The organism is Ruegeria sp. YTSA105 (genome assembly GCF_059610225.1).
On the sequence record NZ_JBXWNE010000013.1, the window covers coordinates 1 to 112,471 of the forward strand.

A 112,471-nucleotide genomic window follows, 5' to 3' on the forward strand; every position below is an offset into this window, starting at 1 on the left:
CCAAAGGTATTCCTCTCGGCCATCGCTCTCGCTGCTACAGTCCTATTCTGGCTGTAAATCAATGAGTCTGGAGCCTACGGCTTTTCAAAATCTGACGAATGGGCTGACAGAAGCAACCCACCGAGCTAACTTCATTGCAAAGAGGAGGGGTGAATGGGAAGACGTCTCACGACGGTATTGGCCGCCGACATTGTGGGCTATTCCGCGCTGATGGATCAGGACCGTACTGGCACAGTCGCTGCATTAAAGACCTTCCGCGAGGACACGTTTCTCCCGATCGTGGAAGATACCAATGGTTCACTGATCAAAAGCATGGGCGACGGCTGGATCGTCGAGTTTCAATCACCATCTGAAGCAGCAGCTTGCGCGATCGCAGTTCAGTCCGCCCACAAACCTGACCACATCAAACTGCGCATCGGGGTTCACACAGGGGAAGTGGTATCTGACGGCGATGACATTTTCGGCGACGGCATCAATGTTGCCGCGCGTCTGGAGGCTCTCGCGAAGCCGGGACAAGTGCTCTTTTCAGATACGTCTCATAACAGCCTTGACCGTAGCGATGCGGGATTATTCGACGGCGGAGACCAAACCGAACTGAAAAACATCACGCGCCATGTTGGAATCTGGTGTTGGCCAAAGGGTACGAAAGCCAATCTCGCGATCAAAGCGGATGTGAGGCCGGGAATCGCAGTGCTCCCATTCGACAATATGTCGGGTGATCCGGAGCAGGAGTTCTTTGCCGATGGCATAACGGAAGACATCATAACTGAGCTATCTCGGTTTCGTTGGTTGATGGTCGTCGCACGAAACTCTTCTTTTGCTTATAAGGGGAAAAGCACGGACATCCGCGACACGGGCCGCGACTTAGGGGTTAGGTATGTACTGGAAGGCTCCGTTCGGCGTTCCGGGCAGCGCGTCCGCATCACGGGACAGCTCATAGATACCGAAAATGGGAGCCATTTGTGGGCGGACCGCTTTGACGGTGTGCTCGACGACATCTTTGATCTTCAAGATCAAGTCACCGAAGACGTAGTTACAGCTATTGAACCATCGGTGCGGCACGCTGAAACAAATCGTGCGCGTGCAAAACCCACCAAGGACTTACAGGCATACGAGCTCTACCTCCGAGCATTATCACATTTCCACTTGCTGACTGACCAAGACAACATAGAGGCAATACGACTGACAAAACTGGCTTTGGATCGAGATCCGGAATACGCCTCCGCAGCGGGCTTGCTAGCATGGCTTCATATCCAACGTCTTGTGCAAGGTTTGGAACCTGTAGATCAGGGACCCAAGTCAGCTGTCGCGGCCGCAGAGCAGGTGCTGCGGAGCGATCGCGCGGACGGCATTGCAAAGGCTTATGCCGCACATTCGATCTCTATGCTGGCACAAGACCTGTCCCGTGCGCGGACAGCCTTTAAGGAAGCATTGTCGGAAAATCCCAACGCGGCGACGGTCCACATGCTCGCCGCTGCAAATCTTTATTTGCTGAATCGCCCTGACAAGGCGCTGGAACATGCAGTCCGGTCTGTCGAACTCAGCCCGGGTGATCCATTGCGGCACGCCGCTTTCATGGGACAGGGTGCCGCCTTGTTTCACTTGGGACGTTATGAGGAAGCCGCGCAGGCCTGTCGCGAAGCCTTGTCTGTGCGTGCAACCTTCCTGATGAGCCACCTGATGCTGATTGCCTCGCTTGCTGAGCTCGATGACATAGATGCGGCAAAAACAGCGGCTGTCAAATTGAACGAAATCGCTCCGAATGCGGCTTCGATAACCGAGACAACACGTTTACCATTATTCTCTATTCCAACCTGCGCTGATCGCTGGCGCAGCGGGTGGAAAAAAGCAGGGTTGCAAGTGTGAAGGCAAACGGCACCCCCCCGGTTCCGACAACCATGCATTCGGTAAAGGATGTTTCGCCTTTGTCTTGAAAATCAGTCGCTGACCAAAACTCTGCCTGGCTGGCCCTCCTCATGGACACGGAACACCAAAATGGTTGCCCCTTCGTCCCCTGAGCGAGCGGTGTGCACTTTCTTCAACGGAACGACGCCTACGTCACCTGAAAAAGCTTCTTGTTCGCCTTCGCCGTCTAGGATGAGGGTGACGCTGCCCTGCAGAATGTAGGCAAATTCTTCACCGGGATGCCAATGCATTGGTAAAGTGAGGTTTGGTGGTAGGGCAACATGGCTCACGACAACCTCCAAGCCCTCAGTGCTTTTGAGCGACTCGGTTAGCAAGTCCTGAATAAGCGGTTTTTGCAAAGTCGCTGGATCCCGCACATCGTGCGACATAGCCGCTGCGGCACCAGTCAAGACAATCAAAAAAGCAAATATGATTGGTTTCCACATCTAATCCCCTCCTACTTTTAGAAGATGATGGCATTGGGACCTTTTCGAAATCAATGCTGGTGTGCACGCGGTTAACTGCGGCGTTCCAAATTGTTGTGTCAAAGGCTGTTCCAGGGTCCGCAAAGTTCGCGGAGCGCTTCTTAGTGGACGGTGCGGCGAGTGGCGGCTTAGTCCGCTCACCTACCATTTGCCGCTCGGGTCTGAACGTCCGGAATGTGCGGTTCGCTACGTGCCGCACATGCAAAAGTCCGAAGCTCGGTCGACGGCAGGTAAGGGCTCTTACCACCAATCGATGACCACCGCGGAGAATGGCGGCAGTGAGCCCACAACGGAACTGTCGAATTCTCGTTGCGTACGCTCGCATCATAAGAAATGTCGAAGTAGCACAAACTGGTGCGCTGCGACGCAGCAGGACAACGGGTCATTCATGCGGGCCCCGCCAAATCTGAAACTGCAGACTTACATAGCGGCAAACTATCTGTGAGTTCGTAGCACTTGTGTGAAAGATCTTTGGTTCACTTCGGGTTTAAGCAATACTCAATGCGGACGGGCGATTTGAGAGATACGCTGGAATTTCTTCCTGTATGCCGCCGGCGACAAACCGGTACCGCGTTTGAATACGCGCCGAAAGGATGCCGGATCCTCATATCCAACAGCCGCTCCGACATCGTCATTTGAAAGCTCATCAGTCTCCAGCATTTGTTTGGCTTCTTCGACGCGAAGCGCCTGAACATACTCGATCGGGGCAAAGCCCGTCGCCATGCGAAATCTTCGCGAAAAGGTCCGTGCATTCAACCCCGACCGCTCAACCATCTTCTCAACCGGCTTGGCAGAGGCGTAATGATCCGCGATCCAAACCTGGCAATCAGAGATCGGACCATCGTTTGATTCCATCGGGCGGGTCATCACCGAATAGGGTGACTGACCTTCGGCGTGCCCACTGAACAGGAAGACCTTGGCGGTTTCAATCGCGGTTTGGTAACCACAATATCGTGCAATCAGATAGACCGTGAGGTCATGCCAGGCGGTGACCCCACCTGCGGTTACGATCCGGTCAGCCTCAGCTGCCAGGCAAAGTACTGTTTCATTGCGAAATGTAATCTTGGGAAAATGGCGCTGAAACATATCGCGATAGGCCCAATGTGCAGTCGCCTGATGGCCATTCAGCAACCCGGACTCCGCGAGCAACAAGGAGCCGGAACACACCGATGTCAGTAACGCCCCCTGCTGGTGCATCCGCTTGAGCCAGTCGACTTCGCGTGGATATCGACCTTTGGGCACATCATAAATCGATGTGTACAGGTCGCAGATCACAACAGCGTCGGCATCGTCAATTTCGCCAATGGAGCTTTGTGGCTCCACCGGGATATTGCCGATACAGTGAAAAGGCTTGCCATCTGCGGATACGATGCGGACATCCAGAAGTTCATCACCCGGGGCACCGGTCACCATATCCGGATAAACTGCACCTGCTGACATCAGGACATCGTAGAGCCCATAGAGGACCGATGCGGATGTTTCCGGGGCGGCGAGCAGCACGATGAGCGGTTTTTTGGCGGTGTCCATATAACCCTCCTGTCTGAAATGGCACGGTTTTGGCAAGTTTGCCATATTCGTTTGTCCAGTATGCCGCATCTTTGGCCATCTTGCCACTGATGTGGGTGCCGCCAGTGGCATAGCATCCCAGAAGATCACAAAGGGAATTGCATTATGAACAGTATGGATACAGACCAGAATTTATCACCTGTCGGACTCAAAGCTGAGACATTGATGCCCGGCATGGCAGAGTTTGATGAGACGCGCGCCGTGTGGAACGCGATGATCGACCGGAAGCCTGCAATGATCGTACGCTGCCGGAATGCAGATGACGTTGTCGCCGCTGTTAATCACGCGCGCAACAACGATCTTCCAATCTCTATTCGCGCGGGGGGCCACAATGTTGCGGGCCATGCAGTTTGCGACGAGGGTCTGATGATCGACCTCAGACTGATGCGCAACGTGACTGTGGATGCCGACAATCGCACCGCATCGGTGGAAGGCGGAGCGCTTTGGCGGGACGTGGACGAAGCAAGCCAGGCCCATGGTTTGGCAACACCCGGTGGCCTGATCTCGGATACCGGTGTTGCCGGATTGACCCTGTCAGGTGGGATCGGCTGGCTGAGGGCCAAGCATGGGTTGTCGATTGACAATCTTGTTGCGGCAGATGTGGTGACCGCCGATGGTAAGTTGGTTCACACGAATGCAAAAGAAAACCCTGAACTGCTCTGGGCACTCAAGGGCGGTGGCGGCAACTTTGGAGTGGTTGTCCGGTTTGACTTTGCCCTGCATCCCATCGGCCCCGAAGTCATGTTTGCTGCCCCGATCTATGCTGTTGAGGACGGGCCTGGACCCATCCGGGCATGGCGCGACTTTCTGGCGAAACACGGTGATCTAGTTGGATCACTGTGCGAGTTTTCAACGGCGGGCGGTGAAGACTTCCCAGAGGAAAGCTGGGGAAAACGCGTCTATACTTTGGCTTGTGTCTACAACGGAGATGCCGCCGAGGGAGAGGCGTTGCTGCAACCCCTTAGTGAACTCGGCAATATGGTGACCGACTTCTCGAGCCGAATGAATTATTGTGATGTGCAACAGCTCTTTGACACGCTGATGCCAGCCGGAGAATATCGGTGCTACTGGAAGGCGCGCTACCTGTCGGAATTGTCGGATGAAATGATTGATCTGGCGATGAAGAACGCTTCCGCCGCCCCTTCGGACAACTCGATCTCGTCTTTGTGGAACTTTGGTGGTGCCACGGCAGCAGTCGCGGCAGAGGCAACGGCCTTTGGTGACCGATCCATGGGCTGGATGTATTCCCTGGATGGCGTGTGGTCAGATCCGGGTGACGATGCGGCCAATATTGGCTGGTCACGTCAGGGCTGGGAAAGCGCTGAACCGTACGGTCATCACGGCCGGGCCTATCTGAACTTTCCTGGCCATGGAGAGGACGGGGACGCGTTGACGCGGGCTACGTTTGGCGCGAATTATCAGCGGTTGGTCAAGATCAAGATCAAATATGACCCTGAAAACCGGTTTCGCTTTAACCAGAACATTCAGCCGGAGGTCTAATATGACCGTTCAATCCCCACTTCCACCAATGGGTTCCGGCGAGTTCTTTCTGACCGAAGGCGGTACAGAAACAGAAATCATGTATCGCCATGGGTTTGAATTGCCTGAGTTTTCAATGCTACCGCTTATGGACAATCCTCGGGCTGTTTCCGCAATGCGAGATGTGATTTCTCAGCAGCTTGATGTTGCTGCCGAATTTGGCTTGTCGTTTCTGCTGACCGGCTTTGACTATCGCGCCAGCCCGGACTGGGGTGCAAAACTGGGCTATTCAGCGTCAAGCTTGGCAGATGCAAATATTGCCGCAATTGAGCTTCTCCGCGAAATTTCAAAAGGGTATGAAGGTGATATTCCAAACCTTCTGATTGGCGGAATTCTCGGGCCACGCGGCGATGCCTATAGCCTCAATCAGGAAATCACCGCCGAATCCGCCGAAGAGTATCACGCCGTTCAACTGGAGACATTGAAGCGGGCAGATGTGGATTTCGTCAGCGCACTGACATTCAACAATATCGAGGAATCTGTTGGTGCCCTACGCGCGGCGGAACGGATCGGTCTGCCATTGTCGGTTTCTTTGACGCTCGACAGTACGTGCAGGCTGAAATCAGGCCCCACGCTTGCCGAGGCCATAGTTGAAATCGACATGCAGGCCGGAGAGGCGGCGCCGGAGTACTACATTGTCAATTGTTCCCACCCGCTTGAATACGAACCGGCCCTTGAGAACGGAAACTGGATCAAACGGCTGCGCGGCGTGCGCCCGAATGCGTCGAAGATGGAGAAGCTGGCCCTGTGCAAATTGCACCACATTGAGGATGGCGATCCTGTCGAACTTGGCTCACAACTGTTCAGCCTGACGGAACGCTACCCGCATATGGACATTTTCGGCGGTTGCTGTGGAACAGGGCACAGACACCTGCGAGAGATTGCGAAAGCGCTGGTAAGACATTGACGGTCAAGTTCAGCTGATGCACCGATTTCCTCAGTTCTGTCTGCAGAAATGAGCATTGAGGGCTCAGTCACTCGTGTCAGCCAGCAGCCAAACCATGCGGTCCAGAAACCAGAGCTTTGCACCTATAGCCAGCGTCGAGCCTACGAATACCCAACCCAATTCGAGCCGCCAAAGCCCGACTGCGAGAATGACGACCCCGAGCGCGGCGGCATATGTCAAACGACTTATGACTTGTGCATGATGGATGGGGATCGACGCCGTTTTGCGATTAAGCCAAATACGCTCACCCAGCACACCTTTGGTCATCCAGGCGTCGTGATGCTGCGGCGGGCCAAACAAGCGTGGATTGAGCCAGGTCCAAATGACAACGGCCAGAACGAACCAAAGTGCGCCCCAGCCCAGCCAGACTCGGCTCCAGATAGCCAGGCAAAAGAGCGGAAGGATTGTCATGCGCGACCAACCACTCCACGGGTTCGCATGTCGTTGCCAGGTGGCGTCATCCATACCCATCAGGCGGGCCGATAGTTCCGCGATATCCATGGTTCATTTCTCTTGTGTAGCAAAAACCTTGCGAGAACAGACTCCGCGTCATCTGATATCAGAGGCAAGCGCATCCTGAACGTAGGTTAGCGTTTCGATCCGATTTGCGTGGGCTCGTATGGCAGGCCAATCACGGGTGCAAAGCCCAGAGTCGCATATCCAGCGAGACATAACATACATGTAATAATCTGCACCATTGGGAGTGTCTGCACACAAATATTGCCGCCCCGTCAATTGTGTCTCAATGACGGACAACCGGTTTTTCAGGTGATGTTGACCGGGCACAAGGAACTCTCGCGGGGTGTTCGGGCGAAATAGCGGGCTGAAGCTTTTGTGGATTTCTGTCGCAACAAAAACAAGCCAAGTCATGGCCTCTTGTCGCCAAGTGGTCCCTTGCAGGCCCAGCAGCGCGGCCTTTGGTGCTTTGAAGTCGATCCAGTCCAGAATGGCAATCACCTCTGTCAGGCAACTCCCATCATCCAGCACCAATGCCGGGACATAGGCCTTTGCGTTGATTTTGGAAAAGTCGGAACCATCCCGCAATTGACGAGAAGCGTAGTCAACTTCGATCAAATCAAACGGAATGTTTGCCGCCCGCAGGGCAATATTGACGACAAGCGAACAGGCGTCTGGGTAGTAATACAGCTTCATTGGAAACAATCGACCGCGACGGGTGCTTGTGTGAGTACAACAAGAGCCAGATCATAAGGTCCTTCATTCACCTCAAACATGCGATGACCTTTCCCCTGAAGATCACGCGCCAGAAACTGATCCCCAACCTGCAAAATCCGCGTATCCAGATTGCTGGTTTCTATGCGCACGGTCCCGCGCAGGACCGTCCCAAGAACCACGGCTGGCGCGGTGTGCCATGCATCCACATAACCTGCGGGATGATGCATCATCAGAATTCTCTCGGCGTCCAACGGTGGCGAGATGCGGTATCCCGATGGAGAGGGCGGCGTGAAACTGCCTTCTTCCAGAACCCAGGCATGATCCAAAAATCGTGAGCCTCCGGTTTCATCCTGGTCAATGCAAATGATCTTCATGGCTGGGCTCCTTGTTGGGGCGGTTCTTGCGGGTGAAGTCATGTCTTGGCCTCGTAGCATAGCTTGCCCAGACGGGAGGTGGTTTGCACAACCGGCAACCAGTCCGGCAAGCCTCGGACATCTATCGTTGCGTCTCACATCTGTTGAGCGGGGCAAGACGTGGAAGCGGTGTGTTGTATTACATGACAATTTGCACCTGCTTCCAATGATCGGAGCGGGCACAAAACCCGCTCCAATACGCAGCCTCAGAGACCGGTGCGTTCAGGCAGCGCGACATACATCTGAACATGCGTGACGGTCGAAAATTCGCCCGGCAGCGGACCATAGGTCTTGCCATCGGAGTGCCACGCCAGACCCAGGTCGGCAGCAAGATGTTCGCCGCTGAGCTGAAGACAGGGTGTGATCGTGCGCTCAAAATCAGCGGACCCGTCGGCATTGGCGATAAAAGTATTTTCAGATCCATCGCGGGCGCCAAATGGCAGATCATAGGTGCCGATGAACGGGTCAGTTGGTGGCCAGACCATGAAGTCATGCCATATCGTGTAAACTCCGTTCGGGATCAGGTTTTCAAAGGCCAAATCGACGGTGCCGACACCATTTTCACAGGTGTATGTGCCGCTGCCTTTGGCCGCGAACCATTCGCCAAGGGTTAGTCCCAGCGGACGGCCCTTGGGGTATGGACCTGTATCACTGGTGTCAAGAAAGTTGTGTTTTACTTCGACCCCCGGCGCATAGAGCGGCGCGTCCATATCGCGGGTCGCCGCTGTGGGACGGAACACCTCTCCTGAGCCCGGGACTTCTTCATAGAACACATCCTGTTCGGCCATGCCGTCGTCAATGTGAAAGACAAAGGTCAGCGACATGCTTTCCGGCGGATCATAACTGGTCTTGGTGGCGTCCTCTGCGCCAGATTGGGTCGCAGTGGTAAGGGTAAGCGCGGCAGCGCTGATAAGAAAGATGGGTTTCATTTTAGGGTCCTTTTGGTTGGTGGGAGGCAAATCTGCCTGGTGAACCGGCGGGTACGGGTGCCGGAGCTCTGGTGAAATTGCAGATGGGGCTGGGAGGTCGCGGAGTGGGCCTTTAGCCGTCCGGCAATTTCGGCGTCGGCTGCGGAGTAAGTCCTGAGGGAACGCTTCGCGGAATAAGATCAGAACGATCTTTGGCAGAGGGATCCGTCAATGCTTCGAGGAAGGCCATAATTCTGGCCACTTCGCGATCACTCAGCGTCACAGGTGCCAGGGTATTTGCCTGTGCAATCCTTCCACGCAACGCATCAGATTTCTGCACCCATGTGTCACGCAGATCAAAGGCCGTACGCCGTTTCGGATTCACAGGGCGAAAGATCAAAGACGATCCATTGCCGGTCTGTTCAATGAACTGGTCAATGACCGGTAATTCGGTGGCATCGGCATCATATGCCTCCAGCGAGGCCACGCTGTCGAGATGATGGCGCACCATCATTTCCAGATCAGCAAAAACTCCGTCATGCCCCCATGGTCCCGTGAGCGTGACATTCCGCAGGGACGGCGTGCGGAACGCAAAGAGGTCAGTCGGGTCGAATGATACACGATAACGGCCCTCATCCTCTGTGGCACGGGCAAACCCGGATGCCCGCCAAAGGCTCTTGTCCTCACCGTGGCCTTTGCCCGGCCCGATTTGCGGCACGGCAATGGCGTGAAATTCGTGATCAGTCAGCAATTTGCCCATGTGGCAGGCCGCACATTTTGCCTTGTCATAAAACAAATCAGCCCCGGCGCGAGCGTCCTCGGACAAAGCCGTAAGATCGCCGCGCAAGAAGGCATCAAACGGGCTGTTGTCTGAGCGGAAAGCACGGGACTGAAATGCGGCCAGCGCATTGGCCGCTGCCACCATGGTAATCGCGTCCAGATCGGGAAAGGCGGCGCGGGCCAAATCCTGGTATTTTGGTGTGGCCTGCAGACGTGCTGCCAGCAAATCCCAAGCGTCGGTGACCCTGTCTTCGGCCACTGCGGTTGCCACGGGGTTTTCGCCTTTTTGTCCTGCCATCTCAGACGCGGAAAGTACTGGGAACATGGCCTGCGCCGCCAATAGGTTATCCAACCCTTGTGGCAGATGTTCGCGTGCGGGTGTCCAGAACCCGCTTTGAAAGGTGTGCGCCGGATCAGGCTCCACCCGCCCGTCATGAAACATCGACAGGTACTCCTTAGCGCCGATGTTCCATAACGCCTGTGCATTGCGCGGAATACGTTCGGTGATGCCATCTTTGGTCCGCCGTTCCGGGCCAAACCCGGTCCCTCCTTCGCCTATAGACAAGGCGACGCCATCGCCGCTGCCGCGCGCCGGATCATGGCAGGTCCCGCAGGAAATATTGCGATTGCCCGAAAGGATCGGGTCGAAGAACAGATTGCGCCCGAGCTCAACGAGGGCTTCGTCTGGTGCGTCTTCAAAAAGGAAATCACTGTCCCGAAGGCTATCCGGCCATTGCGCTCGCATCAGGTTTTCCGCCCGAGTAGATCCTGGCGCCAGCAGCAAGACCAGCGCCAGCGAAGTACCCGCTACAGCAATGTATCCCGTCAGCGTCGCTGCGGTAAGCGAACCGATTGATCCAGGGGCGGTGGCCAATTTACAAGTCTTGTAGATAGACATTTGGTTTCCTTTGGGACTTGGGGCGATTGAGACTTGCGTTGCTAAAGTATGCGATGCGGGAATTTTGGATCGGTTTTGAGATCACTGAGATGTTCAAGCCCGACATCCCGAAACAGACCGAGAGGCAGCTCTGCGAATCTGCGGCCCCTATGGGCAAGCCGTCGCCGATCCCTCCACATGCAAAAACGTGCCATAACGTTGTAGAAGATTGTTGGTTTGGAATAGGGCACATGGGTGCTGTTTGTGATGCTCATTGTTCTGCTCCTTTTGCGAAGCGGGGCTGCATCTGGGGACGATGGGCAACCTGCCGCTGGTGCGGCGCATTGGGTGCCCTTTCCGTGCGGGCGGCCACCTGCGAAGCGATGCGAACCGCGCTTACCCCGGCGGCATGGAAAAACCCCTGAAACACGGGAGCATAGCCTGTGAACCACAGGCCGGGATTGTTGACGTCTTCCTGCCCCATCGGCTGCCGCGGATAGCCCTTGGCATCCAGTGCACCAAGTTCACCAAAAAGCCGCTCAAGATCAGGCCTGTAGCCTGTTGCACAGATCACAACGTCTGGGCGAAGTTTACGGCCATTGGCCAGTTCGACGGTGTAGTCGCCAAAACCAACGACCTGAGGCACGGCCTCAAAGCGCCCCGCTTTCAGCGCAGCCACAAACCCGTCATCCAGCGCAAATGTCACGCCATCCTTGAGCATGCGAGAGCCGCCGCCAAGCTTATGGCGCGGCAAGCCATGGCGCCGCAGATTGCCAAAAAACGTCCATTGCATGAAGCCAAATACCGGATCGAGCGACCACTTTGGGAAACGCGCAAACAGGTTCGCCATGCGTTGCAGTGAAAAGCCCAGAATTTTGGACGGCAGGATCGAAGGTCCATGACGAACGGCGACCCAGACCCGGCCGGGGTTGCTGCGCGAGAGGTGGTTCAGCACATCGGAACCAGAGTTTCCGGCCCCGACAACAACGATATTCCTGCCGTCATAGTCCGACGGATCGCCAAATTCTGCAGCATGGATCACCTTGCCGCCAAAGTCCTCCAGTCCCGGCCAAACGGGCATTTCGGGCACTTTTTCGCGACCTGTGGCCACGACAACATCAGTGCACGTATATCTGTCGTTGTTGGTGTTGACTTGCCAATGATCGCCATCACGACGCACGGACAAGACAGACGTATTAAACACAATGTGTTCTTTCAGCCCGTCCGCGTAGTCGCCCAGATAGTCAACCACAGCGTCACGAGGCAAAAACCTGTCCATTGCGCGTGGCTCATGGTGCCCCGGCAGGCGGGTAAAATTGCGATGGATGTTCAGTCGAAGCCTAGGATGACGCGCGCGCCAAGGGTCAGCGACGCGATCGGATGCCTCAAGGATGGTGACAGGGACGCTGCGTTTGAGCAGTTCCGTGGCCGCAGCCATGCCGGACAATCCGGCACCGATAACGATGGCATGTGCGTTAGGGGGAATAGTCATTTTGTGTCTCCGTTGATGCTTTGAGGCTAAGGGCGCGCAAGAAAATAGGCGTTGAGCGGGTCGTGAGGCAGGCGATGGGTTTCAACCCGATCAAACCCCGCGCGGGCGAGGTATTCTTGCGCGGTTTCAACCCCCCACATCGCCCCAAGACCGGGGCCGCCCTGACCAATTGAAACCGGCGTGCAATGCATCAAAGACAGGCTGTACAGCAGCGGTGCAAAAGGGTTCTCGATGTTCTTTTCCAGATCACGTGACCCGCCGATGTCTTGCATCAGGAACAGCCCGTCATCGGCCAGAGAGTTTTTCACAAGATCCAGTAGGCCTTGCGGGTCCTTTTGGTCATGGACCGCGTCAAAAGCAGTGATCAGATCGTAGCTGCCCATTGTTGTGACGCCTGACAGATCCTGTCCACGAAAGGATAGGTTGGAAAGCCCGTTCCGATGTGCCGTGACCTGCGTTACCGCGAAGGCATCGGGGCAAAGATCGACACCGACAAACCGGCTGTTTGGAAAGGCTTTGGCCAATTCCATCATCGCCCGGCCTGCGCCGCACCCGACGTCAAGCACGTCAATGCCGCTTTCCAGCCGTGCAATCAGCCCGGGGTCTAGAGGCAGAATGTGTTCAATCAGCGCGGATACCACAAGCTGCGCACTGTCTTCGGCCATGACTTCGTGAAAGCGACAGTAATCGTGATACTGCGTCCCACCGCCATCGCGGAACCGGGCAACCATCTCTTCTTCGACCGACGCCATCACGCCGATAAACTGGCAGGTGACCGCCATATTGTCGGGCGCCGCCGCAGTGGTGAGAAAGGCTGCGTGTTCAGGGGGCAGAAAATAGGTTCCTGCCTTCGCGTCATATTCCACAACCCCGGATGTCACCATCACGCCCATCCATTCGCGAACGTAGCGCTCTGCCAGGGCCGCGCCGTCAGACAACGCGCGCGAGGTTGAATTGGGCAATGCTGCCAATGCGTCAAACAGGCCGGAGCGATGGCCGATCGAAGACATAAGCGCCAGCGAGGCTGCGTTCAGCGCGCCACCCATGAGTTCGGCAAATCCTTCAGCCTTGGCCGTATCAAATGTGATTGCGGGTTGCTTGTTCATTGGAATTCTCCGGTCTGACAGGGTTTTGGCTTAAATGCTGGAGACTGTTTGGCAGCCGCGGCCGAGTCGCGATATGCTCAGATATGCCTATAACGGTGAATTTCAGACACCCTCACCCTTGTGCTACGGACCAGCGCCCTCCCTTGGAGGCACTCAATCGTGCGCGTTTTGGTCAGGAACGAGGCGTTGCGTAACGAGGTTTTTTGATGTAACGCCCAATAAACTCCAAAATAGGTGAATATCGGACACTCTGATGCTGCAAGAGAAATCCACCTGCCGAACTGCAGTTCTGACCATGCCCTGTGTCGGCACCTCAACCGCTTATTGCATTCTTGACGCGCTGGCGTCCGTCGGACGTGACTGGGAAATGTTGCATGGTACGGCCCCTAAACCGCCTGTTTTTGATGCGGCTCTGATATCGTGTGACGGCGCCGCCTATCAGGACATCAACGGACGGCGCATCACACCGGATGGATCGCTGGACAGTTTTGTAAAGCCCGATCTCGTCATCGTCCCAGACTTTCACTTCGCACCGGGAACTGGTGTCCCGGATGAATTCGCCCCGATGATTACCTGGCTTAAGAAAGCACGCGATGACGGAGCCTTGATCACCTCGGTCTGTTCCGGCGCTTATCTGCTCGCCGAGGCCGGGATGCTGGACGGTCTTGATGCGACAAGCCACTGGAGTTTCTGTGATGTGATTGCGCGGCAGTATCCCGACATAAAAGTGCGTCGCGAACGAATTCTGGTTCCGGCGGGAGAAGGGCACCGGATCGTGACAGCGGGTGGCGCATCATCCTGGGGCGATCTCGTGCTCTATCTGATCGGGCGCATCGCAGGCCCTGACGAGGCCCGTCGCATTGCCAAGATCTATCTGTTGCAGCCCCATACAGAAGGACAGTTGCACTATGCCTCGCTGACGGCTGGCACACAGCACGATGATGCACTAGTTGCAGACGCGCAGGTTTGGGCCGCTGATAACTACGCATTACCGAAGCCGGTCGCCGCCATGGCAGCAAGAAGCGGTTTGACTGAACGTAGCCTTTTACGCCGTTTTCGAAAAGCCACAGGGCAAACCCCGGTTGATTACGTTCAAACACTGCGGATCGAAGAAGCTAAACAGATGCTGGAAACTACGGATCTGCCAATTGACGAAATCGCCGGAGAGGTTGGGTACACAGAAACGTCGAGTTTTCGAAATGCTTTCCGGCGATATGTTGGAATGCCAGCGTCGACATACAGAAAGAAGCGGCTTCTACTCACGCAGGTCGGTTCCGAAGACGGCTGAGCATTAGGCTTTGCTCCCGCATGTTAGAGCTTTATCCAGCCCCGCGCGGTCGGGCTACCTAGTTGGCGTTTCTCGATATGGATTTCCGACAAAGGTGGACGCATGTTGAGCGCCTGATGCGGACCAGAGTCTGGCCACGGTGGCTCGAACCACGGCAGAACGCATTCCTTGGACCCCCCACGCGATCATCGGTCAAACAGTGCTTACGATCGTGCAGACTGCGCACCTGTGACTCGGTGCGACTGGTTATTAACGATCTGGTCAGGGAAGACCGGTCTGGCGACTTCAGCTGCTCTGCAGCGATGAACGTGCCGCACAGGCGAGCGAATGCTGCGTCAGCAAACATTCGGAAGAGCAACGGCGGCAAAGTCCGCTCACCCACCATTCGTGACCTGGCACCGAACGTCCAGAATGTGCGGTTCGCGACGCGCTACACATGCGAAGAATAATAGCCTAGTCGATGGCAGCTCAGGGCTCACTGAAACTTTCGCCGCTCGAAATACGAACGCCCGTTGCAGGAGCATTGCGGCCATTCGTATTACCCTCGGCGAACAGGAAACGAGCGGACATTCCCGACTTTGGATTTTCGAAGAACGCTGGCGCAGCATCTATTCGCAAGCGCAGCATAAGTTTCGAGTCACCGCAGCGGGGTTCCCGTTTCCCGCCATTCAATGGTGCGAGAATCGGCGATTTCCAAAATGTCCCTTCGCCGCAGTTTTGAGAGACAACCATTGAGCGGGACTTTGCTGACCTTGATGATTTTGACTCGAATGAATGCTTTTTCTAACCAAGAGAAAAGATGCGGCCAAAAATTTGGTGTTAGAAGCTAGGTTTGCTGGCTCTCCGTCGCTTGTGGCTGGATGAACAAAGTTCGATTGCTTGCACTCAATTTCATGTGCGGCTCAAAGGAATTTGCCTCAATAACAGCACGCCTTAGTAGATCCGACACCTTTTAGAACCAATATCCATCCAAAGAACATCAAAACGGAATCTTTGCTTCTCCGATTGTCTCGATAAGCGGTGCTAAGTGAGATTCGTAGTTTCGCCATTTCTCCTTTGACGAGCTGTATAATGGCTGGCGCACTTGATGAACACTTGCAGTGCGGACACGTCGTGCCCCTTTGTAAAACTCGAGACAACGATTATCCCACTCGAGGCCACAATATGCTATCAAGCGTCGCGCTTCGAACTCGATATCATCGATAAGGCTCTCATAGTGAATGGTGTGAAAGCTGCCGGCGGGGAGAACTTCCTGCCAATGCTGCATAACGCGCACATAGGCATTAAAGTATCGACCCAATTCGATCTGGTCGTAGCTGTGGAGCTGACTGCGCTGAAACACTCGGGTGAAGCAGGACAGACACGTATCTAGCGGATTGCGCGCGACATGCACGATCCGCGCATTGGGCATGATCGCATGAATTAGGCCAACCATCAGAAAGTTCGCAGGCATCTTATCAACGATATAAGGTTTACCAGGAGCGTGCGCATCGAGCCGCTGGACATATCGTTGGGCGCGTTTTGAAAGCTCCTGATCCGAGAGAGCCGCAATCAGACTTCCAGTTTTCTTGTTTCCACCGCGCAGTTGATCGGTGAAAAGTTTGTGCAAATAGTTAAGCTCTCCGGCTCCGAATACGTCTGGATGGCTGGCGAGGATCGACTCCGTCAACGTCGTTCCAGACCGCGGCATGCCAACAACAAAAATTGGCTGGCTGCTGTCCACAGAGCTCTGGTGAAGTTTTTCGAGCAGTTCCGGTGTAAAGACCGTGATCAGGTCGTCTGCCGTTTCCTCGATTTGGTCGGCATCAAAATCGATAATGCTGCGCTTTATTGCAGCCCCTTTTGCAAAATGCTCAAAAGCGCTGTCGTAGCGCTTGAGGTCCTCATAACATTTTCCCAATGCGTAGTGATACGATACCGATTGTTCAGGAAGCATCTTGTCGGCTTCAGGCAACGCAGCCACAAGACCCTGAAAATCAAGGTTGTCTTCGGTAACTTTATCCAACTTAACCAACGCGATCTGCGCATTCAAACGCGCCTTGTCCCTTTCTGCGGCCTTGTTGAACCAGCTGCGGGCAGCGTCAAAATTGCCCTGCTCCATCTCCAGATGGCCCAATGCGATCATTGTGGCCGAGAATTCCGGTTTTAGCTCAAGGGTCTTCTCGTAGTTGGCAAAACCGGCCTCGAGGTCGCCAAGGTGCGATTTGCAAACGGCTATATAGTGGTATGCAGGCGCGTGGCCGGGGTCTATGTGCTGCGCTTTTTCTGCCTCGACAAGGGCAAGTTCATGCAGGTTTTTCTCGATCAGGACCTGCGCAAGCCCGACATAAGCTTCGGGCTTTTTTTCATCTAGCGAAATCGCATTTCGAAAACAGCGTTCGGCTTCGTCCCATTCGCACTGCAAAACGTGTAACCGTCCCCGATTGCGGTGCAACTCTGCGGAAATATGCCCCTTGCCAAGACAGTCATCTGCAAAATCTCTGGCTTCTTCTAGCTCCTCAGCTTCTATCATTACAGAAATGAGATTGTTGACACTCTCGAGATAGTCCGGGCGCAAATCTAGCACCCTACGATAGAACGAGATTGCCCCTTCCCTGTCCTCGTTGTCGCGCGCGATTGATCCAAGATTATTCAGCGCAGCAATCAGATCTGGATTAAGGGCCAGCGCTCTCTTCTGAGATGCCTCGGCTTCGGATAAATCACCTATATCGTAATAGGCAAGCCCAAGGTTTGAATGCCCATTTGCAACCCCCGGAGCAAGCTGGACTGCACGTTTGCCAACCCTGATCGCTTCTTCAGGTTTTCCGTTCGTGCGTAACACCTCGGTGAAGTTCGACAGGAACCCAGCATTGTCCGGCTGTAATCGGATCGCTTCGCGCATAGCATTTTCAGCTGGCCCGCTTTGACCGGTTTGAAACGCAATTACGCCAAGCAGTTGATGCGCTGGCGCGTATTCGGGCGCAGCCTTGAGCACTTGGTTCAGAACATTGACAGCTTTATTCAAATGCCCTGTATCGTAGGCCTGAACTCCTTGGTTGTAGGCCTCACCGATGGATAATGTCTGGTTTTTAGGCATTCAAGTAGCTCCGGGCTGGCGCATGACGACAGCCTGATCTCAAGCGCCGTCAAGTCGCCACATTGTGTTGCAGTTTTCCTACGAATTTCCAACAGCAATAGGTCATCCTGTGCAATGGAAAATTGGTAGATTGCATACATGTTAACGATTTATTAACGGTTCGTAAGCGGAGCCGATTGCAAAAACGCGACGAGTTTCGAGAAAAAAACAAGATAATCTAACGGGATAGTAAATGTCTAATAATGGGTCGAGGGCGAACGCCCCCAAGCTCCGTGGGGGGCGTATTTTCAAGTGGAAAGGCCAAATTGTCAGCGCGGCTCCAGCTGCGTTGCTGGCGCAAGTATCAATGGTTGCCCTGATGGCCGGGGACGTACATGCGGATACGATCTCGAATGTGGTGAAGACACCTCAGGTTTTCTCGACCGATGCGGATCACAAAGTAACGGCAAGCGGCGCGATCGAGATAACTTCTTCCACCGCTGCAGCTTTGACGATCACGACAGATTATTCGAGCACATTTACGAATAACGGCTCGATTTCGGTCACGGCAACGGATACCGATACTGCGACGGCACTTTTGCTGGACGGAAATTTGCAGCAATCCGGTGCTTTGGTGAACAATGGCACCATTTCTGTAGATGTCACCGGGTCTGATCCTCAGGATATCTATGGCTTGCTGGTGAACGGTGACGCCGACGGGGTAATCCAAAACACCGGAACGATTGATGTCGACGTGTTGTCCACGGATGGCGATATCGAGGCCTGGGGTATCTACGTTGACGGTGACGTTTCTGAAACAGGTAAGATCGTCAACACCGGGACGATCAAGGTTGATGGGCTGATCACCGACGGAAGCACCGCATCAATCTACGGTATTGCGGTCGACCGCGACGTCGCGGGTGTGATCAGAAACAGCGGCACGATTGATGTCCGCGCCAGATCATTCGCCGATGATTATGCCTATGCCTGGGGCATTTACGTGCAAAGTGACCTGGAAGAAACCGGTCAGATCGTGAACTCGGGAACAATCAAATCGGTTGCCATATCGACCAGTGACAGTACCGCGTCTGCCTATGGGATCGAAGTCAATGGCAATGCGCACGGTGTGATCCGCAATACCGGCACATTGGAAGTATTGGCCTCTGCCCCGTCGACCTATGAGGCGATTGCCTATGGAATTTTGGTCGATCGTGACCTGTCCGGTCAGATCGATAACAGCGGTACCATCGAGGTAACCGCAATCGGTGTTGAATCCGACGCTTCTGCTTTCGGCATTTACGTCGATGATGACGTATTGTCCGGCGCGTCCGTACATAACAGCGGTACAATTGAGGCCTTTGCCAGCGCGGATACCGATGACGTAGCATATGCGAGCGGGCTTTACCTTGAGGACCTTGTTGACGGGATCGTGGTAAACTCGGGCACGATTACGGCCACTGCTTTGTCTCTCAACACCGCGGACGAGGCGACCGCGACGGGCATTTATGCCGGGGATGACGTTTCCGGTGCAATTCGTAACTCGGGCACTATGACGCTTTTCGCAGAAGCTGCCGAAGATTCTGCAGAAGCCTCGGGGTTTTATCTTACCGATGACCTAAGCGGCTCTCTGGCAAACTCGGGTGAGATTACAGCGACTGCGATTTCGCATGACACCTCTGCCGAGGCCTATGGGATTTATGTTGATGAAATCGTAACCGGTGACATCAAGAACACCGGAAGCATCACCGTCACCGCCAATGGTGCGCAACAGAATGGTGGGCCACCGCCAAACGCATCCGAGGCATTCGGCGTGTACGCCGGCGACATGCAGGGAACGTTCTCGAACACGGGCCCGATTACCGTGCACGCGACCGGCAGTTCCGGCACCCGTGCAGCCGGTATTCAGTTCGACAATTTCGACGGAACGATTCATGATCTGGGGACCATCAGGGTGTCGGGGAATGATGAGGTCTACGCCGTCTACCTTGGAACCGGCACGGGGACGCTGAATGTCGATACAATGGACGACGTTGAGGGTCTGATCCGCGTTCAGGACCATGACGTGAACCTAGAAGCCAAAGGCGGCAGTGGCGTGTTTGCGTTCGAAGATGCCGCGCCGGGTACGGGTACCTTCAAGACCACCGTGTCTGACGGGCAATCCGCTTGGTTCGTGCAGGACAAGGGCGGCGCGGCCCCGATCTATTCTGTGGTCGACGGCAATGACATTGCACCATCGGGCGATGTCGCGGCCCTCTTCGGCAGCATTGTCGGCGGCAGTGGCAATGCGCTTAGCTATGGTCAGGGACCGCAGGTCGCGCAGGGCGCAACTTTCGCTGGTTTCCGGCCCTTCGCAATGATCGACGCCCAGTATCGAGAGTTCGAGAGCGGCTCGAACGATGACACGGACGTGACGATGTTCAGCGGAAGCGCCGGGTATACGGGGCAGATGGACAACGGAGTGTCTCTGGCTGTTGCCATGGGCGTGTTCACTTCGGATGGTGACAACAGCACCACTGATTTTGACACGAATGGCTTCTATCTTGATGCCGCAGTGGGTCGCCAGTTTGGTGCCTACACGCTGGATGCCGGATTCGGCATTGGTTGGCTCACGACTGATCGTAGCCGGTCGATCTCGGGCAGCTCTGACGCCAAGGCCGACTATAACAGCAGGCTGTTGACCGCGAACATCGGGGTCGAGCGTGCATTCGACGTCAGTGACGATTTCGGTTTGCTTGGTTTTGCCAGCGCCCGTTACACCAACCAAAAGGATGACGGCTATACCGAGACGGGGTCATCTGCGAATGCCACCGTCGGCGATATCACCACCGAAGTTGTCGAGGCCCGTTTGGGGGTTGAGGCATCAAAGGACCTTGAAAACGGCGGTGTTCTCAGCGGTCAGCTTGGCGGCGTGTTGCGGCGCGACCTAGGCAGTTCCGAGGGCGACGTAACCGTCTTCTCTCAGACCGAGTCTCTGGCCTTTGCGTCAACCGACTTTACCGGCGCCAGTGTCGTGGTCGGATACGAGCAAGATCTCATTCAGGACATGCGGCTTGAACTGACGGCGGAACAGGAAATCGGCAGCGACGCTCAGGGGCCATTCCTGCGCGCCGGACTTCGCTGGTCGTTCTAGATCTAAAGAGCACTGCGGCACCGAGAGCGGTGCCGCAGAAATCGGCTCCAAGCTGAACTATGTCGGGCTATTTGGTGTATAGTGTTGACCCTTTCACAAGTCTATTTGAGCTTCTCAAGTAGTCGACAATTATCCGAACATTATTGCGGTTGCCTGAAACCTATTATGCAACTGTTTCTTGAGCTTGTGTAGCCGAGCTTGCGAAGGAACTTGCCAATGGCATTGGGGTGAGCGCGAACGCCCGTTGCGTCGAACAGGGCCGCGCTCAACTCTGGCATCGTTATGTCGCCATCCTGACCGATGATCTCGGCAAACAAGGCTCGGTACGGGTCAAGCTTGCCCCTACCTTTCGGTCGCCCCTGAGGCGCTGCCTCCGCACGACCTTTCTGTCGGATCGCAAATGCCCATCGGGCTCCCGTGGCTGGCGAAAGCTTCAATCGCTAGGCCGCCGCCGGCCCGCCTAACCCTTCCTCAATCAATCTCTGAAACCGCGCCCGAAGGGCTTCCGGCAAAGGTGCTGACATGATCCATCCTCCCAATCAGGGTGAATCACAAAATCAGCTTGTTGGGAATCCCCACGATTCAGGTTTTGGGCGGCGCGCTTTAAGGTCTGTCAATTCAGTGGTCGAAGTGTCTCAAGGCTTTGAGAATACCAAATTCGTATGCCTCTGATGGCACTCGCGCTGATTTTCGGATGGCTACCAATGTAGTCGAGAATGGTATTTTCAAAAGGTGGACTGTGGGGTGGTCTGAAATAATTCTTAGAACGTAAACTATTGATAACCATGTAAATTTTTAAGGTATATGGTGCTGCTGGAGAGAATTGAACTCTCGACCTCTCCCTTACCAAGGGAGTGCTCTACCTCTGAGCTACAGCAGCCTATCCACTTCAGGGCACCGGGAAAAACGCCCTACTAATACCCTACTAATTTTAACCACGCCCCGCTAACTCACTGTTCAAACACACCAATCTGGAATGGACCAACCCATTACCGAGGGAGTGCTCTACCTCTGAGCTACAGCAGCGCTGTGGGCGGGTGATTAGACTCAAACGAAACGCGGCGCAAGGGTGTCTGGACGGTTTTTTTCGCCTCCTGTAGAGAAAGGTTATGGCAGAAAAAAATACACCTAAAAAACACGGCAGATCCGGCGATGTGCGCGAAGAGCGGCTGAAAGCGGCGCTCAAGGCGAATATGGCGCGGCGTAAGGCGCAGGCTAAGGCGCGGGCAACCCAGAACGGCAAAGCCGACAAAGACGAGGGATAAGAGCAGATGGATTCGATTCTGGTGACAGGCAACGGGCCGCTAAAAGGTCAGATACCGATTGCAGGGGCAAAAAACGCGTGTCTGACGCTGATGCCGGCGACCTTGCTCAGCGAAGAACCGCTGACGCTGACCAATGCGCCTCGGCTGAGCGACATCAAGACGATGACGGCTTTGCTGCAGTCCTTGGGGGCCGAGGTGTCGTCATTGCAGGATGGTCAGGTGATCGCAATGTCCAGCCACGACCTGACCAGTCAGACGGCGGACTATGACATCGTGCGAAAGATGCGCGCGTCAAACCTTGTGCTGGGTCCTTTGCTGGCGCGGTTCGGGCAGGCAGTCGTCTCGCTGCCCGGAGGCTGTGCAATCGGCGCGCGTCCGATGGATCTGCACGTCGAAGGGCTCGAGGCGCTGGGCGCTGAGATTGAGCTTAAGGACGGGTATCTGCATGCCAAAGCTGTGGGCGGGTTGAAAGGTGCCGTGCATGAGATGCGATTTGCATCCGTGGGCGCGACCGAGAACATTGTCATGGCGGCCACGCTGGCCAAAGGCACAACGGTTCTGAAGAACGCGGCGCGCGAACCTGAAATCGTCGATTTGGTCGAGTGTCTGAGGAAGATGGGTGCCCAGATTTCCGGTGAAGGCACGCCGACCATCGAAATTCAAGGCGTAGACCGGTTGCATGGCGCCACCCATCAAGTAGTCACTGACCGGATCGAGCTGGGCACCTATATGCTGGCGCCGGCGATTTGTGGTGGAGAAGTCGAACTGTTGGGCGGGCGGATGTCTCTGGTGGAATCATTTGCCGGGAAACTGGATGCGGCGGGCGTGAATGTCTCGGAAACAGCAAACGGTCTTTTGGTCGCCCGCAAGAACGGGCGTGTCAAAGCCGTGGATGTCGTGACCGAGCCGTTCCCGGGTTTTCCGACCGACCTGCAGGCCCAGATGATGGCGCTGATGTGCACGGCCGAAGGTACCTCGGTGCTCGAAGAACGCATTTTCGAGAACCGTTTCATGCACGCCCCCGAATTGGTGCGGATGGGCGCGAATATCGAAGTGCACGGTGGCACGGCAACCGTGACTGGTGTCGAACGTCTGAAGGGCGCACCGGTTATGGCGACAGATCTGCGCGCTTCGGTTTCGCTGATACTGGCGGGGCTGGCTGCTGAAGGTGAAACAACTGTCAGCAGGGTCTATCATCTGGATCGTGGGTATGAGCATGTTGTGCGCAAGCTGGAAGGCGTGGGCGCCAAAATTGAACGGATCAAAGACCAATGACAGACGCAAGTTTCCAAGATGGGCGTGAGGCTCCACTGAATCTGGGTGGAGAGGATGGGGATGACCTTCAGGTGATCTCGACTTTGACACAGGATGCGGTGTTCCCAGTATCCGAAATGACCTGGCACCCGTCGCAGCGCCGCTTTGGCCTGTTGCTGAACCGTTTCCGCTGGGAGGACAAGGATGCGGCCACGCGCCGGGGCCGTCCATTCGAAAGGGTGCAGTCTGTGCTGGTGTTCGCTTCCGTTCTAACCGTGGCCAGCCAGGGTATCGACCGTAGCGAGAAGGATTTGGTGATGTCCTTGCTTTCGGTCGATTTTGAACCCGGCGAAGACGGCGCGGGTCAGATTTTGCTGACATTGGCCGGTGATGGCGCGATCCGCCTGTCGGTCGAGGCAATAGACGTCACGCTCAAAGATGTGACCCGCCCGTATCAGGCGCCGTCGGGGCAAGCACCGCATCATGCAGAATAAGCGCGGTATCGCGCAGGCCTTCTCAGAACCACCCGCTGGTCTGATGTTGCGCCGCGCGACCGTGTTTGATGTCTTTGATTTAAGCCGCGTACTAATCCGTTCGATCACGCAGCTGTGCCGGGTGGATCATGGCGATGATCCACAGGCCGTTGCGGAATGGACCGCCAATAAAGACCCGGAGACCATTCGGGGTTGGATCAAGGCCGGAGCGCAGATTTGGCTGGCCGAGCGCGCAGGTCAGGTTGCGGCTGTCGGCGGATTGCGTGAGGGCGGCGAGATCACGCTGCTCTATATCGACCCGGCTCATACCGGTCTTGGGGTGGGAAGCGCGTTGTTGGCCCGGCTGGAACAGGAACTGGCCGCTGCCGGTTGCACCGAGGCACAGCTTGAGGGGACACGGACGGCCCAGGCGTTTTATATCCGGCATGGCTGGAAACCGACTGGCGGCTGCGCGGCGCGCAAAAGCATATCCTGTTTTGAGATGCGCAAATCGCTGCACCCGGTGGACTGAGGGTTGAGGACAGCCCATCCCGGCGATATGACCCGGTGGAACGCTACGGAGTGCCAGATCATGCCCGTTTTCCTAAACACCAAGACGCCCGAGTTTGAAGCCGCTTTTCAAACCCTGCTGTCGGCCAAGCGCGAAGACAGCCCGGATGTTGATGCCATCGTAGCGCAGATCATTGACGATGTCCGTGCCCGCGGCGATGAGGCGGTAATCGAACTGACGGCCAAATTCGACCGGTTAGAGCTGACACCGGATACGCTGGCTTTTTCGGCAGAGGAAATCGACGCCGCCATTGCGCAGGTCTCGGACGCGGATCGTCAGGCGCTCGAACTGGCAGCCGAACGCATCCGGGCCTATCACGAGAAACAGATGCCCGCCGATCACCAATGGACGGATGAGGCCGGGGCGACCCTTGGCTGGCGCTGGTCCGCAGTGTCTGCGGCGGGGCTGTATGTGCCGGGAGGGCTGGCCTCGTATCCGTCGTCGGTTCTGATGAACGCGATCCCGGCCAATGTCGCAGGGGTCGAGCGTCTGGCCATCGCCGTGCCCACCCCAGACGGTCAGGCGAACCCTCTGGTCCTTTTGGCCGCGCACCTGTCAGGCGTGACTACGGTCTATCGCATCGGCGGGGCGCAGGCGATTGCGGCACTGGCCTATGGAACAGATACCATCGCAGCGGTGGACAAGATCACAGGCCCCGGAAACGCTTTTGTTGCTGCCGCTAAACGCAGAGTCTTTGGTAAGGTCGGTATAGACATGATTGCGGGACCGTCCGAGATTCTGGTTATTGCTGACAAAGACAACGACCCCGACTGGATTGCACTGGATCTACTCAGCCAGGCAGAACATGACGAAAGTGCTCAATCCATTCTGATCACGGATAGCGCCGATTTTGGACGGGCCGTGGCGCAAGCCGTGGAAAAACGTCTTGAAACCCTGCAACGCCGGGCCATAGCCGGGGCCAGTTGGCGCGATTTTGGTGCGGTGATCACTGTGGGCAGTCTGGATGAGGCAGCCTCTCTGTCGAACCGAATTGCCCCGGAACACCTTGAGCTATGCGTCGCAGATCCCGTCGCTCTGAGCGAAAAGACAATTCACGCAGGTGCAATCTTTCTTGGTCAATACACGCCCGAGGCAATCGGGGATTATGTTGGTGGGCCCAATCACGTCCTACCCACCGCCCGGTCGGCGCGTTTTTCTTCCGGTCTGAGTGTGATGGATTTCCTTAAACGCACGACTCTCAGCCAGATGACACCCGAAGCCCTGCGGGCAATCGGGCCAGCGGCAGAGCAACTTGCGCAGTCGGAAAGCCTTGAGGCGCACGGGCTGTCCGTGACCGCACGGTTGAAACGATTGAACGGATGATCACCTATGGTCAGAGGGTCACACCTGCAATTACCTCATCCGATTTTCCCCGATAGGGCTTGAAATCAAGGGGCAAATTGCGGCGCTCTTTATGTGCGACCGGATCTAAAGGAGGTTGATTTGGAACGTGTGGCGACCCTCTGGATCGGTAAGCGCTTTAGCTTTTTGGAACATCTGTGCCTGAAGTCCTTCGCCGATGTCGACCAGAAGCCAATCGTCTATCACTATGGCGATCTTGAAGACATTCCGGATTATATCGAGCCGCGCGATGCCCGCGAAATTTATGATACTCCCGAGATCTACCGCGATCCGATAACCCGATCCGTGGCCGTTCATGCAGATCTTTTCCGTCTGCAGTTGATGCAAAAAACCGACTATATCTGGGCCGATGCGGATGCTTATGCGGTCCGGCCATTTGAGACACAGAACGGGTATCTTTTTCCGAATGCGAACCTCAAGAAACAACGGATCATGAACGGTGTACTTGCGTTGCCCAGCGACAGTCCGGGGCTGCAAGCCATGTGCAAATATGCTTTTGACAGCGATCTGGTGCCGCCATGGTGGACACAAGAGCATAAGGAAACCTACAGCCAAATGTTCAACGGGTCGACCTATTGGAGCCTGCCAATTTTCAGCTTTGGTCCGCCCATGCTGTTTCACTTTCTTTATGGCACACCAGAGCATGAGATGGCTGTGCACAGGTCGGTCCTCTATCCTATCCCATTGCGATATCGCAGCCTTTGGAATGACCCCGACCTTTCCAAACTGGATTTTTTGAAGTGGGACCAACAGATGTCTGTCCATTTTTTTGGATCCTGGTTCCGAAAGATCTTTCTTGGCCGCCAAATCAACTCTGGTTCACTGGTCGATACGCTGTTGCGCAAACACGGAATAGATCCGTCCGAACACCCGCTTTGACGATTTTCGTCGGACGGCCCGTCACTGCGTTGCCCATTTATTTCCATTGGGATAAGTCTGTCCCGACCTGAACGGACCAAACGACCATGACCCGAATTTCGCACATCGAACTGGATGATAGAAACTTGCCCCCGCCGACACCCGAGATCGAGCAGGAGCGCAAAGTGGCAATCTATGATCTGCTTGAGGATAACGCTTTCGCGCTGCCCAAACGCGATGATCGTGTGGTTCCGGAAGGGCCGTATCATGTGCAACTCTCGATCCGTGACAAGCGTTTGGTCTTCGACATTGCCACCGAAGCCGAAGAAAAAGCGGCCGAGTTCCATCTGTCCCTTGGACCATTCAGGCAGGTGGTCAAGGACTACTTCCAGATCTGTGAAAGCTATTTCGACGCCGTAAAGACTTTGCCGCCCAGCCAGATCGAAACCATCGACATGGCCCGGCGCGGTATCCACAACGAAGGCAGTCGGGTGTTGCAGGAACGTCTGGAAGGCAAGGCCGAAGTTGATTCAGACACAGCCCGTCGCCTGTTTACGTTGATCTGCGTATTGCATTTCGGGGGGTGACGGGTGACGTCTCTGCCGCAGTCCATCTTGTTCTGTTGCGACCACAATTCGGTCCGATCTCCGATGGCCGAAGGCATCATGAAGAAGTTTTATGGCACCGGCACCTATGTGCAATCCGCCGGGGTGCACAACGATCTTGAGATCGATGGCTTTTGCATTTCGGTCTGTCATGAAATCGACGTCGAGCTTTCACGTCACCGGTCCCGGTCGTTTGATGAAATGCAGGAATGGGGCGACGACCTCAGCTCGTTCGATCTGATTGTAGCGCTGTCGCCGGCCAGCCAGCGCCGTGCGCTGGATTTGACGCGGGTTTTTCATCTGGATGTCGATTATTGGCCAATAATGGACCCTACCGGGCTGGGCGAAAGCCGCGAGGAAAAGTTACATCACTACCGACAGACCCGCGATCAGATCATTCAGCATCTGAAGGACCGCTGGGGTGAACCAACGGAGTGACCATGAACGAAACCGTCAAAACCTATTTCGAAGCCTTCAACGCCGGGGACGTAACCGGCATGCTGGCCTGTTTGTCCGACGACGTGGCCCATCATGTGAACGAAGGCCAGATACGAGTGGGCAAAGAGAAATTCGCAGCTTTTTGTGACCACATGAACCGCTGCTATCGCGAGAACCTCACCGATATCGTTGTGTTCGCGGCCGATGGCGGTACCCGTGCCGCCGCTGAATTCATCGTGAACGGCACCTATCTTGAGACGGATGAAGGCCTGCCCAAAGCACGCGGGCAGACCTACCGCCTACCAGCCGGGTCGTTCTTTGACCTGAAGGATGGCAAGATCACGCGGGTCACCACCTTTTACAACCTGGCCGACTGGACCAAGCAGGTCTCGAATGGCTGAGGTCACAGGCGTTCGCGCCTTGACCGGGGCGGCGCTTGAGGCGGCTCTGGATGACGTCGCTCGCTTGCGGATCGAGGTGTTTCGGGCATGGCCGTATCTTTATGACGGCGATCTGGAATACGAGCGGAAATATCTGCAATCCTACCGTGACAGCGACAGATCCATCGTTGTTGGTGCCTTTGACGGGGATCGTCTGATCGGCGCATCGACCGGCGCCCCGCTAGTCGACCATGCCGCCGATTTCGCGACGGCCTTCGATGGCTCTGGGCTGGACTTGTCCCAGATCTTCTACTGCGCCGAATCCGTCTTGCTGCCCAACTATCGCGGGCAGGGCGTGGGGCATAGGTTCTTTGACCTGCGCGAAGCCCATGCGCGCAGCTTTGGATTCACCAAATGTGCCTTTTGCGGTGTTCAGCGCCCAACCGATCACCCGATGCGGCCTGACACCTACCGCCCGCTGGATGCTTTTTGGAGCGCGCGGAAGTATGAGCCGTTGCCCGGCGCTGTCGCGCAGTTTTCGTGGAGGGATATCGGCGAAGAAGGCGAGACGCTGAAGCCTTTGCAATTCTGGATCAGGGATATCACGGCTTAGATTTATGGCTGACGTTTGCGCCCAAGAAGGCCGTATTTTACGGCCCAAGCCCTGATTGACCGGCGTTTCCGCCTTTGCTGTCTCGGAGTTGATTTTGATAGCGCTCCACCCGTTCGGTTGAATTCGTACACGTCGATAATCCGTTCGGCGCAACCGCAGGCTTCTCCCATGCCAACCTTTGTGTAATAGAACTTTTCGAAACTTTCCCGGTTTTGCATCGCAACTCTCCTAATCTTATTTAGCCATTTCAGGCTTGAGATGCCAACTCACAATCCCTTGCTGGGCCGGTATATGCGCATATGTGCCTGTACTTTTCAGGGCGCCCTCAACTAGTGTTCGCCAAACCAGCGCAATGAAAGTTATTCCATGAAAGCTGCCACCGCCGCCTATAACCTCGACTGGCTCGAAAACTGGGCGCAGTATGAAGATAAGCTGGCCCGCTGGGTCTCGGATGCCGCAGGGCAGGGGGCAGATCTTCTCGTTTTCCCCGAGTATGGCGCGATGGAATTGTCGACTTTGGACGGGGCCGAAGTGGCGGGTGATCTGGAACGCTCGATCCGTGCTGTTTCAGATCGGATGGGGGACGTGCAGGCCCTGCATTCGCGTTTGGCTCAAGAGCATGAGACCTACATCCTGGGCGCATCCGCTCCAGTGATTGACGGGTCAGGCCGTCCGGTAAACCGGGCTGTGCTCTACGCTCCGAACGGGACGTTTGACCATCAGGACAAACAGATCATGACCCGCTTTGAACGCGAAGACTGGGATATCGCGCCGGGCGGACCACTGAAATTGTTTGATACCCCACTTGGAAAAATCGGAATCCTGATCTGCTATGACAGTGAATTCCCCCTGCTGGGCAGAGCCCTAAGTGAGGCGGATATAATCCTGGTTCCCTCATGCACCGAGGCGTTGGCAGGATACTGGCGTGTCCGCATCGGGGCTATGTCGCGTGCGCTGGAAAACCAATGTGTTACGGTCATGGCGTCTCTCGTGGGCAAAAACGAATGGTCCGATGCGGTGGATATGAATACAGGAACGGGCGGTATTTTTGGTCCACCTGACAAGGGTTTTCCCGCGACCGGAGTGTTAGCAGAGGGTGCGCTGAACCAACCTGGCTGGACCTATGCCGACGTCGACTTGACTACGATCGCCAATGTGCGCCGGGATGGCCATGTGTTGAACCGCGCCCATTGGGACGAGCAGTGCGGTCGAGTCGAAACAGTCACAATATCCTCTCTTTAGGTGAATACGCCCTTGAAATAAGCCCCAAATAGGCTCATTTAGGCGCACATCCCCGTAGATTCTGCGGGTGCAACGTAATTATGGAGACAACATGGCCAAGGAAGATACGCTCGAATTTCCCGGTGTCGTGAAGGAACTCCTGCCTAATGCGACGTTTCGGGTCGAGCTGGAAAACGGCCATGAGATCATCGCACATACGGCAGGCAAGATGCGCAAGAACCGCATCCGTGTTCTGGCTGGCGACAAAGTTCAAGTCGAGATGACCCCCTACGATCTGACCAAAGGTCGGATCAACTATCGCTTTAAGTAACGCCCGACACATGGCGTTTATTCTTGGATCGGGCAGCCCAAGGCGGCTGGACCTGCTGGCGCAGCTTGGCGTACAGCCCGACGCCATCCGCGCCCCTGACATTGACGAAACGCCTTTGAAGGGTGAGTTGCCGGTGCCTTATTGCCACCGGATCACGCGCGCCAAAGTGCAAGCAGTTCCCGCCGAAAGCGATGATGTCACGCTGTGTGCGGACACCACGGTTGCGCTGGGCCGGCGCATCCTGGGAAAACCCGAAGATGCAGGTCAGGCGGCCGAGTTTCTGCACGCTCTGTCCGGGCGGCGGCACCGGGTGATCACTTCGGTCGCTGTTCGCCGCGGAGAGCGTGTATTGCAACGCGACGTCGTTTCTCAGGTCAAGGTCAAGCGCCTGTCGGATGTTGAGATCAATGCCTATCTGGCGACGGGTGACTGGCAGGGTAAAGCCGGTGCATATGCGATCCAAGGGCCTGCAGGAGCCTTCATCCCATGGATTTCCGGATCGTTTACGGGCATCGTGGGCCTACCATTATCCGAGACCGCCGGATTGCTGCAGGGCATCGGCTATCCTTTGTATCGCGAGGCACCATGAAGGGGCGTACCATCGTTTTAGACCACATCAACAACCGCGAGGCCGCGGCGTTGATGGTGGACGGAAAGCTTGACGATTTCCTGATTGCTTCCGAAGCCCCGGCACCCGGTACTATCTACCGGGCGCGGGCGGATCGCCCGGTCAAGGGGCAGGGCGGGATGTTTCTGGCCACGCCGGACGGCCAGGCCTTTTTGCGACAGGTCAAAGGATTGGCCCCTGGAGAGCTTAAGCTGGTCCAGGTGACCGGTTTTGTCGAACCCGGAAAGGCGCTGCCGGTGACGGATCGCGTGCTGTTCAAAAGCCGCTTTGCGATTGTCACTCCGGATGCACCGGGCCTGAATATATCGCGCAGTATCCGGGATGAGGATGAACGCGACCGCTTGCTGGAAATCGCACATGAGGCCATGGCAGGCAGCGAACACGGGTTGATCCTGCGGTCCTGCTGTCAGGGCGAGAATGCCCAAGAGATTGCCGAGGATATCGGCGTCATGCTGGCTCATGCCGATGCTGTGATGAACGATCCCGGTACCGAGCCTGAGGTTCTGCTCGCAGGTGATGGGCCGCATGTTTTGGCCTGGCGCGACTGGACCGACCCGGCCGAGGTCGTCACCGAGCCCGGCGCCTTTGAGGCGCATGGTGTCTTGGATGCATTGGATCAGGCGGGCGGAATATCAGAACCATTGGCCGGGGGCGGACACATCTATATCCAGCCCACCCGCGCCCTGGTGGCCGTAGATGTAAACACGGGTTCAGACACCTCGATGGCCGCCGGAACCAAGGCCAATTTCGCCTGCGCAAAAGCACTGCCACGTGCATTGCGTGTCCGTGGGTTGGGGGGGCAGATCACGCTCGACCTCGCTCCAATGCCCAAGAAAGACCGGCGCGGTTTCGAAGCCGCTTTGCGATCTGCATTCAAGTCTGATCCGATCGAGACGATTCTGGCAGGATGGACCCCGTTGGGTCACTATGAGTTGCAACGCAAACGCGGCCGGATTTCCCTTGCGGAAGTGCTGAAATGAGCTGTCCGATCTGTCACGAACCAACGGTGTCTCAATTCCGTCCTTTTTGTTCGAAACGCTGTGCAGACATTGATTTGGCCAAGTGGCTGAACGGGTCTTACGCGGTTCCTTCGCAGCGTGAAGAAGACGTTGAACAGGGTGTTTCTTCAACTGAAACTGAGATGACGCGCCCACATTGAAAAAATGTAAAAAAGCCTCTGGACACTGCCAGTAGCAAGTCATAGAACGCCTCCACCCAACGGCAGAAGCCGTATCCGTGCCCGGGTAGCTCAGGGGTAGAGCAGTGGATTGAAAATCCTCGTGTCGGTGGTTCGATTCCGCCCCCGGGCACCATAAAAATCAAAGGCTTAGACTTCATCCGGCTTGATGCACTCAAGTGCACGTGTAATTCGTGTGTAATCAGGCCGAACTTTTCGACTTCAGCCTACGGATGTTGTCATCCTGGGTGCCGCTGACCCGCCCTTCCAGCCGATCCATTGCGGCTTCGATGTGCGAGCCGCTTTGATGCGCGTAGCGTGCAACCATTGACAACGTCTTGTGACCGGAAATCCGTTGAACTGTAGGCAGGTCTACACCCGCCTGAACCAGATGCGTCACCGCCGTATGGCGAAGGGTGTGAGGGGTGATCTGATCGGGATCAAGCCCAGCGCGTTCAGCAGAGCGGCGAAAGGCCTTACGGATCGTGTGGACGTGGCCGGTGGCGCTTCCCGGAGAGGGAAACAACCACTCGCAACCGGGCGGCAACATATCAATGTGTCTTCCAAGATACTCGGCCAGTTCGCGCGTGATCGGTTGCTCACGAGACCCTGCTTTGGCCTGCGGCACCCAAATCACTCGCTTTGCGACGTCGACGTCTTCACGAAGGATCGCGAGAATTTCCGCATGACGCATCCCCGTGTGCAGTCCGACCATGACGAAAGCGTGGACGTTTTCGTTGTGATCCGATGCTGCTGCGTCCAACAACGCAACGCACTGATCATCCGTCAGGTACACGATCCGCTGGTTATCTTCTTTGAAGCGATTGATTCTGACCGACTTGCTCTTGATCCACTTCCACTCGACCGCCTGGTTCAGCAGGTGTGAAAGTGTGGCCAATTCCCGGTTCACGGTAGCCTTTGCTGCGCCCGCGGAGCGGCGGGCCTTTTTGTAGCGTTCAACGTCGAAGGACTCGATGGCACTCAAAGGCTTGGCTGCAAGAAACGGCACCAAGTGCTGCCTTAACTGACGCTCTTTGATGTCGATGTTCTTTCCGTCACTATCCCGAAGCCTCTGAACGTAGCGGTCTGCCGTTTCTTCGAAGCTCAGGGGCGTTTTGCGCCCCTCGGGCAACTCCAATCGCTGACGCCTTGCATCGGTTCTGGCTTGGGCAATGAAGTCTTCCGCCTGCTGCCTCGTAACGCCTTCGGACTCTCGACCAATCACACGATGAATACGCCTACGGTCAACCATGATATTGACGGAATATACGCCATCTCCATTCGCGTCACGGCGGAACGTGATGCCATGTTCGGTTAGGCTATTACCGACCTTCAGGGCGCGGATTGCAGGACGTGTCAGTTTGGAAAAACGAATTGCCATGAAAATGCGCCCTCAAAACGGAATTTCTTCGTCGATGTCTCGCTTGGGTTCCGGCTTTCCTGACTTTTCCGTCACCTTGGGGAGCACGTCTGCACTCTTCTCGCCCAAAGCTACGGCAAGAAGATCATCCCAATATTCATCTATGCGATCCCTAATGATCGACCCAAGGTTGGTGCTGAACTTCCAGCGCTCTTTTTCCCAGCGACCCAGCCAAAAATAACCATTTTCTTCGATAAGCGCCCAGACGTGCTGTTCTTCGAATGTCATCAGTTCTGGCGCGATCAGTGCCAACGACACAAGACGCTGGCTTTCGCGCACATGCCAGAGCGTTTCGGCGGCATCACCAAAGGTATTTGGGTCACCATATCCCGGCTCACGCCACTTGTTGATGACGAGTGTTTGAATCTGCTCGGCCAACATCGACTCGATGAAGGAAGATTTGGTGCGGCGCTGCGATCTGGCCGCAAGTTCGCACAGGAAATTGAGACGCGGATCAAGCCGAATCGAGACGGTCTCCGTCCTGCCCAACTTCGATCCAGAGCCCTTTGGAGCCTTAATTGCCATGATGTCCTCGTGTCGAAACGTTCTGTCGTGATCCATTTTGCACGTTATGTATTGAGTTTCAATACATGCCTTGCTCTTCTTGTCGTGTGCTGACCGACAAAGCCTGTTGAGCAAGGAAACAAACCATGAAAATCGATACTGATACCCAGCGCGTCTTCATTCACCCGGACGGGCGCATGGATCGCAAGAACGCGGCCCGCTACCTTGGCTGCTCGCCGAAGACGCTCGCCGACTGGGCGATGAAGGGTCAAGGACCGCAGTACGTTCTGTTGGGTGGGCGCGCTTTCTACTTCCTCGAAGACCTGCAGTCCTGGATCGCCGCCGCCCCTCGCCTCGCCGGAACCGGCGGTCGGGAAATCCGGGCGAGCGACTAGGGCCGAGAGGATGCCGGGAGCCAAGAACCCGGACCGCAGGCGTATCCGCATTAGGCGTACTTACTCGGTGCCTGAAGTCGCGGCGCTTCTCGAAGTTCACGTTCACACTGTTCGCCGGTGGCTCAAGAACGGGTTGGGTGCGATTGATGGCCAGAGCCCAACCCTGATCCACGGCGCGGAACTTCGCAGATACCTGGACGTCCGTGCCAAAGGCAGGAAGCAAAAGTGCGGCCCAGACGAGATGTACTGCTTGTCATGCCGTGCACCGCGCCTGCCAGTCCTGGGCACAGTCCACATTGCTGATCTCAACGAGAAAACGGTTCGGTTGGTTGGGGCTTGCTGCACATGTGGCGGGAAAATCTGCCGCGCAGGGAGCGCTTCCCGACTGCCCGAATACACCACGTCATTCGGACCACTCCAGAGGCGGACCCCAAGCCTAAAGGGGAGCAGCATTCCCCTCTTGGATGGTGTCTCAAAGGAGCAAGACGAAAATGGACAAGTTCAACGCGGAAAATGAACGGATCAAGCGTGACTACGCTGAGTTCTTGCGCGAAGCGGATCAAAAGTCTGAAGCCACCGTGCGCGGGGTCGAAAAGGCGATCCTGCGCTTCGAGGAGTATACTGGTTTCTGCGACTTTGGACGCTTCAATCGCGATCAGGCGAAAGGCTTCAGGGCGGAGCTGTCCTCCCCCGCCGACGAAAGCAAACGCCTCGGAAACTCGACGGTCCTGTCGACCTTGAAAGCGGTGCAACGGTTCTTCCGGTGGCTGACAGTACAGCCGGGCTTCAAGTCCAAAATCGACACCAACGCCATCGCCTACTTCAACCTCTCTGAAAAAGACATACGCGCGGCGACATCTTCGCCGACGAAGCCCTCACCGACCATGGACCAGTTGAAGCGTGCATTAGCATCGATGCCTTCGGAGACCATTCTGGAGAAGCGGGACCGTGCGGTATTTGCCCTTCTCATGATGACCGGCATCCGCGACAACGCAGCCGCCTCTTTGCTGCTAGGCCATGTCGACATCGAACGCCAGATGATCGTACAGGACCCGAAAACCGTCCGCACCAAGAATAGCAAGTTGATTGAGTCGGTTCTATTGCCTCTTGGTCCTGAGATTGAAGTCGTTCTATTCTCCTGGGTCAGCTACCTACGCGACGATCTCCAGTGGCAGCCCAACGATCCTCTTTTCCCACAATCGCGGCAACGGATTGATCCCAAAAAAGGGCCGGTTGTGGACGGAATCAAGCGCCAAGTCTGGTCCAATTCCCAGCCCATTCGACAGATTTTCAGGCGCGCGTTTGAGCAAGCTGACTTGCCGTATTTCACACCGCATCGAGTGAGAAACACAGTCGTCGAGTATGCCTACCTCACATGCCGGACACCCGAAGAATTCAAGGCATTCAGCCAGAATCTAGGTCATGAGAGCGTCGTCACAACCTTGTCGAGCTATGGACAGATCCCCCTAGCTAGGCAACGAGAGCTCATCCGCAACGCCGGGAAAAGCAAAGACTTGGAGGCCAAGCTAGAACTCTTGTTGGACAGGTTTGATCAGACGAAGGACTGAACGCTCTTCCTATCTGTGGGAACTGAAGCGCAAGCCACTGCAGCCACAAGAGATGAGTGTAGGTGCGACCCCATCGTGCAGCTTGACGCTCTTTGCTATACGCGCGCCATACGCCGCCAACCACGGCGCGAACATATGATTTCCAGAACAAACACAAGATTGCCGCTTCGTCTCCTTTCAACTAGTTTCAACCAGTATCCCTCAGAGAGGACATTGCCGAAATGCCCAACGAAGATATTTTGACTGTGAAAGAGCTCGCTGAGTATCTCAAGATCGCTGAGAAAACGGCATATCGGTTCGCATCTGAGGGCAAGGTTCCCGGGTTTAAGGTGGGAAGTGCATGGCGGTTTCGCAAAAGCGAGATCGACCGCTGGATTGCCGAGCAGGAACAAAAACAAGAAGGGGAGCAAAAATGACTGGGCAACAACAGGCTGAGGCATTGCGCCGAGAAATCTGGAGCATCGCAAACCGTGTACGTGGTGCTGTCGACGGCTGGGACTTCAAGCAGTTTGTCCTGGGTGCTCTGTTCTATCGTTTCATCAGCGAGAACTTCACCACCTACATCGAAGGTGGCGACGATAGCATCAATTATGCAGGCATGTCCGACGCAGACATCCCGGATGAAGCCAAAATCGACGCGATCAAGACCAAGGGCTACTTCATTTATCCCAGCCAACTCTTTCAAAACGTGGTGAAAACCGCGAGCAAGAACGACAGCTTGAACACTGACCTTGCCGAAGTTTTTTCGGCGATCGAGGCTTCGGCCAGTGGCTACCCGTCCGAAGAGGATATCATAGGCCTGTTTGCTGATTTCGACACCACGAGCAATCGCCTCGGCAATACGGTCAAGCAGAAGAACGAAAGGTTGGCTGAAGTCCTCAAAGGCGTGGCAGGCTTGCCGTTGAAGTTCGACGACAACGAAGGCGACTTGTTCGGCGACGCCTATGAATTCCTGATCTCGAACTACGCCGCCAACGCGGGCAAATCCGGTGGTGAATTCTTCACGCCGACCCATGTGTCCAAACTCATCGCCAAACTGGCCATGCACAAGCAGACCAGCGTCAACAAGATCTACGATCCGGCGGCGGGGTCTGGTTCGCTGCTTTTGCAGGCCAAGGACGAGTTTGAGAAACACATCATCGAAGACGGCTTCTTCGGGCAGGAAATCAACTACACCACTTACAACCTCGCCCGCATGAACATGTTCCTGCACAACATCAACTACGACAAGTTCAACATCCAATACGGCAACACGCTCGAGGACCCGCACTTCCAAGATGACAAGCCCTTTGACGCCATCGTGTCGAACCCACCGTATTCGGTGAAATGGAAGGGTGCGGATGACCCGACGCTGATTAACGATGACCGTTTTGCGCCCGCCGGGGTGCTGGCCCCAAAGTCGAAGGCGGATTTTGCCTTTGTCCTTCATGCGCTGCACTACTTGTCGGCCAAGGGGCGCGCCGCGATCGTTTGCTTCCCTGGTATCTTCTACCGCGCCGGGGCAGAGCAGAAGATCCGCAAGTATCTGGTCGACAACAACTTCGTTGAAACGGTGATCGCCCTTGCGCCAAATCTGTTTTTCGGCACGACCATCGCAGTCAACATTCTCGTGCTGGCCAAGAACAAGACCGATACGGGCGTTCAGTTCATCGATGCTACGGGTGAGGAGTTCTTCCGAAAGGGCACGAACAACAACTTCATGGAGGACCGGCACATTGCCGAGATCATGAAGATGTTCGATACCAAAGAGAACGTGCCGCACGTGGCTGAAACCGTCCCCTACGACACGATTGTCGAGAAAGACTACAATCTGTCGGTGAGCGCCTATGTTGAACCCAAGGACACCCGCGAGGTTGTCAATATCACCAAGCTAAATGCCGATCTGGAAGCCACCGTTGCCAAGATTGACCAACTGCGCGCAGACATCGATGCCATCGTTGCGGAGATCGAGGCATGAGCAATCGGAGCTGTCTGGAAAAGCTGTTGGAGGGGGCTACGGTGGCGTGGTTGCCAATCTCAGAAGTTACGTTGCCTACTCGCAACATCAGATGGGGAGAGGTTGCCGGAACGGTCCGCTACATCGATTTATCTTCGGTCGATATCGAGACGCATACCATTTCCGAAACGAAAGAAATCACAGCAGATACAGCGCCTAGTCGAGCGCAAAAACTTGTTGAAACTGATGATCTCATATTTGCAACAACTCGGCCTACACAACAACGATATTGCCTTATTGGCTCTGACTTTTCTGGTGAAGTAGTCAGTACTGGCTACTGCGTCCTGCGGGCTGATCAAACCGCCGTTCTACCGAAGTGGCTGTTATATTGGATCGGCTCACGAGAGTTCAAGCAGTACGTCGAAGAGCAGCAGAGTGGTGCGGCTTATCCAGCTATTTCTGACGGGAAGATAAAGGCATTCCAGATTCCGATCCCATGCCCCGACGAGTCAGAAAAATCGCTAGCGATCCAAGCGGAGATCGTTCGGATTTTGGACAGCTTTACCAAGCTGACCGCCGAACTGACTGTCGAGCTTACGGCCCGGAAACAGCAATACAACCACTACCGAGACGAACTGTTGAGATTTGAAGATGGTGACGTGGAGTGGAAGACTTTGAGCGATGTGGTCGATTTTCAAAACGCCAAACCGCATGAAAAACTTGTCACACCAGATGGTGACATCGCACTGTTGACTGCAGGCTTTATTTCGACCGATGGCAAGTCAGCACGATTTGTAAGAACGACCGATGTTTTGACACCAGCCTTCAAGAACGACGTTGCAATGGTAATGAGTGATCTTCCCAATGGTCGGGCGCTTGCCAAGACGTTTTTCGTTGGAGAAGACGGCCGCTATGCAGCCAATCAACGGGTCTGTTTGCTGAGAGTGAAGGACCCAGAGTCTTTCTCTTCAAAATTCCTCCACTATGTTATGAACCGCAACAAACAACTGCTCAGATACGATAGCGGCTACGATCAAACGCATCTCAAGAAAGACTGGATTCTTAGCGTGAAAGTTCCCGTCCCCTCTGCTGAAGAGCAAGACCGCGTCGTCAATATCCTCGACAAGTTCGACACGCTGACAACATCGCGCAGCGAAGGCTTGCCTCGTGAAATCAAGTTGCGTCAGCAGCAATATGAATACTACCGCGACCTGCTCTTGAGTTTTCCCAAGCCTGAAGAGGCCGCTAGATGAGCCAGACCCTCGAGGAGATTGCAAAGTATCTCAGTACGCCACAGGTCACCCGAACGACTGTGACCAAAGAGACCAAGCAGATTCAGCCCAAAGAGGTTGAACAGACAAAACCTGTCCCAAAAGTTCAGCTGATCTATGCTTTCAACGGCACAGGCAAAACAAGGCTCTCGCGTGCACTTAAGGAGTTGATCGCCCCCAAGTCTGATGATGGAGGCGATGAAGAGCAGTCGCGTCAAAAAATCCTATATTATAATGCGTTTACCGAGGACCTATTCTATTGGGGCAATGACCTGCTGGATGATGGGGAGCCAAAGCTCAAAATTCAGCCAAACACGTTCACCGATTGGATATTGGTTGATCAGGGCCAGGAGGTGAACATTACGACGACATTTCAGAGCTACGCGAACGACAAGCTTACACCTACTTTCAATGAGGCTTACTCGCGCCAAGACAAAGATGGCGAAGAGATACCAGTGCGGGCGTTTTCTGAGGTTTCCTTTTCGCTTGAAACTGGCGGCGACGATGGGAGTGGGAACTTCAAAATTTCCAAGGGGGAAGAAAGCCTCTTCATATGGAGCATTTTTTTTACCCTTCTAAGAGAGGTCATCTCGACCCTTAACTCGCCGGAGGCCGAAGGACAGGACGCTACGCAATTTGAAGACTTAGAATATGTTTTCATCGACGACCCCGTCACGTCGCTCGACGAAAACCATCTGATCGTTTTGGCAGTTGATTTAGCCAAGTTGATCAAAACTGCTCCGCAAGAACTTAAGTTCGTGATTACGACACACAGCCCTCTGTTCTACAATGTGCTCCACAATGAGCTGGGGCTCAAAAAACAAGGCAAGAAAGAAGGCTGCTATCTACTAGAGCGGCTGGATGACGGGACCTTCAATCTGAACGTTAAATATGGCGATGCCAACACAAGCTTCTCTTACCATCTTCACCTGAGAAAAGTTCTGAAGGAGGCGATCGCTGAAAACAAAGTTGAGCGCTATCATTTCACGCTTCTGCGAAATCTATACGAGAAAACAGCTGGCTTTTTGGGGCACCGAGAGTGGGCCGATCTCTTGGATACGGCTCCTGGCGACAAAGAGGCATATGTGCGCGCAATCAATACATTCAGCCATTCCTCGCTATCGAACGAGCAGGTGCGCGACCCAACGCCACCTGAGCGGAACACAGTGAAGCTGTTGTTTGAAAACTTGATGGACAACTACGGCTACCGGCAACAGGACGAACAAAATGGTTGAGCAGACGAAAACCATCGCGGAAACGAAGAATTTCATTGTCCTCGACCAGTACACTAAGGGGTGGGACGCCGCCGATCGCTACCAAAGCGAAGACGATTTGGAACGCGAATTGGTGCAGGATCTGGTCAACCAAGGCTATGAATTCCTACCTGCTCTGACAACCCCAGATGCCATGCTTGCCAATGTGCGGGTGCAGCTCGAGCAGCTGAACAACGTCACGTTTTCAGATGATGAATGGAAGCGTTTTGTCGAAACATACCTCGACAAGCCGAGCGACAGCATCGTCGACAAAACTCGAAAGATCCACGACGACTACATCCATGATTTCGTCTTCGACGACGGGCGCATCCAGAACATCTACCTGGTCGACAAAAAAAACAAGGCACGCAACACGCTGCAGGTGATCAAGCAGTTCGAGCAGGTGGGTACGCACGCCAATCGCTATGACGTGACAATCCTGGTCAATGGTTTGCCCCTGGTGCAGATCGAGCTGAAAAAGCGCGGCGTTGCGATCCGCGAAGCGTTCAACCAGATTCACCGCTATAGCAAGGAAAGCTTCAACAGCGAGCATTCCCTGTTCAAGTTCCTGCAGCTCTTCGTGATTTCGAATGGCACCGACACCCGGTATTTCGCCAACACGACCAAGCGCAACAAGAACAGCTTCGACTTCACCATGAACTGGGCGAAGTCCGACAACGAACTGATCAAAGATCTCAAGGATTTCACCGCGACCTTCCTTCAGAAGCGCACGCTGTTAAACGTTCTGTTGCAGTATTCGGTTTTCGATGTCAGCGACACGTTACTGATCATGCGCCCTTACCAGATTGCGGCGACTGAACGCATCCTGTGGAAGATCAAAAGCTCATATGAGGCCAAAAACTGGAGGAAGCCGGAGAGCGGTGGTTTCATTTGGCACACCACAGGCTCTGGCAAAACTCTTACGAGTTTCAAGGCGGCACGGTTGGCAACCGTGCTGGATTTTATCGACAAGGTCTTCTTCGTTGTGGACCGTAAGGACCTCGACTACCAGACCATGAAGGAATACCAGCGGTTTTCCCCTGACAGCGTCAACGGTTCCGACAGCACGGCCGGGTTGAAGCGCAACTTGGGGAAGGACGATAACAAAATTATCGTAACGACGATCCAAAAGCTGAACAACCTGATGAAGTCAGAGGGTGACCTGTCGGTATATGAACAGCAGGTGGTTTTCATTTTCGATGAATGCCACCGCAGCCAGTTCGGTGAGGCACAGAAGAATCTGAAGAAGAAGTTCAAACGGTTTTATCAGTTCGGCTTCACAGGAACGCCGATCTTTCCTGAGAATGCGCTTGGGGCTGAAACGACCGCGGGCGTGTTTGGGCGCGAGCTGCATTCTTATGTGATCACCGATGCCATTCGCGACGAAAAGGTTCTGAAGTTCAAGGTCGACTACAACGATGTGCGTCCCCGGTTCAAAGCCATCGAGACAGAGCAAGACGAAAAGAAACTCAGCGCTGCTGAAAACAAGCAAGCGCTACTTCATCCAGAACGTATTCGGGAAGTCTCTCAGTATATACTGAACAACTTCCGTCAAAAAACTCACCGGATGCAAGCGGGCAGCAGTGGGTTCAATGCCATGTTCGCTGTCAGTAGTGTGGATGCCGCAAAGCTCTATTATGAAACCTTAAACGCTCTGCAGGCGGGCATTGAAAAGCCGCTGAAGATCGCGACGATCTTCTCGTTTGCGGCCAACGAACAGCAAGATGCGATCGGTGACATTCAGGATGAAAGCTTCGATGTGTCAGCTATGAATAGCAGCGCCAAGGAGTTTCTGAGCGTCGCAGTCAAAGACTACAATTCCTTTTTCAAGACGAATTTTAGTGTCGATAGCAATGGTTTTCAAAACTACTACCGCGACCTTGCCAGCCGGGTTCGCTCGAAGGAAATCGACTTACTTATTGTCGTCGGTATGTTCCTTACAGGCTTTGACGCGCCAAAGCTCAACACCTTGTTTGTCGACAAAAATCTTCGCTTTCATGGCTTGATGCAAGCGTTCTCCAGAACCAATCGGATCTACGATGCGACCAAGACATTCGGCAATATCGTAGCGTTCAGGGACCTTGAGCAAGCGACCGTTGATGCGATCACGCTGTTCGGTGACAAGAACACAAAGAACGTTGTGCTTGAGAAGAGCTACGACGAGTACATGAATGGTTTCGTTGATCAGGAAACCGGCGAGGCGCGACGCGGGTTCATTGGTGTTGTGAAGGAGCTGACCGAGCGCTTTCCAAAGCCGGACGAGATTGTCAAAGAAGCAGATAAGAAAGAGTTCGCGAAGCTCTTTGGTGAGTATCTGAGAGTTGAGAATGTGCTCAGAAACTACGACGAGTTTTCTGCATTGAAAGCCTATCAGGGGCTGGATTTAACAGATCCCGGTGCCGTTGAGGAGTTCAAGCGAAAGCACTACTTGAGCGACGAGAACCTACGAGACCTGGAGGCGGTAGAACTGCCTTCAGACCGGGCAGTCCAAGACTATAGATCAACATACAACGACATTCGCGATTGGCTGCGCCGGGAAAAGTCTGCGGCTGAGCAAGAACAAAGCGATATCGAGTGGGATGATGTCGTGTTCGAAGTGGATCTTCTGAAATCGCAGGAGATCAACCTCGACTTCATCCTCGAGCTCATCTTTGAGAAAAACAAAAAGGTGAAGAGCAAAGGTGATCTGATTGAGGATGCTCGCCGCATCATTCGCGGTAGCCTTGGAAATCGAGCCAAAGAGAGCCTGATTGTGGACTTTATCAACCGGACTGATCTTGATCAGATTGATGATAAGGCAGGTGTGATCGATGCATTTTTCTCTTTCGCTCAGGAAGAGCAACGCAAAGAGGTAGAAGAGCTTATCAGGTCGGAAGATCTAAATTCCGATGCTGCAAGGCGCTATATTTCTGCTTCCATAAAACGCGAATTTGCAAATGAAAACGGTGCTGACCTCAACGCCATACTTCCCAAAATGAGTCCACTAAATCCTCAGTTTCGGACCAAGAAGACGACCGTCTTCGAGAAGATTGCCGCATTTGTCGAAAAATTCAAAGGTGTTGGTGGAAAAGTTTAGCGGGTCAGAAATTGCTTTTAATTTCAATGCCTACGGACACTGTGAGAACATTCAAACATGGGCTGCGATCACCATGTGTAATTTACGTGTAAACACGTTCGGAATGTTCTGGGATTGTCCGGCCTTGTTCGGAACAACAAGAGCCCCCGCTAGCAACAGAAGTTTTGCAAAGTCAATACGTTGAGGCTTTTGCAGATTGATCGGGTCGGCTTGGCCCGAAAATTGAAAATCCTCGTGTCGGTGGTTCGATTCCGCCCCCGGGCACCATTTATCCAGGATCAGATTGTAGCTAACAATCTGTTTTATAAGCCTTAAATGTAGACTGCGTCTGCTTGATTGAATGGGCAAGGGGCTGTTTGCTCCACAATTTGCTCCGCTCAAGATGTGTACTTCACATGGAAATGTTGGGGGTGTCCGAAAACAGTGTTGGCCCGCCATGCGGACAAAGCTGCCAATAATCCATCTTGTTGGAATGTGTGATAACGGCCCTGAGCAGTCCTTAGTGGCAAGTGCAGCGAACGATTGCTTGACCGCCCCACTTGCCATTCTGATCTTATACTGCCCCCTTGGCCTCTTCGAAAACCAGTTCAGGCACTACGACTTCCCAATTGGCGCGTTTAATCAGGTGATGAAAACGCTCATCGGCATCTTCCTTACGCCAGTGTATGATGGCCGCGATCTCGCCGGTGACAAATTTCGTGCCAATCGGGGGCGTAAATGCTCTTGCCATCCGCCCGAGGACCCGCCCTTGAATATCCTCGATCTGCCAGCGATCTCCAACACTGGCGAGCTTGATTGGCGCGCCGACCTGCGCTTCAGCGATCGCGTCATGAACAATGTGCCGATCACCTTGGCGCCCTGCAAATGACAGGTCGACCATCTTCATTTCTGGCGATTGAAAGAACCGGCGCGGGCCAGGGACTGTCGCCAAGTCGGGCACCACGTGCCGCTTGACGACGGAAGGTGACTCGGTGGGAAGGTATTCGTGATTGTCGTTACTCATTACGATCAAATTGCGCCGCGCACGTGTCATGGCGACATAGAACAAACGCCTCGGCGCGTCCTGATCTTCGTTTCGCGAGGGCCGCTCCCAACCACCATCCAGGATCACGACATCGTCGAATTCGAGGCCTTTCGCGCGATGCGCCGTCAACAACTTGAGGCCACGCTGCTCGCCCCATGAGTCTTTCGACCATTCAGCAAACCATTCGATCACGTCAGGGCTCGGAAGCGCTTTGCCATCAACTTCACGCGCAAGTTGGCCAAGTCCCTCGCCGATCCGGTCAGTCCAACGGCTCGTGGGTATCGCATTCAGAGTTTCGGTAAGGTCGCCCAAGCTGACCAAGGCAACGTGCCTCTCGCGCAGGCCACCAATGAACCTCCGCATCTCACGGGTGCGCCACACACTTGGCAAGTTTTCGTTCGCCATTTCGACTGGAATTCCATGCGCCTCGGCAAAATCGCGGACTGGCAGAAGCTTGCGCCAATCACGAGAAATGATTGCCGCGCCCTTCCAGCTCCAATCCGGGATCAGTTTTGACAGGCGGATCATCTCGTTGACCGCCGCAAGGGCCTGAGCGTCATTTCCGGCCGGGCAGCCAAGGATTTGGACCCGCCCCTGCGCAACCGGGTCGAGGCTTTCCATGATCCCCCCGGCCGGGTCCTTTTGCCTCGATTTGTCGACTGTAATCCCATGGCCAGTTTTCATACGTTCCCGAGATCCTTCGATCACGGCATTCGCTGCGCTGATGATGTTTTTCGACGAGCGATAATTGTCGGTCAGAAAGACCGGCTTGGCTGAATAATCCTGTTCGAATTGCCGGATGTGGCGCACCGATGCGCCGGCAAACGCATAGATATTCTGGTCGTCATCGCCGACCGCGAACAGGCTGATGCGTTGATCGGGGTCGTCGATACTGCGACCGGCCACCGCTGCGATCAAGGCGTATTCCTCGGGCCCAACGTCCTGATATTCGTCCACGAGAATCCATCGGAACCCTTGGATCAAGGTCTCTCGTAAGGCTTCGGCCTCGATTTTGTCCAGCCCGTCGCCACGCAAAAGACGTGCCGCATCGATCAGAAGCGTCTCGAAATCAGGCTCATCGGCCGTTTCCCGTCCGGCGAAGCTCGCGCCAATCAACCGCATGGCTAAGGCATGGATGGTCAAGACGGTCACAAAGCGAGCATCTTCGCCAATCAGCAGACGCAAGCGTTCCCGGATCTCGGCGGCCGCGTGACGATTGTAGGCGAGCACCAGTATACCGTTTGGATCTTCGCGCTTGATCCGGACCAGATAAGCGACGCGATGGACCAGCACGCGTGTCTTGCCCGACCCCGGCCCCGCGAGGACAAGGACATTGGTCTGTTCGCGGTCGTCACGCACGATCTGCTCTTGTGTCGAATTCACCAGATTGTCGACGATCTCGGCGTAAGACTGAGGTGTTGCCTGCCGTCTGAACTCCGAAATTTTCCCTGGCATCCAAGTTTTCATGAAGTCGGACTGATCCATTGCGAAATAGTCATGCGCGAGCCGCTGGGCCTGATCGATATCGTCGATACCTTTGCCCGCATATGCCGCCATCACGTGGGTCTGGATGGTTTGTTCAGTGTAGTGGTCTTCGAGCGGCGCGAAATGCTGGGTGGTAAAAGCGCCGCCCTTCTGATTGATGTGCAACGTCATGGCCGAGCGGAACACGGACAAACCCTTGCCCAGAGTCACCACCTGCTGTTCGTGCAACCACAGAAGCGCCCGGTCCATCAGCTTTGCAGGGTGATTGACAGATGTCCGCAATAGCGCATCGCTGTTGATTGCTGCAAGAAGGTCGCCAAGCGTGGTCTCGACGGGAACATCTTTCCCACGCAGGCCAGCCTGAACCTTGTTGATCAAGAATGAAACCAATCGCTCTGCGGCCTGCCTGCGAAGCTGAGCGGTCTGTTCGATTGTCCCCCATGATCTTTGCGTTCGCACCATTACACTGCCTTTAGACACCTTGCGCAGGCCAATATTGCCTCTGCCGCCATCCATGTCGCGGCCATCCTGCGCAATCCCACGGAGCAAACCCTCGACAATATCGGGCCGCACGGAGGCGTGTCCCCGCTCCCGCAGGTCCTGCGCCACTGAGGCCAGATGGCAGGGCACAGCCTCATTGATGTCCGCGTCTGGCGCGTGCTCTCTAAGGATCGCAATCAGGTCAGCTTCCAACCGGGACGCCGCTTGGAATCGTTTCGGCGAGGCATTCTCGACGCGCACATGCACGAAGATGGTGATGTTTGTATCATCTTTTGCAATCCCCAAGGCCTCGAGGTCCGCCAAAGCTTTGCGAACGCCCGACATCGTCAGCCCACTGACCCCGCAGAGCTCGTCCGTGGTGATGCCCTCTTCCTGCGGCGCGTTGATGATATGCTGCACGATGGCGGCCAGATCCTCGCGCCGCCGCTCGGTGATCTCAGCGGATGCAAGGATTTTACGGACCTCCTTCATGCTTCTTACTCGGAGCGAGGCGGGGAACACCTGCACCCGGTTTTCTTCGCGGTTCAGAAGGTGTGCTTCTTCCAGCCAGGCGACGGCCGTCTTCACTCGCGTATCGTCGGTATTGCTGTCCCGCTGGAAATCTCGCTCTTTCTCCTCATGAACGATCTCACCGGGTGTAGCGACTATTTCACCGCCTTTTCCGGTCCGAGCATCAAGGCGCCGAAGTGCCTTCAGGATCGCGCCGATTTCGTGCCGCGCGAGTCGAGAACGCGCGCTGAGGCTGAACTGACGATCAACGTCTTCGGTATTGAACAACAGGACGCAGTTTGCAGGTTCGCGGTCTCGCCCGGCGCGACCCGCCTCTTGCAGGTAGTTTTCCAGCGACCCCGGCACGTCCCCGTGAACCACCAGACGGATGTCCGGCTTGTCGACCCCCATCCCAAAGGCATTGGTGGCCGCGATCACGCGCAGATTGCCAACGCGGAAATCTTCCTGGATCTCACGTTTGTCATCGGCGCTGAGGCCCGCATGATAGCGTTCAGCGGCGATGCCTTGTTGTTTTAAGAACTCCGCCACGCGCTCGGTTGCGTTTCGGGTCGCACAGTAGACGACGGCCCCTGACACGCCCTCGCGCGGAAGCTGGGCTTCGATCGTGTCGAGGATATCGGTCATCTTGGTGGCACGCTGCGTTGGCAGCACCTGGAAGCTCAGGTTCGACCGCGATGCGCCACCGTCGATCAACACCAGTTCGGACCCCAAACGCTCTTTGAAATGATTGCGGATGTCTTGCACGACGTCTGGCTTCGCTGTCGCGGTCAAGCAAAGCACCGGAGCCGGTTCGTCGCCTGAGCTCTCCTTGATAAACCGCGAAACGTAGCGATAGTCGGGTCTGAAATCGTGTCCCCATTTGGACACGCAGTGCGCCTCGTCCAACACCCACAGCCCTATCTCGCGCTGTGCCAGAACGGACCGAACTGTTGTGCTGCGCAGTTGTTCGGGCGAAATCAAAAGGATCGCAGCATCTCCGAGCCGCACCTTGTCAAGCGCATCCTGACGCTCGGGCAATGACAATAGCCCGTTAATAGTCACTGCCGAGGAAATTCCGGCCCGAACCAGGCCCTGAACTTGGTCCGCCATCAGCGCCACAAGCGGCGATATTACGACGGTCAAGGCCCCGGTCTTGTCGAACCGAGACAGCGCGGGGATCTGGTAACAGATGGATTTACCCGTGCCCGTCGGAAGGATGCCCAACAAATTGTCGCCTTCCATGGCCGTCGCCACAATCTTTTCTTGAAGCGGGCGTCCGTTCTCGTCGATTGGTTCCGGGCGGAAACTTGGAAAACCGAACCATCGTTCGAGCGCACGAGTGGGATCATTGTGCTCTGCGCAATAGGCACAGTGCTGATCACGACAATTCGTATCTCTCAGGTCTTTGACCAGCCGTGCTGCGTCACGGAATTGCGCCCGCACCCAAGGCGGCATAACAGAATCCCCACCAGCGACCGAAATCCAGGCAAGGGCATATGCCATCGGCCAGCCCAGCCCAGTGTCCGAGAGCCGCTCGAGCAAGGCGTCCACCTGCGCGCCGCAGGCCAAGTCTTTAAGCAACTTCCGAATGGCCTCGTGCGCTTCTGCTTCTGTCGGGATAGGCGCCCCGCGCACGTCGCTGAACAACCGATCAAACCCGTCGCTACCGGGACCTCGGCAGCACAACCAGTGATAGGCCATCATCGTTTCTGGCGACAACGTGTTCAGCGATACCAAGGCGTCGATCTGATTGCGAAGAACCTCGAACACAAGACGCGCGTCGAGCTCGGGATCGTTGACGTGACCACTTTGAAGCCGCCCATCGCGGTAGTGCTTGACCAGATGATGGTAGGGATTGCGCGGGAACGCCAAGGGGTTGAGCCACAGCGTGTCAATCGGTCCGTCCGCGAGCTTTGCGAAGCGCGGCGAGACCGCCATGAGATGCGGCAGGTCATGGCGCAGAATATTGTGTCCAATGACATGTGCGAAACCGGCGCAAAACAAGTCGAGCTTTTCAAGCGCGGCCTTCGGATCGCCTTTACGATGAATTATCCCCTCTCCATCACCGTCTGGCACGGCTGCAAAGGCGAACAACTTGGCTTCCTTGGGATCAACCTCCAGATCAATCGACAGACAACGCGACAATACGTTGGCTTGTTCCCGCGGCATTTGAATATGCTTATTTCCCGGCGGAATAGCCTCGGGGCTTTCAAGTGGCTGTTGTTTGCCACGGCCAAGGGCCTTCGATATGCCGCGGGAAATTAAGTTTTTCATATTCGCAGGCTAATAATTATTCACAAGGAGCGGAACCTTCGGCGGCCATTTGACAAAATATGTTGTCCCGATGCCATGCCAAGTTTGCTAGGTGCGGCCAGTGTCTTTTTCTTCGGATTTGAAGATCTTCCCATCCGGAGCCAACAGCCGGTCGACAAAATCACTCGGCACCTCTATGTGAGACCGGTGCTGGCAGGTTTCAGACAGGTTTGTTGATCAAAGTTCGACTGTTCTCCGCCCCGCCGATCTTTTACGAATGCAGAATACCCCCGGTTCCCGCCCAAACGACAAATGCTGCGCTCATCCCCTAAGTCGCCTTTGGTCCCGAAACCGACCTCTGTGCGGCGCCCGGTCTACGATGCGCGCACATCCTGCATTCTCGTGCCGACGGTCGCTCCGCCGTCAAATCCGCCACCTACACCGCGCGCACCACCTTCCGGGATGCGCGGGTTAGACGACGGTTTTCGCCGGGCAGAAAGGGTGGCCTCCTGTCTCATGAATTGATCAACTGGACAGGAAACGCCGAGGAGCTCTGGAACGCTGCTGAGCGTTCGGAACGCCGAAAGAATGCAAGAGTCATCCGCGAACTGCGCCCATCCCTGCCGCGCGAGCTACCGCTTCCCGAGCAGGTCCGGCTTGTCCGCGGCTTCTGCCTCTGGCTTCGCGATGAATACGGCGTTGCCGTTCAAAGTTTCGCTTGCCTAATTTGACCGGCCCAGATGGTCGGAGGCTCTTCGTGGAAGTGCGGCACTTTAGATTGTAGGCCTATTTGATGTAAATATAGGTACGGAGCATTGTTGGGCTACGTCAGCCAACGTAAACGCCAGGGAATAAGGGCAATACGAAAGCCAGTTAACCAGATGACAATTGACGAACTATTGGTCGATTAATCTCATTGTCCGAGCAAAACCTACCCAGCGAGCTTCAGCGCTGCTTTCGTTTGACCGAGATAATGCATCCGGAATGCTTCGGGTACCGTGCTGGTACATCACGAGCCATCGCATCCACATTTCCAAGGTGTCGTAGTGCCCCGCTGTTCAGCAACACGCCGCGCCCGGCATCATACCGACGTTGCCCAAATCCGCTGGCAACGCATTCCCAGTTTTCCTTGGCCGCTGCGCTGCGGAACCTCGGCAGGTCGTGCGGGTCATGCCGTCCAGGAGTTGCTGCGACGTGATCGTGTTTCTTAGAATTACGTTGGTGGGTTAAATGGTGGGTCACTTGTGTTGTGCCAGGTTGCTGAACAGTACCGGTTGTCGGCCTCGGCTTTGGGCGCATGATTGTCACGACGCCTTGTGGCTTCGGATGTCCTGGGACGGCCACGTGAGTTGCCGTAGGTTTTGGTGTCAACTGTGGAACCTGGCCAGGAACCGCCGTGGGAACCTGATTGGGGGTTGCGGTTGGGACAAGCGGTGGCGTCGCTGTAGTGCCGCTGGGTTGCGGAACACGGCCTGGCACTGCGACTGGTATTTGGTTGGGTATTGCTGTTGGCACAAGGGGCGGCACAGCCGTCGGGCCAGTAACTTGAGGCGGAACCTGGCCAGGGATAGCTATCGGAACTTGATTGGGAGTTGCAGTCGGAACTTGCGGCGGCACCGCGGTAGGACCGGTAGCCAATGAGGGAACCTGATTTGGAACAGCTGTCGGAACCCGGTTTGGTGTCAAAGGCGGAACTAGGGTCGGCGCTAGGACCGGCGTGGGAACCTGACCTGGAACCGCTATTGGTGTCGCAATAGGAACCTGACCGGGAATTGCGTTCGGGACCGCGCCCGGCGCAAGGACTGGAACAGTAACTGATGTGGGCGTTTGCTGTGTTCCTTTAGGCGGCAACTGATTTGCCACCGGCTGCGTTGGGCCGGTAATTTGATTGCCTGCCCCTTGCCCACCGGCCTGCCCACATCCTTGGCTCGACTGGTGCGGATTCCCTACGCCACGGCACCACCCAAAATGATTTCCCTGCGCGACGACCTGCGTAGCGGCCAGCTCTGCGACCAAACAAGCTGCTGTAAGTAAAACAATGCGGTTTCGTTTCATAACATCCTCACCAACTTGTTGTCAGGGCAAGATACGCGCCAGGATCGCCTGAGTCGGTCAAAGGGCCATCTCTCAAAGGGACACCGACATATCCGGACAGGAAAAGGTTTTGCTTAAACTCAATGTCCAAACCCAGACCTGTCGATGCCAGTGTAGCATTATCAACTTCAAAACTCGCTGGGTCATTGTTCGAGATGTAACCCACGTCGAAAAAGACAAAAGGCGTTAAGCGATGAATGCTTTGGGAACTTGGAAAGTAGGAGTGAGACACTTCGAAAATCGCGGAAATCCCGGAATCACCGTCTACTTCATCGAACCGATAGCCGCGCAATGCATAGCGATCACCAAGGAAGTACTCCTCGACCGAGGGCAACCGGTCGGTTGTGAACTGGCCCCAGATCTCGGTGCGCCAAGCTGTGTTGGGTGACAAGTTCGTAAGTGGGCTTTCGTATCCGATGCCGCCCCGCAGATGCCAGAACGAAGAGTCTCCGTCGTCAAAATTTGCGTCTGTCGTGTCATTGTCATTGTCACCAAAAGATAAGGTTAGCCCCGCTTCCAGAGCTTGCCCTTTCGGATAGTTTTGCCCGTAAAGATACGTAAGGCCAACAACGCTCGCGTCACTGGACAATGGAACGCCGCCACTGACTGAGTCCGCTTTTGAAAGGCGATAATCCAGCAGAAAATATCCATATCGGGCTACATCGCGGATCACGGGGTAACCCATCGCGACGGTGAAGTTCTCGCCGTCAATATCCGTTCTTGCAAAATCCCCCGAGAGGTCACGTTTTGCGTTTATGTTTCCGTAGAAAATCTCACCGTAGAGACCATTGCTGTTCAGCGGCGTGCGATAGGTAACAGCGCCCCACAAAGAGTGTTCGTCGTCTTTGTCCCAATTGTAATTGCCTGATCCCTCAAAGCGCAGTAAATCCCCGACGGTCAGCGTCGAATAAAACTCTTGTACGACATAGAAGCTGAGCGCTTCTCCAAGCTCACGCGGAGGGTTGTCGAGTGTCGCACTCCCGGCTTGTTTGCGCAGAGGCTCTCCCAATACTCTCAGCCTGGCACCTGCCTGATCCGGATAATCAAGTTCGGTCGACAATTCCAAATCAGGTATGTCCTCGGCCAACATAACCGCCCGCTCAAATTGTTTGAGAGTTATTGGATATGCGGTGGTGAGGGGGCGAAAGATCTTTTCCAAGGTTTGGAACGTGCGCGTATCTACACCTTCAATTTCGATGGTTTGAATACGCCCTTCATCAACAACAATGCTCTGCCCATCGGGGCCAGGCCAGGCCTCAGCCAAAAAATAGCCGTCTTCTCGGTAGATCTGCGTGATCGTTGATGCGACCTCCACCGCTGTGATGCGCCCTGACCGATCAAAGGCCAACTGACCGGCAAAAGTTAGCAGCTCATCTGAATCATACACCGTTACGCCGCTGACAGAGTGCTGTGATGCTATGTCCCAAGTTTGTGCAATGCTGTACTTTGGAACTGAAACAATGGCCACAAAAGTGCAAATGATCGCAATTACAACCGAGTTGGTTACGGACATTTTCTACAACCTTAGCATGATTGAGCATGTTAAAACCCAATCCTATTACGAGGTTTGAATGTCTAAGCTTGCCGTTATTCAAATTTGATCACGACTGGTGCTTTCGAGATACACAGCGAACAGACTACAATGCGCCTTCGTCGCCAAGGAACTCGATACCAGCTGTCGCGCCATCACTGTAGGCAATGCAATTCCACGGAGCGCGATCCTCACCAACGCCTACAGTGACTTGTGTTCCCGCCTCGCTAAACGCAGATGAGAGCACCACGACTTGCGAATTGTTCGTCGCGTTGGCTACATCCCGTAAACATGCCTGCTGAGCGGGCGTGAGCTCGGCGGACGCGCTGGACGTACTCGTGTCGTCGCAGGCTGCAAGCAATGCGAAACATGTCATGCCTGCAATCATAATCTTCTTGTTAGTCATTTTTTTCTCCCTCAGGTTCCTTTGAAATTAGTGAAATTGGATGCGCATGTTTGAAGCTTTTGCGTCTGTGCAGCCAACAGAACACACCTCGATCCTTTGACTACCTTTCCCAAAAACTTGCCGCGGGGGGCTTGTGGGGCAGAACGACATTACGTTGACTACCTAGGCCGCCAACAACGTGTGATGGCCGTATGACGTCACTGGTAAAAGCTAGAGCGAACTTGGGAGAGAGGACGAGTACGTTAAGTCTGAGCATCGTGTTCTCCCAAGCCAGATTATTGTGAAGTGCCTTCCGACCGCCGGCACTCACTCCAGCAGTCGGAAGGGCCCGGTTGATCGGGCGACAGCGACAACAACGGAGGTAAAAAAAAGTTGTGTCGAATTCGTATGTTCGAATATATTTTTTCATAAATCAACATTTTTTCCGCGCGTAAACTTCTTTACGCTCTCGTACGATAGGCTTCTGCTTTCAAACAAAAAAGTAAGTGGGAGTCCCCAGAGGGGAGAGTGTGTTCTCCTGAGCGGCGAAATGTTTTGAGGCCGCACAGAAACTGAGAAAGGAATGAAAGATGGGATTCGGTGAAGCAGTTAAAACGTGTTTCTCGAAATACTTCCAGTTCTCCGGGCGGGCTATACGCTCAGAATACTGGTGGTTCTTCTTGTTTGTGGTTCTCGTAAGTGCCGTTTTTGCCGGGTTGGATTCGATCCTGTTCGGGACAAACCCCGAAACAGGCCAAGGATCTCGGGTTCTGTCCTCTGTTTTTCAACTGGCCGTTCTCATTCCAATGCTAGCCGCCGGTTGGCGGAGGCTGCATGATACAGGACGACCTGGTTGGTACTTGCTGCTGCCGATGGCGCTCAGCATTACAACGCTTTTTGTTATGCTGGGTGGGGTGGCGTTCTTTTCGGTATTGGAGCAAGGGACCGAAAACCCCGATGCATTGCGAGGACCCGCGGCAGTCCTGGGCTTGACCGGTATTGTCGTTGTCTCAATTCTGCAATTCGTTCTGTCCATTCTGATGATCTGGTGGCTGACACGACCTTCCCAAGAAGGCGCAAACGAATACGGCGCACCTGCTTCCTGACCTCGCTGTGGGGGCAACAAGTCGGAATCTCTGCTGAATGAAAGTGCAAATCGCAACACCATGGAGAGAGAAAATGAGTTTCAGACCGATTTCCATTGGAACGCTAATGATGGCAATGGCGACCACAGCATCGGCGGAGTGGTCGTTCAGTTCCGGGCCTAATCCCAATGCATTTATTCAGACCGGAAACATGACGCTGGAGCTTCAGTGTAACAGTATTCGCTTTGCTCCAGCTGGATATGAGGACAGCCAGGACATTGCGGAGAAGCAAGGGCTTTCCATTCGTTTTTTGAAGAACGGCACCACCGAGGTTGGGGCATTTCAGGTTGGCGCTGAAAACGCTGTGTTGCAGATCGTTGACAATTATCCCGTCGAGATCAGTTTCAATAGTCAGCAGGACTATGGTTTTGTATTGGACCAGCTTGCGGCCAATGCATCGGTTAATTTGTCGATGATTGATCAAGATGTCAGCTATGGAATCTTCGACTTAAAAGGTTCCAGCGCGGCAATTCGGTCCCTTCGTTCTGAATGTGCTTCGGATGCCAGCCAGGAGGCCTCCTACGAAGCACCCGAAGGCATCGTCTATTGTGGAGGCGGAGCGATAGAACGCGTGATCGAACCCATGATTTTGGAAAACCCGGAGGGGGAGTGGGACGCACGAGTAACGGTCAACGGCGAGTTAATCAGAGCCATGACGGCCTACAGTTACTTCGGAAACTCCGAGCCACCGGCCGGATTTGTCGTCGCCCTGCTTGGGGAAGACAGGTCCGAATTTCTGATTTTTAGCGAAGGCTCGGCAAACTGGCTGGAGTACGGGGACTACAGGTATGATCAGTGCAATTGATGCCACCCACCAACCAGCTTCCCAAATAGTGCGCCAGTTGAAAGGTTTGGTTTCCGGGATTGTGCTTGCTTCAGGCCTTGTTTGGACCTCACCAGCTGCAGCGGCTGATGTTTCGCAACTTCCGCCTGGTTTTGCGGGCCCGTGAGGCAGTATTGTCGAAGTCGATTATTATAAATGGGTTACCGCTGATGGCCCGCGAAGGTATGGGGAGTCAGTGGCACTTCGACGATCTTGACGTCTACTACCAGAACTGTGTGACAGGCGGACCTGGTTCATTCGTAGTCCCGGTGCTTGACTGGCAGGGCTTTGCGGAGGGCGTACGAAGAAAATTGGTACTGGAAATTGGGTCAGCGCCAGCAATAGGAGAGGTTATGAAGGCGCAACTTGCCTCACCCTCAGACTGCCTGATTGGCGAGAAGATCTGGGAACGGAACCAACAAATCTGGAGCGAACCCTAGAAGCGGCCTTTGCATCAACCACCCGAGGCTCGATACAAAAAGCCAGCAGCAATTATCTGAGGAAAACTAGTGTTCTGCGCTTTCAATAGAAATGCACAGATGGTGGTAGATCTTCGACGCAGTGTGAGTAGACAAACTTATTGACATCGATTTGCACGAACCGAGTGAAATTTGCACGCTTATGGTTAATTCGCAATCATAGAACGACAACAGGCTCTTGGGGCTAAACCCTCCGAGAAACTGGGGAGGTTTCGGGGGCATTTTGCGAAGCGCGGGACGAGGACAAAGGACGAGTGAGCACGGGGCATTTCTGACCGCTAGAGAGGCCGCTGCGAGACCACTAGAGACCCGCCCACTGGTGCTGAGACGACCGCTGGCGAGTCTCGTTCCGGGGGCTGACGGGGGTCGCTGGTGCTGGCGGGTTGGGGGTGTCCGCTACTCAAAAATAGACCCGACGCTTGGCCGGGTCAGTTGGTGACGGCGAGGATCGTCACTCCGTAATGTGGTGGTCAATAGTATTCTAGAAAGCGCCTCATTCTGCTTGTTGGGGCTTGCGCCTGACAAAGCGGGAGAAAAGCCGGCCGTCGGTTACAGCAAAGCCAAGGGCAATGATGGCGAACCCGACCCAAGCCTCTGGCTCTATCTTTTCACCCAGGAATGAAACGCCAAGGCCGATAGCGAACGGTGGAATCAGTAAGGTTACCAAAAGAAGGTTGGCAGCACCTGCGCGCGCAAGGATTGCGAAATAGAGAACATAGGCCAGTGCTGTTGATAGTGCGGCCATCCCAAGAAGCGCAGCCCATACGCCAGAAGACAGAGCCAAGTTTGGGGGGCCATCCATCACGAGAACAATCGGGATCATAAGCACTGTGCTGCCGATCAGCATACCAAGCGCATTCACCAGCGGTGGTTGGCCCGAAAGAGCAGTCCTGCCCCATACACCGGCAAATGCATAAGAGAGCGTCGCCCCAAGAATAGCCAGCTGTGCCAGATTGCTCGGATTGAACTCGGTCAATGCGCTTGGCCCCATAATGAAGGCCACCCCCAAAATACCCAGTGCAGCACCTGCTATCTTCTTCGGAGTCAAGGGCTCGTCCTTAAGAAGCAAACCCGCCACGGCCGCTGCAAACATTGCTGTCGTTGCATTTAGGATTGAAGCCAGCCCGCTGTCGATTTGCGTTTGCCCCCAGAAGATCAGCGAGAACGGAATGGCATTATTGAGCGCCCCCATTACGAGGTAAGCGCCCCATGCCCGAGGGGTGCGTGGAACACTCAGCCCTTTGAAAAAGACGATTAGCGCAAGAATAGGAACCGCCCAAAAAACCCTGTGCAATGTAATTGTAAGTGGTGGCACCTCTGACAGGGCTACCTCACCAAAAAAGAACGACCCGCCCCAAACCGCGGCGAGCAAAAGCAGCATGACGCTGGCTGTAAAATCCATTGCTGGCATGGGTTGGTTTGTCATGTCTTCTGCTTCCGTCACTAACTATTACCTAACGGATTAGCTTAAGTGACCGCGACACCGCGACCCGTTTCTTGCGGAAATCCAATACAAAGCCAACTTTCACCTATCCAATTGTGAACGGCTGCGTTCACCTATCGGTGGAGTGCCTCAGCAATCATTTCTGCAAGCCTTTCGGGCTGATCTACGCTCGCCCAGTGAGTGGCGTTTTCGAGAATAATCCGATCCATCTTGTTTTCTTCCAGCCACCGGACGGTGCTGTCCGGACAGTTGTCAGGATTGTAGAGATAAATCACATTTGCCGCGCTTTGCAAAAGCTCGCCGGGCACGCAGCCTGCTGAAAAATGCCGTGCGTCGGTGCCGAGTTGCCACAGCGCCAGAGTATCGGCCTTCGATACTTCATTACGATACCGTCGGATGATTGGTGCCGTTTTCGCCATTTCATCAAGCCGCTCAAGAAAAGCTGCACGAAACGCAACCGGATCACTGTAGTCCGCGGCAGTTCCAGAAAAATAGGCATCCTCGGCGGTGATATTACCCTCTAGAGAAATAATGGTTGTCAAAGGACAGTCGGCCCTTTTGGCGGCCAGGGAGGCTATGATTGAAGCAACCGAATGAGCGACAATGATCTCAGCTCCGTGCTTGATCGCTTTGTCGGCGACGGTTTGTGCAAGTGCTTCAAGAGTTGTTGCCTTTGCCAGAGGCTGAGCGCCAAATCCCGGAAGATTGATGGGTAGCAAACGATAGCTGTTGGCGAGGTGGGTGTCAGCCAAACCTTCAAACATGCTCGCATTGTCACCAAAGCCTGCAACACAGAGAATGGCGGGTCTTTCATCGTTCACTTGACTGGGGTGTTTGGTCATTTTGGCTTCCAGAGCATCGTTTGCAGACATTAACACGGCTCCGCAGTATTCGACAATTTGGGCTCACTCCCTGGTTTCGCCGCCTGAAGCGCGAACTATGGCTCCTGATTTCCCAACGTCCGTGCATTGAACGACATGACACAAGATCAAAGACTTGACCCGATCCTCCTATGGCCGGTCTCGATCAGCCGATCACAACGGTATTGCCGCGCGAGCATCGGGCCGAGCTGAGCCCAAAGCGGGCTGAAATGTGCTCGCAAAAAATGAAGTGCGGCGATAGACATTCTCTTGAGTGGTCCAACCCATCACTAAATGCATTCACCGCCATCGATAACCAAGGCTTGCCCAGTCATAAAAGCGGATTCATCTGAAGCTAGATAGACGATCCCATGGCCAATCTCTTCAACTGTCGCCCACCGGCTCATAGGGATCGCCTGCTCGATGTAGCTTTCCAGTTTGGCACGGCCACCCATCTGCTTCTCGAAGCCTGCATTGAAGGGGGTGTCCACAAATCCTGGACAAAGGGCATTGAAACGGATTGCATGGACAGCGTAATCGGCTGCCATCTGCCGGACCATCGCAACAGCTGCGTGCTTTGTGGTCGCATAGGCGATCATACCCCGGTCGTATTGAACGCCAGAATTGGAAGCAGTGACGATCACGCTGCCTCCACCTTGTGATTTCATATGGGGGACGGCTGCACGCGCGGCAATGAAGTGGGCGCGGACGTTCAATGCCCAAGAAGCATCCATTCCAACCGGTTCCACTTCTTCCAGCGTTCCTTCGATCTGTAACCCAGCATGAGAGTGCAACACGTCGAGCCGACCGAAGTTTTTAACTGCTTCGTCTATGGTTTTGGTAAGGGCATCGTCATCGGTTACATCAAGCTGTAAGGCAGATGCTTGATTTCCCTGTGCAATGATCTCGGCCACAGTGGCGTCAGCAAGTGTTGCATCGCGATCCGTTACCATGACATGCGCACCCTCTTGCGCCATTGCCATTGAACCCGCCCGACCAATTCCTGATCCCGCGCCCGTCACGAGCGCGACTTTACCTGCAAGCCGCATGTCACTTGGCTCCTTTATTTAACTATTCGATTTTGAGGCGCCTCGGCGCAAAAGAAGTTGCGCTGTAACGAGAAGCAAGAGCGACGCGCCCATAACCATAGTGCCTATGGCATTGATCTCGGGCGTTACGCCGCGCCGGATGGATGAGAATATGTAGATTGGCAGGGTTGTTTCTGAGCCAGCTACGAAGAACGCGATGATGAAATCATCAAATGAGAAAGTGAAGCTGAGCAGGAAGCCCGCCAAAATTGCCGGGGCTATCAACGGCAGTGTCACCTGCCGAAAGGTGCCCCAGGGCGTCGCAAAGAGGTCCGCCGAAGCTTCCATGAGCGCGCGGTCCATACCCGATAGCCTTGCACGTACGATGATTATGACCAGCGCCATTGTGAACATGGTGTGCGCAGCGACAAGCGTGGGCATCCCCATGGAAAGTTGCGGGGGATTTGCTCCATCGGGCCATAGGCTGGCAAGAACTGGGTTAAGCCAGCCGAATACGGTAACCAAGGCAATGAGCGTCGCGATACCGATGACGATACCCGGTATCATTATCGCAACATAAATCATCGCGTCGAACAAAGTTCGGAGCCATCCCTTAACCCCTTGTAAAGCGATGGCAGCCATGGTTCCGAGAGTGGATGCGAGGCAAGCAGTTATGAATGCTGCAAGCAGACTGGTCTCGAGCGCGTCCATAACAAATGGGTTGTTGAGCGCTTTGCCATACCATTGGGTCGAGAAACCCATGAACTGGCTTGCGTGTCGTCCGGCATTGAAGCTGAAAAGCGCGATGATGCCGATGGGAATATAGAGAAAAAGGTAGACGCAAATCGCGTATAAGCGCATCGGATCCTCACATCAGCGAGACATCTTCGCGCTGGCCACCCAGACGCGAGATGAATTTCATGTAAATTGAGACAGTGACAAGCATTACGACAACCAGAGTCATTGCGACCGCCGATCCGTACGCCCAGTTTCGAGACTGCAGGAACAGGTCCACCAGCGCATTTCCGACGAAAAAGACCTTTCCGCCACCTAAGATCGCTGGGATCAGAAACTCGCCCATCAGCAAGATGAAGACCAGCATGCAGCCAGTTGCGATACCAGGTACCGACAAAGGAAGTGTCACCTGACGGAACGTACGCCATGGGGTAGAGCCGAGATCAGCCGAGGCTTCCAGAAGGCGTTTATCCAGTTTGTCCAAGCTTACAAAAATTGGGAAAACCATCAAAGGTAGATACCCATAGACAATCCCCACAAGCACGGCGAACGGCGTATTTATCAGGCGGACATCATCGATGCCGATCGACTCCAGTAAAGCGGGCAAGCCACGCCCCCCAAGGATGAAAATCCATGCGTATGACCGGATCAGGATCGATGTCCAGAACGGCACGATCACCAGGATCAACAGCGAAGTTCTCCACTTTGGTGAACAACGCACCGCAAGAAAGTAGGCGAGCGGGTAGGCAATTACCAACGCAGCGATAGTCCCCAGAGGTGCAAGGATCAAAGTGTTCTTAAACGCCGTCCATCGCGCAGGAAGGTTGGCATATTGTTCCAGCGTGAACGCTGGAACATAGCCTCCGGCGGCACCCCGTTCGCCAAAGGAAAAGACGAAGACGACCAGCAGAGGAAGGGCAAGCATTACCAATAGCCATATTCCTGCCGGTGCCAGCAACAGTGCTTTTCTGCCTCGTTCGGTCATATTGTCCTCGTCTTTTCCGATATTGGCGGCCTTGCCGCTTAGGCCGACTTGAAGCGGGCGAGCAACTCGGCACGGTTTGGATCGGTTAGCGTAGCCGCCGCGCCGAACTCGAGCGCACTCAGAAGGTCAGCTGCCGGATAAAGGATCGGATCTTCCAGCAATTCCTTCGGCAGCAACTCATTGGTGCGAGCATCAGCCGATGGATAGCCATGAGCGAGGACTTCTTTCGCATTAACTTCCGGGTTCAGCAGGAAGTCGATCAAGGCATAAGCGGCATCCATATGGGGTGCGCCCTTAGGAATAGCGTAGTAGTCGGACCAGAGTTCACCGCCCTCAGCTCCCAGAACGTAGGCGATTTCAGGCATGTCGACATTCATCTGCTTGCCGTCACCTGTCCAGCACATCGTCATCCAGGCGTCACCGTTACGCATCGGTGGCTGATAGTCCGACGAGATTGCAAACAGATGCGGTTTAGCATCCAGCAACAATTTCTCGGCATCGGCCAGTTCCTTCTCATCGACCGAGTTGAAGGAGTAGCCGAAGTATTTCAGGGCATTACCGATGGTGGTGAGTTGGTAATCATGCACCATTGTCCGACCTGAGTAACCTTCCATAGTAAGGTCCCAGAACTCTTTCCATGTGGTTGGAGTCGGAGCGCCGTCAAGCTTGCTAGTATTCACTGCAAAGCCGGTCGTGCCCCAGTTTTTCGGCACCGCGTAAAGTTGGCCATCGACAGAGCCGGCATCCGAAAAGCGTTGTTCGAATGAACCTGCGTCGTAGTTTGGCAGTTTGGACGTATCGAGCGGGATGATCAGATCTTCGCCCACATACGTAGTGATCGTGTAGTTCGTCGGTACGAAAACGTCCCAACCAGACCCACCTGCCTGCAGTTTTGCCAACATCTCTTCGTTCGAGCCAAAAACATTGACCTGAACATGAGCGCCAGTGGCTTCCGTGAAGGCTTCGAAGTTCATCTCGTCATGGTAGTTCGGCCACGTGGCGAGGATCACTCGGTCGCCAATGTCTCCGGCAGCAAATGCCGGGCGTGGACGCAACCCAGGCATAGCCGTGCCCAGAACGGCCGTTGCCATCCCAAGACCTGTCACGCCCAAAAAATGTCGCCGTGTGACCGAACCCTTTTGGTACCGGCGAAGCTCTTCCATGAACTTTTGCTTGGAAATAGTCCCATTATCCTTGGTCATTGTGAACCTCTCTGTTGTTGGATTGCGGGATTTGTTAATTTTCCAGGATCAGCAGTGCGCCTTCGCCCCATGAAACAAAGGCCTGCTCTCCCGCATTGAACGTCCCCTCGTTCAATTCCGCTTGCCTTGGCACAAGTACGTGGAAATCACCCAGTGCTTCGTTGCGCGCAAGGTATTCTGTGTGCTCCCCAAGGAAGATCCGATTTTGAATGGTAACTGGCAGAGCGATTTCAGCTGCGGGTAGCGCGCGGGTCAGCGTGATCTGTTCAGGACGGATACTGACGCACACTACCTGCCCTACATCGATTGGGATCTCCGGAGTTCCGTGCACCTTTTGGCCACTCGCTAAACGCACAGTGATTTGCTCGGCTGCTGCGTCAGTTACGGTTGCATCAAAGAAATTCGAGGTGCCTACAAATCCTGCCACATAGCGGCTGCGGGGCATGTCATAGAGTTCACGTGGGCTGCCTACCTGCACAATACTGCCGCCTTCCATCACACAAATTCGGTCGGACATTGAAAGCGCTTCTTCTTGGTCGTGCGTGACGAGGACAAAAGTTATTCCTAGTTGTCGTTGCAGGTTCTGCAGTTCAAACTGCATTTCTTTTCGAAGCTTTCGATCCAGAGCAGCCATTGGTTCATCGAGCAGCAAAAGCTTGGGCTCGTTTACGATCGCACGCGCCAAAGCGACGCGTTGCTGCTGACCACCAGACATCTCCCAGATGCGACGTGGGCCAAATCCACCAAGACGGACAGTTTCCAGCGCTTGCTCAACCTTTGTCGCGATTGTTTGTTTGTCTACGCGTGGTCGTTGTTGGCGCAGGCCGTACGCGATGTTGTCGAACACACTCAGGTGAGGAAAAAGAGCGTAGTGCTGAAACACCATGTTGACTGGGCGATGGTGCGCATCCAAGTCGTTGACGACTTCTCCATCGAGCAACACCTGACCTTCGGTTGGCTTCTCGAAACCTGCCAGCATTCTAAGTGCAGTGGTTTTGCCGCAACCAGATGGGCCTAAGAATGACAGGAACTCTCCTTTCCCAATGGAAAGATTCAGGTCTTTGGCAGCGACCACATTCCCGAAGGTCTTGGTCACTCCTCGGAGTTCCGCAATCGTCTGCATGGTGACGCTCATGTCAAAGCTCATATACTGCCGTTTTCCTTTTGCTTGATTTTTTGGCATTTACTGGCATACCACTCAAACAAGGAAAAAGTAACAAAAACTCGGAATAACTGTATATACCACAATTGGGGTATAGGGGTGCTTTTCGAAAATCTGGAGCTGCGAGTGTACGATTGGATGGAGGAGGCCGGCAGGGTCGTGGAGAAGATCGGAACCCCAGAGTTTCCCTGTGTTTTAGCAGATGGCTTACGGCAGGTCGCGCCATTCGATTTTACTGTAGTGTTTGGCCATGTCGGAACCGAAGCACCAATAGACCTTCACGACGATTTCCCCAAAAGCAAACGGCGTATTTTTGTTGAGGACTACCAAGCCGGGCCCTACGTACTTGATCCATTTTTTTTGGCCGCGACAAAACCGATAACATCGGGTCTGTACCGCATGCGCGATATCGCACCGGACAGGTTCTATCAGGGCGAATACTATCGCAGCTATTACAAAAGGACTGGGTTAGCAGAGGAGATTGGCTACTTTATCGATATCCCAGGCGCTGGGATGGTTGTGGTCTCGCTCATGCGAGCAGAGAAGCCTTTTTCCGCCAAGGAAATTCGCCATTTGCACGCTCTATGGCCGCTCGTTCGGGCAGCCTGTTGCAAACATTGGAGTGACTTTCCATCGATGGCCCGCGGCGGCGCAGCGAATGGCGTTAGTCGTCGCGTCGATCTAGCATTCCAGGCATTTGGCGATGGCGTTCTGACACCACGAGAACGAGAAGTTGTTGAGTTCACATTGAAGGGCCATTCGGCAGAAGCTGTCGGCACAATTCTCGGCATCTCTCCAGGCACAGTCCGCATCCACAGACGCAACATTTACGCGAAACTTAGGATCAATTCGCAGGGTGAGCTTTTTTCAAAGTTCATTGAAAAGGCACTTTAAAAGGTTCCTTGAACACCCACTTTGTCCGTATTGTCGACCTTGCTACCGTGTGATCCGGAACGCCCCAACTCTACCTGAGGCGGCAACTGATATCGAAAAGGACGTGGCATTACTTGCTCGGCAGATCAGCAAGTGGGTTGTCCGCTATAAAAATCAGTTCTATCTACCTGAACGTCCCTCACATCCTCTGTCGCAGGCGGAGGCCAAACGTATCTGCTTGGGTAGGATGCGGAGCAACTACCCCACGATGGAGTTTACTCCAGGCCATGTGCGAGCGGTGTTTCAGCGGGCTTTCGAAGAAATCCACGATGATCCTAGCCAGAATGTTCGGATATGGAACGGAACTACGAAATGCCGCCCCGACATCAAAGAGCCGATCATACCTGAGGGCGATACAGTTGCTCTCAACGCTTGGAATGAACCGGCCTATCGCGACCTTGCAGTGGCCGACGCTGACACGACTATGTTCGATCGGTTTCTTGAGCGTATCTTCGGCCACGAGGCTGACCGCCGCGTCGTCAAGGATTGGGTTTCGTGGGGTCTTCAGAATGAGGCTGAGAAACTAGCTTGGGCTTTGTTCTTTTACTCCCGATATAAAGGGACAGGTAAATGCACCCTCTGCACCCTGATCACCAAGCTGTTCGGGGAAGAAAACTCGATCACGCAAAACAGCGTTGCCAAGCTGACCGGGAAGTTCAACAAGCCGATTCCGGACAGTAAGCTTGTGGTATCAGAGGAACTTCAACTGAAGCCGGATTCAGGTCGCTGGTGGACGGGTGAGAGGTTCGGTTGGTTATGACCGCCGTGATAACCTTGAGGATGAGCGTGACCGGCAGGCGAACGGGGTCGATTGGGATATGCTATAGACCTGTGGCTATGCAGAAACCTCGACTTCGGAACAGCTAACCCGTTCCTCCCGCAACGTGGGAGGGGCACCCCCGCAGAACCCGCTATGATTGTTAACGGGTGGTTCGGGTGGCTGGGGCATAAACGGGGGCATTTCTCGGAGGGTTTAGCCCCAAGAGCCTGTTGTCGTTCTATGATCTGATGAACTGGCTGGGGTGGTAGGATTCGAACCTACGATACACAGTACCAAAAACTGCTGCCTTACCACTTGGCTACACCCCAACGGTGAGGCGCTATCTACGATTGTTGTTGGTAGGGTTCAAGAGCTTTCAGGCAAAAAAATTAGGCCAGTTATAAAAAAAATTCAGAGCATCTTTCACGGGTCATGTTAGCAGCACCTCTTCCTGCCCGAAGGTGTTGAACATGGTTTGACGGCAACGGCTGTGAATTGGCTCTTCCGCCAAAGAAGCATGACTCTGCGGACAGATGTTGAACGGCTGGGCCGGGCGAGGATTCGTCTGGCAGGCGGACAGGAAGCAGGTTTTCGATTGGTTTAACGAGGGCGAGTGGCAGTCGCGAATGTGGTCTTTCTGGCGCTGCACCCCTTTGTTGCGCCTCCTGCTTACGTAGGGCCGCCCAATGCCGAAGCAGATAACAAGAATAAGCAAGTTCGAGAGTGGCGGATCGGGAACTTCATTGCCGGTTGCTCTGAGATCAGCGCTACTCGCGAATCTCTGAGGGATCGACGCCCCAAAGGTTGGATTTCAGGGCCCAGCCACGATATCCACCTGCAGAGATGCGACACCACTCGATCGTGCAGGTTCCAAGCCGCGCGACAACGCCGGTTTCAAACCGCGCACTGACCTGCGAGTTTGGGTCCGGGTTGGAATAGACCGGCAGCAAGTCGGATTCGATTAGTACTGTGCGAACGCCAGACAACAAGGCGTAATGGACCCAACCCCCTGCGCCATCGCGGTCCTGAACCTTTCTCCAGTTGCCATATTCCGCCGTCACCTGCAAAGGCATCCCGCGCCGTTTGAACACCCAGTCGATTCGATGCGACAGGGATGGTCCTCTGCGCACGTTTCCCTCGGCCGCTTTCATGGAAACATACCGTGGCAAAGGCAGATTCGTGACTTGGCCGCGCTTATCCTGTGCGCTGGCCACAAAGGGACCAAGCACAAGCAAAATTACTGAAAAAAGCGCCAGAATCCGGCGATTTACTGGTAGGAGAACACTCACTGACAGTCTGCTCTTATGCCTGTTAATTTTGCTTCGAAAAAAGGTTGGATCAATGCCCAGGGGTTCTTGTGCCCCGCCTTATCCTGCGCCACGATGCCATGACGCGCGAAAGTTTGCAAAGCAGTGGGAGTACACAGGTGCCTAGAGAACGTCTGAGTGTTGTCGTTACGCGACGGTTGCCCGAGGCTGTTGAAACCCGATTGAGCGAGCTTTTCGATGTCCGGTTGCGTGCGGACGACGCACCCATGACCCGAGAAGAGCTTGTAGCGGCCGTACAAGAAGCGGATGTACTTGTACCAACGGTTACAGACTCGATTGATGGCGGATTGCTGGGGCGGGCGGGTGAAAGGCTGCGACTGATCGCTAACTATGGGGCAGGGGTTGACAATATCGATGTCGCAACCGCCCGTCAGCGCGGCATCCTTGTGTCGAATACGCCCGGTGTGCTGACCGACGATACTGCGGATATGACCATGGCGCTGATATTGGCCGTGACCCGCCGCATCCCCGAGGGGCTGTCCGTCATGCAAAAGGGGGACTGGCAAGGATGGTCACCCAACGCGTTGCTGGGTGGGCGGATCGGTGGGCGGCGTCTTGGCATTTTGGGGATGGGCCGGATTGGTCAGGCGGTTGCCCGTCGTGCCAGTGCCTTCGGAATGCAGATACATTACCACAACCGTCGTAGGTTGAGGCCGGAGACAGAGCAAGAGCTTGAGGCGACCTTTTGGGAAAGCCTTGATCAGATGGTCGCGCGGATGGATGTGATCTCGGTCAACTGCCCGTCTACGCCTTCGACTTTCCACCTGATGAATGCCCGGCGGCTAAAGCTGATGAAGCCCAGTGCAGTGCTCGTCAATACGTCACGTGGCGAAGTGGTCGATGAAAACGCGCTAACCCGCCAAATCCGGTCAGGCGATATCGCAGGTGCAGGTCTTGACGTTTATGAACACGGAACGAAGGTGAACCCTCGCCTACGGCAGTTGCCGAACGTGGTTCTGTTGCCGCATATGGGATCTGCCACGCTTGAGGGGCGGATCGAAATGGGCGAAAAAGTTATCATAAATATTAAGACATTCGAAGACGGCCACCGACCACCGGACCAGGTTGTTCCGTCCATGTTATAGTACGCGGCTTGGTGGCCGGACGATACAAAGTCAATTTTTCAGGAGGATACTATGAAACGAAGTCTGATTTCGGGATTGCTTTTGGCAACCATGACCTTTGCCGGGCCGTTGGCCTCTCAGGAAGCTGCGGATGCGGTTGCACCTGAGGGTGGTACTGACGGGCAGGTTCAAGGCCTGACCGCAGAAGTCATAGCCTCACTCGAAGCGAAATTGGCCGGTGAACCCGTGACGTCGCAGAACTGGATGGTGGCCGCGGCCAACCCTCTGGCGGTTGAGGCTGGGGCCAAGGTGCTGCGGGCAGGCGGTTCGGCGGCTGATGCGATGGTTGCCGTGCAGGTTGTACTTGGTTTGGTCGAGCCGCAATCCTCAGGCCTTGGTGGTGGTGCATTTCTGGTCTGGTATGATGCGGCCTCTGGCAAACTGACAACACTGGACGGACGTGAATCCGCCCCGCTTGAGGCCACTCATCGTCTGTTTCAGGACGAGAATGGCGAACCGCTGAAATTCTTTGATGCGGTTGTCGGGGGACTTTCTGTCGGCACACCCGGCACCCCGGCTTTGTTGGAAGAGGCGCATCGCCGCTGGGGCCGCAGTCCGTGGCCCGGCCTGTTTTCTGACGGCATTACGTTGGCTGATGAGGGTTTTTTGGTTTCCCCTCGATTGGCCAGCCTTGTTGAGAATGACGCGGAACGCCTGTCGCGATTTCCCGAGACAGCCGCGTATTTCCTGCCGGAAGGACAGCCGCTTGCACAGGGGCAGCGGTTGACGAACCCGGCCTATGCGGAAACGCTGCGCATCATGGCTGCGGAAGGATCAGCTGGATTCTACGGAGGAGAGATTGCCGCCGGGATCGTCAGCGCGGTTCGCAGCGCGCCTGGGAATCCGGGCGTGCTGTCTGGTACAGATCTGGCGCTTTATCAGGTCATCGAACGTGACCCCGTCTGCGCCACCTACCGCGTTTATGAAGTCTGCGGAATGGGCCCGCCATCCTCAGGGGCGCTGACGGTCGGGCAGATTCTGGGCATGTTGAACGGCTATGATCTGGCAGCGACAGGCCCCGAAGATATCAGATCCTGGCGGCTGATCGGGGATGCTTCGCGTTTGGCTTTTGCCGACCGTGGGCGCTATATGGCTGACCATGATTTTGTCCCGATGCCGACACAGGGGCTGGTCGATCCTGCCTATTTGTCCGAACGGGGCGCGTTGCTGAGCGGTGAGGCCGCATTGATCGACGCCGGTCCGGGGAATCCCGAATTTGACCATGCCTCGAACTGGGCGGATGATATCTCGCTGGAACTTCCGTCGACCTCGCATATTTCGATCGTGGACCAGTATGGCAATGTGCTGTCCATGACCACGACGATCGAAAACGGCTTTGGATCGCGGCTGATGACCAACGGGTTCTTGCTGAACAATGAGCTGACGGATTTCTCGTTCAAAACCCACAGTGATGGCGTTCCGATTGCCAACCGTCTGGAACCGGGCAAACGCCCGCGCTCATCCATGAGCCCGACCATTGTGATGCAGGACGGTGCACCGGTTCTGGCCATCGGATCGCCGGGTGGAAGCCGGATTATCGGCTATGTTGCCAAGTCGATCATCGCCTGGGCAGATTGGGATATGGATGTGCAACAGGCCTTGGCACTGCCGCATCTGGTCAATCGTTTCGGCACGTTCGACGTGGAACAGGGCACCGGGGCCGAAGGGCTTTCGGATGCGCTGACCGAACTTGGCTATGAGGTCAACGCGCGTGATCTGACATCAGGTCTTCATGCCATCGAGATCGGGGACATGCTGACAGGCGGTGCCGATCCGCGACGTGAGGGCATTGCGCTGGGCGAATAGTCTAGCGGCCAGTCAGAAAGGGAAAGCATGGTGCAAGCAAAGTCGCTTCGGCGAAACGAGGCGGGGATTGAAACGGTCGTCGGCATTCTGAAACAGCAATTCGGCGACCGTTTGCAAACGGGTCAGGCGATCCGCGAGCAGCACGGGCATACGACCACATGGATCGAAAACCAGCCCCCTGATGCAGTGGTGTTTCCGCATTCGACCCAGGAAGTCTCGGAAATCGTCAAGGCCTGCGCCACGCATAAGGTCCCTGTGATTGCCTTTGGCACCGGAACCTCGCTGGAAGGGCATGTGAACGCGCCAGCCGGTGGCATTTCGGTCGATCTGTCTCAGATGAACAAGGTACTGGCCGTTCATTCCGGTGATTTGGATTGTGTCGTGCAACCAGGTGTAACGCGAGAGGAGCTGAACACTCATCTGCGTGATCAGGGTCTGTTCTTTCCGATTGATCCCGGTGCGAACGCCTCGCTGGGCGGTATGGCGGCGACCCGTGCCTCGGGAACCAATGCGGTGCGCTATGGCACGATGAAGGACAATATCCTTAGCCTTGAGGCCGTGATGCCGGACGGGCAAATCATCCGGACCGGGCAGCGGGCCAGAAAGTCGTCGGCCGGGTATGACTTGACCCGCCTGATGGTAGGCGCAGAGGGCACGCTGGGCATCATCACAGAACTCACTCTGCGTCTGCAAGGCATCCCCGAAGCGATCACCTCGGCGCGTTGTGTTTTTCCTTCTGTCGACGCGGCATGTCAGGCTGTAATGATGACGATCCAGTACGGCGTTCCCGTGGCCCGGATCGAGTTGTTGGACGAGGTGTCGGTGAAGGCCGCAAACGCCTATTCGGGACTGGCCTTACCGGAAACCCCGCTTTTGCTATTGGAGTTTCATGGATCGACTGGTGGTGCGGTCGAGCAGGCTGAGACATTTGGTCAGATCGCCGAAGAGTTCGGCGGCACAGATTTCGCGGCCACTTCGACAACCGAAGAACGCAACAAACTCTGGCAGGCACGCCATGATATGTATTGGGCCAGCTTGCAGTTGCGCCCGGGTGCGCGGGGCATATCAACCGATGTTTGCGTACCGATCTCGCGACTGGCAGAATGCGTGACTGCGACCCGAAACAAGGCCAAGGAACTTGGGCTTTTGGCGCCGATTGTCGGGCATGTAGGGGACGGTAATTTTCACACCTTGCTGTTGATCGACATGGAAAACGCCGACGAAGTGGCCAAAGCGGACGGGTTTGTTGGGTGGTTGAATAACCTTGCGATCGAGATGGAGGGAACCTGTACCGGGGAACATGGGATCGGGCAAGGAAAGCGGTCATACCTGGCCAAGGAGCTAGGGGCAGCGCTGACCTTTATGGAGGCGGTGAAAAAGGCGCTTGATCCCGACAATATCATGAACCCGGGAAAAATATTTCCGGCTCGGGACGGGTAAAAACCGCGCGGATTATTCCGTATCTAGGCCACAAGGATGCCTCAATTTTCAAAGATTCTGCGCGAAATAAGCAGTGAATGAATATTGAGGTAATTTAATGGACGCGTTGCGGCTGATCGGGTTTGCGCTGATTGTTGGATTGGTTGTCGCCGGGCTGGATTACTACCAGCAGGATAAGAAACACGAAGGTACGCTGTCGGCAAACGGCTATGTGGAAACGCTCAAAACGCGGTTCGCCCTTTATCATGAAGAACTGGATGCCGAAGCGGCAGAACGCGACCGCCAGAAGCGTTGGCGCGCAGGGGGCAAGCCCTATATGCCGGTCCCGGATTCAGTGCTTTCGCGTCGGGCAATAATGGACAGTGACTTCACGCTCGATGCGCGTGAAGGGGGGGGCTTGAAATCAGTCAGTGAGGCCGCGCGCCCGCTTGCCAGTAAGGTGGCTGTTCAAAAAGCTGAAATACAGGCCAAAAAACTGGATAAGGTAAGCTGGGTTTATGAAAAGGCTGGTCACACTTACTGGATTGAGATCAAACTGCGGCAGGAGGCTTCCGCGGATTCACTTGCGGGCAATATCGCAAGATCGATCGACTCGATGGATTTCGGCGCCAGCAACTATGCTCCGTTCGGTGTGATCGGGGGCGTTGCCTATTTTCAGTTCGTCGAAGCAGAGTACAGCCCGATCCATCTCGATGTCCGTAAAGTCTGGTCGATGATCACTGCCAAAGTGACGGATCTGACACAGCCGGTTGGGTTCCAGATCTATACGGGCACCCTGGGTCTGGGTGAGGAAATCCGTGTTGAGATGTACACGGATGCCCCGGAGCAGGATGTGCGCATATTCCTCAGCCAGCTTGACTATGATGGGATGAACGCGTTGCTTAGCCGGCCGGTGCCTGGTGTAGGAAACGAGGCGGTTACCGACCCGGATGGCGGCATTGAGCGCGCCTTGCAAATGGCCGAAGTCCGGGCCGAGTTCACCCGGCTGCGCAGCGAGATTGCTCAGTTGCGGATCGAAAACATCAACGGGTTGGCCTTGCTTGCCAATACAATGGCGGCACAACACGGGTTGCCATCTGATGCTTTCGATCTGACGGCAAACAATATCCAATCCCCGGATGATTTGATCCAGATCGGGTATCGCAAAGGGTTGGCTGGCCTGGAAATTGAAAACGCAGATGCGGATGGATCTGGCGGCAGTGTTTTTGGGCGACTTTTCGGGAAGCTAACGGGTGGGTCGGAAGAAAAAGAGGTCGAACCGAAAAGCTCGAGCGGTTTGTTCGGCGGCCTGAAGTCGTTTTTTAAAGGTTCAGAAACTGCCGATGCTTCTGGGAAACGTGTGAACGAAGCATCCGAGATTCGTGTGAACAAGGGTGGAGCAGGGTCTTCGGGCAAATGCGCCTTCAAAGATGCGCGCAAGACCTGCTCGCTGTCTGGCGGCTGAGAAAGTTCAAAACTTTTAGGAAAAACGACCCCCAGATGTCTGAGGGTCGTTTTTTTTATATCACTGGTCGGATGAATGTCGCGCGGTGGGCGCTGATTGCGCCATATGGTGGCAACAGATTCCAAGGGGAGACACCCGGCTATGAAAACCCAAGTCAAAGCACTGGTCGTTGGCGGCGGCGCCGTCGGCACTTCGATTGCCTATCATCTGGCCAAGGCAGGCTGGGACGATGTCATGCTAATCGAGCGGGACGAACTGACGTCAGGTTCGACCTGGCATGCGGCGGGTTTGCTGCCGCTGTTCAACATGTCCTATGCGACCACGCATATCCACAAATACTCGGTCGATTTCTACAAGCAGCTTGAGGATGAGACCGGCCTGAACGCGGGTTTCGCCGTGGTTGGTAACCTGCGCATGGCGCAGACCCAGGAGCGCATGGACGAATACATGCTGTACGCGTCGACCGCCGAAACCTGTGACGTTGCCTATGAATGGTTGACTCCGGACCAGATTAAGGAACGCTGGCCGCTGATCGAGACCTCGGACCTGAAGGGCGCGATATATCACACCGAGGACGGCTATATTAACCCAGCAGACGTGACACAGGCGATGGCCAAGGGTGCGCGTCAACGCGGAGTTGAGATCGTTCGCAAGCTGCAGGCCGATGCCTTCCATTGGACCGGCACTCATTGGGAAGTCACCTGCACCAAAATGGTCGAGAAGGGCGGTAACCTCATTCCGTCGGATGAGCAGGTGGTTATCACCGCCGAGCATGTCGTGACCGCATCGGGCAACCACGCACAGCGGACCGCGAAAATGCTGGGCATCAAGATGCCTGCGATCCCGGTCGAACACACCTTTATCGTCATGGACAAAGACCCCGAGTTGGTCAAATGGCGCGAGGCGGGCAACCCGGAACACCCTGTTGTGCGTGATGCCGACAACGAATCCTATGCCCGCGAAGAACGCGGTGGCTGGATTTTGGGGATCTATGAACATGGTGCGCCGGCGCAGTTCGAACACGGCGTGCCCGATAGTTTCCGCGCAGACTTATTCCCGCTCGATCTGGACCGGATTGCGGATCAGTACATGGCGATGGCCGAGCGTGTGCCGTCCTGTGCTGAATCCGGTCTGAAAGACGATTTCAACGGCCCGATCTGCTACACACCCGACGGTAACCCGCTGGTTGGACCCGCGCCGGGTCTGCGCAATATGTGGCTGGCCGAGGGGTTCTCGTTCGGTATCACCGCCGCAGGCGGCACCGGTTACTATCTGGCGCAGATGATGGTCGACGGCGAAGCCGAGATCGACATGGCTTCGCTGGACCCCAAACGTTACTCGTCGAACTGGATGACCACCGAGTTTGCGGCACGCAAGAATGAAGAGTGCTATGAGCACGTCTATATCCTGCACCACCCCGATGAAGAACGTGCTGCCTGCCGCCCGCTGCGGACTGTTCCGGCCTATGACCGTCAGAAAGCGCGTGGCGCACAGTTTGGCTGGGTTAACGGCTGGGAGCGCCCGAACTACTTCGGTCCGCTGGATGCACCCGAAAACTTCGACCATGATGCCCGCTCGTTCCGCCGCGGTGGCTGGTGGCAGCATGCCGTTGACGAAGCCAAGGCGATCCGCGAAGGCGTTGGCCTGATCGACGCATCGGCCTTCACAAAGCATGTCGTCAAAGGCCCCGGTGCGACCCAGTTCCTGGATTGGTTCACCTGCAACAAGCTGCCCAAGGTCGGTCGTATCAACCTGACCTACGCGCTGACCTCGCACGGTACCACCCGCACCGAATACACCATCGTCCGTAACGGCGAGAACAACTACTACATCGTCTCTGCCGGTGCCTGGACTGAGTACGACGCCGATTACCTGCGCAAGGCGGCCGAGGACAAGATGGAGGAGTTCGGTTACATCGAGATCCAGGATGTGACCACTCAGTGGGGTGTCTTCGCCATCGCCGGACCCAAGTCGCGGGACGTTCTGAAAGAGGTCATCAAGGACGCCGATCCGGAAACCGCGCTGTCCAACAAGCGTTTCCCATGGCTGTCGGCCCGTCAGATCGAACTGGGCATGTGCCCGGTCAACGCGATCCGCGTGGCCTATACCGGTGAGCTGGGTTGGGAACTTCACCATCCGATCGAAATGCAGAACTACCTGTTCGACCTGCTGGAAAAAGCGGGTGAGAAGCATGGCATGAAGCTGGTCGGCGCACGCGCCCAGAACTGGCTGCGTCAGGAGAAATCCTATCGCGCCTTCGGCACCGAACTGGGCCGCGACGCGACCCCGCTGGAAGCCGACCTGCCGCGCTTTGTTGACCTGTCCAAGGACTTCTATGGCAAGGCCAAGCTGGAAGAGACTGGCGTGCGCGCGAAATGCTGCACCCTGCTGATCGACGGACCGGAGGATGCCGATCCGTGGGGCCGTGAAGTGTTGTATACGCCGGAAGGTGAACGCGTCGGTCGTCTGACTTCGGGTGGCTATTCAGTAGCCTTCGAGAAATCCATCGGCATGGGCTATGTGAAGCCCGATCTGGCGGTGGAAGGCACCAAGCTGAAGGTCAAGCTTCAGGACAAATTGTGGGATGCGGTCGTCACCTGCGACAGCCCCTATGATCCGAAAAACGAAACCATCCGCAAGGACGGCTGATCTGGATAAGAACGGCGGCACCTTTTTGGTGCCGCCTTCAAATGCCCGCAGCACGCGGGCTTTTTTCATGCACTCAGCTCGTCGAAACAGTCCAGCGCCTTAGAGGCGTACATCATCGACGGCCCGCCTCCCATCTGAACCGCCATGGACAGAACGTCCGAAACCTCGTCACGTGACGCGCCGGCTTTGATCAAAGCTTCGGTGTGCAGCATGATACAGGGTTCGCATCGGTCCGCTATGGATATGCCAAGAGCGATGAATTCTTTGGTCTTGTAGTCCAGCGTTCCGCCTTGCTTGACCGCCGCGCCAAGCGCACCGAAGGCGCGGGCGGTATCAGGGATTGCGCCGTTCAAATTGCGAAGACCTTTTCGCGTGTCGTTGATCTTTTCCTGCCAGGACATGCTACATTCCATTTAACATCGTGTGTTTGGAATATGTTTAGTTGGCCTCGGTCCGGCTTTGATCTGGATCAGGTGTTAGGTTTTTCCACGATGAAGGCCAGGTTATTTGCAGGCATCTCCGCGACTTCCAGGATTTTCAGGTCGTGATTGGCCAAAAGCTCAGAAACGTCTCCGTCGTTTTTATATCCGATTTCAGCATCCTGCTGGACCAGAGCCGTATGAAATCGTTGATCCCCTGCGCTGGTCAGGCGATTGTTTCGCATGAAGGGACCATAGAGGACCAACCGACCATTCGCGTTCAGTGCTTGCGCCGCCTCGCCGACAAGCGTTTCCACTTCGGCCCAGCTGATCAGGTGCAAGAGATTGATCAGAACGATCAGATCCCTGCCGCCAAACGGCTGATGCCAACCCTCGATGGTTGCATCCAGAGCTTCTGCTTTGGACACATTCGGCAGGCCCGCGGTGTAGGCATTGATGCTGGCCCGCCGTTCGGATTCAACCTCACTGGGTTGCCAATGCATGCCGGGGCGGCATTCGGCAAAGGCTGCGATGTGCTGACCGGTGCCACTTGCCAGTTCCAGCGCTTGTCCGGTCAAAGGGGCGAACCGGTCGAGAAGGTCGCACAAAGCCCCAACGTTACGGCTGGCTGCCGGAGCGACCAACTGACCGTTCTCTCCTACAGTCGCGACGCTGGCGTTGGAGGGTAACGGGCGCTTGTTCATCTGTGCAACCTGTCTGGTCTCAGAGAGGCGATGGTCGCCGTGTCCAGACTTGATTGGTTGCCGACTGTCAGATCCGCTACCAGTTGGGATGCAGCAGGGGCCGTCTGAAACCCGTAACCACCCTGACCGGCAGACCAGATAAACGTAGGATCGGTCGGATCGGGCCCCAAAACCAGGCTGCCATCCGGTGCGAAACTGCGCAAGCCCGCCCAGTTGGTTTCGACCCGTGTCACAGGCTCGGTGACCATTGCCTCGTACCGGGCCAAGCCCTCGGCCAGAACCATGTCATCGGCATATGCATCATGGGCGGCGGTCGGATCGGCATCGGCAGGTGAGACCAGCAATTTGCCCGCGTCGGGTTTAGCATACCAGCTTTCGCCCGCACCCAACATCATGGGCCAGGCGCGCAAGTCATGCCCGCCGGGGGCCGGGATACGGGCCATTGAGCGGCGGCGCGGCTGGATACCAATCGGCGCGATACCGGCCATCGCCGCGATTTCGTCAACCCAGGCGCCGGCTGCATTGACGATGTTTCGTGCCTCAAAGCTCTCGGTGGCCTCGACGATCCAGTGCCTTTGTTTGCGAATTGCCGTGACGCTTTGCCGGGTCAGAACGGATCCACCATTCCCACGGATCGTCCGGGCGAAATCCTGCATCATGCGGTCGGTATCTATATCTTGTTCACTGTCGCTGTGCGCCGCGAACCCGACGGTTTCGGGGTTCAGGATCGGGATAAGGGATTGTGCCGCGTCAAAGGAAATCTGTCGGCCGCCAAGTTGATCGGCATCCCGGTGAAATACATCGTGTTGGTCTTTCCCGCCGATCAGAACCCAGCCGCGTGGCGACAGATAGTCATTCGTCTCAAAATGCGCTGCGCTGGCAAGGTTGAGGGCAATAACAGCAGGCGGACCATAGGCGGGTGCAAACATAGCCGCGGACCGGCCTGATGCGTGATAGCCCAGCGCCTCTTCGCCTTCGAGCACGGTGACCTGGCCGCGCTCTGACAACCGCGCGCCCGCGCTAAGCCCGGCAATACCGCCGCCGATAATCAGGAAATCTATCATGTCGCCCCTTTGCTGGCCGCAGTCGTGATTTTCTGACGTCGAATGCGTCGTGCACGACCGTAGAATTCTAATTGAGACTTTAAGCAGGGTTGAATTTGCGCATCAACCCATCCAAAGAAGTGGAAAGCAATTAGAGGAGGGCAGGGTGAGCACAGCAGATTTACACCCATTGGCCACGGGGCACATTCCGTCTTACGTGACCCAGGCGGATGGCAGCGATTTTCTTTTGACGGTCATGTTCATTTTCACGGTTGTGGTAATCATCCTGATCGGCGTTGGCTATTTCACCCTGCATTCGATCCCCGAAAAGCTCGCGCATGAATCCAACCACCCGCAGTTTCAGCTTGTGGGAATTCTAGCGCTGCTGGCTTTGTTCACTCATAACGGATTGTTCTGGATTGCAGCCATTTTGGTCGCCGGATTCCAGTTTCCCGACATAGGTGCGCCCTTGCGTGCCATTGCCGATGCGATCCGATCTTTGGCGCCGCAACCGCCTGCTGATCCCGATCCCGTTCCATCCCCCGAACCCGTCGCGCAGCAGGAGCAATAGGACATGCTTGAAACACTGATGTGCGCGCTGGTTACAGTGCTGCCTGATTATCTGTTCCGCCGCTTTGTGCAGGGAAAACGTTTCGGGCACGAGATCACATTATTCACCATGTGGTACGAGTTGCGCTGGGGTCTGACAACCTGTGCCATTATGGCGCTGACCGTGATCACCACTCTGTTCTATTTTCACCCGGCCAGCAAAACTGCGGCCTCGTATTTCCGCACAGTAACGATCTTGCCGCAACTGGGTGGGCGAGTGTCCGAGGTCTATGTCTCCAACAATCAACAGGTTGTTGCTGGGCAGCCAATCTTCCGGATCGAGGACTTTACTCAGACTGCAATGGTTGAGGCAGCGCATGCGCAGATCGCGCAAGTTCAGGCATCACTGAAAGTTGCGGAGACCGATCTGGCCGAGGCCGCCGCCGGGATCGCGGGCGCAAAAGCGGCGCTGGATCAGGCGCTGGAGGACTTGCAACGCAATACGACCCTGCGGGACGAAGGGTCAAGCGCCGTCCGCCTGGCCGAGATTGACCGGCTGGAAAACCTTGTCGCTGAACGAGAGGCCAAGCTGGTTGCGGCTGAATCGCAACGCGCTGCCGTCGTACAGCAAATCGAAGAGCTGATCCCGGCCCAACTGGCCAGCGCCAATGCGAACCTGGATGCTGCTTTGACCGAGCTGGACAAGACTGTGATCAACGCGGGTGTGACGGGGAGGATCGAACAGTTCGGCCTTCAGGTTGGCGATTACGTCAGTCCTCTGCTGCGTCCAGCAGGTATTCTTGTGCCGTCAAACTCCGGGCATGACCGCTTTCAGGCTGCGTTCAATCAGATGTCGGCGCAGGTTATCAAGCCCGGCATGGTCGGAGAGCTGGGCTGCATGACCAAGCCGTTCACGGTTATTCCGGTTGTGGTGGTCGAAGTTCAGGATGTGATCCCATCGGGACAAATTCGCCCGTCAGACGAGCTGAGAGACGTGCAGTCCAACAAGGTGCCGGGCTCGATCCTGGTTTATTTTGAACCGCTTTATAAGGGCATGGCGGATGATATCCCGCCCGGCAGCAACTGTCTGGCGAATGTCTACACCGATAACCACGAGCGGCTGGAGCATGAAGATTTGGGCTTTTGGCACTCTGCTTTCCTGCATGTGGTCGACACGATCGGCGTGGTTCATGCGGCGGGTCTGCGCCTGCGTTTGATCCTGATGCCGGTGAACACGCTGGTTCTGACTGGGCATTAACGGCCCTTACTTAGATCAGAATTTGCCGTTGTCATTCTTCCACTCGCTACGGGGCGCTATGGTTTCCATAGTGCCCCACTGCTCGACGATCACTCCGTCTGCGACCCGAAACAGATCATAAAAGCTGGTATGTTTTCCGTGACTGGCACCTTCGCTCATGCACAGGACGAAATTCCCTTCTGCCAGCACACGATGGACGCGGTGATACTGAACGATCAACTCCGCGTCTGATCTAGCTTCAAGCACCATGCGATAGGAGTCGATGCCGTCAACACCATCGGGATCGTGTTGTATCAGGTTCGCATCAACAAACGCCTTCATCCGCTCGGTTTTCCGGTCTATCAGGACCGTTTGCGAGAAGTTGTCGACCAATTCCCGGTTCTGTTCGGTTCTGTCAATATCCGTGATTTCAGTTGGCCCTTCAAGCATGCCGCGTCCCGAAGCGTTTGGGCCGCGCAGGGGCTGAATGTTATCCCAGTGCTCAACAGCTTTGCTGTCTTCAAATCGAAAGACCTCGAACGCGGCCTTAACTTCGGCAAAATCATATTCGTTATGGGCAAAAGCGAATTCGCCATCTTCAAAAACGCGAATAAATTTAACCTTGGGATTTGTTTTCGACAGGCGGGCAAACAACGTGGCCAGCCCCTCGCTGCCTTCATGGGTCTGGGGATTGTGCTGGATGTATTTTTCTTCGTTGACGACGGCTGCGGCCTCGGCGTCCCCGGTTTCGATACCTTTCAACAGTTTCTGCAGCAATTCGCGTTTTGAATTCATCTGGTCCTCGTTGATCGGTAGAGCCGCGGATCAATGTGCTTGGCGCTGGTTTCGGGCTATCGAAGATCAAGAGTGGCATAAAACAGGTGGCAAAATCAAAAAGGCCCGCACATGGCGGGCCTTTCTGCGTTATCCTGTGCCGCCTTACTGCGGAATCTCACCTTCCAAGCCTTCGACATAGAAGTTCATGCCGGCCAGTGTACCGTCGTCTGCAGTCTCGCCTTCGGCCAGCCAGTCACTACCGTCCTGCTTTTTCAGCGGTCCGGTGAAGGGGTGGTATTCACCCGCGGCCATGGCCGCTTTCAGCGCCAGTGCCTCTTCTTTGACGTCAGCGGGAACCGCGTCCGAGATTTCGCCGATTGCAACCATGCCTTCGCGGATGCCATCCCATGTATTGGCGCTTTCCCATGTGCCATCCATGACGGCCTGGGTCCGTGCAATATAGTAAGGCGCCCAGTCATCGATGATCGACGAGACGCGCGGGTACGGAGCGTATTCGCTCATGTCCGAGGCCTGGCCGAAAGTGATGACGTTGCCCGCCTCTTGCGCAGCTGCTTGCGGTGCGGTCGAGTCGGTGTGCTGCAGGATAACGTCCGCGCCCTGTTCGATCAGAACAGTGGCGGCATCTGCTTCTTTCGCCGGATCGAACCAAGTGTAGGCCCAGATGATCTTGAACTCGACATCCGGGTTGACCTTCTTGGCGTGGATATAGGCCGAGTTGATTCCGCGGACCACTTCGGGGATCGGATAGGACCCGATATAGCCAACAATGTTCGACTTGGTCATTTTGCCCGCGATATGGCCCTGTACCGCACGACCTTCATAGAAACGTGCCGAATAAACCGAAACGTTGTCGGCTGTTTTATAGCCGGTCGCGTGTTCGAACTTCACGTTCGGGAATTTCTTGGCCACGTTGATGGTCGGATCCATGTATCCGAACGAGGTGGTAAAGATCAGGTCTGCACCTTCCAGCGCCATCTGGGTCATCACCCGCTCTGCATCCGGGCCTTCGGGCACGGATTCAACAAACACGGTTTCGACCTTGTCGCCGAACTCTTCTTCAACCGCCAGACGGCCCTTGTTATGTTCATAGGTCCAGCCGCCGTCGCCCACCGGGCCGACAAATACAAAGCCGACCTTGGTTTTGTCTTCAGCTATGGCAGTAGTTGCCAAACCCAGCGCCATGGCGGCGCTTGCCAGAAATGTAGTAATTTTCATGTGTTACTCCCCAAGTTGGTTCAGTTGTCCCCGTCTAATGCGAGGCATGGAATATCCGGCCGAGTGAGGCAGGTGCGCTGCTTTTGTCGGCGGAAAGGATCACAAGCACAAGGATCGTGATGATGTAGGGCGACATTGCCAGATACTCGACCGGGATGGCAACGCCCGCTGCCTGCAAATTCAGCTGCAACACGGTGATACCGCCGAACAAATAGGCACCCAGCAGGGCGCGCCATGGCTTCCAACTGGCGAAGACGACCAAGGCCAGGGCGATCCAGCCGACACCGGCTGTCATGCCCTCGGTCCACTGTGGCACCCGGATCAAGCTGATATAGGCCCCACCCAGCCCGGCACAGGCACCGCCGAACAGGATCGCCATGATGCGGATCTTGATCACCTTATAGCCAAGCGCATGTGCCGCATCGTGGTTTTCACCTACCGCGCGCAGGATCAGTCCGACGCGAGTGTATTTAAGCGTAGCCCAGACGGCCGCTGTCAAAGCGATGCCGACATAAAGGATCGGGTCATGCTGAAACAGGATCGGGCCAATCACCGGAATATCGCTGATCACCGGGATATGGATATCGCCCATGCTGGGGGGTTTGACCCCCACATAGCTTTGACCGAGCAGGGCGCTGAACCCTAAACCAAACAGAGTCAGCGCCAGGCCGCTGGCAACCTGATTGGCCAGCGCCACCTGCGTCAGCAGCACAAACAGCAGGGACAGTACTGCACCGCCTATGGCCGCGGCGACAAAGCCCAGCCAGGGCGACCCAGTCTCGACCGAGATCGCAAAACCGCTGATCGCGCCAACGATCATCATGCCCTCTACGCCAAGGTTCAGAACTCCTGCTTTTTCGACGACCAATTCACCGATCGCGGCCAGAAGCAGGGGAGTTGCAGCCACCATCAGTGACGCGACCAGAAGTACGGGATTAATCTCACCTAGGTCCATGATTACGCCACCTCGCTACGGGCCGCACGGATGCGGTAGTTGGTCAAAAGGTCGAAGGCCAGCAGGAAGAACAGCAGCATCCCCTGGAATACTTGAATAGCCGCGGCAGGAAGACCCATTTGGGACTGCGCAATTTCACCACCGATATAGGTCAACGCCATTAGACCACCGGCTAGCAGGATGCCCACCGGATGCAGTCGACCCAGAAAGGCCACGATGATCGCGGTAAAGCCATAGCCGACGTTAAAGTCGATGCTGACAACACCCGAGGGGCCCGAGACTTCGAACATCCCCGCCAGCCCGGCCAGTGCGCCTGACAGGCCAAGACAGAACAGGATCAGTCGTGCTGGGTTTACCCCGGCGAATTTGGCTGCGCGCGGGGCCTCACCCGTCAGGCGGATGTGAAAGCCCAGCATGTGCCGGTTCAGCAGGATATAGGAAAAGATCACGGCTATCAGTGCGGTCACAACGCCCCAATGCATCCCCGATCCTGCGATCAGCTCGGCATTATGCGCACTCTCATAGGATTGCAGATTGCGTGAACCCGGAAAACCGAACCCTTCGGGGTTTTTCAGCAGTCCCAGCGAGACCGAGGCCATCATCTGTTCAGCCACATAGACCAGCATCAGCGAGACTAAAATTTCATTGGTGCCAAAGCGCACCTTCAGAAAGGCCGGAATAGAGGCCCAGAGCCAACCGCCAAGCGCACCTGCCATCACCATGATCGGAAAGACATACCAGGCATCCAGCGGGTAAAAGGCCAGCCCGGCCCCCGCACCAAAGATGGCGCCCATGATATACTGACCCTCGGCGCCGATGTTCCAGATACCGGCGCGGAAGCCTAACGACAGGCCAATCGCAATCAGCACCAACGGCGCGCCCTTCACCAGCAGCTGCGGGCGGTAATAAAAGGCGAATTCACCGAACAGAGGCTCCCAGAAAATGGTGCCGATGGCCTGAACCGGGTTTTTACCCAGGACGGCAAACAATATGCCGCCAAACAGCATCGTCGCCAATACCGCCACAAGCGGGGTCGCATAAGACCACGCCTTGGACGGCTGTGGCCGTTTCTCCAATACAATCATCTGCTCACACCCCCGTCGTCATATTTTGTTTTGCATCAGACATGGGCTACCTCCATGCCATGTGCACCGCCCATCATCAGGCCGATCTCATCCACGGTCAGACCCGTGGTTGTGCGTGGCGCGCTGAGCCTGCCTTCGTTCAGGGCGGCAAAGCTGTCCGAGATTTCCATCAATTCGTCCAGATCCTGGCTGATGCAGACCACCGCCGTGCCCTTGGCGGCAAGGTCCAGAATGGCCTGTCGGATCGACGCAGCGGCAGCGGCGTCCACCCCCCATGTGGGTTGGTTCACGACCAGTACATCGGGGTTCTGCAACACTTCGCGCCCGATCACGAATTTCTGTAGGTTGCCGCCTGACAATGACCGGGCCGCATTCTCGGGCCCTGGCGTGCGCACATCAAAGGCGCTGATGATCTTTTCAGCAAAGCTTTTGGTATCTGCCCATTTCAAGAACCCGTTGCTTTCCAACCCTTCGCGGACCGATCCGGTCAGCAGGGCGTTTTCGGTCAGGCTCATGTCTGGGGCGGCTGCATGTCCCAACCGCTCTTCGGGGGCGGTCAGTACGCCCAGCTTGCGCCGTGCGGTTGGGCCCAGTTTGCCAATCGGCTGGCCATCGAACTTGATCGCATCGGCAGCTGTCTGGATTTCGCCAGACAGGACACCCAGCAGTTCGTCCTGTCCGTTGCCGGCAACACCGCCAATTCCCAGCACTTCGCCTTTGCGAACTGTCATGTGGACATTCTTCAGCGCGGTGCCGAATTCAGACGGTGAGGGCACGGAAAGCCCGCTGACATCCAGCGCGACCTCGCCGAACTCGCGGCCTCCGCGCTCAGGTGTTTGCAGGGTTGAACCGACCATCAACTCGGCCATCTCCCGGGCCGAGGTTTCAGACGGAACGCATTCGCCCACATTCTTGCCCAAACGCAAGATCGTAGCGTGGTCGCATAGGGTGCGGATTTCTTCAAGCTTGTGCGAGATATACAGGATCGATGTGCCTTCAGACCGCAATTTATTCAGCGTTTCGAAAAGGATATCGACTTCTTGCGGAGTCAGAACACTGGTTGGTTCGTCCATGATCAAAAGCTTTGGATCCTGCAGAAGGCAGCGAATGATCTCAACCCGTTGGCGTTCCCCCGCGGACAGGTCACCGACTGTACGAAAGGGGTCCAGCGGTAGACCGTAGGTTTCCGAAACTTCCCGAATGCGCGAGGCCAGGTCGCCCATTGGTGGCGGGTTCTCCATCCCCAATGCGATGTTCTCGGCCACGTTTAGCGCGTCGAACAGCGAAAAATGCTGAAATACCATCGCGATTCCGTCAGCACGCGCGGCGCGCGGCTCGGGCGGAGCAAAGGGTTGGCCACGCAACAGCATGGTGCCGCTGTCGGGCTTCACCAAGCCATAGATCATTTTGACCAGCGTGGATTTTCCCGCGCCGTTTTCGCCCAACAGGGCATGAACTTCGCCCTCACCGATGTCAAAGGACACCTGATCATTGGCCACGACGCCGGGATAGGCTTTGGTCAGTCCTTGCAAACTTAGCAGTGGAGTGGTCACGCGCTCAGATCCTTCTTCAAATTGTTTTGCCCGATCGGGCGCAGCAGTTGTGATGCGACGCCCACGGCAATCATCTGCGGGTGCTTGCCCAGGCCCGGGTCGCCAATCGGGCAGGTAATCCGGTTGATCCGCTCGGGCGAGTGCCCCAGCGCCGCCAGCCGGGACCGGAACCGCGCCCATTTCGTAGCCGAGCCGATCAGCCCCGCAAAGCGGAAATCGTGCGAAAGCAGACGGTTGCACAATTCCAAGTCCAGATTGTGTGAATAAGTCAGCACCAGATGTTCAGCATCACGCGGCGCATGCCGAACCAGTTCCGCTGGTTTCGCGGCAGGGACGGCGGTGACTCCGTTCGGTACGGTTTCCGGAAACCGCTTGGATCCTGTATCGACCCAGGTGATTGCGAGATCGGGCAGCGGTGACAGGACATCCACCAAGGCGCGACCGACGTGACCCGCGCCCCAGACCCACAGTGCACGCGCGGGTTTGTGGACCGGCTCGACCATCCAGCCTTCGATCAGCTGTGCCTCTGGTGCAATCCCCTGTCCGCGGGCTTCGGTCAACAGGCGTTTGACCGACAGTGGCATGTCCTGGCTCGATGTTGGGCGCGCGATGATGCTGTCGTCCAGATCGTTGATGTTGTTGCGGTCATAGACCTCGCTTAGCAAGGAAACAGCGCCACCGCAGCACTGGCCCATGTCGGGGCCAAGCGCGTGATGGGTCAGGCGCGATTGGGCGGTTTGTATCCGCGCCGCTTCGGCTGCCTGAAACTCAAGTGTGCCGCCGCCGATCGTGCCGGATTGCCCGTCCTGCCAGACCAGCATTGCGGCACCAACCTCGCGTGGGGACGAGCCCTTGATCCCGGCGATGACTACCCGGATCACGCGCCCATGGGTTTTGACCGCCTCCCTCAAAGTCTCAAGGTCAAATCCCATCAGTCGTCCCCCTTCATCCTTTGGACACCATGCCAGACTTCTTCTGCCGTGGCGGGGGCATCCAATGCGGGGTAGCTGTTTCCGCAGGCCGCCACCGCATTCGACAGTGCCAGCCAGGCGGATATCCCAAGCATGAATGGAGGTTCGCCTACCGCTTTCGAGCGATAGATCGTGTCCTCACGGTTTTCAGCCTCCCAAAGAGCAACGTTGAAGATGTCGGGGCGGTCGGAACAAGCCGGGATCTTGTAGGTCGATGGCGCATGGGTGCGCAGATTGCCTGTGCCATCCCAGACGAGTTCTTCGGTCGTCAACCAACCCGCGCCCTGCACATAGCCACCTTCGACCTGACCGATATCCAGCGCAGGGTTCAGCGACGCGCCCGCGTCATGCAAGATATCCGTGCGCAAGATGCGGTTCTCACCGGTTAGTGTGTCCACGGCAACTTCGGTGATCGAGGCGCCATAGGCGAAGTAGAAAAACGGACGACCCTGGCCTTTGATCCGGTCCCATTCGATCTTGGGTGTCTTATAGAAGCCGGTGGCCGAAAGGCTGATGCGGCCCTGATAGGTCAGCGCAGCCGCTTCGGCAAAGGTATAGCGTTCCTCACCAACCGATACATGACCATCCCCGAAAGTGACAGCCGACGGGTCGGCCTGATGTCGCTCGGCCAGATACTCTGCCATCCGGTCGCGGATCGTGTCACAGGCGGCTTTCACCGCCATGCCGTTGAGATCGCTTCCCGAGGATGCCGCCGTTGCCGAGGTGTTCGGCACTTTGGCCGTGTCTGTGGCGGTGATCTTCACCATCTCTAGCGGAATACCAAAGCGTGAGGCGGCAACCTGGGCCACTTTTTGAAACAGGCCTTGGCCCATCTCGGTACCGCCATGGTTCAGGTGCACGGACCCGTCCTGGTACACATGCACCAGCGCGCCGGCCTGATTCAGATGGGTCAGAGTGAAGGAAATGCCGAACTTGACCGGAGAGAAGGCGATGCCCTTTTTGATCACGCTGTTCTCGGCATTCCATTTCTGAATTGCTGCCTTGCGCGCGGCATAGTCGCTGGAATTCAACAAGGCTTCGGTCATGCCGTGAAGTTCGAAATCTTCGACTTCCATGCCATAAGGGGTGGTGTTTGGCGTATCGCCGCCATTGCGATCAGGGGCATGGTCATCGGTACCCGCCGGGGCAGCGTAATAGTTCCTGCGGCGCAGCTCGACCGGGTCCAGACCCAGCTCATGCGCGGCGTGGTCCATGACGCGTTCGATTCCAACCATACCCTGAGGGCCTCCAAACCCCCGATAGGCGGTGGCAGATTGGGTGTTGGTTTTCAGCCGGTGACTTTCGATCCGCGCATTGGGCAGCAGATAAGCATTGTCGGAATGCAGCATCGCCCGATCCGCGACGGGCAGCGACAGGTCTTGTGCCCATCCGCATATGGCGTGGTGCAGAAAGGATACCCCCTGAATATGCCCGTCCTGATCGAACCCGGCCCTATAGCCAATGCGAAAGGCATGCCGCTTACCGGTGATGATCATGTCGTCATCGCGGTCATAGCGCATCTTGCAGGCCTTGCCGGTTGCCCGCGCAGCCACTGCGCAGGAAACAGCCAGAGCGTTGCCCTGGCTTTCCTTGCCCCCGAACCCGCCGCCCATGCGCCGGGTTTCAACGCGCACAGCATGCATGGGAACGCCCAGAGCCTCTGCCACTTTGTGCTGAATCTCAGTCGGGTGCTGGGTCGAGCTATGGACCAGCATATCAGCACCCTCATTCGGCACCGCCAGTGCAGCTTGACCTTCCAGATAGAAATGCTCTTGCCCGCCAAGCTCAAAACTGCCTTCGATCACATGCGCCGCGCCTGCGATGGCGGCGTCTGCATCACCTTTGGTGTAGATGCGCGGGCCGTCCTCGAACCGACTGTCGGCGGCCAGAGCCTGCTCAATCGTCAGGATCGCGGTTTCTTCGGCATAGTCGATCTTGCCCAGTCGCGCGGCTTTGCGCGCTGCCAGATGGCTGGTGGCGACAACCAGAAACACGGGCTGGCCGATATAGTGGACGGTGCCGTCTGACAGCAAGGGCTCGTCATGAATGGACGGTGAGACATCATTGGCAAAAGGCAGGTCTTCGGCGGTCATCACCATGACCACGCCGTCGGCCGCCTTGACCGCTGACAGGTCCATCGCGGCAATCCGACCCTTGGCGATGGGGCTGAGGCCAAAGGCCAGATGCAACGTGCCTTTTGGTGTTGGGATATCGTCCACATAGCGGGCCGAACCGGACACATGCAGCGGCGCGGCGTCATGAGGCAGTGGTTTTGTCACGCTCATGCCGACACCTCCAGCACATTGGTTACTTGGCCCTGATCTTCAAGGAAATAACGCTCCAGCATCGCTTTCGCCGTCTCAAGGCGGTAATGAGCCGAGGCGCGCATATCTGACATTGGCGCGTAATCCTCGGCAAACATCGTCAGAGCGGATTGAACCGTAGCAGCTGTCCATGGCTTGCCGGTCAACGAAGCTTCGACTTGAGTGGCACGTTTTGGAACGCCCGCCATGCCGCCAAATGCGATGCGTGTCTGAGTGACGGTACCTTCTGCAACGGTAATGTTGAAACACCCACAAACGGCCGAGATATCCTGATCAAACCGCTTGCTGAGCTTGTAGCATTTCAACCGATCCGCCTGGCGCGGGAAGCTTACGGCTTCGACGAATTCTCCGGGTACGCGATCCTGTTTTCCATAGTCGATGAAGAACTCTTCCAAGGGCAGCGTTCGCCTTGTGTCGCCTTTGCGCAGGTGCAGGCTGGCGCCCAGGGCAATCAGTGCAGGCGGGTTGTCACCGATTGGTGACCCATTGGCGATATTACCGCCTACGGTTGCGGCGTGCCGCACCTGTACGCTGGCATAGCGGCGGATCATTTCAGCATAAGAGGGGTGCAGATCCCCCAGCGCTTCGCCCATGCGGTTCATATCGACCATGGCACCAAGGCGAATTTCATTGTCAGTAACCGTGATCTGTTTCAGATCATCGCAACCGTTCATGAAGATTACTGTTTTCAGGTCGCGCAACTGTTTGGTGACCCAAAGGCCTACATCGGTCGCGCCAGCGACCAGGGTGGCCTCTGGGTGTTCGGCATAAATGGCGGCAAGCTCGTCCGAGGACCGCGGCAGCATAGGAGACGCGGCGGGTGCTGCGTCAGGCTTGTCCTTGACCCAGACGGGAACAGGGTGCTTTTCGGCGGCTTTGGCGGCACGGATAATCGGCGCATAGCCCGTGCAGCGGCACAGGTTCCCGGCCAGCTGTGTGTCGTGTTCGGTTGCACCATTCGCATGCCCGGCCACCATCGACATTACAAAGCCGGGGGTGCAAAAGCCACATTGCGACCCGTGCAGATCAACCATTGCCTGCTGTACCGGGTGGGCCTTCCCGTCCGGGCTGCTGGCGCCTTCGACGGTGCGCACCGCTTTGCCGTGGAGCTGAGGCAGGAACAGAATGCAGGAGTTCAGAGCTTTGGCTCCCCCCTGATCCGTCACCATGACAGTGCAGGCACCGCAATCACCTTCGTTGCAGCCCTCTTTGGTGCCGGTCAGAGAGCGATCCTCGCGCAGCCAATCCAACAAGGTGACTGTCGGATCGACATTCGCCAACTCCACTGTCTCTCCGTTCAGAAGAAACGTGATATCCATTCGTGAAACCCGTCGCGTTACCGAATTGCGCCTCTGAATGCTCTCCTTCGATGCGACGTAGAAAGAGTGCGGGCGGATAGCTTGCCACTAGATGTTAGAAACAGCGCAGCCAATCTGGCAAGAAAAACCGCGCTTCTGATGTATCATTTCATTGGTCCGATCCTTGTGTTTCATGTGGTTTCGATGTTCATCACATTGAAAATAAAAGGTTTTGTAGCATGTTTCACCCTCAGAGTCCGAAGCACCTTATGGATTTCCCGAACAATCAGCGCCTGTTTTTTTGGCAATCCGAACCTAAGGTTCAGGCTTTTGTACCACCACTGGCTGCGATAGCGTGGGCGGCATGAGCAGCACTCCACGATTCATCCACCTCCGCGTTCACACCGAATATTCCCTGCTGGAAGGCGCCGTGCGGCTGAAAAAGCTGCCTGGTCTGTGTGAAAAGCTTGAGATGCCTGCCGTCGCCGTCACGGACACCAACAGCATGTTCTCTGCGTTGGAGTTTTCGGTCACCGCCAGCGGAGCGGGCGTTCAGCCGATCATGGGGTGCCAGGTCGACCTGACCTACCTGCAGGCGCAACCGGGCGAGAAAGCGAAAGCCCCCGCGCCGCTGGTGCTGCTGGCGCAGTCAGAGGTCGGGTATGAAAACCTAATGAAGCTCAGCTCTTGCCTGTATGTGGACAAGGGCGGGCAGTTGCCGCAGGTGACATTGGATGAACTGGCAGAGCGCTCGGATGGTCTGATCTGCCTGTCTGGCGGCCCTGACGGACCGGTGGGTCGCTTGTTGCAGCAAGGGCAGCGCCCAGCGGCCGAGGTCTTGGTGGATCGCCTTGCAACCATGTTCCCGGATCGTCTGTATGTCGAACTACAGCGCCATCCAGGCGAGGGTGGTCAGCCCGAGGCCGAACGTCTGACCGAGCGCGGCCATGTTGAAATGGCCTATGCCAAGAACCTGCCGCTGGTGGCTACCAACGATGTCTACTTCCCGACCACGGACATGTACGAAGCGCATGATGCGCTGATCTGTATTGCCGAGGGCGCTTATGTCGATCAGCAGGATGGCCGCCGCCGTCTGACCGCACAGCATTATTTCAAGTCGCAGCAGGAAATGGCGACCCTGTTCGCCGATCTGCCCGAAGCAATCGAAAACACGGTCGAGATCGCCAGGCGCTGTGCGTTCATGGCCTATCGCCGCGATCCGATCCTGCCGAAATTCGCTGATGACGAGGTGGCCGAGCTGCGCCGCATCGCCAATGAAGGTCTGCAGAAACGTCTGGCCGTGATCCCGCATGCGGTAACCCCTGAAGAGTATCAGAAGCGGCTGGATTTCGAACTGGACATTATCGAGGGCATGGGGTTTCCCGGTTATTTCCTGATTGTTGCCGATTTTATTCAGTGGTCCAAGGATCACGATATCCCGGTTGGGCCGGGGCGGGGCTCGGGCGCGGGGTCGCTGGTGGCCTATGCGCTGACGATCACCGACCTTGATCCGTTGCGTTATTCGCTGCTGTTCGAACGCTTCCTGAACCCCGAACGGGTATCGATGCCTGACTTCGATATCGACTTCTGCATGGACCGCCGCGAAGAGGTGATCCGCTACGTGCAGCAGAAATATGGGCGCGACAAGGTTGGGCAGATCATAACTTTTGGCGCGCTGCTGTCGAAGGCCGCCGTGCGTGACATCGGGCGGGTTTTGCAGATGCCATATGGGCAGGTGGACCGTCTGTCCAAGATGATCCCGGTCGAAGGGGTGAAACCCGTCTCGATTGAAAAGGCGCTTAAAGACGAACCGCGTCTGCGTGAAGAGGCGCGTAACGAGGAGGTTGTGGACCGTCTGCTGACTTATGGCCAGCAGGTCGAGGGGCTGTTGCGAAACGCGTCGACCCACGCGGCTGGTGTGGTGATTGGCGACCGTCCGCTGGATGCGCTGGTGCCGCTGTATCAGGATCCGCGTTCCGACATGCCTGCGACCCAGTTCAACATGAAATGGGTAGAACAGGCCGGTCTGGTTAAATTCGACTTTCTGGGTCTGAAAACCCTGACCGTGATCCAGAATGCGATGGATCTGATCTTCAAATCCGGGCGCGACCTGCACATCGCTGCTGACGGAACCGAGCTGTACGAAGCCGCCGAGGGGGCCGCGAACCAGATCAACGCCATCCCGCTGGATGATGAAGCGACTTACAAACTCTACTCAGCGGCCAAGACCGTAGCGGTGTTCCAGGTGGAATCCTCGGGCATGATGGATGCGCTCAAGCGGATGAAACCGGATTGTATCGAGGATATCATCGCCCTCGTCGCGCTATACCGTCCGGGCCCGATGGAGAACATCCCCAAGTTCTGCGAGGTCAAGAACAAGCTGAGCGAACGGGACACGCTGCATCCTTCCATCGACCATATCCTGGACGAAACCCAAGGCATTATCGTCTACCAGGAACAGGTTATGCAGATCGCTCAGGAAATGGCGGGCTATAGCCTTGGCGGAGCGGATTTGCTGCGCCGCGCGATGGGTAAGAAAATTCAGGAGGCGATGGATGCAGAGCGGCCTAAGTTCCTCAAAGGCGCTGCTGAGAATGACGTGGACGAGGCTAAGGCGACCGAGGTCTGGAACCTGTTGGATAAATTCGCCAACTATGGCTTCAACAAATCCCACGCTGCCGCCTATGCCGTGGTCAGCTATCAGACCGGCTGGTTGAAGGCGAACCACCCGGTCGAGTTCATGGCTGGGGTCATGAACTGCGATATCCATCTGACTGACAAGCTGGCGGTTTACTTCGAGGAAGTCCGCAAAGGGTTGAAACTGCCTTACATACCGCCCTGCGTGAACCGCTCGCAATCCACGTTTGACGTGGTGGATCAGCATCTGGTTTACGCGCTGGGCGCGTTGAAAAACGTCGGCGTTGAGGCGATGAACTTGGTAGTAGAAGGACGTGCAGGCAAACCGTTCGTCAACCTCTTCGACTTTGCCCGCCGCGTTGATCTGAAGAAGGTCGGCAAGCGGCCCTTGGAAATGCTGGCGCGTGCTGGCGCGTTTGATGAACTCGACAAGAACCGCCGCCGCGTCTTCGAAAGCCTTGATCCGCTGGTGCAATATTCAACTGCGATCCACGATCAGAAGAACTCGAACCAGGTATCGCTGTTCGGCGAGGCGGGCGACGACCTGCCCGAGCCACGCCTTTCGCCGACGCCGGACTGGTTGCCTGCCGAGCGTTTGAGCGAAGAGTTCAAGGCCATCGGATTTTACCTGTCCGGCCACCCGCTGGATGATTATATGCCCGCCCTAAAACGCAAGCAGGTACTGACACTGGATGAGGTGATGGAAAAGGCACGCTCGGGTCCGCTGATCGCCAAGATGGCCGGTGTAGTGGCTGGGCGGCAGGAACGGAAATCTGCGCGCGGAAACCGGTTTGCCTTTGCCCAACTTTCTGACCCTACAGGTGCCTATGAGGTCACACTGTTTTCCGAAACGCTGGAGAAATCCCGTGAGTTTCTGGAAACCGGTGCACAGGTGGTGCTGACCGCCGAAGCAACGATGGAGGCCGATCAACTCAAACTTCTAGGCCGGTCCGTCGGGCCGGTAGATGCGGTCGTGGCCGAGGCAGGGGCGACCGGGCTGCGCATTTTTGTTGATCAGCCGCAGGTTCTGCCCACAGTTGCCAAAGTTCTGGAAGATGCCGCTGGCGCAGCCAAGGGGGCTGCGAAAGGGCCTATCCATCTGTGCCTGCTTGATCCTGGCCTGCCGGGAGATGTCGAGATGGACCTTGGCCAGGAATTCCCGATCAACCCGCAGATCAAAGGGGCGATCAAATCGCTGGACGGCGTGATGTCGGTCGAGGAAATCTGACCGCCCCGGAAAAGTTGCCTGACATTCGCCCGCCGGGTAGGCTGAGGACTGAAAGAGATTTTCTGGTGATGCCACAGGAGGGCAACCATATGACGATCCCACATTTCGGTTTTCGAACATTGATATTGGCCGCGTCGATGGCCTTGGTCACCGCCGGGTCGGCGGTGGCGGACGACAAGAAGAAAAAGAACACCATCGAAGGCGCGTTGATCGGGGCGGGCGTCGGTGCTTTGATTGGTGATGGCAAGGGCGCGGCAATCGGCGGCGTGGCCGGGGCCTTTATTGGACATAACTGGAAATGACTGCGATGCGTTTGACCCAAATGAAAACCGCTCTCGCAAGCCTGTGCATGATCGTTCCGGGCATGGCCATCGCCGACGAAGCTGCTGAACAAATGGTTCGGGACGCATTGCCCGTCATGTATCATACCTGTGCAACGGTGGTTGAAGAGGCGGACGGTGATGAGACCTATATCTTTGCGGTTGTCGAGAAGATGACAGCACTGTCGATCTATAACCGCCAGATTGATATCAATGATCACGCAAGCACGGACGAGGACAAAGCGAAACTGCGTGAGACCTTTATCGCCGCATTGAGAGAAGGCTGCGCCGAGGACCAGCATGCCCTGTTGGGCGGGGTTGTCGACAATGCGGTGAAAACGACGCTCGGCTTGTAATCGCTCAATAATGCGGCGGGCGTTCGTCTCCGAGGATGATGCCGCCTGAACCTTCTTGTGCCCGTTCACCTTCGCGGCGCATCAGCACCTCAACCCGGCGGGTCAAGTTGTCGATCTCATCCTGCTGGCGCGTGACGATTGTGTTCAGATCTTCGACCGTGCGGGTCAGATGGGCGATCTGCTCTTCCAGATGTTGCATTGGAAACTCCTGTCTCGCGCCGGTCATAACGGCACCGGCTGTGCAAGGCCAGCGAAAGCGCGCCTTGCCCCGAAACGGGCCATGGGATAGACCGCGCGCGGAACACTTAACGCCCAAGGACGCCCCAAATGGCCAAGCCCAAGAAACAGCCCCGCCCCAAGGCCGTAACGCCGAAGGGGTTTCGCGACTATTTTGGCGAGGAAGTCACGCAGCGCACCGAGATGCTGCGGACTATCGCGGGTGTCTATCATCGCTATGGCTTTGATGCTTTGGAGAGCAGCGCGGTCGAAACGGTCGAAGCGCTGGGCAAGTTCCTGCCTGACGTGGATCGTCCGAACGAAGGCGTCTTTGCCTGGCAGGAATTCGATGAGAACGACAAGGGCGATTGGATGGCCCTGCGCTATGACCTGACCGCGCCATTGGCCCGCGTCTATGCGCAACACCGCAACGATCTGCCGACACCTTATCGCCGCTATGCGATGGGTCCGGTCTGGCGCAACGAAAAGCCAGGTCCAGGGCGGTATCGCCAGTTTTATCAATGTGATGCGGATACGGTGGGTACCGCATCAATGACGGCGGATGCCGAGATTTGCGCCATGTTGTCGGATACGCTGGAAACCGTGGGCATCCCGCGCGGTGACTATCTGGTGCGGGTGAATAATCGCAAGGTTCTGAACGGCGTGCTCGAGGCGATGGGTCTGGGCGAAGACGCTGCCGCCCGTGACAGCGTGCTGCGCACCATCGACAAGTTCGATAAGGTGGGCGAAGCAGGCGTGCGCGAATTGCTGACCAAGGGTCGTCTGGACGCGTCAGGTGCCTTCATCGACGGCGTGGGTCTAAGCGATGATCAGGCAGAACCGGTCATCGCCTTCCTGACCTCTAAAGCTGCAGATACCGCAGGAACGCTGGCCAATCTGCGTGCCGCCGTGGGTGACAGCCAAATCGGTGCGGATGGCATTGGCGAACTGGAACAGATCGGGACCTTGCTGGAAGCCGGCGGCTATGGCGCGGATCGGATCGAGATTGACCCATCGGTCGTGCGTGGGTTGGGCTATTACACCGGTCCGGTCTATGAGGCCGAGTTGACCTTTGATATCTTTGACGAGAAAGGCCGCAAGCGGCAGTTCGGCTCTGTCGCAGGCGGTGGGCGCTATGACGATCTGGTCAAGCGTTTCACTGGACAGGAAGTGCCAGCGACCGGTGTCTCCATTGGTGTCGACCGCCTGTTGGCTGCTCTGCGCGAAAAGGGGCGGATCAGCGCACAGGCCAAGGGGCCGGTGGTTGTCACCGTCATGGATCGCGACCGCATGGCGGATTATCAGGCCATGGTGGCCGAGCTGCGCAATGCAGGTATCCGGGCCGAGGTCTATCTGGGGAACCCCAAGAATTTTGGCAACCAGCTGAAATATGCGGACAAGCGGAATTCACCCATTGCGGTCATCGAAGGTGGTGACGAAAAGGCGAACGGGATCGTGCAGATCAAGGACCTGATCCTTGGTGCAAAGATCGCCGAAAGCGCCACGCTTGAGGAATGGAAAGAACGCCCAAGCCAGTTCGAGGTTCCGCGCGGTGATCTGGTTGCCAAGGTGCGCGAAATTCTGGACAATCAGGACTGAGCCATGGCCAACCGTACTCAGATACAGGCGCGCGCCGCGATGATGCGGGTGCGTTTCGAGACCGCAGGTGCCCGGGTTGTTGATCCGCCTCTGTTGCAACCGGCTGAAACGTTGCTGGACCTCTATGGGGAAGACATTCGCGCCCGTGCTTACGTTACCTCGGATGCGCTGCATGGTGAACAAATGCTGCGCCCGGATTTCACGCTGCCGGTGGTGCAGATGCACATGTCCGACGGTGCCGAACCGGCGCGCTATACCTATTCGGGTGAGGTGTTTCGGCGGCAGGAACACGATCCGGATCGCGCGAATGAATATATCCAGGTCGGGTATGAGGTGTTTGATCGCACCGATCCGGCCAGTGCCGATGCCGAAGTGTTTTCGCTGTTCGCGTTGCAACTGCGTGGGTTGCCCCTGCGGGCGGCAACCGGCGATATCGGTATTCTGACCGCTGCTGTCCAGGGGCTGAGGACTTCCGACCGGCGCAAGGCGGCGCTGATGCGCCATCTGTGGCGGCCCCGCCGTTTTCGCGTCTTGCTGGACCGTTTCGCTGGGCGCAAGCCGGGGCCTGAAGGACGCAAGACCTTACTCGAGGCTGCTGACCCTTTGGCAACCGACGCGCCTATGATCGGCAAGCGCCTCGCCTCTGAAATTCAGGCACGGATCGAAGCCCTGCGTGAGGATCGTGATACCCCACCGATTTCCGACAACGAACTGGCCGGGTTGGAAACCCTGCTGAACGTCCGCGAAACCATGCCCTTTGCGCTTGAACAGCTGCGCGACGTGGCGGTGGACTTGCCGCAGATCACCCCGGCGCTGGACCGGCTTGAGGCGCGGATCGCGGCCTTGCAAGCGCGCGGCGTGGATGTGGACAGGTTGGATTTCGAAGCGTCTTATGGCCGGACCTCGATGGAGTATTATGACGGGTTTGTCTTTGGTTTCTACGCCGAGGGCCGGCCGGATTTGCCGCCTATTGCCACTGGGGGGCGCTATGATGCACTGACCCGCCACTTGGGCAAAGGCGCAGAAATCCCCGCAGTTGGCGGCGTGCTGCGCCCGGACCTGATGCTGGAGATAGAGGAGGACGCGCAATGAGCCTGAAACTGGGCGTGCCTTCAAAGGGCCGGTTGATGGAAAAGACCTTTTCGTGGTTCGAAAAGCGCTACATCACCCTGTCTCGCAGTGGGTCGGACCGCGAATATGCCGGTAAGGTGGAAGGGATCGAGGGTGTCTCGCTGATCCTGTTATCGGCGGGGGAAATTCCGCGTGAATTGGCTGCTGGTCGCATTCATCTTGGCGTCACCGGAATTGATCTGGTGCATGAAAAGCTGCCGCGCTGGGAACAGCAGGTCGAAGAAGTATCTCCGCTTGGGTTTGGCAAGGCCGATCTGATCATCGCTACGCCAGCCTGCTGGGTCGACGTGGACACGCTTGATGACCTTGACGCGGCGGCGGCGGCTTTTCGCAAGACCCACGGCCACCGCCTGCGGATTGCCACCAAATACCACCGGTTGGTGCGTGAATTTCTGACAGATGCGGGCGTGGCCGATTATACGCTGGTCGACAGCCAGGGGGCGACCGAAGGCACGGTAATGAATGAAACCGCCGAAGCGATTGCCGATATCACGTCAACGGGGGAAACTCTGCGCGCCAACCACCTGAAAATCCTGACAGACGGGCTGATCCTGCAATCGCAAGCAACCCTATGGCGCAGCCGGGTGGCCAAGTATACGGACGAAGACAAGGATGTTCTGACTGAGGTGCTCGACCGTCTGGCCTGATTACAGCACGCCGATATCCGCCAGCGCGCGGTTTAGATCATCGGGCAGGGCATCGTCCTGCGCGCGGGTTTTTGGCAGATCGGCGGGGGTGTCCTCGGGCTTGAGATAACGCCACCCCTGAAAGGGGCGCTTCAGGGCGTTCTGGGTGCGATGAACCTCAGGATCCAGAATAATGGCGCAGCGGCGAATGCCGTCATCCCCGATCACTTCGTCCATTCGTAGGATGCGCTGACGGCATTGCACAACGCCTTTGATCACCCAATAGATTGATCCGCCATTCAGAATCTCTGCCTCGCGTTTGGGCCACATGCGTGTCACGTGGCACGGCAATCCGTCCTCGTACAGAGGCATGCGACTCTCCTGCCATGCGATCAGCGTGTCGACGCTCTCTGATCCGACGGACAGTTTTATGAGGTTTACGTACTTATCCACAGCTTTCCCACAGAGTCGTCCCAAGGCTACCTTTATATTGTAGCCTTCTGCACCGCTTCATCAAGGTGTTGTGGTGAAGGTGCGAATTGGGCTAATCTGGATACCTCTTTCAAGACAGGGAATCACCAATGAGCCGCTTTGCCGCCCCCATCGCCGAGCAGATCTGGGACATGAAATACCGCTTTAAGCAGGCGGATGGAACACCCATCGACCAAACGGTTGAAGACAGCTGGCGCCGTATCGCTCGCGATCTGGCCCGCGTGGAACAGGACCCTGCTCATTGGGAAGACAAGTTCTTTGAGGCGTTGGAGGATTTCAAATATCTGCCCGCCGGACGCATCACCGCCGGTGCGGGCACTGCACGCCGGGTGACCCTGTTCAACTGTTTTGTCATGGGAACCATACCAGACAGCATGGGCGGTATTTTCGATATGTTGAAAGAGGCCGCCCTGACCATGCAGCAGGGTGGGGGGATCGGCTATGATTTCTCAACCATTCGTCCGCGTGGCGCGGATGTACACGGGGTGGCGGCGGACGCCTCGGGGCCGCTGAGCTTTATGGATGTGTGGGACGCGATGTGCCGCACGATCATGTCTGCGGGGTCGCGCCGCGGGGCGATGATGGCGACCATGCGCTGCGATCATCCCGATATCGAACAGTTCATCACCGCCAAATCCGACCCGGCCCGTCTGCGCATGTTCAACATGTCGGTTCTGGTGACAGATCCGTTTATGGAGGCAGTCAAGGCCGATGGCCCGTGGGAACTGGTGTTTGATGGCAAGGTCTATCACACCATCCAGGCCCGCGATCTATGGAACAAGATCATGCAGGCCACTTACGACTATGCCGAGCCAGGTGTGATCTTCATCGATCGGATCAATGCGGCCAACAACCTCAGCTATGTCGAGACCATCGCGGCGACGAACCCCTGCGGCGAACAGCCCCTGCCGCCTTATGGCGCCTGCCTGCTGGGCTCGATCAACCTGGCGCGTTTGGTGACCGGACCGTTCGAGGATGCCGCTCATCTGGATGAGGCCGCGCTGCAAGAGCTGGTCGCCACCGCCGTTCGCATGATGGACAATGTGGTCGACGCCTCGAAATTTCCGCTGGCCGAACAAGAGGCTGAGGCGCAAGACAAACGCCGCATTGGTTTGGGTGTCACCGGGCTGGCCGATGCACTGTTGATGCTGGGTCTACGCTATGGCTCTGACGAGGCGGCGCGTCAGACCGAGCGCTGGTTGCACGCAATCGCCCGCGCCGCGTATCTGGCGTCGGTCGATTTGGCAAAGGAAAAGGGGGCGTTTCCCTTGTTCGAAGCCGAGAAATACCTGGCCAGCGGCACAATGCTGCAGATGGATGACGACGTACGCGATGCGATCCGCGAACACGGCATCCGCAACGCGCTGCTGACGTCGATTGCCCCGACGGGGACGATTTCCCTGTACGCGGGCAACGTCTCTTCGGGGATCGAGCCGGTCTTTGCCTATGCGTATACGCGCAAGGTCCTGCAAAAAGATGGCTCGCGCACCGAAGAAGAAGTCGTGGATTACGCCGTTCAGATGTGGCGCGACAAGTTTGGTGATAAGGACCTGCCCGACTATTTCGTCAACGCGCAGACGCTGCCTCCGTCTGATCATGTCAAGATGCAGGCGGCGGCACAGAAATGGATCGACAGCTCGATTTCCAAGACGATCAACTGCCCCGAGGATATCAGCTTTGACGCTTTCAAAGATGTCTACATGCAGGCCTGGGATCAGGGCTGCAAAGGGTGCACGACCTATCGCCCCAACGATGTGACGGGGTCGGTTCTGACCGTATCAGAGAGTGCCGACAAAGCTCCTGGAGAAAGCGCGGATGCGCCGCACGAGGTTGATGGCGGCGATGTCATCTATATGTCCGAACCGCTGGACCGCCCACAATCGCTTGAGGGGTCAACATATAAGTTGAAATGGCCCGACAGCGAGCATGCGATTTACCTGACCATAAATGACATTGTCATTGGCGGCCGCCGTCGTCCGTTCGAGGTATTCATCAACTCCAAGAACATGGAGCATTATGCATGGACGCTTGCGCTGACCCGCATGATCTCGGCCGTGTTCCGTCGGGGCGGTGATGTGTCCTTTGTGGTCGAGGAACTCAAGGCGGTGTTCGACCCGCGTGGCGGGGCCTGGGTGAAAGGCAAATACATCCCCTCGATCCTGGCCGCGATTGGCGGAGTGATCGAGCAGCACCTGATCAATATAGGCTTCCTTGAGGGCGAAGGGATGGGGCTGAAATCCGACCCTCAGGCGCAAGTGGTCAACCTCGACGGCCCCCGCGGCAAAGCCTGCCCGTCCTGCGGTCAGTTCGACATGGTGATGATCGAAGGATGCATGACCTGCCGTAGCTGCGGTCACTCTAAATGCGGGTGATCTGAAGTAGTGGGTTCTGTTGTTGATACACCAAGAAATTGAGACCCAAATCAGCGATTTTTTCGCCCAAAGACAAGGTCTTTGTCGCCCAAGTATCAAAATCCCCTTGTTATCATAGGGGCGGGAAAGCGTTTGATTTTCTTAACAGATGTTTTCTCAGCCAGTATCAATAGTACGAAGGTATTGACGTGCGTCTGGCAATAGGGCTGTTTCATTCTATGACGACATCACAGCATATCTTTCTCATACGATTTTTCTGATCTGCCCCTTTTAGGGCCGACCGTTGGCTGCTTCTCAATTCTACTCTTCTTCGCACGTTGTCGGTCGGTTTTTCTCACTGGATAGATGAGGGAACTGCTATGAAGACCATCAAACTCCTACTCGCCACTGATCCCAATTTTGAAAAAGATGCTCTTACGCATCGGTTCACTGAATATTTGACGAAATTGCGCAAAACGCGGCTGGCCAGAGAATTCATCGGAGACGATGAACATTCGGTCGATCTCGGCGGAGATGATTTCGATAAAGCTGCTCGCGAACTATCGGATGGTGTCGCGCTAAATTGAGATGACAAGCGGCGCATCAAAAATCTAGTTCAGCGCATCCCACAACACAGGGCTGAAGCCTCAGGTCTTGGGCATCTCTCGGAGAAAGAAATCCAACGACTGCGCCCACTAATGTATGAGGTTCGCTTGGTGGAGCCGAGAGACGAGCACTGGGTGGACGAGACAGTATCTTCTTTACATGAAGAAATGCCGTGGATGTCTGCCGCCACCAATGAGGGCTGGCACGCGTTGCGACGTATCTCTAGTACCAAAGATACAATCTCGTTGCCGAAGGACAGGTCCGTCTACATATAGTCGGTGAGAAAGCTCCATTTCCCGTTACTGGCGGCAAAGGCTCACATAAAGGCAAAGTCCAGATTCTCAAGCGCGTCGCCAAACATGAGTGCGCCCTTGATCTGCCCTGCCGGTGTATCGATTGCGGTTTTGGTCTCGGGCGCGAACAGGTAGATCGTTGCCTCGTAGTTCCAGTCAGTATTCTGAGTAGACGCGGGCCCGGATGCCGGCAACTGCCGGCACGATTGCGGTCAAGATCGTTTTCATAGGCAGTGCCTTTTGAGCTAATGTTTCATTGTGTGCCGGGTGGCTTCAGAGATAGCAGAAGCTGAGCAGCTCAGTGGTCCGCTCTGAGGTTCCGGATTCTGGCAAGAGCAGTCACTCGCTATCTCCTTGCGGCGCAGGTTTTCCTTCCAGCTCTGCCTGTGCGGCCAGAAGTGCGGGATGTTCCGGATTGGCTGACAGAGCTTCTGCCACAACCGCGGCGGCAGCAACGCGTCCTTGGGTTGCCGCTGTGATCCTGGCCAGCATCATCCATGCATCCAGCCGTTGCGGATCCAGCCGCACCACCTCGCGGAACGCGGATGTGGCCATGCCCATGTTGCGCATGGTCAGTGCCACACCGCCCAGTTGGAGGTGGGTTTCAGGAAAATCGAGCCGGTTTGCCATGGCATCCTGCCATTCAGCCATGGCGGCTTGCAGCTCTCTGGCGGTTCCGTTCTGGAGGCGGTTCTCCGTATCACCCAGCATCGCGCGGGCAGCGGCCATGCGCACATTGCGGGCAGGGTCGGCAAAGACAGCGGCCAGGCGCTTGCCCCTTTCCTGAAGCGGTGCAAGGCGCTGCAGAGAGGCCGCGGCAGCGCGGACAAGCGGATCCGGGTCCCGCAGCAGGTCCGTCAGCCTAGCGGCGAACAGCGGGTCGTTGGACTGCTCCAAAAGCCAGAGCGCAGTGGCCCGCACGATGCCCGGCTGGCTGGTATTCTGCGCCAGCGCTGTCAAGTCGCCAGCGGCCGCTGCCGCATCGGCACGCCCCCGCGCCAGCACCTCCCCGTAATGCCGGCCACGGTTTCTGTCGTCTGGATACCAAGCGGAAATCTGTGCAGCTGCCCAGGCTGCGTCCTGGCCGCGGTGGCAGGCGGTGCAGGCATCCGGTGCTCCCGTCACTGGCGAAAGGTCCGGCCGGGGAATGCGGAAGGAGTGATCGGCGCGCCAGTCGTTGCCCATGTAGACGCGTTCTGGCATGTGGCAGGACTGGCACTTCGCTCCGGCGCTGTTTTCCGGGTGGAAGTGATGTGCAGGGCTGTCGTAGTCCGCTGCTGTGAGTGTTGGGAAGTCCGGATTACCCGCTGGGCTGTGGCATTGGGTGCAAAGGCCGTTGCCTTCTGCCTTCAGGTCCAGACTGTGTGCGCCGTGGCAATTCAGGCAAGTCACGCCCCGAGCGTGCATCTTAGATTGCAGAAAGGAGCCGTAGACATAGACCTCGTCCTGGATCTGCCCGTCCGCGTGGTAAAGTCCTGGGCGCAAAAGTGCGAGCGTGTAGGCATCATGAAAACGCGTGCCTGGCACCGGGTTGCCGTCCAAGTTGGCTTCGCGTCTGGAATGGCACGTCGCACATTGTTCGACTGCCTGCCGAGGATCGGCGAAATCCACAGGAAATCCATGGTTTGCGGGCGGCGGTGTCCTTGTCGTTTCCCACGTATCAGCCCAATCAACGTGGTCCTTTCCCGGTCCGTGGCAGGCCTCGCAGCCAACGCCTATTTCGACCTGGGTTGATGCATAGCTTAAACGGCGTGCGTCGTAGTTTTTGCGGAACCCGGTGGCGTGGCACTCCGCACAGCGCGCATTCCAGGTCTTGTAGGGACCCGTCCAATGCAGACCATCCAACGGGGGCAGGGTCTCGTCCGGATAAAGGTGGAACCACTTCCCCTCTTCGGTGTCCCAGACCACGTCAAAACTCTGCAGCTGCCCCGGTTCGGTCTCGAGAAGATATTGCTGCAGCGGTTCGATCCCCGCAACCGAATGCACTTTGTATTCCGCCTGCGATCCATCCTTTTCGATCACCTCGACGTAGTATCCGCCCTCAGCTCCTGTCTGAAACCGGGCGGTCATACCGTCATGGTGAAAGGCCGTTCCGCCGAAGTCACCTGCGACCGTCTCCTGCGACGGCGTTGTCCAGGCCTGAGCGTGATGCGATCCTGCCCAGCCTGCGGCACTGTCCTTATGGCAACCGGTGCAACGATCCGACCCCAAGTAGCCGTCAAGGCTCTGGGCCATCGCTGGCAGACCCAGCAGCAAGAGAAGGATCAAGACTACAATCTGCATTTTCAGAGGGCCATCCGATTTTCTGGGTCGTTCATGGACAGGGATGGTGCAGGGCTTCATTCGCGGCTCGGCCAGATCCGCTCCCAATCACGGGCCATGTCGATTACCAGCCAACCGCGGCTAGCTGCTTCATCAAGTCCGCGTGCAAGCTGCCCGATATGGCTTTCACGGCCGTAAGCGTATTCGCGTTCGCTGTCAGTATGGTGCAGCAGGATGCCCAGCCGCGCACCTTCGCCCGCAGTAGTCCATTCAAGCATCTGGAAATCTCCATCGGAATTTCCCACTGCGATCACCGGCCGTCGCCCGATGCGGGCCTCGATAGCAATGGGCTTACCTGCCTTGTCGTCAATGAAGAATAAACCGGGGTCCTTCATCACCCGCGGCGGTCCGTCCCCGGCGGAATAACTGCCATTTCCGATGGACCCGATGACCTGCTCGGGCGGAATGTTATAGGCGCTTTCAGAGAACACCCGGATGAAATGCAGGCCGCCGCCTGAGGCGATGTAAGTACGGAAGCCTTCATCGCGCAGATAGGTCAAGAGCTCCAGCATGGGTTGATAGACCATTTGGTCATAGGCCAGGCCTGTGCCGGAATGCCTGGCCGTGTCCAGCCAGCTGCGCACGGCGGCCTGGAACTCGTCCACCGTCAGGCCGGAGTGGGTGGTGGAGACGATTTCCAAAAGTCCCTCAGTGCCCGAGGCGGCCACTGTCTCCATGTCGCCTTCGACTGCGGCCCGCAGCACGTCAGACGTGAGCACCCCGGGATCAGCAGCGGCCATTTCTTTCAATCGGTCGATGGCAAATAGCAGTTGAAAGTAGACCGGCTGTTCTGCCCAGAGCGTGCCGTCATTGTCGAAGGTCGCAATACGCGCGGCCGGGGTGACATAATCAGGTGAATCCGGGTCCGTTATGCCTTCGACAAACGCAATGATCCGATCCTTGGTGGCCGTATCCGTCCAAGACGGCAAAGGGTCAGCGAGCGGAGCTGATGCAAACAGAATTGTCAAAGGAATTGAAATTAGCAGAGCACGCATAGGGACAACCTCCGCAAGTGCAGGGAAAGGGATGCCGAGGCAACCGGAAAATTAGGCGCCCCGACGGAATTCTCCGTCGGGACGAAGTGGGATGAGTCTACTGCGAGCCGCCCGGCTGCGACAGCTTCTCCATTACCTTGTCGAGGCTGAACGAAGCCGCCTCCTGCCGCGGTGGGTATTCTTCGAAGGTTGCCAGGAACTGCCCAACATAAGCCTGGGCCGGCACCAGCATGAAGGCGTGGTCCATCAGCCAGTCGTAATAGGTGTTCGACGTCCGGTAACCGCGTTCATAAGGGTCGCGGCGCAGGTTGAAGATCAGCGGCACGCGCAGCGGCGTCAGCGGCTCCATCCAGGCCCGGAGAGTTCCCCAGGCCTTCTGCTCGAGGAAGGTGATCTTCCAGTTGTTGAGCCGGATCGCCGCGAGGTCGCCGTCGTCAGTGAAGTAGAAGATCTCATTACGCGGGCTCTTGTCCGTGTCACCCTTGAGCATTGGCAATAGGTTGTAGCCGTCGAGATGGACGCGATACTCGCGGCCTGCCATTTCCGGAACGGTGATGCCTTCGAGCAAATCTTCCTTGATGGTTTCATTGCCTGCAGCGGCCAGGAATGTTGGCAGCCAATCCATGTGATGCACGATCTCGTTCGAGATAGTTCCGGGCGCGATATTACTGGGCCAGCGGACCATAGCAGGCACCCGCCAGGCGCCTTCCCACTGGGTGTTCTTCTCGCCCCAGAACGGGGTCATTCCGGCATCCGGCCATGTGTTCATATGGACGCCGTTATCAGTGGAATAGAACACGATGGTGTTATCGGCGATGCCGAGCTCGTCAAGCTTTTCGAGGAACTTGCCGATATCCATGTCGTGTTCGATCATGCCGGCAGTGTATTCATCAGCTTTTTCCCCATTGTATAACTCATCCGCGAGCGCGCGGTTCTCTTCGCTGACGTGGGTACGGAAATGCATCCGTGTGCCGCTCCACCACAGGAACCACGGGGTGCCGGCGTTGGTCTGTTCCTCCATCCAGGCAATTGCAGCATCTGATGTCTCGTCGTCCACAATCTCCATCCGCTTCCGGGTCAGAGCCCCGGTATCCTCGATATTCTGCGTGATTTCATTTTCGCCGTAGGTCGCGGTCACGTTCAAAACACCACGCGGACCGAACCGTTCAAGGAACGTCGTGCCGTCTGCGAACACCATATCCTTCGGGTAGTCCTCGTTTTCCGGCTCTTCTTCGGCGTTCAGATGGTAGAGATTTCCGAAAAACACATCGAAACCGTGGTTCGTCGGAAGGTGTTCATCCCGGTCTCCCAGATGGTTCTTGCCGAATTGACCGGTGGCATAGCCTTCGGCTTTGAGGAGGCCGGCAATGGTGGGATCTTCGATCTGCATACCTTCCTTGGCACCGGGCAGGCCGACCTTGGAAAGGCCGGTGCGGAAGACCGACTGGCCCATGATAAAGGATGACCGGCCAGCCGTGCAGGATTGTTCACCGTAGTAGTCGGTGAAGATCATACCTTCTCTGGCAACCCGGTCGATATTCGGCGTTTGATAACCCATCAACCCCATTGTGTATGCGGAGATATTGGACTGGCCGATGTCGTCGCCCCAAATGACGAGAACGTTCGGCTTGCCGCCCGCGCTGCCTTCCTGGGCAAGCGCCGGCGCAATCCCAATGCTTAAAATCAGGAACCCGGCCGCGACGGCCCTGTTCAAATACGAAACTGGCATAATCGGTCACTCCCTCACATTCGCTAACAGTGAAACTTGAGTTGGTCGCAGACAAGCACCAAGCGAGAGGCTTTGTCCGCCCGTAGAACATTTCGAGTGGGATCAACTATCCATAAGTTGAATGTATGGCGCAACACTTTCTTTTTTTTGGGCAATCTTTCGGTTGTCGGCCATTGTGTCTAGGCCGTTGCGGACCGGCACGTCATCAGGAACTGCCATGGCCTGCAAGCGGAGTCCTTGGCGCACGAGCCGGAGGCCCACGCGCACTGCAGGCTTTCCGGTCATCTTTGTCGATGAAGGTCAGGACACAGACCCGGCCTTTGTGGATGCGCTCCGCGAAGTGGCGCAGGCGGTTTCACTAGGCTTCTGTCTCGGCTTCTTCGGCGATCCGGAGCAGAAAATTTACATGCGAGGTGCCGGACAAATTCCGCCTGAAGAGGGATGGGAGATGTCTGACGTCAGCGCCAACCTGACGTTGACGAATTACAATATCATCGAATGCTGCGTTTGCTTCGATGGCCGCTATGAGCCGATTGTGTTGAAAAACTCGAGTATCTGACGGCTGCATTTGCGTCGCCGCTGGCGACATACACGCCTCCCAAAGCAATGTGCCCGCACGCAAAATCCCTGTCGAGCGTCATCCGAATGCCGTGACGGGCGACTAAACTTCTGAAAGTGGCGCATCCTTCCAGTAGCCCGAATGGCAGATTTCGGGATCAGCCGAGAAGATCGAACCTTTGGCTCAACTGCAGCTTTGGGCCGTTACTTTGACGATGGAACCATCCAAAGAACGATGCAATGTCTGGCTGCGTGTCCGGCTAACCAACTTTTACGACCATCTTTCCAAAGTTACCGCCGGCCAGCAGTTGATTGAATGCTTCCGGAGCATTTTCAAGCCCCTCAACCACATGTTCCTTGTAGCTTATTGAACCGTTTTTGAGCCAAGCCGTCATATCGCGGACAAACTCCTGATACACGTCGGCACCAAAGTTGTCGAAGATTATGAAACCCTGCATTCTGACTTTCATCCGCAGGATCGTGCCCATGATCGCAGGGCCCATATCCGGGCCGTCCGGTAGGCCGGGCAGGTTGTACCAGGATACAATCCCGCAGACGGGCACCCGTGCAAACGGGTTCAAGAGCGGCAATACGGCATAGAGAACTTTGCCGCCAACGTTTTCGAAATACACGTCAATTCCACTTGGACAAGCCTCGCGCAGTTGCGCTGCCAGATCATCAGATCGATGGTCCAAACATGCGTCAAATCCAAGGTTTTCGACTACATGAGCACATTTTTCAGAACCGCCTGCGATGCCCACTACGCGACATCCTTTTAGCTTTGCGATCTGACCGACTGTTGCGCCTACCGGGCCGGCTGCGGCAGCCACAACAACTGTTTCACCGGCTTTTGGCTCCCCGATTTTCAGAAGCCCGGCATAAGCCGTGTAGCCTGGCATTCCGAGAATTCCGAGCGACCAAGACGGGTTGTCCGGAGATTTACCCAACTTAACGACCTGCGTTCCGTCTGAGACAGCAAAATCCTGCCACCCGCTTGTATTGAGCACATACTCTCCGACTTCGTATCCTTCGATGTTGGATTTGACCACCTGCCCGACGACCTGCGCCGTCATAACACCGCCAATCGGAACGGGTTCGGCATAGGATTTAGCGTCATTCATTCGGCCACGCATGTAAGGATCCAACGACAGGTACACCGTACGTACCAGCATTTCGTCTGGTCCAGGTTCAGGAACGCTCGTGGTTTCCAGGCGCAATGTATTCTCGTCCGGTTGTCCGGTTGGGCGATTGGCGAGAACAATACGACGATTGGTGGCGGATGCTTGGGGCATTGTGACCTCTCATAAGACGGCTTTCTTGCAACAGAGACCAAATTCCGCTGCAGAGCAACACGACAGCACCGACGAGTTCGAAAAACCTATAGACGTGGCCCAATCACGCACGATCTGCGCATTGAAATGCCCAAACGCTCATGGAAACGCCCTGCTAAAAAGTAATCAAACCCGACCTTAGGTTCGTCTTCCATTCACCTCTCGACTGAGGTTCTGGTTCCTTCATGAATCTCGAAGTGGAGGGGTCTCTGAGTCTTGCTTTGCAGGTCTGAAGCTTGCTCATGGATCTGACCAGAAGCCATGACATCATAGACTTCAATCGTGACCAAGCCATAGCCGCACAATTTACTGTCGATGGCCATATCGAAGAGAGCGAGATCGCGATGGTTAGCTGCGAGCGGACGCAGTGTCTCAAATGCAGTGCGAGAGGAGAATCTGGTGTTGCTGTTCAGCGGAAGGGGTAACCATTCATGCAGACCGTAGCGGCGATTAGTGGTCGAATTTACAGATCGCAGGACAAAGCCAACTGTTGTCTCTATTGACCAAATGACTGGTTTTGGCCCAAGCAGTTAGGTCAGACCTGTGGGCTTTTCCGAATGCCATTATCCGTTGCTTTGTATCAAAAGCAATTCTCGCAATAGCGATGGCTGGCCAATAATCACCAAGTAATCCGTATTGGCGACATCGCCCAGACCATTGTGGCCTCATTGTCAGTCCGGTTGCGGAACCGATGCGCGATCATTGAAGGGTAGGAAAAGCTGTCGCCTTTGCGAAGAACTATGATTTCTTCACCAAGGCGCAGCTCCACTTCGCCACTCAAGACGATCGCATGTTGCTCGCCCTCGAAGGAATAGCCTTCCTGGGGTTCGGGCGGTGTACCGGCCCCTGGGCGGAACCGGGACAGGATCAGATAGCATTGTCCGGATAGTGTGCTGGATAGCAGTTCGTCTTCGAATCCCAACTCCTGGGTTGTTCGCGTGTACATGTTGGAAAGCGCCCTGCGATTTTCTTTGCGTACGACGTGTTTGCGCTCCAATGGTCCGGCACCCGATTGCTTGGGAAAGAACCAGTTGGGATCGACCGAGAGCGCTTCGCTGATCTCTCGCAGAAGCTCCGCCGATGCTTTTGCTGATCCCAGCTCGATCCGGCTCAGATACGCCGTCGAGCAGGATACCGTTTCCGAAAGGTCTTGTAACGTCAGGCCACGCGCCTTGCGCACTTCGCGGATTTCGCTGCCAAGCCGTTGAGTGTCAGTATCAGTAACGTTGCTATTCATGCATTCGGGATAAGAGATTTTTGTTGATTTTTCGAGTAAAATTCAACTTAGTTGAAAATTGGGTAATAATTCAACTTACCACATCTGTCCGGGAGATCGCTATGCGCTTTGATTTGATTGCCAATTTCAGTCCTGGTGAGACGATTCCCTGGACCCGGACATTGGAGATGATCCTCGAACAATGTTCGCTGGCAGAGCAGGCTGGATTCACGACCGCCTGGTTCACAGAACATCACTTTGCCCATAACGGCTATATGAACGCGCCGCCCAACCCGATCCAGATGGGTACGCATGTGGCTGCTCATTGCACAAAACTGCGGGTTGGAACGGCGCCCATCATCTTGCCGGACTGGCACCCATTGCGCGTGGCCGAAGACGCGGCGATGCTGGATAACATGTCGCTGGGCCGGTTCGATTTTGGTGTCGCCAAGGGTATCAATGAGCGCTCGACTATCCAGTTCAATTCGGACGCGGATCGGCGCGACAACGGCAAGGTGATGCGCCTCTATCAAGAGAGCCTGGATATTATTCTGAAGGCGTGGACCAACGACGCCTTCACCCATCAAGGTGAGTTCTATGAGTTCCCAGTTCCAGGCTGGAAAGAAACCAACCGTTTTTTTGAACCGCTGGACCCGCGCTATCACGACGAGAATGGCGAGTACAAAGCGATATACGTGCATCCACGCCCGTATTCTGATCCGCACCCACCGGTCTGGCTCATGTCGAATGCGCCTCCTACATTCAAGCTTGCTGGTGAAAAAGGGTGGGGTGTGATCTCGATGGCCGCTGGACCCAAGGCGACACTGGCCTGCTGGGAACCCTACCGCGAGGCGCTTTCCAAACGTGAAGGGCGCAATGTGAAACCAGGGGAAGGCGTTGGCGTCTGCACGGCCTTCTATGTTGGTGCAAGCATGGAGGAGGCTGTGAACACCATTCGTGGCCCGATCAATGCCTATTACGAATTCCTCGGCGGGTCGCGCCCCAAGGGCGAGTGGACAAAACATGGCTATCTTGATGTCGGCGAAGAGATGACTTCTGAGGACGAAGAGATGGATTGGTTCGATTTCCTCAATAAACGCGGGATCATTGTGGTTGGTGACGCCGAATATGTAGCGGATCGTTTTGCCGAGCGGCAGGAAACCATCGGCCTCGACCACCTCATGTTGATGCAGCAATACACTGGCGTTCCCTATGAGAAAATCCTGTCCAGTTGGCATCGACTGTTTGAGCATGTCGTTCCAAAATTCGGGACACAATCCATCGCGCAGAAAAGGATGTTGGAACATGCTTGAAATTTGGGGGCGGCCCTATTCATCAAACGTTATTCCGGTGATTTGGACAGCCAATGAGTTGGGATTGGACTATACGCTGCAACTGGCCGGGGGCAGCTTTGGCAAGCTCGACACTGATATGTACGCGCAGATCAATCCCAACAAAATGATCCCGGCGATCCGCGATGGGGATTTCGCGCTTTGGGAAAGCCTCGCCATTGTGCGGTATCTCTGCGACCGGTACGGCGCGGGAACGTTTAGCCCCTCTGACCTACAGACCCGCGCCATCGCGGATCAATGGATGGAGTGGTCCGCCAGCCGTGCCTTCGGGCCGGTGATTTACCTGTTTTTTGCAACTGTGCGCACCCAATCCGACCAACGGGACCCGGAACAGATCGCCAAACTTCGCGATGAGGCGCATGAAGCGCTGACCATTCTGGATCAGCACCTTGCGGATAAGGCCTATGTCTGTGGCGACAGCTTTACCATGGCGGATATTCCGCTGGGTTGCGTGGCGTATCGCTATTTCAATGTCGAGGTCGACCGCCCACCGTTGCCCAATGTCGAAGCGTGGTACGAACGATTGGCGGAACGCCCCGCATACCGGGGTCACGTCATGCGCCATTTTGGCACTAACCCGGATGAGTGGGCCGACCTTGAAAAGGCCTGTGTCAGCGAAGGAGTTCTGTGATGGACCTGCGTGACTTTCGCCGTGCGCTTGGCGCTTTTCCGACAGGGGTCACAATCGTGGCCACTTATGACCCCGAGGGCATGCCATGGGGCCTGACCGCCAACTCCTTCACCTCGGTCTCACTCGAACCGCCTGTGATCTCTGTCTGTGTCGCAAAATCGGGTCGCGTGTTCCCGACGCTGTCCAGGTCTGATCATTTCGCGGTCAACATCCTGTCCGCGGATCAGAAAGCTCTGGCGTTGCATTTTGCCAGCAATGTGGAAAACCGGTTTGCCGATACGGAATGGACTCCTGGGGCCAAGACGCCTTTGGTCCCCGGTGCATCTGCGCATCTGGAATGCACCGTGCACAACCGGGTTGATGCAGGTGATCATGAAATCCTCTTGGGACGTGTCGTGAACTATGCCCATGCACCCGTTCCTCCGCTGGTCTTTTGTCGCGGCGCGTTCTTTTCCGCGCCCCAATCGGAGGCAGTATCATGAGTGATCACCTGACTTTCCACACCCGGTTCAGCCCTGACGAATTCGACGCGCAGTACAATTTGCGGGCTGGGCGGCCGGACTATGAAGTGACCGTCATTCCCGGGTGGAGCCGCGACAGCGCCCACGCGCGTGCAACATCCGATTGCAGTCTAGATATCCGCTATGGAGAAGGTGAAAAACAAAAGCTGGATGTCTTCCGCTGCGCGGACACCGCCGCACCGACATTGGTCTATTTCCACGGCGGCTATTGGCAGCGTGGCGACAAATCGATCTACAGCTTCATTGCGCCGCCGTTTGTTGAGGCGGGGTTCAATGTTGTTGTCATCGGATACGATCTTTGCCCGTCTGTGACCATCACGAGAATTTCAGAAGAAGCGCGTGAGGCTATGTCCTTTGTCTGGCGCAACGCGGGCGCATTGGGCATCAATCCAGACCGTCTCTGCGTTATGGGCCATTCCGCTGGCGGCCATATTACCCAGATGATGATGGCGACCGATTGGCCGGCATTTGACGATGACTTGCCCGCAGACCTGATTAAATCTGGCATTCCGGTCTCACCGCTCAGCTATCTTGAGCCGGTCCGCCTGACCGAGGCTTTGAATGCGGGCATCCGAATGGATCCGGCAGAAGCCCAGGCCGAAAGCCCGATGACCAAGCACCCTCCGGGTACCAATGCCCCTCAGCTGGTCGTCGTCGGCGGCGCGGAAACCGATGAGTTCCACAGACAGGCTCGAATGTATGTCGAAAAATACGAAACAGCAGATCGCAAGATGGGTCTCTATTTCGTGCCCGATGTGGATCACTTTGACGAACTGAATGTGCTGGTCGACCCGGCGAGCCCCTTCTTCAAACACACTTGCGATATGCTTCAAGGAAAAGGACCGAAATCATGACCGCTTTGACCCGAGACCTAGTCGACTCTGTCGGTGACGCGTTTAACGCCAATGACATCGATGCCGTAATGAGACACTTCGCAACCGACGCTACATTTGATCACGCTGTTGGCCCCGAAGAACATGGCGTGCGTCTGGAAGGAGCCGAAACCATTCGTGGTGCTTTTGCAGCCCTGTTTGAAAAGGTCGCGAACGTGCATTGGGAAACGCTCGACTGCGCTATTTCCGGCAACAAGGCTTATTGCGAATATCGCCGTACAGCCGTGCACAAGGATGGTTCAAAAGAAGAGTTTCTAAGCGTTGACATCCTGACCTACCGAGACGGGCTGATTGTCCATAAAGATACTTATTACAAGCAACGTACAAGCTGACCCGACAGCCTTTGATGCAGCCAAGCACGCAGCAGTTTTGTAAGAGGGAACCTATCTCGCTTTGACAAACCGCTGCGTCGGCAATCAAGCTCCGTTTCGCGCAATCCGTTATTGCGTAATGAAAAGATGCGCAAACATCTAGGGTCAGGACCCATTGATTTCCGTTTTGCGGCGTGATTCACGGTTCAAAAACGAGCGGTGAACATGTCTGATC

The 112,471-nt window shown here is 55.9% G+C and carries 99 protein-coding genes and 3 tRNA genes; 56 read left to right on the plus strand and 46 right to left on the minus strand.

Going from position 1 to position 112,471, the window contains the following annotated elements; genetic code table 11:
* Nucleotides 1–153 precede the first annotated feature (153 nt).
* The gene (locus AC2FH2_RS15135; protein WP_496824211.1) at nt 154–1,866 is read left to right on the plus strand and encodes an adenylate/guanylate cyclase domain-containing protein; all 1,713 of its coding nucleotides are present in this window, start codon (nt 154–156) and stop codon (nt 1,864–1,866) included.
* Nucleotides 1,867–1,937: 71 nt separating this feature from the next.
* Here AC2FH2_RS15135 and AC2FH2_RS15140 read toward each other — a convergent pair whose 3' ends face one another.
* Nucleotides 1,938–2,351, minus strand: coding sequence for a cupin domain-containing protein (locus AC2FH2_RS15140; protein ID WP_496690070.1), 414 nt, complete (start codon nt 2,349–2,351; stop codon nt 1,938–1,940).
* Nucleotides 2,352–2,888: 537 nt separating this feature from the next.
* Nucleotides 2,889–3,917 (minus strand): GlxA family transcriptional regulator, encoded by a 1,029-nt coding sequence (locus AC2FH2_RS15145; protein WP_372574879.1) that lies wholly within the window; start codon nt 3,915–3,917, stop codon nt 2,889–2,891.
* Nucleotides 3,918–4,061: 144 nt separating this feature from the next.
* On the opposite strand from AC2FH2_RS15145, the gene AC2FH2_RS15150 reads away from it, so the two are divergent.
* Together AC2FH2_RS15150 and AC2FH2_RS15155 are read left to right on the plus strand one after the other, a co-directional pair.
* Nucleotides 4,062–5,456: an FAD-binding oxidoreductase gene (locus AC2FH2_RS15150; RefSeq protein ID WP_496737744.1), complete on the plus strand. Its 1,395-nt coding sequence runs from the start codon at nt 4,062–4,064 to the stop codon at nt 5,454–5,456.
* Nucleotide 5,457: 1 nt separating this feature from the next.
* Nucleotides 5,458–6,402: a homocysteine S-methyltransferase family protein gene (locus tag AC2FH2_RS15155; RefSeq protein ID WP_372574881.1), complete on the plus strand. Its 945-nt coding sequence runs from the start codon at nt 5,458–5,460 to the stop codon at nt 6,400–6,402.
* Between the two features lie 63 nt (nt 6,403–6,465).
* Here AC2FH2_RS15155 and AC2FH2_RS15160 read toward each other — a convergent pair whose 3' ends face one another.
* From AC2FH2_RS15160 to AC2FH2_RS15195, 8 genes are all read right to left on the minus strand, one after another.
* A complete protein-coding gene (locus AC2FH2_RS15160; protein WP_372574882.1) occupies nt 6,466–6,942 on the minus strand; it encodes a DUF6653 family protein in 477 nt (158 codons plus the stop codon).
* Nucleotides 6,943–6,990: 48 nt separating this feature from the next.
* The gene (locus AC2FH2_RS15165) at nt 6,991–7,593 is read right to left on the minus strand and encodes a glutathione S-transferase N-terminal domain-containing protein (protein WP_372574883.1); all 603 of its coding nucleotides are present in this window, start codon (nt 7,591–7,593) and stop codon (nt 6,991–6,993) included.
* On the minus strand, nt 7,590–7,988 hold the full coding sequence (locus AC2FH2_RS15170; protein WP_372574884.1) for a cupin domain-containing protein: 399 nt from the start codon (nt 7,986–7,988) through the stop codon (nt 7,590–7,592). Before AC2FH2_RS15170 ends, AC2FH2_RS15165 begins: the two co-directional genes overlap by 4 nt.
* A gap of 245 nt (nt 7,989–8,233) precedes the next feature.
* Nucleotides 8,234–8,956, minus strand: a complete 723-nt coding sequence (locus AC2FH2_RS15175) for a hypothetical protein (protein ID WP_496737743.1) — start codon at nt 8,954–8,956, stop codon at nt 8,234–8,236.
* 112 nt (nt 8,957–9,068) lie between these two features.
* Nucleotides 9,069–10,613 (minus strand): cytochrome-c peroxidase, encoded by a 1,545-nt coding sequence (locus AC2FH2_RS15180; RefSeq protein ID WP_496824216.1) that lies wholly within the window; start codon nt 10,611–10,613, stop codon nt 9,069–9,071.
* 41 nt (nt 10,614–10,654) lie between these two features.
* Nucleotides 10,655–10,867: a hypothetical protein gene (locus tag AC2FH2_RS15185; protein ID WP_496714160.1), complete on the minus strand. Its 213-nt coding sequence runs from the start codon at nt 10,865–10,867 to the stop codon at nt 10,655–10,657.
* The gene (locus AC2FH2_RS15190) at nt 10,864–12,084 is read right to left on the minus strand and encodes a flavin-containing monooxygenase (RefSeq protein WP_496714161.1); all 1,221 of its coding nucleotides are present in this window, start codon (nt 12,082–12,084) and stop codon (nt 10,864–10,866) included. The genes AC2FH2_RS15185 and AC2FH2_RS15190 overlap by 4 nt, the downstream gene beginning before the upstream one ends.
* Nucleotides 12,085–12,110: 26 nt before the next feature.
* The gene (locus AC2FH2_RS15195; RefSeq protein ID WP_496714162.1) at nt 12,111–13,190 is read right to left on the minus strand and encodes a class I SAM-dependent methyltransferase; all 1,080 of its coding nucleotides are present in this window, start codon (nt 13,188–13,190) and stop codon (nt 12,111–12,113) included.
* Nucleotides 13,191–13,443: 253 nt separating this feature from the next.
* Here AC2FH2_RS15195 and AC2FH2_RS15200 point away from each other — a divergent pair, with 253 nt between their 5' ends.
* Nucleotides 13,444–14,478, plus strand: coding sequence for a GlxA family transcriptional regulator (locus AC2FH2_RS15200; protein WP_372574889.1), 1,035 nt, complete (start codon nt 13,444–13,446; stop codon nt 14,476–14,478).
* A 979-nt stretch (nt 14,479–15,457) separates the two neighbouring features.
* Here AC2FH2_RS15200 and AC2FH2_RS15205 read toward each other — a convergent pair.
* Nucleotides 15,458–17,554: a tetratricopeptide repeat-containing sulfotransferase family protein gene (locus AC2FH2_RS15205; protein ID WP_496824219.1), complete on the minus strand. Its 2,097-nt coding sequence runs from the start codon at nt 17,552–17,554 to the stop codon at nt 15,458–15,460.
* Between the two features lie 346 nt (nt 17,555–17,900).
* Here AC2FH2_RS15205 and AC2FH2_RS15210 point away from each other — a divergent pair, with 346 nt between their 5' ends.
* Nucleotides 17,901–20,663 carry an autotransporter family protein gene (locus tag AC2FH2_RS15210; RefSeq protein WP_496824221.1) on the plus strand — a complete coding sequence of 921 codons (2,763 nt, stop codon included), beginning with the start codon at nt 17,901–17,903 and terminating at the stop codon, nt 20,661–20,663.
* Between the two features lie 805 nt (nt 20,664–21,468).
* On the opposite strand, the gene AC2FH2_RS15215 is transcribed toward AC2FH2_RS15210, so the two are convergent.
* A tRNA-Thr gene (locus tag AC2FH2_RS15215) sits at nt 21,469–21,543 on the minus strand.
* Between the two features lie 229 nt (nt 21,544–21,772).
* Here AC2FH2_RS15215 and AC2FH2_RS15220 point away from each other — a divergent pair.
* The 16 genes from AC2FH2_RS15220 (at nt 21,773) to AC2FH2_RS15295 (ending at nt 31,975) form a co-directional block, all read left to right on the plus strand.
* Nucleotides 21,773–21,928: a hypothetical protein gene (locus AC2FH2_RS15220; protein WP_185956727.1), complete on the plus strand. Its 156-nt coding sequence runs from the start codon at nt 21,773–21,775 to the stop codon at nt 21,926–21,928.
* Nucleotides 21,929–21,934: 6 nt separating this feature from the next.
* Entirely contained in the window at nt 21,935–23,203 is a 1,269-nt protein-coding gene (gene murA / locus AC2FH2_RS15225) for a UDP-N-acetylglucosamine 1-carboxyvinyltransferase (protein WP_281973612.1), read from the plus strand.
* Nucleotides 23,200–23,676, plus strand: coding sequence for a DUF2948 family protein (locus AC2FH2_RS15230; RefSeq protein WP_496824223.1), 477 nt, complete (start codon nt 23,200–23,202; stop codon nt 23,674–23,676). The genes murA and AC2FH2_RS15230 overlap by 4 nt, the downstream gene beginning before the upstream one ends.
* On the plus strand, nt 23,666–24,187 hold the full coding sequence (locus AC2FH2_RS15235) for a GNAT family N-acetyltransferase (protein WP_496694473.1): 522 nt from the start codon (nt 23,666–23,668) through the stop codon (nt 24,185–24,187). Before AC2FH2_RS15230 ends, AC2FH2_RS15235 begins: the two co-directional genes overlap by 11 nt.
* Before the next feature lie 60 nt (nt 24,188–24,247).
* Nucleotides 24,248–25,549: a histidinol dehydrogenase gene (gene hisD / locus AC2FH2_RS15240; protein ID WP_496824226.1), complete on the plus strand. Its 1,302-nt coding sequence runs from the start codon at nt 24,248–24,250 to the stop codon at nt 25,547–25,549.
* 120 nt (nt 25,550–25,669) lie between these two features.
* The gene (locus tag AC2FH2_RS15245; RefSeq protein ID WP_496824228.1) at nt 25,670–26,467 is read left to right on the plus strand and encodes a hypothetical protein; all 798 of its coding nucleotides are present in this window, start codon (nt 25,670–25,672) and stop codon (nt 26,465–26,467) included.
* An 86-nt stretch (nt 26,468–26,553) separates the two neighbouring features.
* Nucleotides 26,554–27,033, plus strand: coding sequence for a UPF0262 family protein (locus tag AC2FH2_RS15250; protein ID WP_142639020.1), 480 nt, complete (start codon nt 26,554–26,556; stop codon nt 27,031–27,033).
* A 3-nt stretch (nt 27,034–27,036) separates the two neighbouring features.
* Nucleotides 27,037–27,489 (plus strand): arsenate-mycothiol transferase ArsC, encoded by a 453-nt coding sequence (locus AC2FH2_RS15255; RefSeq protein ID WP_142639018.1) that lies wholly within the window; start codon nt 27,037–27,039, stop codon nt 27,487–27,489.
* Nucleotides 27,490–27,491: 2 nt separating this feature from the next.
* A complete protein-coding gene (locus AC2FH2_RS15260; RefSeq protein ID WP_496701175.1) occupies nt 27,492–27,890 on the plus strand; it encodes a ketosteroid isomerase-related protein in 399 nt (132 codons plus the stop codon).
* On the plus strand, nt 27,883–28,482 hold the full coding sequence (locus tag AC2FH2_RS15265; RefSeq protein WP_496824230.1) for a GNAT family N-acetyltransferase: 600 nt from the start codon (nt 27,883–27,885) through the stop codon (nt 28,480–28,482). Before AC2FH2_RS15260 ends, AC2FH2_RS15265 begins: the two co-directional genes overlap by 8 nt.
* Nucleotides 28,483–28,848: 366 nt before the next feature.
* On the plus strand, nt 28,849–29,724 hold the full coding sequence (locus AC2FH2_RS15270; protein WP_281973619.1) for a carbon-nitrogen hydrolase family protein: 876 nt from the start codon (nt 28,849–28,851) through the stop codon (nt 29,722–29,724).
* Between the two features lie 91 nt (nt 29,725–29,815).
* The gene (gene infA, locus AC2FH2_RS15275; RefSeq protein WP_005978431.1) at nt 29,816–30,034 is read left to right on the plus strand and encodes a translation initiation factor IF-1; all 219 of its coding nucleotides are present in this window, start codon (nt 29,816–29,818) and stop codon (nt 30,032–30,034) included.
* Between the two features lie 10 nt (nt 30,035–30,044).
* A complete protein-coding gene (locus AC2FH2_RS15280) occupies nt 30,045–30,623 on the plus strand; it encodes a Maf family protein (protein ID WP_271952459.1) in 579 nt (192 codons plus the stop codon).
* Entirely contained in the window at nt 30,620–31,642 is a 1,023-nt protein-coding gene (locus tag AC2FH2_RS15285) for a ribonuclease E/G (protein WP_142639006.1), read from the plus strand. Before AC2FH2_RS15280 ends, AC2FH2_RS15285 begins: the two co-directional genes overlap by 4 nt.
* Entirely contained in the window at nt 31,639–31,821 is a 183-nt protein-coding gene (locus tag AC2FH2_RS15290) for a DNA gyrase inhibitor YacG (protein WP_496824232.1), read from the plus strand. The genes AC2FH2_RS15285 and AC2FH2_RS15290 overlap by 4 nt, the downstream gene beginning before the upstream one ends.
* 79 nt (nt 31,822–31,900) lie before the next feature.
* Nucleotides 31,901–31,975 (plus strand) — tRNA-Phe (locus AC2FH2_RS15295).
* Between the two features lie 66 nt (nt 31,976–32,041).
* Here AC2FH2_RS15295 and AC2FH2_RS15300 read toward each other — a convergent pair.
* The gene (locus AC2FH2_RS15300) at nt 32,042–33,220 is read right to left on the minus strand and encodes a tyrosine-type recombinase/integrase (RefSeq protein ID WP_496824234.1); all 1,179 of its coding nucleotides are present in this window, start codon (nt 33,218–33,220) and stop codon (nt 32,042–32,044) included.
* 12 nt (nt 33,221–33,232) lie between these two features.
* Nucleotides 33,233–33,784, minus strand: a complete 552-nt coding sequence (locus tag AC2FH2_RS15305; RefSeq protein ID WP_496824236.1) for a hypothetical protein — start codon at nt 33,782–33,784, stop codon at nt 33,233–33,235.
* 125 nt (nt 33,785–33,909) lie between these two features.
* On the opposite strand from AC2FH2_RS15305, the gene AC2FH2_RS15310 reads away from it, so the two are divergent.
* From AC2FH2_RS15310 to AC2FH2_RS15345, 8 genes are all read left to right on the plus strand, one after another.
* Nucleotides 33,910–34,158 carry a helix-turn-helix transcriptional regulator gene (locus AC2FH2_RS15310; protein ID WP_227446561.1) on the plus strand — a complete coding sequence of 83 codons (249 nt, stop codon included), beginning with the start codon at nt 33,910–33,912 and terminating at the stop codon, nt 34,156–34,158.
* A gap of 10 nt (nt 34,159–34,168) precedes the next feature.
* Nucleotides 34,169–34,675 (plus strand): helix-turn-helix domain-containing protein, encoded by a 507-nt coding sequence (locus AC2FH2_RS15315; protein WP_496824239.1) that lies wholly within the window; start codon nt 34,169–34,171, stop codon nt 34,673–34,675.
* Nucleotides 34,650–35,726 carry a site-specific integrase gene (locus AC2FH2_RS15320; protein ID WP_496824241.1) on the plus strand — a complete coding sequence of 359 codons (1,077 nt, stop codon included), beginning with the start codon at nt 34,650–34,652 and terminating at the stop codon, nt 35,724–35,726. The genes AC2FH2_RS15315 and AC2FH2_RS15320 overlap by 26 nt, the downstream gene beginning before the upstream one ends.
* A 221-nt stretch (nt 35,727–35,947) precedes the next feature.
* Nucleotides 35,948–36,142 carry a methylation-associated defense system helix-turn-helix domain-containing protein MAD1 gene (mads1, locus tag AC2FH2_RS15325; RefSeq protein ID WP_058239057.1) on the plus strand — a complete coding sequence of 65 codons (195 nt, stop codon included), beginning with the start codon at nt 35,948–35,950 and terminating at the stop codon, nt 36,140–36,142.
* Nucleotides 36,067–37,683 carry a type I restriction-modification system subunit M gene (locus AC2FH2_RS15330; protein ID WP_496824243.1) on the plus strand — a complete coding sequence of 539 codons (1,617 nt, stop codon included), beginning with the start codon at nt 36,067–36,069 and terminating at the stop codon, nt 37,681–37,683. Before mads1 ends, AC2FH2_RS15330 begins: the two co-directional genes overlap by 76 nt.
* Complete coding sequence (locus tag AC2FH2_RS15335) at nt 37,680–38,915, plus strand: restriction endonuclease subunit S (RefSeq protein ID WP_496824245.1); 1,236 nt, start codon at nt 37,680–37,682, stop codon at nt 38,913–38,915. Before AC2FH2_RS15330 ends, AC2FH2_RS15335 begins: the two co-directional genes overlap by 4 nt.
* The gene (locus AC2FH2_RS15340; RefSeq protein WP_496824247.1) at nt 38,912–40,168 is read left to right on the plus strand and encodes an AAA family ATPase; all 1,257 of its coding nucleotides are present in this window, start codon (nt 38,912–38,914) and stop codon (nt 40,166–40,168) included. The genes AC2FH2_RS15335 and AC2FH2_RS15340 overlap by 4 nt, the downstream gene beginning before the upstream one ends.
* On the plus strand, nt 40,161–43,262 hold the full coding sequence (locus tag AC2FH2_RS15345; protein WP_496824249.1) for a type I restriction endonuclease subunit R: 3,102 nt from the start codon (nt 40,161–40,163) through the stop codon (nt 43,260–43,262). Before AC2FH2_RS15340 ends, AC2FH2_RS15345 begins: the two co-directional genes overlap by 8 nt.
* Nucleotides 43,263–43,313: 51 nt before the next feature.
* On the opposite strand, the gene AC2FH2_RS15350 is transcribed toward AC2FH2_RS15345, so the two are convergent.
* Nucleotides 43,314–43,808 (minus strand): hypothetical protein, encoded by a 495-nt coding sequence (locus AC2FH2_RS15350; RefSeq protein WP_496824251.1) that lies wholly within the window; start codon nt 43,806–43,808, stop codon nt 43,314–43,316.
* 7 nt (nt 43,809–43,815) lie between these two features.
* Nucleotides 43,816–48,930, minus strand: a complete 5,115-nt coding sequence (locus AC2FH2_RS15355; protein ID WP_496824253.1) for a RecQ family ATP-dependent DNA helicase — start codon at nt 48,928–48,930, stop codon at nt 43,816–43,818.
* Between the two features lie 476 nt (nt 48,931–49,406).
* Between AC2FH2_RS15355 and AC2FH2_RS15360 the strand changes: the two genes are divergently transcribed.
* A complete protein-coding gene (locus tag AC2FH2_RS15360) occupies nt 49,407–49,745 on the plus strand; it encodes a MobA/MobL family protein (protein WP_496824305.1) in 339 nt (112 codons plus the stop codon).
* A gap of 1,331 nt (nt 49,746–51,076) precedes the next feature.
* Here AC2FH2_RS15360 and AC2FH2_RS15365 read toward each other — a convergent pair.
* Both AC2FH2_RS15365 and AC2FH2_RS15370 read right to left on the minus strand, forming a co-directional pair.
* Nucleotides 51,077–52,621 carry a ShlB/FhaC/HecB family hemolysin secretion/activation protein gene (locus AC2FH2_RS15365; RefSeq protein WP_496824255.1) on the minus strand — a complete coding sequence of 515 codons (1,545 nt, stop codon included), beginning with the start codon at nt 52,619–52,621 and terminating at the stop codon, nt 51,077–51,079.
* 124 nt (nt 52,622–52,745) lie between these two features.
* A complete protein-coding gene (locus AC2FH2_RS15370) occupies nt 52,746–53,045 on the minus strand; it encodes a hypothetical protein (protein WP_496824257.1) in 300 nt (99 codons plus the stop codon).
* Nucleotides 53,046–53,614: 569 nt separating this feature from the next.
* On the opposite strand from AC2FH2_RS15370, the gene AC2FH2_RS15375 reads away from it, so the two are divergent.
* The 3 genes from AC2FH2_RS15375 to AC2FH2_RS15385 all read left to right on the plus strand — a co-directional run bounded on the left by AC2FH2_RS15375 (nt 53,615) and on the right by AC2FH2_RS15385 (nt 55,432).
* Nucleotides 53,615–54,130 (plus strand): DUF805 domain-containing protein, encoded by a 516-nt coding sequence (locus AC2FH2_RS15375; RefSeq protein ID WP_142638993.1) that lies wholly within the window; start codon nt 53,615–53,617, stop codon nt 54,128–54,130.
* Between the two features lie 73 nt (nt 54,131–54,203).
* Nucleotides 54,204–54,974 (plus strand): hypothetical protein, encoded by a 771-nt coding sequence (locus tag AC2FH2_RS15380; RefSeq protein WP_496824259.1) that lies wholly within the window; start codon nt 54,204–54,206, stop codon nt 54,972–54,974.
* Between the two features lie 107 nt (nt 54,975–55,081).
* The gene (locus AC2FH2_RS15385; RefSeq protein ID WP_496824261.1) at nt 55,082–55,432 is read left to right on the plus strand and encodes a DUF1194 domain-containing protein; all 351 of its coding nucleotides are present in this window, start codon (nt 55,082–55,084) and stop codon (nt 55,430–55,432) included.
* Nucleotides 55,433–55,964: 532 nt separating this feature from the next.
* Here the strand turns inward: AC2FH2_RS15385 and AC2FH2_RS15390 are convergent.
* The 7 genes from AC2FH2_RS15390 to AC2FH2_RS15420 all read right to left on the minus strand — a co-directional run bounded on the left by AC2FH2_RS15390 (nt 55,965) and on the right by AC2FH2_RS15420 (nt 62,860).
* Nucleotides 55,965–56,897 (minus strand): DMT family transporter, encoded by a 933-nt coding sequence (locus tag AC2FH2_RS15390; protein WP_496824263.1) that lies wholly within the window; start codon nt 56,895–56,897, stop codon nt 55,965–55,967.
* A gap of 131 nt (nt 56,898–57,028) precedes the next feature.
* On the minus strand, nt 57,029–57,787 hold the full coding sequence (locus tag AC2FH2_RS15395; RefSeq protein ID WP_496824265.1) for an alpha/beta fold hydrolase: 759 nt from the start codon (nt 57,785–57,787) through the stop codon (nt 57,029–57,031).
* A gap of 278 nt (nt 57,788–58,065) precedes the next feature.
* The gene (locus AC2FH2_RS15400; protein ID WP_142638985.1) at nt 58,066–58,824 is read right to left on the minus strand and encodes an SDR family NAD(P)-dependent oxidoreductase; all 759 of its coding nucleotides are present in this window, start codon (nt 58,822–58,824) and stop codon (nt 58,066–58,068) included.
* Between the two features lie 18 nt (nt 58,825–58,842).
* Entirely contained in the window at nt 58,843–59,664 is an 822-nt protein-coding gene (locus tag AC2FH2_RS15405) for an ABC transporter permease (protein WP_142638984.1), read from the minus strand.
* Nucleotides 59,665–59,671: 7 nt separating this feature from the next.
* Complete coding sequence (locus AC2FH2_RS15410) at nt 59,672–60,523, minus strand: ABC transporter permease (RefSeq protein ID WP_142638982.1); 852 nt, start codon at nt 60,521–60,523, stop codon at nt 59,672–59,674.
* A 38-nt stretch (nt 60,524–60,561) separates the two neighbouring features.
* The gene (locus tag AC2FH2_RS15415; RefSeq protein ID WP_496694458.1) at nt 60,562–61,725 is read right to left on the minus strand and encodes an ABC transporter substrate-binding protein; all 1,164 of its coding nucleotides are present in this window, start codon (nt 61,723–61,725) and stop codon (nt 60,562–60,564) included.
* Nucleotides 61,726–61,759: 34 nt separating this feature from the next.
* Nucleotides 61,760–62,860: an ABC transporter ATP-binding protein gene (locus AC2FH2_RS15420; protein ID WP_246097278.1), complete on the minus strand. Its 1,101-nt coding sequence runs from the start codon at nt 62,858–62,860 to the stop codon at nt 61,760–61,762.
* A 153-nt stretch (nt 62,861–63,013) separates the two neighbouring features.
* Here AC2FH2_RS15420 and AC2FH2_RS15425 point away from each other — a divergent pair, with 153 nt between their 5' ends.
* Nucleotides 63,014–63,781, plus strand: coding sequence for a helix-turn-helix transcriptional regulator (locus AC2FH2_RS15425; RefSeq protein WP_496824267.1), 768 nt, complete (start codon nt 63,014–63,016; stop codon nt 63,779–63,781).
* Between the two features lie 247 nt (nt 63,782–64,028).
* Nucleotides 64,029–64,580 (plus strand): primase-helicase family protein, encoded by a 552-nt coding sequence (locus tag AC2FH2_RS15430; RefSeq protein ID WP_496824269.1) that lies wholly within the window; start codon nt 64,029–64,031, stop codon nt 64,578–64,580.
* Nucleotides 64,581–64,834: 254 nt separating this feature from the next.
* Here the strand turns inward: AC2FH2_RS15430 and AC2FH2_RS15435 are convergent.
* A tRNA-Gln gene (locus AC2FH2_RS15435) sits at nt 64,835–64,909 on the minus strand.
* 438 nt (nt 64,910–65,347) lie between these two features.
* Nucleotides 65,348–65,869 (minus strand): SH3 domain-containing protein, encoded by a 522-nt coding sequence (locus AC2FH2_RS15440; RefSeq protein ID WP_142638974.1) that lies wholly within the window; start codon nt 65,867–65,869, stop codon nt 65,348–65,350.
* Nucleotides 65,870–66,006: 137 nt separating this feature from the next.
* Between AC2FH2_RS15440 and AC2FH2_RS15445 the strand changes: the two genes are divergently transcribed.
* The 5 genes from AC2FH2_RS15445 to AC2FH2_RS15465 all read left to right on the plus strand — a co-directional run bounded on the left by AC2FH2_RS15445 (nt 66,007) and on the right by AC2FH2_RS15465 (nt 74,371).
* Nucleotides 66,007–66,993 carry a 2-hydroxyacid dehydrogenase gene (locus AC2FH2_RS15445; protein ID WP_496814613.1) on the plus strand — a complete coding sequence of 329 codons (987 nt, stop codon included), beginning with the start codon at nt 66,007–66,009 and terminating at the stop codon, nt 66,991–66,993.
* A gap of 51 nt (nt 66,994–67,044) precedes the next feature.
* Nucleotides 67,045–68,838, plus strand: coding sequence for a gamma-glutamyltransferase (gene ggt, locus AC2FH2_RS15450; RefSeq protein WP_496824271.1), 1,794 nt, complete (start codon nt 67,045–67,047; stop codon nt 68,836–68,838).
* A gap of 27 nt (nt 68,839–68,865) precedes the next feature.
* Nucleotides 68,866–70,278: an FAD-binding oxidoreductase gene (locus AC2FH2_RS15455; RefSeq protein WP_496690544.1), complete on the plus strand. Its 1,413-nt coding sequence runs from the start codon at nt 68,866–68,868 to the stop codon at nt 70,276–70,278.
* A 97-nt stretch (nt 70,279–70,375) separates the two neighbouring features.
* Nucleotides 70,376–71,722 (plus strand): hypothetical protein, encoded by a 1,347-nt coding sequence (locus AC2FH2_RS15460; RefSeq protein ID WP_496824273.1) that lies wholly within the window; start codon nt 70,376–70,378, stop codon nt 71,720–71,722.
* A gap of 141 nt (nt 71,723–71,863) precedes the next feature.
* Nucleotides 71,864–74,371, plus strand: a complete 2,508-nt coding sequence (locus AC2FH2_RS15465; protein ID WP_496824275.1) for a GcvT family protein — start codon at nt 71,864–71,866, stop codon at nt 74,369–74,371.
* A gap of 65 nt (nt 74,372–74,436) precedes the next feature.
* On the opposite strand, the gene AC2FH2_RS15470 is transcribed toward AC2FH2_RS15465, so the two are convergent.
* The 3 genes from AC2FH2_RS15470 to AC2FH2_RS15480 all read right to left on the minus strand — a co-directional run bounded on the left by AC2FH2_RS15470 (nt 74,437) and on the right by AC2FH2_RS15480 (nt 76,558).
* Nucleotides 74,437–74,772 carry a carboxymuconolactone decarboxylase family protein gene (locus AC2FH2_RS15470; RefSeq protein WP_496824277.1) on the minus strand — a complete coding sequence of 112 codons (336 nt, stop codon included), beginning with the start codon at nt 74,770–74,772 and terminating at the stop codon, nt 74,437–74,439.
* Between the two features lie 68 nt (nt 74,773–74,840).
* Nucleotides 74,841–75,494 carry a DUF938 domain-containing protein gene (locus AC2FH2_RS15475; RefSeq protein ID WP_496824279.1) on the minus strand — a complete coding sequence of 218 codons (654 nt, stop codon included), beginning with the start codon at nt 75,492–75,494 and terminating at the stop codon, nt 74,841–74,843.
* Nucleotides 75,491–76,558, minus strand: a complete 1,068-nt coding sequence (locus tag AC2FH2_RS15480) for an NAD(P)/FAD-dependent oxidoreductase (protein WP_496824281.1) — start codon at nt 76,556–76,558, stop codon at nt 75,491–75,493. The genes AC2FH2_RS15475 and AC2FH2_RS15480 overlap by 4 nt, the downstream gene beginning before the upstream one ends.
* Before the next feature lie 145 nt (nt 76,559–76,703).
* Here AC2FH2_RS15480 and AC2FH2_RS15485 point away from each other — a divergent pair, with 145 nt between their 5' ends.
* Together AC2FH2_RS15485 and AC2FH2_RS15490 are read left to right on the plus strand one after the other, a co-directional pair.
* Nucleotides 76,704–77,108, plus strand: coding sequence for a hypothetical protein (locus tag AC2FH2_RS15485; RefSeq protein ID WP_142638956.1), 405 nt, complete (start codon nt 76,704–76,706; stop codon nt 77,106–77,108).
* 3 nt (nt 77,109–77,111) lie between these two features.
* A complete protein-coding gene (locus AC2FH2_RS15490; RefSeq protein WP_496714092.1) occupies nt 77,112–78,344 on the plus strand; it encodes an HlyD family secretion protein in 1,233 nt (410 codons plus the stop codon).
* 15 nt (nt 78,345–78,359) lie between these two features.
* Here the strand turns inward: AC2FH2_RS15490 and AC2FH2_RS15495 are convergent, their stop codons facing one another.
* The 8 genes from AC2FH2_RS15495 to xdhA form a co-directional block, all read right to left on the minus strand.
* A complete protein-coding gene (locus AC2FH2_RS15495; protein ID WP_496824283.1) occupies nt 78,360–79,118 on the minus strand; it encodes a nuclear transport factor 2 family protein in 759 nt (252 codons plus the stop codon).
* 144 nt (nt 79,119–79,262) lie between these two features.
* Nucleotides 79,263–80,336 carry a BMP family ABC transporter substrate-binding protein gene (locus tag AC2FH2_RS15500; RefSeq protein ID WP_281973637.1) on the minus strand — a complete coding sequence of 358 codons (1,074 nt, stop codon included), beginning with the start codon at nt 80,334–80,336 and terminating at the stop codon, nt 79,263–79,265.
* A gap of 34 nt (nt 80,337–80,370) precedes the next feature.
* A complete protein-coding gene (locus tag AC2FH2_RS15505; RefSeq protein ID WP_142638949.1) occupies nt 80,371–81,291 on the minus strand; it encodes an ABC transporter permease in 921 nt (306 codons plus the stop codon).
* A 2-nt stretch (nt 81,292–81,293) separates the two neighbouring features.
* The gene (locus AC2FH2_RS15510; protein ID WP_142638948.1) at nt 81,294–82,376 is read right to left on the minus strand and encodes an ABC transporter permease; all 1,083 of its coding nucleotides are present in this window, start codon (nt 82,374–82,376) and stop codon (nt 81,294–81,296) included.
* Between the two features lie 35 nt (nt 82,377–82,411).
* Complete coding sequence (locus tag AC2FH2_RS15515; protein WP_142638946.1) at nt 82,412–83,929, minus strand: ABC transporter ATP-binding protein; 1,518 nt, start codon at nt 83,927–83,929, stop codon at nt 82,412–82,414.
* Nucleotides 83,926–84,861: a xanthine dehydrogenase accessory protein XdhC gene (gene xdhC / locus AC2FH2_RS15520; protein WP_496824286.1), complete on the minus strand. Its 936-nt coding sequence runs from the start codon at nt 84,859–84,861 to the stop codon at nt 83,926–83,928. The genes AC2FH2_RS15515 and xdhC overlap by 4 nt, the downstream gene beginning before the upstream one ends.
* Nucleotides 84,861–87,185, minus strand: a complete 2,325-nt coding sequence (gene xdhB / locus AC2FH2_RS15525) for a xanthine dehydrogenase molybdopterin binding subunit (RefSeq protein ID WP_281996086.1) — start codon at nt 87,183–87,185, stop codon at nt 84,861–84,863. The genes xdhC and xdhB overlap by 1 nt, the downstream gene beginning before the upstream one ends.
* Entirely contained in the window at nt 87,182–88,543 is a 1,362-nt protein-coding gene (xdhA, locus tag AC2FH2_RS15530) for a xanthine dehydrogenase small subunit (RefSeq protein ID WP_496814604.1), read from the minus strand. The genes xdhB and xdhA overlap by 4 nt, the downstream gene beginning before the upstream one ends.
* A gap of 343 nt (nt 88,544–88,886) precedes the next feature.
* Here xdhA and dnaE point away from each other — a divergent pair, with 343 nt between their 5' ends.
* From dnaE to AC2FH2_RS15545, 3 genes are all read left to right on the plus strand, one after another.
* Nucleotides 88,887–92,387 (plus strand): DNA polymerase III subunit alpha, encoded by a 3,501-nt coding sequence (gene dnaE, locus AC2FH2_RS15535; protein WP_496824288.1) that lies wholly within the window; start codon nt 88,887–88,889, stop codon nt 92,385–92,387.
* Nucleotides 92,388–92,476: 89 nt separating this feature from the next.
* Nucleotides 92,477–92,689, plus strand: coding sequence for a YMGG-like glycine zipper-containing protein (locus AC2FH2_RS15540; RefSeq protein ID WP_142638901.1), 213 nt, complete (start codon nt 92,477–92,479; stop codon nt 92,687–92,689).
* A gap of 20 nt (nt 92,690–92,709) precedes the next feature.
* Complete coding sequence (locus tag AC2FH2_RS15545) at nt 92,710–93,063, plus strand: hypothetical protein (RefSeq protein ID WP_496824290.1); 354 nt, start codon at nt 92,710–92,712, stop codon at nt 93,061–93,063.
* Between the two features lie 4 nt (nt 93,064–93,067).
* On the opposite strand, the gene AC2FH2_RS15550 is transcribed toward AC2FH2_RS15545, so the two are convergent.
* Nucleotides 93,068–93,262, minus strand: coding sequence for a SlyX family protein (locus AC2FH2_RS15550; RefSeq protein ID WP_142638896.1), 195 nt, complete (start codon nt 93,260–93,262; stop codon nt 93,068–93,070).
* A 128-nt stretch (nt 93,263–93,390) separates the two neighbouring features.
* Here AC2FH2_RS15550 and hisS point away from each other — a divergent pair, with 128 nt between their 5' ends.
* The 3 genes from hisS to hisG are packed head-to-tail and all read left to right on the plus strand — an operon-like array spanning nt 93,391 to nt 96,656.
* Nucleotides 93,391–94,878, plus strand: a complete 1,488-nt coding sequence (gene hisS / locus AC2FH2_RS15555; RefSeq protein WP_496824292.1) for a histidine--tRNA ligase — start codon at nt 93,391–93,393, stop codon at nt 94,876–94,878.
* Between the two features lie 3 nt (nt 94,879–94,881).
* Nucleotides 94,882–95,970, plus strand: a complete 1,089-nt coding sequence (locus tag AC2FH2_RS15560; protein WP_496824294.1) for an ATP phosphoribosyltransferase regulatory subunit — start codon at nt 94,882–94,884, stop codon at nt 95,968–95,970.
* On the plus strand, nt 95,967–96,656 hold the full coding sequence (hisG, locus tag AC2FH2_RS15565) for an ATP phosphoribosyltransferase (RefSeq protein WP_496824295.1): 690 nt from the start codon (nt 95,967–95,969) through the stop codon (nt 96,654–96,656). The genes AC2FH2_RS15560 and hisG overlap by 4 nt, the downstream gene beginning before the upstream one ends.
* Here hisG and AC2FH2_RS15570 read toward each other — a convergent pair whose 3' ends face one another.
* Nucleotides 96,657–97,088, minus strand: a complete 432-nt coding sequence (locus tag AC2FH2_RS15570) for a DUF1489 family protein (RefSeq protein ID WP_496690530.1) — start codon at nt 97,086–97,088, stop codon at nt 96,657–96,659.
* 128 nt (nt 97,089–97,216) lie between these two features.
* Here AC2FH2_RS15570 and AC2FH2_RS15575 point away from each other — a divergent pair, with 128 nt between their 5' ends.
* Entirely contained in the window at nt 97,217–99,499 is a 2,283-nt protein-coding gene (locus AC2FH2_RS15575) for an adenosylcobalamin-dependent ribonucleoside-diphosphate reductase (protein WP_271952531.1), read from the plus strand.
* 359 nt (nt 99,500–99,858) lie between these two features.
* Entirely contained in the window at nt 99,859–100,065 is a 207-nt protein-coding gene (locus AC2FH2_RS15580) for a hypothetical protein (RefSeq protein WP_496701124.1), read from the plus strand.
* Between the two features lie 335 nt (nt 100,066–100,400).
* On the opposite strand, the gene AC2FH2_RS15585 is transcribed toward AC2FH2_RS15580, so the two are convergent.
* From AC2FH2_RS15585 to AC2FH2_RS15600, 4 genes are all read right to left on the minus strand, one after another.
* On the minus strand, nt 100,401–100,571 hold the full coding sequence (locus AC2FH2_RS15585) for a hypothetical protein (RefSeq protein WP_496701122.1): 171 nt from the start codon (nt 100,569–100,571) through the stop codon (nt 100,401–100,403).
* Nucleotides 100,572–100,716: 145 nt separating this feature from the next.
* Nucleotides 100,717–102,660, minus strand: a complete 1,944-nt coding sequence (locus AC2FH2_RS15590) for a multiheme c-type cytochrome (protein WP_496824298.1) — start codon at nt 102,658–102,660, stop codon at nt 100,717–100,719.
* Between the two features lie 56 nt (nt 102,661–102,716).
* The gene (locus AC2FH2_RS15595; RefSeq protein WP_271952630.1) at nt 102,717–103,694 is read right to left on the minus strand and encodes an HAD family hydrolase; all 978 of its coding nucleotides are present in this window, start codon (nt 103,692–103,694) and stop codon (nt 102,717–102,719) included.
* 97 nt (nt 103,695–103,791) lie between these two features.
* Nucleotides 103,792–105,423, minus strand: coding sequence for an arylsulfatase (locus tag AC2FH2_RS15600; RefSeq protein ID WP_142638882.1), 1,632 nt, complete (start codon nt 105,421–105,423; stop codon nt 103,792–103,794).
* Nucleotides 105,424–105,544: 121 nt separating this feature from the next.
* Here AC2FH2_RS15600 and AC2FH2_RS15605 point away from each other — a divergent pair, with 121 nt between their 5' ends.
* Nucleotides 105,545–105,982 carry a UvrD-helicase domain-containing protein gene (locus AC2FH2_RS15605; RefSeq protein ID WP_496824300.1) on the plus strand — a complete coding sequence of 146 codons (438 nt, stop codon included), beginning with the start codon at nt 105,545–105,547 and terminating at the stop codon, nt 105,980–105,982.
* 259 nt (nt 105,983–106,241) lie between these two features.
* On the opposite strand, the gene curA is transcribed toward AC2FH2_RS15605, so the two are convergent.
* Nucleotides 106,242–107,273, minus strand: coding sequence for an NADPH-dependent curcumin/dihydrocurcumin reductase (curA, locus tag AC2FH2_RS15610; protein WP_281973653.1), 1,032 nt, complete (start codon nt 107,271–107,273; stop codon nt 106,242–106,244).
* Between the two features lie 658 nt (nt 107,274–107,931).
* Nucleotides 107,932–108,549, minus strand: a complete 618-nt coding sequence (locus AC2FH2_RS15615) for a helix-turn-helix domain-containing protein (protein WP_496824302.1) — start codon at nt 108,547–108,549, stop codon at nt 107,932–107,934.
* A 101-nt stretch (nt 108,550–108,650) separates the two neighbouring features.
* Here AC2FH2_RS15615 and AC2FH2_RS15620 point away from each other — a divergent pair, with 101 nt between their 5' ends.
* Genes AC2FH2_RS15620 through AC2FH2_RS15640 form a run of 5 tightly spaced genes read left to right on the plus strand, consistent with a single transcriptional unit; the run spans nt 108,651 to nt 112,257 of the window.
* Nucleotides 108,651–109,841, plus strand: a complete 1,191-nt coding sequence (locus AC2FH2_RS15620) for an LLM class flavin-dependent oxidoreductase (RefSeq protein WP_496694440.1) — start codon at nt 108,651–108,653, stop codon at nt 109,839–109,841.
* Nucleotides 109,834–110,511, plus strand: coding sequence for a glutathione S-transferase family protein (locus AC2FH2_RS15625; RefSeq protein WP_142638877.1), 678 nt, complete (start codon nt 109,834–109,836; stop codon nt 110,509–110,511). The genes AC2FH2_RS15620 and AC2FH2_RS15625 overlap by 8 nt, the downstream gene beginning before the upstream one ends.
* Complete coding sequence (locus AC2FH2_RS15630) at nt 110,511–110,993, plus strand: flavin reductase family protein (RefSeq protein ID WP_281973656.1); 483 nt, start codon at nt 110,511–110,513, stop codon at nt 110,991–110,993. The genes AC2FH2_RS15625 and AC2FH2_RS15630 overlap by 1 nt, the downstream gene beginning before the upstream one ends.
* A complete protein-coding gene (locus AC2FH2_RS15635; RefSeq protein ID WP_496701111.1) occupies nt 110,990–111,886 on the plus strand; it encodes an alpha/beta hydrolase in 897 nt (298 codons plus the stop codon). Before AC2FH2_RS15630 ends, AC2FH2_RS15635 begins: the two co-directional genes overlap by 4 nt.
* A complete protein-coding gene (locus tag AC2FH2_RS15640) occupies nt 111,883–112,257 on the plus strand; it encodes a nuclear transport factor 2 family protein (protein ID WP_271952617.1) in 375 nt (124 codons plus the stop codon). Before AC2FH2_RS15635 ends, AC2FH2_RS15640 begins: the two co-directional genes overlap by 4 nt.
* The last annotated feature ends 214 nt before the right edge of the window (nt 112,258–112,471 follow it).

Excerpts from the sequence above, each read along its gene's own strand:
- AC2FH2_RS15375 (WP_142638993.1), top strand. The coding sequence starts at position 53,615 with ATGGGATTCGGTGAAGCAGTTAAAACGTGTTTCTCGAAATACTTCCAG.
- AC2FH2_RS15580 (WP_496701124.1), top strand. The coding sequence starts at position 99,859 with ATGAAGACCATCAAACTCCTACTCGCCACTGATCCCAATTTTGAAAAA.
- AC2FH2_RS15210 (WP_496824221.1), top strand. The coding sequence starts at position 17,901 with ATGGTTGCCCTGATGGCCGGGGACGTACATGCGGATACGATCTCGAAT.
- AC2FH2_RS15615 (WP_496824302.1), bottom strand. The coding sequence starts at position 108,549 with ATGAATAGCAACGTTACTGATACTGACACTCAACGGCTTGGCAGCGAA.
- AC2FH2_RS15410 (WP_142638982.1), bottom strand. The coding sequence starts at position 60,523 with ATGACCGAACGAGGCAGAAAAGCACTGTTGCTGGCACCGGCAGGAATA.
- AC2FH2_RS15575 (WP_271952531.1), top strand. The coding sequence starts at position 97,217 with ATGAGCCGCTTTGCCGCCCCCATCGCCGAGCAGATCTGGGACATGAAA.
- AC2FH2_RS15390 (WP_496824263.1), bottom strand. The coding sequence starts at position 56,897 with ATGACAAACCAACCCATGCCAGCAATGGATTTTACAGCCAGCGTCATG.
- AC2FH2_RS15140 (WP_496690070.1), bottom strand. The coding sequence starts at position 2,351 with ATGTGGAAACCAATCATATTTGCTTTTTTGATTGTCTTGACTGGTGCC.
- AC2FH2_RS15500 (WP_281973637.1), bottom strand. The coding sequence starts at position 80,336 with ATGAAAATTACTACATTTCTGGCAAGCGCCGCCATGGCGCTGGGTTTG.
- AC2FH2_RS15150 (WP_496737744.1), top strand. The coding sequence starts at position 4,062 with ATGAACAGTATGGATACAGACCAGAATTTATCACCTGTCGGACTCAAA.
- AC2FH2_RS15340 (WP_496824247.1), top strand. The coding sequence starts at position 38,912 with ATGAGCCAGACCCTCGAGGAGATTGCAAAGTATCTCAGTACGCCACAG.
- AC2FH2_RS15475 (WP_496824279.1), bottom strand. The coding sequence starts at position 75,494 with ATGAACAAGCGCCCGTTACCCTCCAACGCCAGCGTCGCGACTGTAGGA.
- AC2FH2_RS15315 (WP_496824239.1), top strand. The coding sequence starts at position 34,169 with ATGCCGGGAGCCAAGAACCCGGACCGCAGGCGTATCCGCATTAGGCGT.
- hisD (WP_496824226.1), top strand. The coding sequence starts at position 24,248 with ATGCCCGTTTTCCTAAACACCAAGACGCCCGAGTTTGAAGCCGCTTTT.
- AC2FH2_RS15495 (WP_496824283.1), bottom strand. The coding sequence starts at position 79,118 with ATGAATTCAAAACGCGAATTGCTGCAGAAACTGTTGAAAGGTATCGAA.
- AC2FH2_RS15560 (WP_496824294.1), top strand. The coding sequence starts at position 94,882 with ATGGCCAACCGTACTCAGATACAGGCGCGCGCCGCGATGATGCGGGTG.
- AC2FH2_RS15510 (WP_142638948.1), bottom strand. The coding sequence starts at position 82,376 with ATGATTGTATTGGAGAAACGGCCACAGCCGTCCAAGGCGTGGTCTTAT.
- AC2FH2_RS15625 (WP_142638877.1), top strand. The coding sequence starts at position 109,834 with ATGCTTGAAATTTGGGGGCGGCCCTATTCATCAAACGTTATTCCGGTG.
- AC2FH2_RS15370 (WP_496824257.1), bottom strand. The coding sequence starts at position 53,045 with ATGACTAACAAGAAGATTATGATTGCAGGCATGACATGTTTCGCATTG.
- AC2FH2_RS15545 (WP_496824290.1), top strand. The coding sequence starts at position 92,710 with ATGAAAACCGCTCTCGCAAGCCTGTGCATGATCGTTCCGGGCATGGCC.
- AC2FH2_RS15285 (WP_142639006.1), top strand. The coding sequence starts at position 30,620 with ATGAAGGGGCGTACCATCGTTTTAGACCACATCAACAACCGCGAGGCC.
- AC2FH2_RS15505 (WP_142638949.1), bottom strand. The coding sequence starts at position 81,291 with ATGGACCTAGGTGAGATTAATCCCGTACTTCTGGTCGCGTCACTGATG.
- AC2FH2_RS15300 (WP_496824234.1), bottom strand. The coding sequence starts at position 33,220 with ATGGCAATTCGTTTTTCCAAACTGACACGTCCTGCAATCCGCGCCCTG.
- AC2FH2_RS15455 (WP_496690544.1), top strand. The coding sequence starts at position 68,866 with ATGGTGCAAGCAAAGTCGCTTCGGCGAAACGAGGCGGGGATTGAAACG.
- xdhA (WP_496814604.1), bottom strand. The coding sequence starts at position 88,543 with ATGGATATCACGTTTCTTCTGAACGGAGAGACAGTGGAGTTGGCGAAT.
- AC2FH2_RS15470 (WP_496824277.1), bottom strand. The coding sequence starts at position 74,772 with ATGTCCTGGCAGGAAAAGATCAACGACACGCGAAAAGGTCTTCGCAAT.
- AC2FH2_RS15160 (WP_372574882.1), bottom strand. The coding sequence starts at position 6,942 with ATGGATATCGCGGAACTATCGGCCCGCCTGATGGGTATGGATGACGCC.
- AC2FH2_RS15590 (WP_496824298.1), bottom strand. The coding sequence starts at position 102,660 with ATGCAGATTGTAGTCTTGATCCTTCTCTTGCTGCTGGGTCTGCCAGCG.
- xdhB (WP_281996086.1), bottom strand. The coding sequence starts at position 87,185 with ATGAGCGTGACAAAACCACTGCCTCATGACGCCGCGCCGCTGCATGTG.
- AC2FH2_RS15350 (WP_496824251.1), bottom strand. The coding sequence starts at position 43,808 with ATGGCAAGTGGGGCGGTCAAGCAATCGTTCGCTGCACTTGCCACTAAG.
- AC2FH2_RS15465 (WP_496824275.1), top strand. The coding sequence starts at position 71,864 with ATGAAAACCCAAGTCAAAGCACTGGTCGTTGGCGGCGGCGCCGTCGGC.
- AC2FH2_RS15415 (WP_496694458.1), bottom strand. The coding sequence starts at position 61,725 with ATGACCAAGGATAATGGGACTATTTCCAAGCAAAAGTTCATGGAAGAG.
- AC2FH2_RS15290 (WP_496824232.1), top strand. The coding sequence starts at position 31,639 with ATGAGCTGTCCGATCTGTCACGAACCAACGGTGTCTCAATTCCGTCCT.
- AC2FH2_RS15195 (WP_496714162.1), bottom strand. The coding sequence starts at position 13,190 with ATGAACAAGCAACCCGCAATCACATTTGATACGGCCAAGGCTGAAGGA.
- AC2FH2_RS15400 (WP_142638985.1), bottom strand. The coding sequence starts at position 58,824 with ATGCGGCTTGCAGGTAAAGTCGCGCTCGTGACGGGCGCGGGATCAGGA.
- AC2FH2_RS15330 (WP_496824243.1), top strand. The coding sequence starts at position 36,067 with ATGGCGGTTTCGCAAAAGCGAGATCGACCGCTGGATTGCCGAGCAGGA.
- AC2FH2_RS15270 (WP_281973619.1), top strand. The coding sequence starts at position 28,849 with ATGAAAGCTGCCACCGCCGCCTATAACCTCGACTGGCTCGAAAACTGG.
- AC2FH2_RS15185 (WP_496714160.1), bottom strand. The coding sequence starts at position 10,867 with ATGAGCATCACAAACAGCACCCATGTGCCCTATTCCAAACCAACAATC.
- AC2FH2_RS15180 (WP_496824216.1), bottom strand. The coding sequence starts at position 10,613 with ATGTCTATCTACAAGACTTGTAAATTGGCCACCGCCCCTGGATCAATC.
- AC2FH2_RS15260 (WP_496701175.1), top strand. The coding sequence starts at position 27,492 with ATGAACGAAACCGTCAAAACCTATTTCGAAGCCTTCAACGCCGGGGAC.
- AC2FH2_RS15305 (WP_496824236.1), bottom strand. The coding sequence starts at position 33,784 with ATGGCAATTAAGGCTCCAAAGGGCTCTGGATCGAAGTTGGGCAGGACG.
- AC2FH2_RS15640 (WP_271952617.1), top strand. The coding sequence starts at position 111,883 with ATGACCGCTTTGACCCGAGACCTAGTCGACTCTGTCGGTGACGCGTTT.
- AC2FH2_RS15540 (WP_142638901.1), top strand. The coding sequence starts at position 92,477 with ATGACGATCCCACATTTCGGTTTTCGAACATTGATATTGGCCGCGTCG.
- AC2FH2_RS15175 (WP_496737743.1), bottom strand. The coding sequence starts at position 8,956 with ATGAAACCCATCTTTCTTATCAGCGCTGCCGCGCTTACCCTTACCACT.
- AC2FH2_RS15380 (WP_496824259.1), top strand. The coding sequence starts at position 54,204 with ATGAGTTTCAGACCGATTTCCATTGGAACGCTAATGATGGCAATGGCG.
- AC2FH2_RS15630 (WP_281973656.1), top strand. The coding sequence starts at position 110,511 with ATGGACCTGCGTGACTTTCGCCGTGCGCTTGGCGCTTTTCCGACAGGG.
- AC2FH2_RS15635 (WP_496701111.1), top strand. The coding sequence starts at position 110,990 with ATGAGTGATCACCTGACTTTCCACACCCGGTTCAGCCCTGACGAATTC.
- AC2FH2_RS15595 (WP_271952630.1), bottom strand. The coding sequence starts at position 103,694 with ATGCGTGCTCTGCTAATTTCAATTCCTTTGACAATTCTGTTTGCATCA.
- hisG (WP_496824295.1), top strand. The coding sequence starts at position 95,967 with ATGAGCCTGAAACTGGGCGTGCCTTCAAAGGGCCGGTTGATGGAAAAG.
- AC2FH2_RS15430 (WP_496824269.1), top strand. The coding sequence starts at position 64,029 with ATGGAGTTTACTCCAGGCCATGTGCGAGCGGTGTTTCAGCGGGCTTTC.
- AC2FH2_RS15620 (WP_496694440.1), top strand. The coding sequence starts at position 108,651 with ATGCGCTTTGATTTGATTGCCAATTTCAGTCCTGGTGAGACGATTCCC.
- AC2FH2_RS15165 (WP_372574883.1), bottom strand. The coding sequence starts at position 7,593 with ATGAAGCTGTATTACTACCCAGACGCCTGTTCGCTTGTCGTCAATATT.
- hisS (WP_496824292.1), top strand. The coding sequence starts at position 93,391 with ATGGCCAAGCCCAAGAAACAGCCCCGCCCCAAGGCCGTAACGCCGAAG.
- AC2FH2_RS15480 (WP_496824281.1), bottom strand. The coding sequence starts at position 76,558 with ATGATAGATTTCCTGATTATCGGCGGCGGTATTGCCGGGCTTAGCGCG.
- AC2FH2_RS15320 (WP_496824241.1), top strand. The coding sequence starts at position 34,650 with ATGGACAAGTTCAACGCGGAAAATGAACGGATCAAGCGTGACTACGCT.
- murA (WP_281973612.1), top strand. The coding sequence starts at position 21,935 with ATGGATTCGATTCTGGTGACAGGCAACGGGCCGCTAAAAGGTCAGATA.
- ggt (WP_496824271.1), top strand. The coding sequence starts at position 67,045 with ATGAAACGAAGTCTGATTTCGGGATTGCTTTTGGCAACCATGACCTTT.
- AC2FH2_RS15135 (WP_496824211.1), top strand. The coding sequence starts at position 154 with ATGGGAAGACGTCTCACGACGGTATTGGCCGCCGACATTGTGGGCTAT.
- AC2FH2_RS15235 (WP_496694473.1), top strand. The coding sequence starts at position 23,666 with ATGCAGAATAAGCGCGGTATCGCGCAGGCCTTCTCAGAACCACCCGCT.
- AC2FH2_RS15385 (WP_496824261.1), top strand. The coding sequence starts at position 55,082 with ATGTTTCGCAACTTCCGCCTGGTTTTGCGGGCCCGTGAGGCAGTATTG.
- AC2FH2_RS15460 (WP_496824273.1), top strand. The coding sequence starts at position 70,376 with ATGGACGCGTTGCGGCTGATCGGGTTTGCGCTGATTGTTGGATTGGTT.
- AC2FH2_RS15200 (WP_372574889.1), top strand. The coding sequence starts at position 13,444 with ATGCTGCAAGAGAAATCCACCTGCCGAACTGCAGTTCTGACCATGCCC.
- AC2FH2_RS15205 (WP_496824219.1), bottom strand. The coding sequence starts at position 17,554 with ATGCCTAAAAACCAGACATTATCCATCGGTGAGGCCTACAACCAAGGA.
- AC2FH2_RS15395 (WP_496824265.1), bottom strand. The coding sequence starts at position 57,787 with ATGTCTGCAAACGATGCTCTGGAAGCCAAAATGACCAAACACCCCAGT.
- AC2FH2_RS15420 (WP_246097278.1), bottom strand. The coding sequence starts at position 62,860 with ATGAGCGTCACCATGCAGACGATTGCGGAACTCCGAGGAGTGACCAAG.
- AC2FH2_RS15355 (WP_496824253.1), bottom strand. The coding sequence starts at position 48,930 with ATGCCGCGGGAACAAGCCAACGTATTGTCGCGTTGTCTGTCGATTGAT.
- AC2FH2_RS15605 (WP_496824300.1), top strand. The coding sequence starts at position 105,545 with ATGTATGGCGCAACACTTTCTTTTTTTTGGGCAATCTTTCGGTTGTCG.
- AC2FH2_RS15490 (WP_496714092.1), top strand. The coding sequence starts at position 77,112 with ATGCTTGAAACACTGATGTGCGCGCTGGTTACAGTGCTGCCTGATTAT.
- AC2FH2_RS15550 (WP_142638896.1), bottom strand. The coding sequence starts at position 93,262 with ATGCAACATCTGGAAGAGCAGATCGCCCATCTGACCCGCACGGTCGAA.
- AC2FH2_RS15405 (WP_142638984.1), bottom strand. The coding sequence starts at position 59,664 with ATGCGCTTATACGCGATTTGCGTCTACCTTTTTCTCTATATTCCCATC.
- mads1 (WP_058239057.1), top strand. The coding sequence starts at position 35,948 with ATGCCCAACGAAGATATTTTGACTGTGAAAGAGCTCGCTGAGTATCTC.
- AC2FH2_RS15230 (WP_496824223.1), top strand. The coding sequence starts at position 23,200 with ATGACAGACGCAAGTTTCCAAGATGGGCGTGAGGCTCCACTGAATCTG.
- AC2FH2_RS15335 (WP_496824245.1), top strand. The coding sequence starts at position 37,680 with ATGAGCAATCGGAGCTGTCTGGAAAAGCTGTTGGAGGGGGCTACGGTG.
- AC2FH2_RS15600 (WP_142638882.1), bottom strand. The coding sequence starts at position 105,423 with ATGCCAGTTTCGTATTTGAACAGGGCCGTCGCGGCCGGGTTCCTGATT.
- AC2FH2_RS15280 (WP_271952459.1), top strand. The coding sequence starts at position 30,045 with ATGGCGTTTATTCTTGGATCGGGCAGCCCAAGGCGGCTGGACCTGCTG.
- AC2FH2_RS15345 (WP_496824249.1), top strand. The coding sequence starts at position 40,161 with ATGGTTGAGCAGACGAAAACCATCGCGGAAACGAAGAATTTCATTGTC.
- curA (WP_281973653.1), bottom strand. The coding sequence starts at position 107,273 with ATGCCCCAAGCATCCGCCACCAATCGTCGTATTGTTCTCGCCAATCGC.
- xdhC (WP_496824286.1), bottom strand. The coding sequence starts at position 84,861 with ATGGGATTTGACCTTGAGACTTTGAGGGAGGCGGTCAAAACCCATGGG.
- AC2FH2_RS15250 (WP_142639020.1), top strand. The coding sequence starts at position 26,554 with ATGACCCGAATTTCGCACATCGAACTGGATGATAGAAACTTGCCCCCG.
- AC2FH2_RS15190 (WP_496714161.1), bottom strand. The coding sequence starts at position 12,084 with ATGACTATTCCCCCTAACGCACATGCCATCGTTATCGGTGCCGGATTG.
- AC2FH2_RS15220 (WP_185956727.1), top strand. The coding sequence starts at position 21,773 with ATGGCAGAAAAAAATACACCTAAAAAACACGGCAGATCCGGCGATGTG.
- AC2FH2_RS15170 (WP_372574884.1), bottom strand. The coding sequence starts at position 7,988 with ATGAAGATCATTTGCATTGACCAGGATGAAACCGGAGGCTCACGATTT.
- AC2FH2_RS15265 (WP_496824230.1), top strand. The coding sequence starts at position 27,883 with ATGGCTGAGGTCACAGGCGTTCGCGCCTTGACCGGGGCGGCGCTTGAG.
- dnaE (WP_496824288.1), top strand. The coding sequence starts at position 88,887 with ATGAGCAGCACTCCACGATTCATCCACCTCCGCGTTCACACCGAATAT.
- infA (WP_005978431.1), top strand. The coding sequence starts at position 29,816 with ATGGCCAAGGAAGATACGCTCGAATTTCCCGGTGTCGTGAAGGAACTC.
- AC2FH2_RS15145 (WP_372574879.1), bottom strand. The coding sequence starts at position 3,917 with ATGGACACCGCCAAAAAACCGCTCATCGTGCTGCTCGCCGCCCCGGAA.
- AC2FH2_RS15310 (WP_227446561.1), top strand. The coding sequence starts at position 33,910 with ATGAAAATCGATACTGATACCCAGCGCGTCTTCATTCACCCGGACGGG.
- AC2FH2_RS15155 (WP_372574881.1), top strand. The coding sequence starts at position 5,458 with ATGACCGTTCAATCCCCACTTCCACCAATGGGTTCCGGCGAGTTCTTT.
- AC2FH2_RS15365 (WP_496824255.1), bottom strand. The coding sequence starts at position 52,621 with ATGTCCGTAACCAACTCGGTTGTAATTGCGATCATTTGCACTTTTGTG.